This window comes from Streptococcus sp. 32226D021BW, assembly GCF_053545015.1.
Genome location: NZ_JBPPVC010000009.1, coordinates 1 through 85,606 on the forward strand (window position 1 = coordinate 1; position 85,606 = coordinate 85,606).

At 41.2% G+C, this 85,606-nt stretch carries 83 protein-coding genes, 3 tRNA genes and 1 other annotated feature; of the genes, 51 read left to right on the forward strand and 35 right to left on the reverse strand.

What is annotated here, in order from left to right; genetic code table 11:
• Positions 1 to 456: 456 nt before the first annotated feature.
• The 17 genes from ftsH to ACEE44_RS06830 all read right to left on the reverse strand — a co-directional run bounded on the left by ftsH (position 457) and on the right by ACEE44_RS06830 (position 18,182).
• The gene (gene ftsH, locus ACEE44_RS06750) at positions 457 to 2,427 is read right to left on the reverse strand and encodes an ATP-dependent zinc metalloprotease FtsH (protein WP_449171714.1); all 1,971 of its coding nucleotides are present in this window, start codon (positions 2,425 to 2,427) and stop codon (positions 457 to 459) included.
• A 21-nt stretch (positions 2,428 to 2,448) separates the two neighbouring features.
• Entirely contained in the window at positions 2,449 to 2,991 is a 543-nt protein-coding gene (hpt, locus tag ACEE44_RS06755) for a hypoxanthine phosphoribosyltransferase (RefSeq protein ID WP_449171715.1), read from the reverse strand.
• A 7-nt stretch (positions 2,992 to 2,998) separates the two neighbouring features.
• Positions 2,999 to 4,267: a tRNA lysidine(34) synthetase TilS gene (tilS, locus tag ACEE44_RS06760; protein WP_449171716.1), complete on the reverse strand. Its 1,269-nt coding sequence runs from the start codon at positions 4,265 to 4,267 to the stop codon at positions 2,999 to 3,001.
• Positions 4,268 to 5,548 (reverse strand): serine hydrolase, encoded by a 1,281-nt coding sequence (locus tag ACEE44_RS06765; RefSeq protein WP_449171717.1) that lies wholly within the window; start codon positions 5,546 to 5,548, stop codon positions 4,268 to 4,270. It abuts the gene before it with no gap.
• A gap of 12 nt (positions 5,549 to 5,560) precedes the next feature.
• Positions 5,561 to 5,674, reverse strand: coding sequence for an SP_0009 family protein (locus ACEE44_RS06770; protein ID WP_105118506.1), 114 nt, complete (start codon positions 5,672 to 5,674; stop codon positions 5,561 to 5,563).
• Entirely contained in the window at positions 5,671 to 6,039 is a 369-nt protein-coding gene (locus ACEE44_RS06775; protein WP_105118505.1) for an FtsB family cell division protein, read from the reverse strand. Before ACEE44_RS06775 ends, ACEE44_RS06770 begins: the two co-directional genes overlap by 4 nt.
• Complete coding sequence (locus ACEE44_RS06780; protein ID WP_105125501.1) at positions 6,026 to 6,298, reverse strand: RNA-binding S4 domain-containing protein; 273 nt, start codon at positions 6,296 to 6,298, stop codon at positions 6,026 to 6,028. The genes ACEE44_RS06775 and ACEE44_RS06780 overlap by 14 nt, the downstream gene beginning before the upstream one ends.
• Positions 6,299 to 6,348: 50 nt before the next feature.
• A complete protein-coding gene (gene mfd / locus ACEE44_RS06785) occupies positions 6,349 to 9,843 on the reverse strand; it encodes a transcription-repair coupling factor (protein WP_449171718.1) in 3,495 nt (1,164 codons plus the stop codon).
• Positions 9,843 to 10,412: an aminoacyl-tRNA hydrolase gene (gene pth, locus ACEE44_RS06790; protein ID WP_449171719.1), complete on the reverse strand. Its 570-nt coding sequence runs from the start codon at positions 10,410 to 10,412 to the stop codon at positions 9,843 to 9,845. The genes mfd and pth overlap by 1 nt, the downstream gene beginning before the upstream one ends.
• A 55-nt stretch (positions 10,413 to 10,467) precedes the next feature.
• Entirely contained in the window at positions 10,468 to 11,583 is a 1,116-nt protein-coding gene (ychF, locus tag ACEE44_RS06795; RefSeq protein WP_449171720.1) for a redox-regulated ATPase YchF, read from the reverse strand.
• Between the two features lie 181 nt (positions 11,584 to 11,764).
• On the reverse strand, positions 11,765 to 12,550 hold the full coding sequence (locus ACEE44_RS06800) for a hypothetical protein (protein WP_449171721.1): 786 nt from the start codon (positions 12,548 to 12,550) through the stop codon (positions 11,765 to 11,767).
• Positions 12,551 to 12,601: 51 nt separating this feature from the next.
• Positions 12,602 to 12,946, reverse strand: a complete 345-nt coding sequence (locus tag ACEE44_RS06805) for a helix-turn-helix domain-containing protein (RefSeq protein ID WP_449171722.1) — start codon at positions 12,944 to 12,946, stop codon at positions 12,602 to 12,604.
• 103 nt (positions 12,947 to 13,049) lie between these two features.
• Entirely contained in the window at positions 13,050 to 13,253 is a 204-nt protein-coding gene (locus ACEE44_RS06810; protein WP_024387288.1) for a DUF951 domain-containing protein, read from the reverse strand.
• A 69-nt stretch (positions 13,254 to 13,322) separates the two neighbouring features.
• The gene (gene dnaN / locus ACEE44_RS06815) at positions 13,323 to 14,459 is read right to left on the reverse strand and encodes a DNA polymerase III subunit beta (RefSeq protein ID WP_172090574.1); all 1,137 of its coding nucleotides are present in this window, start codon (positions 14,457 to 14,459) and stop codon (positions 13,323 to 13,325) included.
• 153 nt (positions 14,460 to 14,612) lie between these two features.
• Complete coding sequence (gene dnaA, locus ACEE44_RS06820; RefSeq protein ID WP_449171723.1) at positions 14,613 to 15,980, reverse strand: chromosomal replication initiator protein DnaA; 1,368 nt, start codon at positions 15,978 to 15,980, stop codon at positions 14,613 to 14,615.
• A gap of 202 nt (positions 15,981 to 16,182) precedes the next feature.
• Entirely contained in the window at positions 16,183 to 16,941 is a 759-nt protein-coding gene (locus ACEE44_RS06825) for a ParB/RepB/Spo0J family partition protein (RefSeq protein ID WP_105124974.1), read from the reverse strand.
• A 65-nt stretch (positions 16,942 to 17,006) separates the two neighbouring features.
• On the reverse strand, positions 17,007 to 18,182 hold the full coding sequence (locus ACEE44_RS06830; RefSeq protein WP_449171724.1) for a S1C family serine protease: 1,176 nt from the start codon (positions 18,180 to 18,182) through the stop codon (positions 17,007 to 17,009).
• 191 nt (positions 18,183 to 18,373) lie between these two features.
• Here ACEE44_RS06830 and rlmH point away from each other — a divergent pair, with 191 nt between their 5' ends.
• Together rlmH and ACEE44_RS06840 are read left to right on the forward strand one after the other, a co-directional pair.
• Positions 18,374 to 18,853, forward strand: a complete 480-nt coding sequence (rlmH, locus tag ACEE44_RS06835; RefSeq protein WP_449171725.1) for a 23S rRNA (pseudouridine(1915)-N(3))-methyltransferase RlmH — start codon at positions 18,374 to 18,376, stop codon at positions 18,851 to 18,853.
• A 24-nt stretch (positions 18,854 to 18,877) separates the two neighbouring features.
• The gene (locus ACEE44_RS06840; RefSeq protein ID WP_449171726.1) at positions 18,878 to 19,552 is read left to right on the forward strand and encodes a YoaK family protein; all 675 of its coding nucleotides are present in this window, start codon (positions 18,878 to 18,880) and stop codon (positions 19,550 to 19,552) included.
• 7 nt (positions 19,553 to 19,559) lie between these two features.
• On the opposite strand, the gene ACEE44_RS06845 is transcribed toward ACEE44_RS06840, so the two are convergent.
• A tRNA-Arg gene (locus tag ACEE44_RS06845) sits at positions 19,560 to 19,633 on the reverse strand.
• A 114-nt stretch (positions 19,634 to 19,747) separates the two neighbouring features.
• Here ACEE44_RS06845 and ACEE44_RS06850 point away from each other — a divergent pair.
• Positions 19,748 to 19,819: transfer RNA gene (locus ACEE44_RS06850), tRNA-Glu, on the forward strand.
• Between the two features lie 5 nt (positions 19,820 to 19,824).
• Positions 19,825 to 19,897 (forward strand) — tRNA-Asn (locus ACEE44_RS06855).
• An 83-nt stretch (positions 19,898 to 19,980) separates the two neighbouring features.
• Here ACEE44_RS06855 and ACEE44_RS06860 read toward each other — a convergent pair.
• The 3 genes from ACEE44_RS06860 to ACEE44_RS06870 form a co-directional block, all read right to left on the reverse strand.
• Entirely contained in the window at positions 19,981 to 22,560 is a 2,580-nt protein-coding gene (locus ACEE44_RS06860) for a YfhO family protein (RefSeq protein WP_449171727.1), read from the reverse strand.
• Between the two features lie 36 nt (positions 22,561 to 22,596).
• Positions 22,597 to 24,219, reverse strand: a complete 1,623-nt coding sequence (locus ACEE44_RS06865) for an ABC-F family ATP-binding cassette domain-containing protein (RefSeq protein WP_105124987.1) — start codon at positions 24,217 to 24,219, stop codon at positions 22,597 to 22,599.
• A 64-nt stretch (positions 24,220 to 24,283) separates the two neighbouring features.
• Positions 24,284 to 25,156: a YitT family protein gene (locus tag ACEE44_RS06870; RefSeq protein WP_449171728.1), complete on the reverse strand. Its 873-nt coding sequence runs from the start codon at positions 25,154 to 25,156 to the stop codon at positions 24,284 to 24,286.
• 102 nt (positions 25,157 to 25,258) lie between these two features.
• Positions 25,259 to 25,462: a binding site (T-box leader), on the forward strand.
• A 51-nt stretch (positions 25,463 to 25,513) separates the two neighbouring features.
• Here ACEE44_RS06870 and trpS point away from each other — a divergent pair.
• Positions 25,514 to 26,539, forward strand: a complete 1,026-nt coding sequence (gene trpS, locus ACEE44_RS06875; protein WP_449171729.1) for a tryptophan--tRNA ligase — start codon at positions 25,514 to 25,516, stop codon at positions 26,537 to 26,539.
• A 228-nt stretch (positions 26,540 to 26,767) separates the two neighbouring features.
• Positions 26,768 to 28,249, forward strand: a complete 1,482-nt coding sequence (gene guaB, locus ACEE44_RS06880; RefSeq protein ID WP_172050557.1) for an IMP dehydrogenase — start codon at positions 26,768 to 26,770, stop codon at positions 28,247 to 28,249.
• A 155-nt stretch (positions 28,250 to 28,404) separates the two neighbouring features.
• On the opposite strand, the gene recF is transcribed toward guaB, so the two are convergent.
• Both recF and yaaA read right to left on the reverse strand, forming a co-directional pair.
• The gene (recF, locus tag ACEE44_RS06885; RefSeq protein ID WP_449171730.1) at positions 28,405 to 29,499 is read right to left on the reverse strand and encodes a DNA replication/repair protein RecF; all 1,095 of its coding nucleotides are present in this window, start codon (positions 29,497 to 29,499) and stop codon (positions 28,405 to 28,407) included.
• A 2-nt stretch (positions 29,500 to 29,501) separates the two neighbouring features.
• Positions 29,502 to 29,885, reverse strand: a complete 384-nt coding sequence (gene yaaA, locus ACEE44_RS06890; RefSeq protein ID WP_449171731.1) for a S4 domain-containing protein YaaA — start codon at positions 29,883 to 29,885, stop codon at positions 29,502 to 29,504.
• A 76-nt stretch (positions 29,886 to 29,961) separates the two neighbouring features.
• Between yaaA and yfmF the strand changes: the two genes are divergently transcribed.
• From yfmF to ACEE44_RS06950, 12 genes are all read left to right on the forward strand, one after another.
• A complete protein-coding gene (gene yfmF, locus ACEE44_RS06895) occupies positions 29,962 to 31,215 on the forward strand; it encodes an EF-P 5-aminopentanol modification-associated protein YfmF (RefSeq protein ID WP_449171732.1) in 1,254 nt (417 codons plus the stop codon).
• Entirely contained in the window at positions 31,212 to 32,495 is a 1,284-nt protein-coding gene (gene yfmH, locus ACEE44_RS06900; RefSeq protein ID WP_449171733.1) for an EF-P 5-aminopentanol modification-associated protein YfmH, read from the forward strand. The genes yfmF and yfmH overlap by 4 nt, the downstream gene beginning before the upstream one ends.
• Positions 32,496 to 32,577: 82 nt before the next feature.
• Entirely contained in the window at positions 32,578 to 33,414 is an 837-nt protein-coding gene (locus ACEE44_RS06905) for a helix-turn-helix domain-containing protein (protein ID WP_449171734.1), read from the forward strand.
• 12 nt (positions 33,415 to 33,426) lie between these two features.
• Positions 33,427 to 33,966, forward strand: a complete 540-nt coding sequence (gene pgsA / locus ACEE44_RS06910) for a CDP-diacylglycerol--glycerol-3-phosphate 3-phosphatidyltransferase (protein WP_248044253.1) — start codon at positions 33,427 to 33,429, stop codon at positions 33,964 to 33,966.
• A complete protein-coding gene (locus tag ACEE44_RS06915; RefSeq protein WP_449171735.1) occupies positions 33,966 to 34,802 on the forward strand; it encodes an energy-coupling factor ABC transporter ATP-binding protein in 837 nt (278 codons plus the stop codon). Before pgsA ends, ACEE44_RS06915 begins: the two co-directional genes overlap by 1 nt.
• The gene (locus ACEE44_RS06920) at positions 34,778 to 35,620 is read left to right on the forward strand and encodes an energy-coupling factor transporter ATPase (protein ID WP_449171736.1); all 843 of its coding nucleotides are present in this window, start codon (positions 34,778 to 34,780) and stop codon (positions 35,618 to 35,620) included. The genes ACEE44_RS06915 and ACEE44_RS06920 overlap by 25 nt, the downstream gene beginning before the upstream one ends.
• Positions 35,613 to 36,410 carry an energy-coupling factor transporter transmembrane component T family protein gene (locus tag ACEE44_RS06925; RefSeq protein ID WP_449171737.1) on the forward strand — a complete coding sequence of 266 codons (798 nt, stop codon included), beginning with the start codon at positions 35,613 to 35,615 and terminating at the stop codon, positions 36,408 to 36,410. The genes ACEE44_RS06920 and ACEE44_RS06925 overlap by 8 nt, the downstream gene beginning before the upstream one ends.
• Before the next feature lie 107 nt (positions 36,411 to 36,517).
• Complete coding sequence (locus tag ACEE44_RS06930) at positions 36,518 to 37,279, forward strand: aggregation-promoting factor C-terminal-like domain-containing protein (RefSeq protein WP_449171738.1); 762 nt, start codon at positions 36,518 to 36,520, stop codon at positions 37,277 to 37,279.
• A 289-nt stretch (positions 37,280 to 37,568) separates the two neighbouring features.
• The gene (apf, locus tag ACEE44_RS06935; RefSeq protein ID WP_449171739.1) at positions 37,569 to 38,141 is read left to right on the forward strand and encodes an aggregation-promoting factor; all 573 of its coding nucleotides are present in this window, start codon (positions 37,569 to 37,571) and stop codon (positions 38,139 to 38,141) included.
• A gap of 114 nt (positions 38,142 to 38,255) precedes the next feature.
• Positions 38,256 to 39,638, forward strand: coding sequence for an ATP-binding protein (locus tag ACEE44_RS06940; RefSeq protein WP_449171740.1), 1,383 nt, complete (start codon positions 38,256 to 38,258; stop codon positions 39,636 to 39,638).
• A complete protein-coding gene (locus ACEE44_RS06945) occupies positions 39,635 to 40,303 on the forward strand; it encodes a response regulator transcription factor (RefSeq protein ID WP_105144120.1) in 669 nt (222 codons plus the stop codon). Before ACEE44_RS06940 ends, ACEE44_RS06945 begins: the two co-directional genes overlap by 4 nt.
• Positions 40,304 to 40,416: 113 nt before the next feature.
• The gene (locus ACEE44_RS06950) at positions 40,417 to 41,061 is read left to right on the forward strand and encodes a hypothetical protein (protein WP_105144119.1); all 645 of its coding nucleotides are present in this window, start codon (positions 40,417 to 40,419) and stop codon (positions 41,059 to 41,061) included.
• A gap of 193 nt (positions 41,062 to 41,254) precedes the next feature.
• On the opposite strand, the gene sdaAA is transcribed toward ACEE44_RS06950, so the two are convergent.
• Both sdaAA and sdaAB read right to left on the reverse strand, forming a co-directional pair.
• Positions 41,255 to 42,127: an L-serine ammonia-lyase, iron-sulfur-dependent, subunit alpha gene (sdaAA, locus tag ACEE44_RS06955; RefSeq protein ID WP_449171741.1), complete on the reverse strand. Its 873-nt coding sequence runs from the start codon at positions 42,125 to 42,127 to the stop codon at positions 41,255 to 41,257.
• Between the two features lie 12 nt (positions 42,128 to 42,139).
• Positions 42,140 to 42,811 carry an L-serine ammonia-lyase, iron-sulfur-dependent subunit beta gene (sdaAB, locus tag ACEE44_RS06960; RefSeq protein ID WP_044689967.1) on the reverse strand — a complete coding sequence of 224 codons (672 nt, stop codon included), beginning with the start codon at positions 42,809 to 42,811 and terminating at the stop codon, positions 42,140 to 42,142.
• 217 nt (positions 42,812 to 43,028) lie between these two features.
• Here sdaAB and mnmA point away from each other — a divergent pair, with 217 nt between their 5' ends.
• A complete protein-coding gene (mnmA, locus tag ACEE44_RS06965) occupies positions 43,029 to 44,153 on the forward strand; it encodes a tRNA 2-thiouridine(34) synthase MnmA (protein WP_105111320.1) in 1,125 nt (374 codons plus the stop codon).
• A 42-nt stretch (positions 44,154 to 44,195) separates the two neighbouring features.
• Here mnmA and ACEE44_RS06970 read toward each other — a convergent pair whose 3' ends face one another.
• Entirely contained in the window at positions 44,196 to 44,585 is a 390-nt protein-coding gene (locus ACEE44_RS06970) for a nuclear transport factor 2 family protein (RefSeq protein WP_002941856.1), read from the reverse strand.
• Positions 44,586 to 44,710: 125 nt separating this feature from the next.
• Here ACEE44_RS06970 and ACEE44_RS06975 point away from each other — a divergent pair, with 125 nt between their 5' ends.
• The 19 genes from ACEE44_RS06975 (at position 44,711) to nrdI (ending at position 61,357) form a co-directional block, all read left to right on the forward strand.
• Positions 44,711 to 45,037 (forward strand): winged helix-turn-helix transcriptional regulator, encoded by a 327-nt coding sequence (locus ACEE44_RS06975; RefSeq protein ID WP_449171742.1) that lies wholly within the window; start codon positions 44,711 to 44,713, stop codon positions 45,035 to 45,037.
• Positions 45,038 to 45,178: 141 nt separating this feature from the next.
• Positions 45,179 to 45,637 carry an NUDIX hydrolase gene (locus tag ACEE44_RS06980; protein WP_449171743.1) on the forward strand — a complete coding sequence of 153 codons (459 nt, stop codon included), beginning with the start codon at positions 45,179 to 45,181 and terminating at the stop codon, positions 45,635 to 45,637.
• Between the two features lie 16 nt (positions 45,638 to 45,653).
• Positions 45,654 to 46,097 (forward strand): NUDIX hydrolase, encoded by a 444-nt coding sequence (locus tag ACEE44_RS06985; RefSeq protein WP_449171744.1) that lies wholly within the window; start codon positions 45,654 to 45,656, stop codon positions 46,095 to 46,097.
• The gene (locus ACEE44_RS06990) at positions 46,075 to 46,536 is read left to right on the forward strand and encodes an NUDIX hydrolase (RefSeq protein ID WP_449171745.1); all 462 of its coding nucleotides are present in this window, start codon (positions 46,075 to 46,077) and stop codon (positions 46,534 to 46,536) included. The genes ACEE44_RS06985 and ACEE44_RS06990 overlap by 23 nt, the downstream gene beginning before the upstream one ends.
• A complete protein-coding gene (gene mnmG / locus ACEE44_RS06995) occupies positions 46,533 to 48,449 on the forward strand; it encodes a tRNA uridine-5-carboxymethylaminomethyl(34) synthesis enzyme MnmG (RefSeq protein WP_449171746.1) in 1,917 nt (638 codons plus the stop codon). The genes ACEE44_RS06990 and mnmG overlap by 4 nt, the downstream gene beginning before the upstream one ends.
• 80 nt (positions 48,450 to 48,529) lie before the next feature.
• Complete coding sequence (locus ACEE44_RS07000; protein WP_449171747.1) at positions 48,530 to 50,491, forward strand: DHH family phosphoesterase; 1,962 nt, start codon at positions 48,530 to 48,532, stop codon at positions 50,489 to 50,491.
• A 9-nt stretch (positions 50,492 to 50,500) separates the two neighbouring features.
• Positions 50,501 to 50,953, forward strand: coding sequence for a 50S ribosomal protein L9 (gene rplI / locus ACEE44_RS07005; protein ID WP_044754897.1), 453 nt, complete (start codon positions 50,501 to 50,503; stop codon positions 50,951 to 50,953).
• A gap of 33 nt (positions 50,954 to 50,986) precedes the next feature.
• Positions 50,987 to 52,342 (forward strand): replicative DNA helicase, encoded by a 1,356-nt coding sequence (gene dnaB / locus ACEE44_RS07010; protein WP_105144111.1) that lies wholly within the window; start codon positions 50,987 to 50,989, stop codon positions 52,340 to 52,342.
• A gap of 3 nt (positions 52,343 to 52,345) precedes the next feature.
• Entirely contained in the window at positions 52,346 to 52,597 is a 252-nt protein-coding gene (locus ACEE44_RS07015; protein WP_044767848.1) for a Veg family protein, read from the forward strand.
• A gap of 139 nt (positions 52,598 to 52,736) precedes the next feature.
• Complete coding sequence (locus ACEE44_RS07020; RefSeq protein WP_449171772.1) at positions 52,737 to 53,432, forward strand: cytochrome c biogenesis CcdA family protein; 696 nt, start codon at positions 52,737 to 52,739, stop codon at positions 53,430 to 53,432.
• Between the two features lie 18 nt (positions 53,433 to 53,450).
• Positions 53,451 to 54,014, forward strand: a complete 564-nt coding sequence (locus ACEE44_RS07025; RefSeq protein WP_449171748.1) for a TlpA family protein disulfide reductase — start codon at positions 53,451 to 53,453, stop codon at positions 54,012 to 54,014.
• Between the two features lie 213 nt (positions 54,015 to 54,227).
• On the forward strand, positions 54,228 to 54,839 hold the full coding sequence (gene rpsD / locus ACEE44_RS07030) for a 30S ribosomal protein S4 (RefSeq protein ID WP_002938227.1): 612 nt from the start codon (positions 54,228 to 54,230) through the stop codon (positions 54,837 to 54,839).
• A 202-nt stretch (positions 54,840 to 55,041) separates the two neighbouring features.
• Entirely contained in the window at positions 55,042 to 55,512 is a 471-nt protein-coding gene (locus tag ACEE44_RS07035) for a sigma-70 family RNA polymerase sigma factor (RefSeq protein WP_449171773.1), read from the forward strand.
• A gap of 163 nt (positions 55,513 to 55,675) precedes the next feature.
• The gene (locus ACEE44_RS07040; RefSeq protein WP_449171749.1) at positions 55,676 to 56,689 is read left to right on the forward strand and encodes a glycosyltransferase family 2 protein; all 1,014 of its coding nucleotides are present in this window, start codon (positions 55,676 to 55,678) and stop codon (positions 56,687 to 56,689) included.
• A gap of 69 nt (positions 56,690 to 56,758) precedes the next feature.
• Positions 56,759 to 57,670 carry an aldo/keto reductase gene (locus tag ACEE44_RS07045; protein WP_449171750.1) on the forward strand — a complete coding sequence of 304 codons (912 nt, stop codon included), beginning with the start codon at positions 56,759 to 56,761 and terminating at the stop codon, positions 57,668 to 57,670.
• Positions 57,671 to 57,679: 9 nt separating this feature from the next.
• The gene (locus tag ACEE44_RS07050; protein WP_449171751.1) at positions 57,680 to 58,132 is read left to right on the forward strand and encodes a GNAT family N-acetyltransferase; all 453 of its coding nucleotides are present in this window, start codon (positions 57,680 to 57,682) and stop codon (positions 58,130 to 58,132) included.
• 94 nt (positions 58,133 to 58,226) lie between these two features.
• Positions 58,227 to 59,978 (forward strand): aspartate--tRNA ligase, encoded by a 1,752-nt coding sequence (gene aspS / locus ACEE44_RS07055; RefSeq protein WP_449171752.1) that lies wholly within the window; start codon positions 58,227 to 58,229, stop codon positions 59,976 to 59,978.
• Entirely contained in the window at positions 59,965 to 60,903 is a 939-nt protein-coding gene (locus ACEE44_RS07060; RefSeq protein WP_449171753.1) for a YitT family protein, read from the forward strand. Before aspS ends, ACEE44_RS07060 begins: the two co-directional genes overlap by 14 nt.
• 1 nt (position 60,904) lies before the next feature.
• Positions 60,905 to 61,357, forward strand: a complete 453-nt coding sequence (gene nrdI, locus ACEE44_RS07065) for a class Ib ribonucleoside-diphosphate reductase assembly flavoprotein NrdI (protein WP_449171754.1) — start codon at positions 60,905 to 60,907, stop codon at positions 61,355 to 61,357.
• Between the two features lie 150 nt (positions 61,358 to 61,507).
• Here nrdI and pulA read toward each other — a convergent pair whose 3' ends face one another.
• From pulA to ACEE44_RS07095, 6 genes are all read right to left on the reverse strand, one after another.
• Complete coding sequence (pulA, locus tag ACEE44_RS07070; protein ID WP_449171755.1) at positions 61,508 to 63,559, reverse strand: type I pullulanase; 2,052 nt, start codon at positions 63,557 to 63,559, stop codon at positions 61,508 to 61,510.
• Positions 63,560 to 63,582: 23 nt separating this feature from the next.
• A complete protein-coding gene (locus ACEE44_RS07075) occupies positions 63,583 to 64,566 on the reverse strand; it encodes a LacI family DNA-binding transcriptional regulator (protein ID WP_449171756.1) in 984 nt (327 codons plus the stop codon).
• A 9-nt stretch (positions 64,567 to 64,575) separates the two neighbouring features.
• Positions 64,576 to 65,286 (reverse strand): hypothetical protein, encoded by a 711-nt coding sequence (locus ACEE44_RS07080; protein WP_449171757.1) that lies wholly within the window; start codon positions 65,284 to 65,286, stop codon positions 64,576 to 64,578.
• A gap of 131 nt (positions 65,287 to 65,417) precedes the next feature.
• Positions 65,418 to 66,257: a sugar ABC transporter permease gene (locus ACEE44_RS07085; RefSeq protein WP_105118824.1), complete on the reverse strand. Its 840-nt coding sequence runs from the start codon at positions 66,255 to 66,257 to the stop codon at positions 65,418 to 65,420.
• Between the two features lies 1 nt (position 66,258).
• Positions 66,259 to 67,548, reverse strand: a complete 1,290-nt coding sequence (locus tag ACEE44_RS07090) for a carbohydrate ABC transporter permease (RefSeq protein WP_105118823.1) — start codon at positions 67,546 to 67,548, stop codon at positions 66,259 to 66,261.
• A gap of 99 nt (positions 67,549 to 67,647) precedes the next feature.
• Complete coding sequence (locus tag ACEE44_RS07095; RefSeq protein WP_449171758.1) at positions 67,648 to 68,904, reverse strand: extracellular solute-binding protein; 1,257 nt, start codon at positions 68,902 to 68,904, stop codon at positions 67,648 to 67,650.
• A gap of 315 nt (positions 68,905 to 69,219) precedes the next feature.
• Between ACEE44_RS07095 and malQ the strand changes: the two genes are divergently transcribed.
• Entirely contained in the window at positions 69,220 to 70,758 is a 1,539-nt protein-coding gene (malQ, locus tag ACEE44_RS07100) for a 4-alpha-glucanotransferase (RefSeq protein WP_449171759.1), read from the forward strand.
• 148 nt (positions 70,759 to 70,906) lie between these two features.
• Here the strand turns inward: malQ and ACEE44_RS07105 are convergent, their stop codons facing one another.
• Positions 70,907 to 71,101, reverse strand: a complete 195-nt coding sequence (locus ACEE44_RS07105) for a hypothetical protein (protein WP_449171760.1) — start codon at positions 71,099 to 71,101, stop codon at positions 70,907 to 70,909.
• Between the two features lie 128 nt (positions 71,102 to 71,229).
• On the opposite strand from ACEE44_RS07105, the gene ACEE44_RS07110 reads away from it, so the two are divergent.
• Positions 71,230 to 71,751, forward strand: a complete 522-nt coding sequence (locus tag ACEE44_RS07110; protein ID WP_449171761.1) for an ABC transporter permease — start codon at positions 71,230 to 71,232, stop codon at positions 71,749 to 71,751.
• Between the two features lie 49 nt (positions 71,752 to 71,800).
• On the opposite strand, the gene ACEE44_RS07115 is transcribed toward ACEE44_RS07110, so the two are convergent.
• Both ACEE44_RS07115 and argS read right to left on the reverse strand, forming a co-directional pair.
• Positions 71,801 to 73,564: an SH3 domain-containing protein gene (locus ACEE44_RS07115; protein ID WP_449171762.1), complete on the reverse strand. Its 1,764-nt coding sequence runs from the start codon at positions 73,562 to 73,564 to the stop codon at positions 71,801 to 71,803.
• 141 nt (positions 73,565 to 73,705) lie between these two features.
• Positions 73,706 to 75,394: an arginine--tRNA ligase gene (gene argS / locus ACEE44_RS07120; protein ID WP_449171763.1), complete on the reverse strand. Its 1,689-nt coding sequence runs from the start codon at positions 75,392 to 75,394 to the stop codon at positions 73,706 to 73,708.
• Between the two features lie 106 nt (positions 75,395 to 75,500).
• Between argS and argR the strand changes: the two genes are divergently transcribed.
• The 11 genes from argR to ACEE44_RS07175 all read left to right on the forward strand — a co-directional run bounded on the left by argR (position 75,501) and on the right by ACEE44_RS07175 (position 85,511).
• Positions 75,501 to 75,938, forward strand: a complete 438-nt coding sequence (argR, locus tag ACEE44_RS07125; protein ID WP_449171774.1) for an arginine repressor — start codon at positions 75,501 to 75,503, stop codon at positions 75,936 to 75,938.
• Between the two features lie 37 nt (positions 75,939 to 75,975).
• On the forward strand, positions 75,976 to 78,516 hold the full coding sequence (gene mutS, locus ACEE44_RS07130; RefSeq protein ID WP_449171764.1) for a DNA mismatch repair protein MutS: 2,541 nt from the start codon (positions 75,976 to 75,978) through the stop codon (positions 78,514 to 78,516).
• Positions 78,517 to 78,647: 131 nt separating this feature from the next.
• On the forward strand, positions 78,648 to 79,091 hold the full coding sequence (locus tag ACEE44_RS07135) for a LytTR family DNA-binding domain-containing protein (RefSeq protein WP_449171765.1): 444 nt from the start codon (positions 78,648 to 78,650) through the stop codon (positions 79,089 to 79,091).
• Positions 79,088 to 79,528, forward strand: a complete 441-nt coding sequence (locus tag ACEE44_RS07140; RefSeq protein WP_449171766.1) for a DUF3021 domain-containing protein — start codon at positions 79,088 to 79,090, stop codon at positions 79,526 to 79,528. The genes ACEE44_RS07135 and ACEE44_RS07140 overlap by 4 nt, the downstream gene beginning before the upstream one ends.
• A 33-nt stretch (positions 79,529 to 79,561) precedes the next feature.
• Positions 79,562 to 79,735, forward strand: coding sequence for a hypothetical protein (locus ACEE44_RS07145; protein ID WP_029179621.1), 174 nt, complete (start codon positions 79,562 to 79,564; stop codon positions 79,733 to 79,735).
• Between the two features lie 140 nt (positions 79,736 to 79,875).
• Positions 79,876 to 82,047, forward strand: coding sequence for an anaerobic ribonucleoside-triphosphate reductase (nrdD, locus tag ACEE44_RS07150; protein ID WP_449171767.1), 2,172 nt, complete (start codon positions 79,876 to 79,878; stop codon positions 82,045 to 82,047).
• Between the two features lie 349 nt (positions 82,048 to 82,396).
• Entirely contained in the window at positions 82,397 to 82,531 is a 135-nt protein-coding gene (locus ACEE44_RS07155) for a hypothetical protein (RefSeq protein ID WP_014638808.1), read from the forward strand.
• A gap of 1 nt (position 82,532) precedes the next feature.
• Positions 82,533 to 83,879 (forward strand): bifunctional metallophosphatase/5'-nucleotidase, encoded by a 1,347-nt coding sequence (locus ACEE44_RS07160; protein WP_449171768.1) that lies wholly within the window; start codon positions 82,533 to 82,535, stop codon positions 83,877 to 83,879.
• Position 83,880: 1 nt separating this feature from the next.
• Positions 83,881 to 84,372 carry a GNAT family N-acetyltransferase gene (locus ACEE44_RS07165; RefSeq protein ID WP_449171769.1) on the forward strand — a complete coding sequence of 164 codons (492 nt, stop codon included), beginning with the start codon at positions 83,881 to 83,883 and terminating at the stop codon, positions 84,370 to 84,372.
• 15 nt (positions 84,373 to 84,387) lie between these two features.
• The gene (nrdG, locus tag ACEE44_RS07170; protein WP_449171770.1) at positions 84,388 to 84,960 is read left to right on the forward strand and encodes an anaerobic ribonucleoside-triphosphate reductase activating protein; all 573 of its coding nucleotides are present in this window, start codon (positions 84,388 to 84,390) and stop codon (positions 84,958 to 84,960) included.
• Positions 84,957 to 85,511 carry a GNAT family N-acetyltransferase gene (locus ACEE44_RS07175; protein WP_449171771.1) on the forward strand — a complete coding sequence of 185 codons (555 nt, stop codon included), beginning with the start codon at positions 84,957 to 84,959 and terminating at the stop codon, positions 85,509 to 85,511. Before nrdG ends, ACEE44_RS07175 begins: the two co-directional genes overlap by 4 nt.
• Positions 85,512 to 85,606 lie beyond the last annotated feature (95 nt).

Consider the following 85,606-nt stretch of genomic DNA (forward strand, 5'->3'; position numbering starts at 1 on the left):
CTGAGCCAGGATCAAACTCTCATAAAAAGTTTTGATTCAAACTCAAGCTATTGCTAGCTTTCCGTTTTATTGTTTTTGTTCATTGACGATCTATCCTTAGATAAATCACCCTGCACGTTTGGTTCGTCTTCTTTAATTTTCAAAGGTCTTGTTCGCCGCTCTCGCGACAACTATCTTAGTTTATCATTTCTTCAACTGATTGTCAACACTTTTTTGAAACTTTTTTAATTTCTTTTCTGTGGTGACTTGTCTTAGATTTGACAACTCAATTATTCTATCATCTTCACTTGACCTTGTCAACTACTTTTTGAAACTTTTTTTCAAACGGTTAACACTTTCTCTAAAAGACAACTTAATCAGTCTATCATCTTCATTTCCTCTTGTCAACTCTTTTTGTAGATTTTTTTATGAAATAATGAAAACTGATAACCTAAAAAGATTATCAGCTGTAATTTATTATTTTGTATCTATCTTCTCTTTTACTTCTTCATAAGAAAGAGGATGAACATCTTCGTCTTCATGTTCAATATTCTCTGGCATTTTGCCTGTTTCATAGAGAGATTTGATTTGAACACTGTCGAGAGTTTCATATTTAAGTAATGCTTCTGCGATTAGTTTATGTGTTTCACGATTAGACTGAATAATTTCAGCCGCCTTATTGCGAGCTTCATTTAGTAAATCACGGACTTCATTGTCTAATTCATAGGCAGTTTGTTCTGATATGTGTTTATGAGTTGTCTGACCACCAAACATAGCATGACTACCTTCATACTGCATTGGTCCCATTTTTTCACTCATACCATATTCAGCAACCATAGCACGCGCCATCTGTGTTGCTTGCTCAAAGTCATTTGAGGCACCGGTAGTTTGAGTATTAAAGATAATTTCTTCTGCTACACGACCACCCATAAGCCCAGCCAATTGCTCCTTCATATCTTCTTTTGAAAGTAGCATCTGATCTTCTTTCGGAAGGGCAATCATATATCCACCTGCACGACCGCGAGGTACAATGGTAACTTTATGAACTTCGCGAGCATTTGACAAAACAAGTCCAACAATCGTATGACCAGCTTCGTGATAGGCAACAATTTCACGCTCCTTAGCTGAAACTTGACGGTCTTTCTTAGATGGACCTGCAATAACACGATCTTCTGCTTCGTCAATATCTGAAGCATCAATGACAGTCTTGTTTCGACGTGCAGCTACAAGGGCTGCTTCGTTAAGAACATTCTCTAAATCTGCACCAACATATCCTGGTGTTTGTTGTGCTACTAATTTCAAATCTACATCTGCTGCTAGTGGTTTATTCTTCGCATGAACTTTTAGGATTGCTTCACGTCCTTTAACATCCGGACGACCAACCAATACTTTACGGTCAAAACGACCTGGACGAAGAAGGGCAGGGTCTAAAACATCACTACGGTTGGTTGCGGCAATGACAATAATCCCTTCATTCCCTTCAAAACCATCCATTTCAATCAAGAGTTGGTTGAGGGTTTGTTCACGTTCGTCGTTACCGCCACCCATTCCGACACCACGTTGGCGACCGACAGCATCAATTTCATCGATGAAAATAATAGCTGGTGCTGCTTTTTTGGCATCTTCAAAGAGTGAACGAACACGGCTGGCACCGACACCGACAAACATTTCTACGAAATCTGAACCAGAGATAGAGAAGAATGGCACACCTGCTTCGCCTGCTACAGCCTTGGCAAGCAAGGTTTTACCTGTTCCTGGAGGTCCCTCTAATAAGACACCTGCTGGAATACGGGCACCAAGCTTGGTAAAGCGTTTTGGATCTTTCAAAAACTCTACCACTTCTACCAGTTCTTGTTTTTCTTCTTCTGCACCTGCGACATCTGAGAAACGAACTTTGATATTGCTTTGCTCAAGAGCTTTTGCTTTGTTTCGTCCAAAGTTCATGGCACCTCGAGCTCCACCACCGCCTTGATTCATCATCATCATGAAGAATACACCAACGATAACAAGTGGCAACAAGTTAAAGATAATATTTAACCATAGCCCATTAGAACTTTCAGGCTTAATCGTTACCTTAACACCATTTTCATTTGCTAGGGTTTGTAATTCTGACAAGTTTGTTTCAGATGGAAGAATAAGCGATTTGAAGTTTTTATAGGTGACAGAATTTGAGACTTGGAATAACTTAATAGAAGAGGCAAGCTCATCCTTAGCAGTTTGTTCTGTCTTGTATTTACCAGTAATTTCAATAACGCTTGAATCTGGTTGATAGGTCAATTCTGACACATTGTTATTCTTAAGTTCAGTAATAACTTGTGAATAGCTAATTTCTTGAGTAGCAACCTGCTGACCTGCATTAAAGAACTGGAATGCTGTTAGGATAGTCGCAATAACTAGAATAATGAGAAAAGGATTTTTAATAAATCCTTTATTTGGTTGATTGTTCATAATATAGTAGGAAACCTTTTTCTATTTTGTATAAACTTCCTCTTTTAGTACACCAACATAAGGAAGGTTACGGTAGTTTTCATCGTAGTCTAATCCAAATCCAACTACAAATTCATTTGGAATAGTGAAACAAGTATAGTCTGGCTCAATCTCAACCACTCGACCTTCTGGTTTATCAAGGAGTGTAGCAATTTTGATAGATTCAGCTTGACGGAGAGCAAACAGCTCTTTTAGTTCTTTTAATGTACGACCAGTATCAATAATATCTTCAACAAAGATAATGTGGCGACCAGCAACACTATTGTCCAAATCCTTAATGATTTTAACAGTTCCGCTACTTTCTGTACCACCATGATAGCTTGAAACAACCATATAGTCCGTTTCAATATGTGCATCAATATGCTTCATCAATTCTGCCATGAATGGAATCGAACCTTTCAAAATTCCAACAAGAATAGGGTTCTTGTCCGCGTAGTCTCTTGCTAGAATTTGACCAAGTTCTTTGCACTTTGCAATAATTTCTTCTTCTGAAACAAGAATTTTCTTAATATCTTTGTCCAACATAGTTGTTCTACTCTTTCATTTTTATATATAAGGTAGCTTTGATTATATCATTTTTTATTGATTTACTCAAATCACTGCTAGCAAGATTGGCAATTCCATAAATTTCACCAGCTTGTTCAATGATAATAGCCTCTTGTCGAACTTTCTGCGGTATTTTATTGTCAATAAACCAACGACGGAGTTTTTTAGTGACGCCGTTTATTCGGATAGTATCTCCCGCCTGTCTTCCTCGTACTAGAATGGGTAGATGACTTGGAAAATGTAAAACCTGCTCTGCATCTTCCATTGGGTGATTGAGTGAGAAAATATACGAACCGTAAGAAAAAATACCTTCTGATTCTATCATGATTGGTTCTATTTGCTCATCCGTCTGAGGTCCTATTTTATCAATTGTGAAACTATGATAATCTTTTTCTAAAACATAATTATTTTTTAGTAGATGTTTATAATTCGCTTTTGATTGCAAAATATGAAGAACCTCGTCAAACTGGGAACGGGATAATTGTAAATCAGGAAAGCCTTCTAAATATTCCTCTAGTAAATACCTCTGGACTGCCTGTGTCTGTTGCCGAAAACTTGTCAAATCTGTAACAGACACATCTTTCGTCAAATCTCGTAAAGCCTGTAATAGATTTCTAGTATCAGTTGCAAGGTTATTGACAGCAAGCTCAATTTTAGGATTTTCCTGTTTGAATTGTGGTAAATAGGTATTTCTTACCCTATTTCTGAAATAGTTTAAACTTTGATTGCTAGCATCTTCGAAATGAAATACATTGTCAAAATCAGACTTTTTAAAAGACAAGAGTGGTCGAATGAGTTCTCCATTTGCAAAAGGCTGGATTGACTGAATAGCCGACAAGTGCCGCAAGCGGCTTCCCCTAATCAAACGCATTAAAACTGTTTCTGCTTGGTCATCAGCATGGTGAGCTGTGACGAGAGCGGTATATCCTTCCTGCTCCATGATGTCCGCAAAAAATGCATAACGCCATTTTCTAGCTGCTTCTTCTGAAAATCTTCCTTCAAAATGCGATAGATAGAAGGGAATTTTACATTCCTCTGCCAATTGCTTGAGATAGTTCTCCTCAAGAACGGCTTCCTCCCGTTGTCCATGATTTATATGGGCTATACCAAGTTCAATCCCTAGTTCTTTCCGGAATTCGTATAAGAGGTGAAACAAATTCAGGGAATCCAATCCACCTGACACGGCTACTAGTACTTTCTCATGTTTATCAAAAAAGTGACCATCCAGTGTCACTTTTAAAAATTTATTTTTCATTTACTTTAAAATCCCGTAAACATCATTTGCAATTTGTGTAATCTCATCATAGCTTGATTTATCCGTGAAAATAGATAGGACAAAAGGAGATTCTGCATAAACAATGGCTACATCGTGCTTGACATCATCCGCATCACCAATTTTGTGAGCAACCGGAACAGCAATGTCTTTTGAAATACGTTGGTTATCAAACTGTGTTGATACAAGACTTTCTAAAACATAGCCTTCTTGTTCATACAAGGCTTCCATCATTTTTCCAGCAACTTCTGCTGTGGTTTCACGTGTAACCATATCCCACTTACTACCTGTAATAGCAGTAATATTCTGGTAGAAGTCGTCATAAAACTGATGTGTCACATAGTAAGAAAGTAAATTGCTGGCTACATTATCCGACTCTTTAGCAGTCTTGTTGATCAATTCTTCTACCGAGTATTCTTTATTGTCTGGTGTTTTAGATAAAGACCCACTACCGCCAACAACATAGGCACCTGGAAAGGACATAGAATCTGCCGTGTACTTCACTTTAGTCGTCAAATCAACCTGTCCTGCATTGATTTGCTCCTGAACATAGTAAAGAATAGGTAGTTTAGCAATACTAGCAGAATAAAATACCTTATCTTGATTAAGACCTACTGACTGACCAGTTGAAAGTTGCTTAACATATATTCCTATGTTGTTTTTAGAATATTTCTGAATGAGCAATTGTTGAACTGCTTCCATCCTATTATCAAGAAGCGATAATTCATCCATGGCAATCCACCCCTTGTCCACGACGTAAGCAAAATCACCCATAGGAGTTGTAGCAATTTTAGAAACATTGACAGCTTGATAGGACTTCAAATCTGTTTTTACTTCCTTAGCTTGATTTGCTATCGGAGAAGATAGAAGTGTAAGATTTTTATTGGTCCAATAGGTCTGTTCAACAAGTTTTTCTGTCAAAACGACATCATCAAATAGTTTATTAGTGTCTGCCAGAATGTAGGAGGTATTATCAACCTGAAAAACCAACTCTTTTTTAGAGTTCACAGTTACATCTGTAATCGAAAAAGCTTGATTGGGTTTCAACTGACCTACTACTTCTGTCAATTCTAGGTCAGAATAAAGATTTTCAACTTGAAACACATTTGGATTTTGAGGGATAGTCTGAAAATACTGATCATATACAGTCTGTGTCAATTCATATTCTTCTTGCGCTGTGAGTTTAAACGGTATTTCTGTACTATCAACCACCTGCCATCCAAATAAAACTGGCAATAACCATACGAGCAGTTTCTTTTGCATACTCCCTCCTTTCTATAAATCCTTTTCGTCTAATTTTAATTCCTGATTTTTTTGGGATAACTCTTCCAACTTCTCTTCAGAATGTTGTAAAAATTGTTCCACGACTTTAAAAATAGAATCTGTCATTTTGGTAGCCCCGGAATATTATAGACAAATTCCCCTTCTTTAGAGTATTGATACTTAGCCCGAACATACTTGGCAGCATAGTCCTCATTCTTTAATTTGGTGACCATTTCAGCTACTTGTTTTTGTTCTTTTGTCAACTCAGCATAGTTTTTTTCCAATTCAGCAAGCTTTTTTTCCTGCTTCTGAATATCTGTATAGGTCACCACAAGATTATAGGCTGGCAACATAAATAGAAAAATAACCAGAATCAAAATAGCAGCCATAAAACGATTTTTCTCTTGTCGCTCTGCCAGTTTATGTTGAGATTTTGTGCGTTCTGATTGAATAAAGGCATTATTCAATTGCAGGATTTTAGATTTTCTCATCCGCGTCTATCCTTTTTTCACTAATGATTTCATACATCTTCAGTGCATCTTCTTTTTTTGTAGAATCTTTCATTTCAAGGACCTTCACAGTTAGCAACTTATTGCCGAATTGGATTTCAACCTGATCATCAACTTTTAAATCTGTTGAAGACTTGGCCAGAATACCATTGACTTTAATCCGTCCCTTGTCTGCAACTTCTTTTGCAACCGTTCTGCGCTTGATAATGCGAGATACTTTTAAATATTTATCTAATCTCATACCTTTACCTCAACTACATATTTTACCATTATTTTATTTAATTGAAAAATTTATTCTGCTTTTCTGTTTTTAATTTCTTGTAGTTTTTCAGCAAAAGCAAGCAATTCTTCTAAAATCTCATAGTCTTTTTTCTGCTGAACATTAAAAATAACTGCCAGTTTGCCTTTATTTTCCGTTATTTGAGCCTTTAATTTAGTCGCTGATAAGGCTTCAAAATAATCTTGGGTAAGGAAAATTTGACCAGCTACAGGTTCGAATGTAACCGTTACTTGGTGTTGTCGTTTCATAACTGAGTGACAGAACACTTGATCAAGATAGGACTTAAGCAGACCAATTTCCAGCAAGTAAGCAACTACATCTGGGTATTCTCCAAAGCGATCAATCAATTCTTCCTGTAGATCTTGATAGTTTACACGACTGTCAATATTCTTGATACGCTTGTAAATTTCAATTTTTTGCCGTTGATCAGCAATATAGTCACTTGGTAGGTAGGCATCAATCTGTAAATGAACCTCAGAGTTACTTTTCTGACGTTGGGCTGCCTTCCCTTGTTTTTCCAAAATTGCTTGTTCTAAGAGTTGAGAGTAGAGTTCATAACCAACTGAATCGATAAATCCTGACTGAGCAGCACCTAAAATATTTCCAGCACCCCGAATGGACAAATCTTGCATGGCGATTTTGAAACCGGAACCTAATTCTGTAAAGCCCTTTATAGCCTCCAATCGTTTTTCAGCTACTTCTGTCAAGGACTTGTCTGGACGGTACATAAGGTAGGCATAGGCGATTCGACTAGAACGGCCAACACGCCCCCGAAGTTGATACAAAGTTGACAATCCCATGTGGTCCGCATTTTCTATAAATAAGGTATTTGCATTTGGAATATCGACACCAGTTTCAATAATCGTTGTTGTCACTAAGATATCGTATTCCCCTTCAACAAAAGCATACAGAGTGTTTTCAAGTTGAATTTCCGACATTTGTCCATGAACATAACCGATGCTTGCTTCTGGGACCAATTCTTTCAATTCTGAAACTTTTTGTTCTATAGTGTCAACCTTATTGTAAAGATAGTAAACCTGTCCACCTCGATCAATTTCACGGAGAATAGCATCTCGAATAACGGAAGAATTTGTTTCCATGACATAGGTTTGAACAGGATAGCGATTAGTCGGCGGTGTTTCTATGACTGACAAATCTCGAATACCTAGCATGGACATTTGTAATGTTCGAGGAATTGGAGTTGCTGTCAAGGTCAGGACATCTATTTTTTTCTTGAGTTCCTTCAAACGTTCCTTGTGCTTGACTCCAAAGCGTTGCTCTTCGTCAATGACCAGTAAACCTAAATCAGCAAACACAACATCTTTAGATAATAGCCTATGAGTACCAATGATGATGTCAACTTGACCTTTTTTCAGCTTTTCTAGCGTTTTTTCTTGCTCTGTTTTTGTTTTAAAACGACTCAAGACATCGACATTGACAGGAAATTCAGCAAATCGTTCCTGGAAATTAGCATAGTGTTGTTGGGCTAAAACTGTTGTTGGAACAAGGATAGCTACCTGTTTGCCATCATTGACAGCCTTGAAGGCCGCCCGCATGGCTACCTCTGTCTTACCAAAACCGACATCCCCAACCAAAAGACGATCCATTGGAGAATCTTTCTCCATATCCTTCTTGATTTCATCAATAGAACGGAGTTGATCATCTGTTTCAACGTGTGTAAAGTAGTTGTCAAATTCCACCTGATTATCATCGTCTGGCGAAAAAGCAAAACCTTTCAGTTGGCTACGCTCAGCGTAAAGCTTGATCAAATCATCCGCAATGTCCTCTACCTGCTTCTGAACCCTTTGTTTGGTTCGTTGGAAACGGCCATCGTTTAATTTATTGACTTTTGGCGCTTTTCCATCGGATGCAAGATATTTAGAAAGTAAATCAATCTGCTCTACTGGAATGGAGATGCGATCTGCATTTTGATATTGAACCGTTACATAGTCACGGTGGATGCCTGAGATTTCAATGGTTTCTATCCCTAAATATTGGCCAATCCCATGGACATGGTGAACAACGTAGTCACCGACAGCTAGTTCACTATAATCCTTAATGCGCTCAGCGTTGGAAATATTTGTTCGACGGACCTTGCGTTTGATCTTTTTATTAAAAATCTCTTTCTCAGTAATAAGAACTAGCTTCTCATCCATCAGATGAAAGCCAGAAGCTAACTGACCAATGATCACTTGTTGTTGTCCTTCTACTAATTTATCTGAAGTATGGGTAGGAAGTTGGATGTCATACTCTTGTAAAGATTTCTGTAAAGTCTGTAAACTTGCTTCAGAACTTGCTTGAATAATAACTGTATGTTTGGATTTTTTATATCGAGCTAGTTCTTCTTTCAATAGAGGAATTTGATGGAAAAATTCCTGCATAGGATGCTGGGTAAATTGATGAAGAGCATCAAATTTTACATTTCCTAATCCCTTTTGAAAACTTGAAAAGAAGGTGGCTGGTTTGTATTTTCTCAATTCAGCATAAGTTGAGGTAAAATAATTCAAACTTGACACTGATTTCCCCTTCTGTAAATCATCTGTCAACAAGTCTGCAATTTCTTTTTCAAATTGAGCCTGCTTATCAGCGATTTTATGGAAATCATCCAAAAATAAGGGAGAACCCTTTGGCAAATAATCCAACAAGGTCCAGGTTTGTTCATAGATACAGGACAAGAATTTACGCAAATCTGGATGCCGGTACTCCGTCTGCATGTCCGCTAAAACTTCTCGTAAGTAAGATTCTTGCTCCTCTAGGGTCGATTGGTCAATAGCTGTCTGAATGTATTGGCTAGCTCTGTTATAGTCTTCGGAAGACAAAATGATGTCGGAAGCTGAAGAGATGGATATACTTTCAAGATTTTCTAAGGATTTTTGACTGTCAACATCAAAGATACGAATACCATCAATCTCATCTCCAAAAAATTCTATTCGATAAGGAGCTTCTGCTTGCATGTCAAAAATATCTAGAATATCACCTCGTTGGCTAAATTCTCCCTGAGTTAAGACACGAGCTACCTTTTTATATCCGATATTGACAAGTTTCTTTATAAGATTGTCAACTTCTATTTCTTTACCAACTTCCAGTCGGATGTTAGAAGCTTTAAAAACCTCTGGATTTGGTAACAATATCCGACAGGCAGCTATACTGGCAACTAGGATACCTGAACTAGTAGCATCTGTTAAAAAGTTTAAACTGTCAATCCTTGACTGAGTTCGTTCTTTTGATGCAAAGACAAATTCCGCAATTGGACTATCATCTGTAAAGAAGTTGTAAACGTGCTCATTTCCAATAATGGCTGTTAAATCTGCAACTAGTTTCTCTGCTTCATTTTGAGTAGCAGTCACAATCATTATTTTCTCAGCCATACTATCATAGGCTGTCGCCATTACCAATGACTTACTAGTTCCGGATAATCCTAAAAGTAACTGACGAGTTGATTTATTCAATCCTGACTGCCATTGATTGATTTGCTTGTTCTTATGAAGTAAATCGAGTATATTCATTATCCGTTAAACTTTCTCATAATGGTATCAAAGTCATCTTCTTCTAGATATACATTGACAGCCTTGTCAAGTTTATCTAAAGCCAAGTCAATTTCGATACGGTCTTCTGTGTCAAATCCTGATAGGACATGGTTTACAACGCTCATTTTTCCTTTTGGACGACCTATACCAATCTTAATACGGTCAAATTCCTGCGTTCCAATATGCTTGACAATGGATTTTATCCCATTGTGGCCTCCTGCTGATCCTTTTTGACGGAAACGGATTTTCCCAACTGCCATGTCCAAATCATCATAAGCCACCAGAATATCAGTCTCATCCAATCCATAATAGGCCATCAAGGCATGAACAGCCTTACCTGATTCATTCATGAAAGTCGTTGGCTTGACCAAGTAAATTTTTTCACCGTCAATAAAGGTTGTGGCAATATCTGCTTGGAAAATCTTATCGTGACTAAAGGTCACATTTTCACGTTTGGCAATCTTATCCAGCAACATAAAGCCAACGTTATGTTTTGTTTCATAATAACGGTCTCCGGGATTTCCCAGACCGATGATCAATCGTGTCATTTTTTTCTCCTTACATACCAAAAGGCTGGAAAATACTTTCCAACCTAATTTTCTATTAGACGTTAAAGCGGAACTCCATGATATCCCCATCTTGAACCACGTACTCTTTTCCTTCTTCACGAAGGCGTCCTGCTTCTTTAACAGCCTTCTCAGAGCCGTAGGTCATTAAATCATCGTAGGACATGGTAACGGCACGGATAAAGCCTTTTTCGAAGTCTGAGTGGATGATGCCAGCACACTGAGGAGCTTTCATGCCACGCTTGAAGGTCCAAGCACGCACTTCTTTTTCCCCTGCGGTAAAGTAAGTTCCAAGTCCAAGCAAGTGGTAGGCTGCACGGGTCAACTTGTCCACACCAGATTCTGTCAAACCAAGGGCTTCTAAAAATTCAACCTTGTCTTCATCGTCCAACTCTGAGATTTCCTCTTCTGCACGCGCAGAAATGACCACTACTTCTGCATTTTCTGTTGCTGCAAAGTCACGGATTTGCTGAACATAACTGATAGAGTCAGGATCTGCTACCTTGTCTTCATCGACGTTGGCAACATAGAGGACTGGTTTAGTGGTCAAGAGGAAGAGTTGCTTAACGATTTTTTGTTCTTCATCTGTGAAGTCAACTGTACGGGCAGATTTTCCATCTTCCAAGACAGGCTTGACTTTTTCAAGGACTGCAAATTCTGCGACAGAATCCTTGTCTTTTTGCGTACGAGCCATTTTTTCTACACGCGCATAACGCTTGTTGATGCTCTCTAGGTCCGCCAAAATCAATTCTAGGTTGATGGTATCAATATCAGCGATTGGATCCACAAAGGCGTCTTCACGTCCTTGTTCACGCATGACATTTTCATCATCAAAGGCACGCACCACGTGGACAATGGCATCAACCTCACGAATATTGGCCAAGAATTTGTTACCAAGTCCTTCGCCTTTTGATGCGCCCTTGACAATACCTGCAATATCTGTAAATTCAAAGGTTGTTGGGACGGTCTTTTTTGGTGTAATCAACTCTGTCAACTTCTGCAAACGCTCATCAGGCACTTCTACCATGCCGACGTTTGGATCAATAGTCGCGAAAGGGTAATTTGCAGCTTCTGCTCCTGCCTTGGTAATTGCATTAAATAGGGTTGATTTACCAACGTTTGGCAAACCGACGATTCCTGCTGTTAAAGCCATGTTTTTTACTCTCCAATTAAAAATTCAATCATGACTATTATAGCAGAAATTAGAGGAAAAAGGCGATATGACGGAGCGAAATTAGAAAATTTTATTTATGAAAATACAATGAAAATATGACTACGTTATTTATCATGATAAGACTGATGACAAAGTTATAAAGTTATAATCATCCATACTACTATAAGTTGTCATCGATTTTTTTGACACCTAATAAATCAATGATTTTTTCCCATTTTTCCAGTATCAGTTTTGTCGCTGTCAAGTGACCATAATCCTCTAATAAGCATTGAATAAAATAATGACAATCACGTTGATTAAGCCTCACCTCTTTTTCTTCAGACAGCCGTTTTAATTCACGCCTTACTTTTTGGTAAATTGTCCGATTTCCTTCTTGAATACCCAAAAAATTTTCATTTATCAATAGCAATAAATCTGTTGATATAAGTCTCATGATTACCTTATCTTTTTTAGATATTTTTTTAGTTTTTTTCTTAACTGGACGAGTTTTTTTCTTTACCAATTTCCAATTCCAACCTTGCTTTTTACTGAAATAGTACAAGGTAAACCAGATTAGAAAAATACAAATTTCCAGCAATAGAATTGCAGAACCTTCATGCAGAGGTATCGTCCAAATAGTTCCCGTTATAAATCTAACTGGACCAAATCGTCTCTTACCAAAAATTCCCACGGTCACGTGCATAACCAGAATCATCCCTGATGTCCAAGTGTTAATGTTGAAATATTCATACCAAAAGGACATCCTATCCTTGTCTAGACTTATAATATTAAACCAGAATGTGAGAATAGGGATACTAATATTCAAATAGAGTGGAGCGAAAAAATTTCTATTATCTGCTATAGGGTAAAGTAAGTAAAATACCCCTAAGAAAGTGCTAATTAAAATAAGTAAATTTAAAATATAGTTAAAAATTGACTTGCTAAATTTCTTTTTTTGATTTTTCATATAGTATAGTCTATCAAAAAATCCTGCCAAATGACATGATTGTAAGATTTATCAAAATTTCTGCAAAATTCTCATCGCTGCAGCAAATAAGCCAAAGGCTATTATCATGATTGGGATAAGAACCCACCAATAATTAGCAAGAAACTCCCAAACATTCATTTTTCCTCGTTGTTCCACCACAATTTCCTTCTCAGGTTCTTTTCCTAAAACCAGATAATCCAGACTGACACCAAAGATTTCTGCCAGCTGGACCAGTTTGTCAATGTCTGGCGTTGCTTCGCCATTTTCCCACTTGGAAACAGCCTGACGGGAAATATAGAGCTTCTCTGCTAAGTCATCCTGAGACAAATTTTGACCAGTACGTAACTTTTTGATTTGTTGGGCCAACTGATTCATGATCATTTCCTCCTCTTTTTTCTAAGTCTATTATAGCTTAGAAAGGAACAGTTGACTAGCAATTTTTAGGAAAAAATCGCAACCAGCAGTTGCAAACTGTCAACTAGGCTTCACTCGGCAGAACTTGTTTCATTTTTCGTTCAAAATCATGCCGGCTCATCATAACGACATGGTCACAATTACTGCAGCGGATTTTAATATCCGCTCCTAGTCGGATAACCTCCCACTTATTTGCCTTCTTGCCGGTCGATTTGATGACACAGGCATGGGGCTTTTTCATTTCGACAAAGGTTCCTAATTGGTACATAGACACTCCTTTAGTTCTATTTCTTTCAGTATAACATAAAAACGGCTAAGCTAGCCGTTTATGTTGGAATTAGTTGGTTCGAACTGGTGTCACCAATTGAATGAGGTCATCCCCTTCGCTATTTGGTACCACTGTAAATGGACGAACAGAGGAGATAAAGCTAATTTTGACCTGCTCACTATTGGTAGCCTTCAAGGCTTCAATCAAGTAAGTCGGGTTAAAACTAATTACCAAGTCTTCACCAGTCACTTCTAAGGTATCCAATTCTTCGTTTACACGTCCAACTTCTGGTGAGTTTACATGAGCTGTGACAATATTGTTAGCAATCTCAAGTTTTACTGTACCATTCTGAGTTGCATTTGACAGAAGACGGGCACGTTCCATTGAATGACGGAGATTAGCTGTGTCAAAGACAGCAACTGTTTTGAATTCCGTTGGAATCAGGCGATCCGTATCTGGATAGGTTCCTTCAAGTAAACGTGTATAGAAGCTAATATGCTCACTTCTGAAAAGAATTTGATTGTTTGAGAAGAATACTTCCACAGTTTCAATATCATCTGTAAAAACAACTGTAAATTCGCGAAGAGAACGGCTTGGAATTACCACGTTAAAATCATCACCTGCTTTTTCAAGAACCAATTTACGTTGGCTCATGCGGTGTGAATCTGTCGCAACTGTTTTTAGATTTTTATTATCTGTCAAGACAAAGTGAACACCTGTTAGGATTGGGCGACTTTCTTGCAAGGAAGCTGCAAAAGCTGTTTCGTTGATGGTTTGTTTAAGTACTTTCGTTTCTAGGACCAGAGGTTTTGAAGTTGGCACTTCTTGCAGACGAGGATACTGTTCCGCATCTTTACCTTTCAAAGTAATTTCAGACTTACCACTTGTTAGTACAACTTGCTTTTGCTCGATTTCATTAAAATCAACTACGACATCAGGTAGGCTAGATACAATATTGATAAAGAAGCCTGCTTCTAAAAGAATAGCGCCAGGTGAGCTTATCAACAGACCTGCATTTTCATCCTGGATAGAAATAAAATGTTCGATAGAAATCTGTCCATTAGAACCTGTTAAAGTAATTCCATCACTAGTAACCGTGATTTTAACAGTTGAAAGAATTGGAATAGCATTTTTTGTGCTGATTGCCCGTTTTGTTGTATTCAGTGCTTGGAGAAATACATTTTTGTTAATTGAAAATTGAATCATGGAAACTCCTTTATTTATTATTTATAAGGTTAGTAGTAGTAGTAGGCCCTGTGTATTCTGTGGAAAAGTAGGTCAAAGCCATAACTTTCAAGAAAAATAGCTTGTTCACAACTTGTGGAAAAGTAGATGGATTTTTTAAAACTTATACACAGGTCATCGAATTTTATTTTTGATACTGGTTATTTCGATTTCCAAATTATCATCATCCATTAGCAAACTTTTAATCTTGTTATAGGCATGCATGACTGTCGTATGGTCACGATTACCAAATTCTCTACCAATTTTTGGTAAAGAGTTGTCTGTCATTTCTCGGGCTAAAAACATAGCAACCTGGCGCGCGTGAACAATGTGTTGGACACGTTTAGAGCCCTTTATTTCTTTGAGGCTAACTCCATAGAAATTTCCAACTTCTGTTTGGATTTTTTCAATCGGAATGACCATGTTTTGAGGGTTTGTTTGCTTCCTAGAACGAATGGCTTCAGCAGCTACTTCTACTGTTATCTCAGACAGATTTCGCATGGTAGCAAGTAGGTTAATATCTTTCAATGCTCCCTCAAGATCACGGACGTTGGAATCAAATTGACCTGCTAAGTAGGACAGGGTATCATTAGTGAAATCATAAGGGAAGGCCTCGCATTTATTGCGTAAAATAGCAATACGTGTTTCAAAGTCAGGAGGTGTGATTTCACTCGTTAAGCCCCACTTAAAACGAGTGACTAATCGTTCTTCAAGATTGTCTAGATAGTCGGGATTTCTATCACTTGTCAGGACTATTTGTTTATTTTTTTGATGGAGTGCATTGAAAGTATGGAAAAATTCTTCTTGCGTGGTTTCTTTTTTCTGAATGGATTGGATATCATCAATGAGGAGCAGGTCAAGATTACGATAGGTTTCTTTGAACTGCTTCATTTTATTTAATCGCATGTGTTCCAATAACTCATTGATAAAAGTTTCTGATGAAACATATTTGATTTTTGCATGAGGATTATCAGCCAGGACCTTATTACCGATTGCATTTAGAATATGAGTTTTCCCTAAACCTGGTCCACCAAAGATAAATAGTGGATTATAGAGCTCTCCTAAGTTATCAGAAACAGCTAGTGCAGCCGCTTTTGCCCAATGATTGTTATCTCCTTGAACAAAGTTTGAAAAGGTATATTGGGATTTTATATCAGAATGAACAGGCTGTAGTACTCCCTCTGCTATATCAGTTATAGAAGACGGGGGGGAAGGGCTGTATGTTGTTCTAGTAGTAGAAACTACTTCAGTCACTTCTTCTGTAAATTGGTAGTGAGTAGTGAGCGGTTCACCGAAAATTTCAAAACTAGCCGCAATCATTAGCTCCTCAAAGTTTGTTTCCCAGAAATCTTTTTTAAATGGGCGATTTAAGAAGATGGTGGCTACTTGCTGTTCTAGGTTTAGTAATCTTGCATCTGCAACGTAAAAATCATAAATGGAAGCTTTGAAACTTGCTTGGACTAGTTCAATAAATCGTTGCCAGAATTGTTGTTCTTTATTCATATTTTCCTCCTCTCATTTTCTATTGGCTAGAATAGTGTACCATAAAAAGTAAAAGTTTTCCACAGATAATTTTTAAAATCCACAATGTTCATAAAAGTTTTCCACAGGATGTGAATAAAAGCTAGAACCTGTGTAAATTCTAGCTTTCTTTGTCTTTTTAATTGTGGAAAAAAGTGTTTATGAAAATATTCTATAAACAGGCTTATTTTAAATTGTTGATAATTCGCTCAAATTCTTCAAGGCTATTAAAGCTGATTCGAATTTCTCCATTGCCATTTTTTTTCTGAAGAATTTTTGTGGAGGTTCCTAGAAGTTGATTGAGAATGTTTTCTTGTTCTTTTAGAAATTGATTTTTTGGTTGTGTCTTTATTTTTTTCTTCTTGGATAGAATTTTTTCAAGAGCCCGCACACTTAGATCTTTTTCGATGATTTCCTGAACCCAAGTAGCTTGCTTTACTTCTGAAAATGCAACTAACTGACGCGCGTGGCCTTGTGAAATTTTTCCTTCTTTTATTGCTTGCTGTGTTTCTTTGGAAAGATTTAATAAACGTAGTAAGTTACTGATATAAGGTCTTGATTTTCCCATGATTTGAGCAATTTCATCATGCTTCAATCCCTTGCTGAGTAGTTTTTGATAGGATGTTGCTTCTTCGATAGGATTTAAATCTGAACGCTGTAAATTTTCAATGATTGCTTGATAGAGCAAATCATCATCACTCAATTCTTTGACGATAGCGGGAATTGCTGTTAATCCAGCTAATTGACTAGCTCTCCATCTTCTCTCACCTGCTAATAGTTCATAACCAATAATGGACGACTTTCTTACAATGATTGGTTGGATCAATCCGTTTTCTTTTATAGACTGAGCTAATTCTTCTAGCTTATTTTGGTCAAAATGTATTCTTGGTTGGTAAGGATTTGGCTGGATATCTGAAATATTGATAGTACGTAGTTCTTCCATAATGTTCATTTTAGCAAAAAAAAACAGACTTTACAATCATGTAAAGTCTAGTTTAGATACTACTATTATTGAAGTTGTTCGGTAGAGTGTGTCAACTTGATGTCAACAGTTTCTTTCTTATTGTTTCTATAATAGGTGATGCTTATGCTATCTCCAATTTGGTGCTTATAAAGCGCACTCTGTAGATCACTTTTATTTTCGATGACATCCCCGTCAATTTCAGTAATAACATCATAGGTTTCAAATTTTCCATCTGCTGGCAGGCCTGCTTGTGTAGAAACAACGATAACACCAGATGTTAAGTCAGTATTGGAAAGTCCTGCTTTTTCAAGTTGACTAGTTGACAAATCTGTCAAGTTAACCATGTGAACACCCAGAGCAGGTCGACTGACCTTACCATCTGTTTCTAGTTGATTGATAATGGCCACCGCATCGTTGGAAGGAATTGCAAATCCCATACCTTCAACTGTAACACCAGAACTAGTCAAAGAACTAGAGGAAATTTTGCTAGAAGTAATTCCGATCACTTGACCTTGAATATTGATGAGTGGTCCACCAGAGTTACCTGGGTTAATAGCTGTATCTGTTTGAATAGCATTGGTTGAAATGGTTTGCCCATCTTCAGACTGAGAGGTGACAGTACGACTGAGGCTGGAGATAATCCCCTGTGTGACGGTATTTGCGTAAACACTCCCTAGAGGACTACCGATTGCAATAGCTGTTTCACCAACCTTAATGGTGTCTGAGTCCGCAAATTCAGCTACTGCTGTCACCTTTTCTGCAGTTATTTTGATAACAGCTATGTCAGAGTAGGTGTCAGCACCCACTAATTCCCCAGCTACTTTCTCTCCAGAAGCTAGAAGGATATCAATTTTTTCAGCATTATTGATTACGTGGGTATTGGTTACGATATAGGCATTATTACCGTCTTTCTTATATATAACCCCAGATCCCTCGCCTGCTACTGCTAATTCGTCGGAACTAGAAATATTTCCAAAAATCGCACTCAAGCTATTACTTGCTGCAGTTTGATAGTTAATAACGGAAACCACAGCGTTCTGTACTTTTTCGACAGCCGTGGTTGTCGATGTTTCATTATCATATTGAACATTGCTGATACTGGTAATGGCAGAGCTTGCTTGCTGAACTTGTGGTTGAAAGATGGATGTTGTCAATGCACCGGCTAATCCGCCCACAAAGCCAACTACAAATAGAATAGCGAATTTCAAATATTTTTTCATATAGAGGATCCTTTTCCTTTCTTACATTTTCCTTAAGATTACTCTTGCTTTCTTAATTATAGCTTAAAGTTTTCAAAAATCAATCCACAACCTGTGGATAACTTTGTGAATAATGTGAATTTGCTTTGAAATTCTGAGATTTTTTCAGATTATTTACTAGCAGAAACCTGTGGATATGTTACAATATTTTTATGAAAATAAAATTGATAACCGTTGGAAAATTGAAAGAAAAATACCTTAAAGATGGTATTGCCGAATATAGTAAACGTTTAGGTCGTTTTACAAAGTTGGAACTGATTGAACTGGCCGACGAGAAGACGCCAGATAAGGCTAGTCAGGCAGAAAATGAGCAGATATTGAAAAAGGAAGCTGAGCGAATTATAGCTAAAATTGGTGAACGAGATTATGTCATCGCTCTAGCCATTGAAGGAAAACAGTTTCCTTCTGAAGAGTTTAGTAAGAAACTAGCTGACATTACAGTGAGTGGCTATTCTGATATTACTTTTATTATCGGTGGCAGTCTTGGCTTGGATCCACAAGTGAAAAAAAGAGCCAATTTACTGATGAGTTTTGGACAATTGACCCTCCCTCACCAACTAATGAAATTGGTTCTTATCGAGCAAATTTATCGCGCCTTTATGATTCAACAAGGCAGTCCCTACCATAAATAGTTTCACGTGAAACAAGGAGTTAGAATGAAGCAGAAAGATTATCGTGTTTTTGAAGGCTTGCGGGTAGCTTGTTGCTTGACCTTTATTAGTGGCTATCTCAATGCTTTTACCTACGTGACCCAAGGTGGTCGTTTTGCTGGTGTACAATCTGGCAATGTGATTTCTCTTGCCTATTATATGACCAAGGGGGATTTTGTTCAGGTACTTAATTTTTGTGTCCCTATTTTATTTTTTGTTATTGGACAATTTTTTACCTATTTAGCTAGAAAATATTTTGAAAAACAATCTTGGTCCTGGCACTTTGGTAGTAGCTTGATCATGCTGATTTGCATTCTTTTGACAATTTTTCTATCTCCCATGATGCCTGCTTCTTTCACCATCGCTAGTTTGGCTTTTGTAGCCTCTATCCAGGTGGAGACCTTTAGAAGGTTGAGAGGTGCTCCCTATGCCAATGTCATGATGACTGGAAATGTGAAGAATGCGGCTTATCTTTGGTTTAAAGGTATGATTGAACGGGATGCAGAGCTGAAAAAGACAGGAAGAAATATTTTACTTACGATTATTGGTTTTATGCTCGGTGTTATAAGTGCAACGCAGCTATCCTTTCAGTTTAAAGAATATGCTTTAATCGGTATTCTCCTACCAGTCCTCTATATCAACTATCAATTATGGCAAGAAAAAAGACCTATCTCACGATAGGCCAAGATGATTCCAGCAGGATTCGAACCTGCGACCGTTCGCTTAGAAGGCGAATGCTCTATCCAGCTGAGCTATGGAACCCTAACTATTCAATTGTACATTAAACGATTAACTCTGTCAATAGTGCAAAAATTTTAAAAAAAGTATTGACAAAAAATTATCGGTGTATTATACTAGTTATTGTTCTGAAAAAATGGTCCGTTGGTCAAGGGGTTAAGACACCGCCTTTTCACGGCGGTAACACGGGTTCGAATCCCGTACGGACTATTCTTTCCGCCATAGCTCAGTCGGTAGAGCGCATGACTGTTAATCATGATGTCACAGGTTCGAGCCCTGTTGGCGGAGTAAATAAAGACTAGGAAGCCTTGAGAAATCAAGGTTTTATTTTTTAAAAATTTATAGTAAATGAAAACCTCTCAGTAATCTATCTATACTGGGAGGTTTTTATTGTACTTATTTCGAAAGATTTGGTAGCTAATAAACATGCCAAGGGCGGAGAATGAGATTATTAAACCTAGGTAAAAACCTTGAGGTGTAAAGGTAAGAATTACTTGTGATTGCCCAGGCTTGACATCAACTTTCATAAAACCACTTTGCGCTTTTTGAATACTTACTGGTTCCCCATCAATTGTTGCAGACCATCCTTTATCGTAGGGTAGGGTTAAAAGAAGCGAAGCTTCATTTTCTGTTTCAAAGTCAATAGTGACCGTGTTTCCTTCAGTTTTTGTAACAATATTTTTTTCTTTTAGTATAGTTACAGCATTTTGGAATGCAATTAGATCTAGACGGTAGAATTGAGGTTTATCGAAGGAAACTTGATTATTTTCAGGGAAGTGAATGTCAACCTTTACTACCTGTTCTTCAGGGAAATCACCAACATTAAAGAATGAAAAAGCATTATCTAATGTAAACTCGGTTGACTGATTGTTGACAGAGATGACAACTTTCTTATGGTTCTCATTTGAGAAAGTTATTTTTGGTAAATTAAGATAGACTTGACTATTTGCAGGTACTGTTAATGCATAACTAACTTTAGCACTCGTTTCCTCATTTGCTTTATTAACGGTGATACGATTTCCTAATTCAGTCGCATATTGAGATGAAGTGATTGGAATGCTGTAGTAATATTTATGGTTTACACCAGATAGCTGATTTAGGAAATTTGTTTGATTATCAAGTGTGAGGTTTGTAAACTTTACATCCTTGTAAACTTGATTGGTGAGAATAGCCAGACCTTGATTAAAACTATTTTCATACAAGTTCATTTTATCACCACTTTGATAAAGTGAGAAACCAAATTTATTTGGATCAAGAGTTGCTAGATTGTATTTTATGCCAAATAGACTATCAGCAATGATGGTATTATTTTGATAGCGGAGGTTAAGATTAGTCCCATCTGAACGGAAACCTAATTTATCAAGGACAGAGCCAGAAGATCTATTGCGAATAGAAGAGAATTGAGAAATACCATTGTAGTTGTACTTCATACTATCATTGCCCGTTTGTGGTAACAATCTTTCAGTTCGATAGAAAGCAGTATTATCAGATTTTGCTGACTTGACAAGCTTGTCAATATCTGTCAATTTTTCTTCATAGTTTGAACGACTTGGAAAATGCCATTCCTCAGATAATCCCTGTACTTGATAGTGAGTATGGATACCGATTTCAAATAAGCCAAAGAATAGGAAAGTAGTAGCAATCCATTTAGCAGATAGCTTTCGATGAAAAAGGAGCCAAAATAGGACAATGTAAAGAATTAGAAATTCAACTGTCAATAAAAAGTTTACATCTTGTAAGAATTCATAGTTCTGCTTAAATAGATAAGTTAGTAGAAAACCTAGTAATATAACCGAGATGCTTCTATAGATGCTTTTAATAGAAACTTGCTTTAATCGTATAATTGTTTCTGCAGCTAGGTAGATAAGGATGGTAGATAGGACCCAAGAATAGCGGTATAAAAACATATTCGGAGCATGCATCCCCTGCCAAAATAAGTTGAGTGGTTGGAGGTAGAAACTAGCAATGACAATACTGATTAGTAGACCGTATGAACATTTTATTGTCCACCTTACCTCTTTTATGGTAAAGAATAGTATTGTGAAAATGAGTGGCAGTAATCCTACATAAATCATAGGGATGGAGCCAAATTTTGTTGTGTCAAAACTACCGACTAAATTTTTTGCAAAGAAGTCAAAATACCAGGAGTCTTCCGTTTTTAGATTGACAATCTTTGTAAAGGTTTCGCCGTGCGTTTTCAAATCTAGATAGGTAGGAAGTAGCATAAACATACTACTTAGTGCTGATAAAATTGATACAACTGTAAAGTTTATGAATATTTTTATCCTGTTTTTTTCTAACCAAGATAATTGAACAAGTGCCCACAGTGCTAGAAAAATAGCAGCCATATAGCCAAAGTAGTAGTTTTGAACAAACAAACATGTCAAAGCTAGATAATAGATAATCTGATTTTTTCCTTCTATCAATCGGTGTAAACCAAGTAGGATAATAGGAATGAGGATGAAGACATCTAGCCAGCTATTGATTTCTAATTGACTGGTAGAAAAACTCATCAATGAGTAGGAAGTAGAAAGAAGAAGCGTCCAGGAAGGTTCAAGTTTTTTATGTATCCCTTTCAAGCTAAAATAGGTTGACAAACCTATCAATCCAAACTTGACAATAGTGACAAGATAGAGTGCGTCTGGCATGGATTGTAAATCAAAGAAGAACACAATAGGTGATAGAAAGGAACCTAGATAGTAAGAGGATAAGGCATAGAAATTTAGACCTAATCCACTTGTAAAGGTATAAAAAAGAGAACCATCACCGTGTAAAGTATTGCGTAACGTTTGATTAAAAATGACATATTGATGGAAGCCATCGCTAGCCAAAATGGTTGTATCACTTCCCCACCAAATGCCTTGAAAAGCTAGGACAAGGGAAATAATTCCTAGAGGAATCAAAAAAGATAGGAGGTAATAGGTCGATTTTTTTGTAAATATTTTTCTCATATATTTAAAAGAAAAGGCGAGTAAATCGCCTTTTTATTATGCTTTCCAAAGCTCTTGTACTTTTGCTTGTACTTCAGCATTTTCTAGGAATTCATCATAGGTTTCGTCAATGCGGTCAATCACGCCATTTTTAGAGATAACAATGATGTGGTTTGCTAAAGTTTGAATAAATTCATGGTCATGGCTAGCAAAGATAATGGACTCTTTGAAGGCTTTCAAACCATCGTTTAGACTGGAAATAGATTCCAAGTCCAAGTGGTTGGTTGGATCATCCAATACCAAAACATTTGATTTGAGAAGCATAAGTTTTGATAGCATCACGCGCACCTTTTCGCCCCCTGACAAGACGTTGACAGGTTTGTTTACTTCATCGCCTGAGAAGAGCATACGACCCAAGAAACCACGCAAGAAGGTATTATCATCTTCTTCCTTGCTAGCAAATTGACGGAGCCAGTCTAGGATGGATTCGTTGGTGTCAAAATCACGGCTGTTGTCTTTTGGTAGGTAAGATTGACTGGTAGTGACACCCCACTTGACAGTACCTTCATACTCGATATCACCCATCAAGGCACGAATCAGAGCAGTTGTTTGGATGTCGTTTTGACCAATGAGGGCCGTCTTATCACCTGGACGTAGGATAAAGCTGATATTATCCAAAATGGTTTCACCGTCGATGACAACTTTTAAGTTCTCAACTGTCAAGAGGTCGTTACCAATTTCACGTTCAGATTTGAAGTTGATAAATGGGTATTTACGGCTAGAAGGGATAATTTCTTCTAACTCAATTTTATCCAACATCTTTTTACGAGAGGTTGCTTGTTTGGACTTAGAGGCATTGGCAGAGAAGCGGGCAACGAATTCTTGTAATTCCTTGATTTTTTCTTCTGCCTTGGCATTGCGGTCTGCTTGCAAACGAGCAGCCAATTCACTGGATTGTTTCCAGAAGTCGTAGTTACCAACGAAAATCTTGATTTTACCGAAGTCAAGGTCGGCCATGTGGGTACATACTTTGTTGAGGAAGTGGCGGTCGTGGGATACAACGATCACTGTATTTTCAAAGTCAATCAGGAAATCTTCCAACCAGTTGATGGACTGAATATCCAAACCGTTGGTCGGCTCGTCCAAGAGAAGCACATCAGGTTTACCAAAGAGGGCCTTGGCCAAGAGAACCTTAACCTTTTCACCGTTGGTCAATTCACTCATGTTTTGGTAGTGGAGGTCTTCTGAGATGTTGAGGTTTTGGAGCAATTGTGAAGCTTCACTTTCTGCTTCCCAACCACCAAGTTCAGCAAATTCACCTTCTAATTCAGCAGCACGGACACCATCTTCATCAGAAAAATCTTCTTTCATGTAGATGGCATCTTTTTCTTTCATGATGCTGTAAAGTTGCTCATTTCCCATGATAACGACGTCAATCACGCGCTCATCTTCGTAGTCGAAATGGTTTTGACGAAGAACAGATAAACGCTCGTCTGGTCCAAGGGAGATATGGCCTGTTGAAGGCTCAATGTCACCTGCAAGGATTTTCAAGAATGTAGATTTACCAGCACCGTTGGCACCAATTAAACCGTAGGTGTTTCCAGCTGTAAATTTAATATTGACATCATCAAATAATTTGCGGTCGCTAAAGCGAAGCGACACATCAGATACTGTAAGCATAGTTTCTCCTCTGTTTCTGTCTATTAGTTTAATTGTACTAGAAAGAACTTGAATTTTCAATGAATTACATTGGAATTAAAATATCTTCATCGTATTGTTGATGGTCTTTTTGTAAGCTAAAGCCACGACCACGAACTTGACTGGCAGGCATAACAACCATAAAAGCAGCTTCATCGATTTCCAGTATAGCTGTTTCCAATTTTTGCATCTCTGGAATAGAGATGGTGGTCATCAACATACGCTTGTCAACACCTGTAAATCCCCCGATAACAGGAAACTCTGTTACACCACGATCTGCCACCTTTGTGATGTAGTCTTTGATTTGGCTAGATTTATGGGAAATAATCATGACATTTCGAGATGATTGGGTACCGGACATCATGCGGTTGACAATGTAAGTAATAGTCATGAGGGCAATAATCGAATGCATGACAGTATCTGGATCAAAAGCGATGAAACCAAGTCCAACGATAATGCCATCGATAATAGCCATTGTTACTCCTAGTGATAGGGGAGTGTATTTATGAATCAATTGAATAAGGATACCTGTACCACCGGTAGATGAGTTTCCAAGAAAGACAAGTCCAAGCCCAAAACCAAGGATAATCCCACCAAAAATAGCAGCAAGTAAAGGATTATCTGTCAAGTTTGGTAAACCAGCTGTCAACTTGATGCAAAATGGATAAATTAAGGAGCCGTAAACGGTTTTGACAAAGACAGATTTCCCTAGAAAAATCCAACAAATAATGAGTAAGGGAATATTGCAATAGAGGACAAAATCGGCAGGGTTCCAGCCGAACAGGGCATTGAGAGCGATGGCAAGTCCTCCTACTCCCCCAGAAACGATATTATTTTCTAAAAATAGACTGTTAAAACCGATAGCCATAACGATGGAACCAAGGGTCACATAAGCAAAATCTTTAATCCGTTCTTTCATTATTTCTCCTTCTTTGATTTTATAGAATGCAATTTATATTATCCCTAAAATCTAGCTTATCGTCAAGGATTGGAAGTATTGACTTTCTAATTTTTAAGAGGTATAATGGTATTTAATCAGAAGAGTAGGTAATCCTCCATTTTTAGAGAGCTTGTGGTCGCTGCAAACAGGTAATGGTGATTGGTGAATGGACTGATTTTGTAATGAATTCGAACCAATAAGGATTCGGCTAGCAGGCCTTATGTGCATAAAGATGGGAGTATGTTCTCCTAAGTAAGGTGGTACCGTGTCCTTGACGCCCTTGCACAGTTTCTGTGCGGGGCTTTTTTTATGAAAATTATCAGATGAGGTGAAGGAATGACCAAACCAATTATATTGACGGGAGACCGTCCAACAGGCAAATTACATATTGGACATTATGTTGGTTCGTTGAAAAATCGTGTTTTATTACAGGATGCAGGTCAACATGAACTTTTTGTCTTTTTAGCTGACCAACAAGCGTTGACAGATCATGCTAAAGAGCCACAAAAGATTATCGAGTCAGTTGGAAACGTAGCACTAGATTATCTAGCGGCAGGACTTGATCCAGCTAAGACAACTATTTTCATCCAAAGTCAGATTCCTGAACTAGCAGAGCTGACCATGTACTACATGAACTTGGTATCTGTTGCACGTCTAGAACGCAATCCGACTGTAAAAACCGAGATTGCTCAGAAGGGATTTGGCGAAGGGATTCCAGCTGGTTTCTTGGTCTATCCTGTGTCTCAAGCAGCTGACATCACAGCCTTCAAGGCAAACTTTGTTCCAGTAGGAAATGACCAGAAACCGATGATTGAACAGACCCGTGAAATCGTTCGTAGTTTTAACCATGCTTATCAGACGGATATTTTGGTAGAGCCGGAAGGCATCTATCCTGAAAATGAAGCAGCAGGTCGCTTACCAGGTTTGGACGGCAATGCCAAGATGTCTAAGTCACTTGGAAATGGGATTTACTTGGCAGATGACATGGATACACTTAAAAAGAAAGTTATGTCTATGTACACAGATCCTAACCACATTCGTGTAGAAGACCCAGGTAAGATTGAAGGAAATATGGTTTTCCACTATCTTGATGTTTTCGGACGTGAAGAAGATAAAGCTGAGATTGAGGCTATGAAGGAGCATTACCAGCGTGGTGGCTTGGGGGATGTGAAAACCAAACGCTATCTTCTTGATATATTAGAACGTGAACTGGGACCAATCCGTGAGCGCCGTCTGGAGTTTGCACAAGATATGGGTCAAGTGTATGCTATGTTGGAAGAAGGAAGTCGCAAGGCTCGTCAGGTCGCAGCAACCACTCTCGATCAAGTCAAGGATGCCATGGGAATTAACTACTTTAAATAAGGTTAACGATGAAAGAGCAATGTTTAAGAAACGTTGCTTTTTTCATTTGTTTTATAATGAAGCAAAAAACAAACGTTCGATTTTCTAAAAGAAAGTAGGAATGAATTTTCTGAATTTTTATTATTACTTATTTTAAAGCGAATAATATTTGACAAATGATTTCAAAATGTTATCATAAATAAAATAATTATAGCGATAGCTAGTAACAAAAAAGAAAAGAGGAAGAAAATGTCAAACTGGGACACTAAATTTTTGAAAAAAGGCTTTACCTTTGATGATGTATTACTTATTCCGGCTGAAAGTCATGTATTGCCACATGATATTGATTTAAAAACACAATTAGCACCTAACTTGACTTTAAATCTTCCGATTATTTCTGCGGCTATGGATACCGTAACGGATAGCAAAATGGCCATTGCTATGGCGCGTGCAGGTGGTTTGGGAGTTATCCATAAGAATATGTCTATTGCAGAGCAGGCTGAAGAAGTTCGTAAGGTAAAACGTTCTGAAAATGGTGTCATTATTGATCCATTCTTCTTAACTCCAGAGCATACCATCGCTGAAGCTGAAAAGTTGATGGGCACTTATCGCATTTCAGGTGTGCCGATTGTAGAAACGATGGAAAACCGTAAGTTAGTTGGGATTATCACCAACCGCGATATGCGCTTTATCTCAGATTACTCACAACCAATTTCTACCAATATGACCAGTGACGGCTTGGTAACAGCGCCAGTTGGAACAGATTTAGCGACTGCTGAAGCTATTCTTCACAAACATCGTATTGAAAAATTGCCACTGATCGATGAAAATGGTCGTTTGTCAGGTTTGATTACTATCAAGGATATTGAAAAAGTGATTGAGTTCCCAAATGCTGCCAAGGACGAATTTGGTCGTCTTTTGGTTGCAGGTGCTGTGGGCGTTACTTCTGATACCTTTGAACGTGCTGAAGCTCTCTTTGAAGCAGGTGCAGATGCGATTGTCATCGATACAGCTCATGGTCACTCAGCAGGTGTTCTTCGTAAGATTAAAGAAATCCGTGACCACTTCCCAACTCGTACCTTGATTGCAGGTAACATTGCTACAGCTGAAGGCGCTCGTGCCCTTTATGAAGCAGGGGTTGATGTCGTTAAAGTTGGTATTGGACCAGGCTCAATCTGTACAACTCGCGTTATCGCAGGTGTCGGCGTACCGCAAGTGACAGCTATTTACGATGCGGCAGGCGTTGCTCGTGAATATGGTAAAACCATCATTGCTGATGGTGGTATCAAGTATTCAGGTGACATTGTCAAGGCTCTTGCAGCTGGTGGTCATGCTGTCATGCTTGGCTCTATGTTCGCTGGAACGGATGAGGCACCCGGTGAAACAGAAATCTTCCAAGGTCGTAAGTTCAAGACCTATCGTGGTATGGGCTCTATTGCAGCCATGAAACAAGGTTCAAAAGACCGTTATTTCCAAGCATCTGTCAATGAAGCTAACAAGTTGGTTCCAGAAGGAATTGAGGGTCGTGTAGCCTATAAAGGTTCTGTTGCAGATATGATTTTCCAAATGGTTGGTGGACTTCGCTCAGGTATGGGCTATGTTGGCGCTGGTAACTTGACTGAACTACATGAAAATGCGCAATTCATCGAAATGTCAGGTGCTGGTTTGAAAGAAAGCCATCCACACGATGTTCAAATTACAAATGAAGCTCCAAACTATTCAGTACAATAAGAATAAGACCCTGATTGACAGGGTCTTTACTATTTTGTAAACCTAGTTGACAAAGTTGTAATTTTTTTAGTTCTATGTGAAGAGTTGCAACTACAATTGGAGCTAGGAAAAGCTAGTTTACGAAGTAATAAAAAAGTAACTGAATATAAAATCAGTTACTTGCTTTCAACGATAGTGCCAGACTGGATATGAAAGATTTTTAAACTATCTGGTAGCTTGTGTAAATGGTCCAAAGATGTTGTAGTGATAAAGGTTTGAATAGTATCCGTAATAGTTTCTAGTAGTTTGATTTGTCGATTGTTATCTAGCTCACTCATAACATCGTCTAAAAGTAGAATTGGGTATTCTCTAGTGATTTCCTTCATCAGTTCAATTTCAGCTAGTTTGAGTGACAGAACGAGACTACGATGTTGTCCCTGGCTACCATAGTGGGCATTCATACCATTTATAAAGAAAGCTACATCATCTCGGTGTGGGCCAACTCCTGTATTTTTCTTAAACAAATCACGTTTACGAGACTTTTCTAGTTCTGTCAAGAATATGTCAACCAAGTTGTCAGTATTTGTAAAGTTTATAGAGGATTGATATTCGATGGTTAATTCTTCTTTTTGATTGGAGATTTCCTGTACTTTTTTGTTTCCAAATCCCTCTAGTTTTTTTAGGAAATCAAGCCTATGCTGAATAACTCGACTGCCATATTCAGCAAGCTGTTGATCAAGTACTGATAGAAAAGTTTCATCAACCTTATCAGAGGATTTTAGGTAGGCATTGCGTTGCTTGAGAGTGTGATTGTAGTTAGTCAAGTCAGCAAGATAGAGTGGCTTGATTTGCCCGAGCTCGACATCGATGAACTTTCTTCTCAAAGCAGGCGCACCTTTTATCAGCTGTAAATCTTCAGGGGCGAAGAGAACAACATTCATGTGGCCGATATAGTTGGAAAGCTTGGCTTGTTTGAGATGGTTGACCTTGGTCACTCGCCCCTTGTCTGTCAAGTGAATGTCAAGGGGAACTTTACCGCTTGTGCGATGGAGTAAACCAGATATGGACAATTCCTTTTCTTGAAATTGTAGTAAATCCTTGTCTGTTCGGGTACGGTGGCTGCGTGTCAAGGCTAAAAAATAGATTGATTCCAAAATATTGGTTTTACCTTGGGCGTTCTCACCCAAAAAGACATTAAGCCCCTTGTTGAACTCAATATCTTGTTGCCTGTAATTGCGAAAGTGCCGTAATGCTAATGTTTCAAGCCACATTCTTACATACCAGGGAAGCGAATAGGCTTCTTATCGTCTTTTTTATTTGTTTGCTTGGAAGCGGTCACCTGCTTCTTATTTTTTTTATTCTCTTGATTTAACTTTTTAACGATAGCCGCTACGCGTTCTTTTTCTACTTGATCTTCTTGGTGCTGCTTTATTTCTTCTGGACTAGGTGCAACGATTGTGATGCTGGTGTTGTGGTCTGGGAGTGTGATAATATCACCGATACGGATTTTTTTTCCGCGTCTTTTTTCATCCTCTCCATTGAAAAGAATGGTATTTTCTTCTAAGAAACCTTTAATGGCCCCACCTGAGTGGAGAATACCAGTTGTTTTCAATAATGCTTGTAATGTAATGTAGTCATCAAATAATTTAAATTCCATAAGTCACCTCGTTACAGAATATTATATCACAGAAAAATGATATAATGGAAGGTACAATGTTTGAAAGAGGAAGAAGATGAAATTACAAGAAGGAATTGATTTGCATTTTATTGAAACAGATCAGTTTACTACAAATAGAATAAAAGTGCGTTTTGCAGCCGAGATGAGTGAGGCAACTGTAGCAGGTCGTGTGTTGGTTGCTAATATTCTGGAAATGGGCAACCAAGATTATCCAACGGCTCAGGCGATGCGTAGGCGGTTGGCAGAGCTATACGGAGCACATTTCTCAACGTCTGTTGCTAAACGTGGCCGTGTACATCTAGTTGATTTGACCATTTCTTATGTCAATCCACGTTATTTGCCTAATAATGAAGATATTACCCTAGCAATTCTTGATTTTTTATATGCCTGCCTATTTCGTCCTCTCAAGCAAGGTCAGGGGTTTGATCAGAAAATCTTTGAAGTGGAGAAAAAGAATTTAATCAATTTTCTTGAGTCGGAGGTAGAAGATAATTTCTACCATGCTGATGTCGAATTGAATAGGTTATTTTATCAAGATAAGGCCTTGCAAATTCCGCGGGTTAGTCGTCTAGACTTAGTTGAGCAAGAAACAGCAGAATCGGTATTTAAAATCTATCGGAATATGTTGCGGGTAGATAAGATTGACATCTTTGTCATTGGAACTGTAGATCAGGACTTGGTTCGAGAAAAATTGGAAACCTTCAAATTTACCTATCGGAATCCTAAGTTGGAATTAGAGTATCAGCAGGAGTATTCAAAGGTTACTCGCGAGAAGGTCGAACGCAAACAGGCAAGACAATCCATTTTAGAATTGGCTTATCATTTACAAGTCCTTTACAATGATGTAAACTACCCTGCTTTAGTTGTTTTTAATGGATTACTAGGAGCCTTTTCACATTCTAAATTATTTGTAAATATCCGTGAAAAGGAGAGCTTGGCCTATACAATCGGAAGTCAGGTGTCTATTTTTTCTGGAATGATGAAGGTTTACGCAGGCATCAATCGTGGGGATCGTTTGAAAGTGATGAAGCTAATTAGTAAGCAGTTGCTTGATCTGAAACGTGGGAAATTTACAGTAGATGAATTAGAGTTGACAAAGAACATGCTTATTCATTCAGCAACCCTAGCTCAAGATAGACAGAATAACTTGATAGAACAGACTTATAACCAGATTAGTATGGGTGAACGTAATTTAACATGGTTAGAATGGATAGAAGCTGTAAAGTCGGTGTCAATTGAGGATGTTGTTCGAGTGGGCAATATGATAAATTTACAGGCTGTTTACTTTATGGAGGGAACAGAAGAATGAAACTAATCGATAAAAAGTATCCTTATATGAAAGAACCTGTCTATCAGGCAAAACTTGACAACGGGTTGACAGTCATTCTTTTGCCTAAGACCGATTTCCACGAAACTTATGGAGTGATAACGACAAATTTTGGAGCTTTACACACCCATATTCTTTTTGAAGATGGTAAGTCTAATAGCTATCCTGCTGGTATCGCGCATTTTTTAGAGCATAAGTTGTTTGAAACGGAAGATGAAGAAGATGTCATGAATGAGTTTGCGAAATTTGGTGCAAGTGCGAATGCCTATACCAGTTTTAGACAGACCAGTTATCTATTTTCTACTACTCAAGAGGTTTTACCAGCACTATCTTTGTTACAATCATTTGTTCGTCAACCTTATTTTACAGATGAAAACGTGGCACGAGAACAAGGAATCATTGAGCAAGAGATCGAAATGTATCAAGATGATGTCGATTATCGATTGTTTACAGGAATTTTAGGGTCACTATACCCTCAAACTCCATTGGCTCATGATATAGCAGGGACAGTTGAATCTATAAGGCAGATTAAAGCAGATGATTTGTATGAGAATTTTGATTTGTTTTATCACCCGTCGAACATGAATTTGTTCGTCATTGGTAACTTTGATTTGGATCAGGTATGGCAGCAGATTTCAAGTTATCAGGCAGCTCAACTTGATGAAAAACTGCCTAGGTTTGATATAAAGGCAATTGAAAAACTGCCTATTCTTCAGCACCGTATGGAAGAGTTTGAAGTATCTACTCCAAAATTAGCAGTTGGTTTACGGGGAAATGATGTATTTGAACCTGCTGAAATGCAGCAGTATCGTCTGTGCTTACAGCTTTTGTTTGCCATGTTGTTTGGTTGGACTTCCAAACGCTATCAGGATTTGTATGAATTAGGGAAAATTGATTCCTCATTTCAGTTTCAGTTAGAAGTTACTCCAGACTATCATTATTTGGTTATTTCTGGTGATACGCAGGAGCCTATTACCTTGTCTAGTATGTTGATGAGGGCTGTTCGCAATTTTGAGCGAGATGAAGATGTAAATGAAAATCACTTACAATTATTAAAGAATGAAATGTATGGTGATTTTATCCGTAGTTTGAATTCTTTGGAATTTACAGCTAGTCACTTTGTGGCTCAGTATTCGGATGTTGAAAATGTATTTGATTTGCCACAATTGGTGGAAGAAATAAATTTAGAGGATATTAGGGAGGCAGGCCGTCGTTTTATTGGTCAGTGTGACATGACTGATTTTACGATTATTCCCAAATAAAAGGACCTAACTCATCGAAATTTCCTTAGATTTTTGTTAGAATAGAGTATTGTATATTAGTGAATAGAGGGGAGAGTTAGTAGTGCGACAAAAGAGTATTGGTGAGGTACTTAGAGCAGCGCGTGAGTCACGAGGTTGGACCTTTGTTGATTTGCAGAGAATGACGAAAATCCATGCAAGGTATTTGCAAGCATTGGAGTACAATGATTTTGATTCTATTTCTGAAGATGAGGATGTTGATTACGTCTTAGCGGTTTATGCAGATGCCTTAGAATTGGATGCGGATGTTCTGTTAGAAGCCTACGATAGCAATAGTTTGATAAAGTATCGTGAAGAAGGCGAGGAGGAAATCTTAGCGGCAGAATTGAAAAGAAGCTATCGGGTAAAAAAGAAAGATCATAAATCCTTTCTTCCCTTGATTTATCTCTTGCTTGCTTCAGCTTTCATCATTATTTTTGTGACCTATATAGCATATAGCCGTATGCAAGATCAAGTGTTGCCTACTTCGGAAACTTCCTACTCTGTTGTTGGGCAAACTGCTACAAGTACGTCTTCTGAAACAAGCACACCAGAGCAGTCCACAACTTCGTCAAGTAGCATGTCTGCTAAAAATATTAGCATTTCAGGTAGTGGAGATTACATTGTAGCGACTGTTACAGAAACTGTTTATCCAGTAGAAGTTACCCTTTCGGTTAAAGATGCTACTAGCTGGATTAGTTTATCCGGGACAGAATTGGCAGAGGGAGTGGTACTTTCTCCTGAAAATCCGACGGTTACGACTAGCCTGCCAGAAGGCACCAGCGAAGCCTATCTTGTTTTAGGTGTAGTGAAAGGGGTAGATATTACTATCGCCGGTCAACAATTGGATACGAAAGCATTAACGAGTGATACAGGTTCTATTGGACTAGTATTTGAATAAAAAGGAAACACAATGAAAAAAGAAAATATTCCCAACGCTTTGACAGTCGGACGGATTTTGATTATCCCAATCTTTATCCTTTTTCTTACTGTCTGGCAGTCAGCTATTAGCCATATTTTAGCGGCAGTCATTTTTGCCCTAGCAAGTATTACGGATTATCTGGATGGTTATTTGGCTCGTAAGTGGCAGGTAGTGACAAACTTTGGTAAGTTTGCAGATCCGATGGCTGATAAGATTTTGGTTATGTCTGCCTTCATTATGTTGGTGGAACTTGGTTTTGCTCCAGCATGGGTGGTAGCCATTATTATCTGTCGTGAATTGGCAGTGACGGGTCTTCGTTTGCTCTTGGTTGAAAATGGTGGAACCGTTTTGGCAGCAGCTATGCCAGGTAAAATTAAGACATTCTCACAGATGTTTGCGGTGATTTTTCTGCTCTTGCATTGGAGTTTGTTGGGTCAGATTACGCTTTATATTGCACTTTTCTTTACCCTTTATTCAGGTTATGACTATTTCAAGGGTGCATCTTTCTTATTCAAAGATACGTTTAAGTGATGACAAATATTATTGAAGTAAAAAATCTTAAGTATAAATATAGTCAAGATGATGAGGATTATACCTTAAACGATGTTTCGTTTCACGTGAAACAGGGTGAATGGTTGTCCATCATCGGTCATAATGGTTCAGGGAAATCAACAACTGTTCGTTTGATTGATGGATTATTGGAAGCTGAGTCTGGAGATATTATCATTGATGGTGATGTTCTAACAGTTGATAATGTCTGGGATAAGCGACGTTTGATCGGTATGGTATTTCAAAATCCAGATAACCAATTTGTAGGCGCTACAGTTGAAGATGATGTTGCATTTGGTTTAGAGAATCAGGGAATCCCTTTGGAGGAGATGCGTAGTCGAGTTGACGAAGCTTTGGAATTAGTTGGAATGACTGATTTCAAAACACGTGAGCCTGCTCGTTTATCTGGTGGTCAGAAGCAGAGGGTGGCGATTGCTGGAGTGGTTGCCTTGCGCCCTAAAATTATCATTTTGGATGAGGCTACATCCATGCTGGATCCAGAAGGTCGTCTTGACTTGATTAAAATTGTTCAGGAGATTAAGGCTCGGCATGGGATGACGGTTATCTCTATCACGCATGATTTAGATGAGGTGGCTTTAAGTGATCGTGTTATTGTGATGAAACGAGGTCAGGTTGAGTCAGTCAGCACTCCGACGGAGCTTTTTATGCGGGAGGATTTAGCAGACTTGGATTTAGATAGACCTTTCACGACAGAACTGGCTACATCTTTGCGCCAGACTGGACTTGATTTACCGCTCCGCTATTTTACAGAGGAAGAATTAGAGGAAACTTTATGGGAATTGATCTCCAAGAAGTAAGCTATACCTATCAAGCTGGCACTCCTTTTGAGGGGCGTGCGCTTTTTGGTGTGGATTTGGAGATTGTTGATGGCTCTTACACGGCCCTTATTGGGCATACGGGTTCGGGTAAATCAACGATTTTACAACTCTTGAATGGATTAAATGTACCAACAGAAGGAAGAGTAGTCATTGATGATGTTGTGATTACAGCGACGTCTGAAAATAAGGATATTAAGCAAGTCAGGAAGAAAGTTGGGCTGGTGTTCCAATTTCCTGAAAGTCAAGTGTTTGATGAAACGGTCTTAAAAGACGTTGCTTTTGGTCCACAAAATTTTGGAGTTTCTCAGGAAGAGGCTGAAACGATTGCGCGTGAAAAGTTGGCCTTGGTTGGAATTGATGAAAGCTTGTTTGAGCGTAGTCCTTTTGAACTATCTGGTGGTCAAATGCGTCGGGTAGCTATTGCTGGGATTCTGGCAATGGAACCAAGTATCTTAGTTTTGGATGAACCAACGGCTGGATTGGATCCTGCGGGTCGTCAGGAATTGATGGATATTTTCAAAAAGCTTCATGAATCAGGCATGACAATCGTTTTGGTCACTCATTTGATGGATGATGTGGCTAATTACGCTGATTTTGTTTATATTATGGAGAAAGGAAAGTTGGTTGGTTCTGGTAAACCAACAGATATTTTTCAAGAGGTTGATTTTTTGGAGAGTATTCAACTGGGTGTTCCTAAGATTACCAAGTTTGCAGCGAATTTGGAGAGAAGAGGTTTTGTATTTGAACGTCTTCCGATTACTATCGAAGAATTTACAGGGATGGTGACGCATGGATAAATTGATTTTGGGTCGCTATATTCCAGGTAATTCCATTCTTCATCGCTTGGATCCGAGAAGTAAACTCTTAGCCATGTTTGGCTTTCTCTTAATGATTTTCTGGGCCAATAATCTGGTAACAAATGCGTTATTGATTGGTTTTGTATTGGGCTTGGTTGTTTTATCACGTATCCGTTTGTCTTTCTTTATCAATGGTTTAAAACCAATGATTGGGATTATTCTCTTTACAACCTTTTTCCAGGTTTTCTTTACACCCGGGGCGACAATTCTGTGGGAGTTTTGGATTTTTAAAGTATCGTTAGAGAGTTTACAACAGGCAGGTATTATTTTTGTTCGCTTTGTTTTGATTATTTTCTTTTCAACCCTACTGACCTTGACGACAACACCGCTCAGTTTAGCAGATGGTATTGAATCAGGTCTGGCACCTTTGAAACGCTTTAAGGTTCCTGTACATGAGATAGGCTTGATGTTGTCTATGAGCTTGCGTTTTGTGCCTACTTTGATGGATGATACTACTCGTATTATGAATGCGCAAAGGGCGCGTGGAGTGGACTTTAATGAAGGCAATCTTATTCAGAAGGTAAAATCCCTTATTCCAATTTTAATTCCGTTATTTGCATCCAGCTTTAAAAGGGCTGATGCTCTGGCAACGGCAATGGAAGCGCGTGGCTATCAAGGTGGAGATGGGAGAACTAAGTATCGTGTTTTAGCGTGGAAGAAGGCGGATAGCTTAGCCATTCTGATTATGGTTGCCTTGGCAGGAACTCTATATTTATTTAAAAAGTCTTAAAATAGTAAGCGTTTTACCAAATTGTAATATTTTTTTAAATAAAAAGTAATACAATGGTAGTAAGATAGGAATAGTTATGATAACTAGATAGAGGATAGTTCTTTTTGATGAAAAAGAGTTTTATAAGTAAGTTTATCAAAGGTATAGCAGGGGTTATTGTTATTTCAGTTCTTGTTTTATGTGGTCTGATGTTGACAGGTAACTATTCTTATACCAAGCTTGTAAGAGCGGTGTCAAATGCGCCCTATAATGTGGTCAATGCTATAAGTAAGATTGGTAGTGGATCTAGGTCTACAACAGAATACGTTGCTGTCAGTCCTAGTTTCGAGTTGGGATATGATAAGATACTAACAAGAGATGCAAGCTATCAACCTCTACGGGTTGAAGTGCCAACTATTAGGTCTGGAGAACCACAGGTAATTGAAGTATCAGAGGTTCACGAAACGACCTCAGTAGAGGGAGTAACAGAAGTTGAGCAAGTAGATGTTGGGCTGACAGAAGACATTCATCAGGATAGTCATGTAGAAGATGTTGCAGTTGAAATTGGGACTGAAGCAGTGACAGCTAGCACAGAGATAGCACAAGCACATGTACAAGCGGATAGTCAACCAGCCCAGCTAGTTACTGTTTCAACTGGTGCAGCAGTTGACGATGCAACTGCTAAAGAATGGATTGCTCAAAAAGAATCAGGTGGTAGCTATACAGTTACTAATGGTATTTACATTGGACGTTACCAATTAAGCAACGCCTACTTGAATGGTGATCATTCACCAGAAAACCAAGAGCGTGTAGCAGATGCCTATGTACTGCAACGCTATGGTTCATGGTCAGCAGCCTATCAGTTTTGGTTGGCAAATGGTTGGTATTGATAGGAATGAGATGTCTAGGTTTAGCCTAGGCATTCATTTGTTTTCTCACTTCCGTGCCCATGATAAAGAAGGTCCACTGTGACCTTTTTATTTACAGCTACTGTCAAAAAGATAGGGATTTCTGTAAAGTATGTTGTAAATGATGTTGATAAAAAGGGTCCCAAAATCCCGAAAATAGACCTTTTATAGTGTAAACACAATGTCATTGTAATATTTGTAATAGATTTACAAAGTGAGAGTAATAGTCAGAGGGTATGATAGATACATAAGAGAAAGGAATGTGACTATTATGAATATTACATTGAAGAAAAACTTGAAAACAACAATCGCTGGCTTGGTAGCAGGGGCAACCTTATTGACAGCTGGTGTAGTTAGTGCGGAAACCTATACTGTACAATCTGGTGATACCTTATCAGCAATCGCTTCAAAATACAATACAAGTGTAGAGAAATTGGCAGAACAAAATAAAATCTCCAATCCAAATCTAATCCATGTTGGACAGGCTATTGAAGTTGGTGAAACAGCTTCTACTGCTACAGAAGAAAAACCAGCGGAGCAAGCTCCAGCAGCTGAAACAGTTACAACAACAAGTGAAGCGACAACCACTACCACGAGTTCATATACTTCAAACTTGAGTGCAGAAGACGCAGCAGCAAAGGAATGGATTGCTATGAAGGAATCAAGCGGTAGCTATGATGCGCAAAATGGTATTTATATCGGTCGTTATCAGTTGACTAATACATACTTGAACGGTGATTATTCACCAGAAAACCAAGAGCGTGTGGCTGATGCCTATGTAGCAGAGCGCTACGGTTCATGGTCAGCAGCCAAAGCCTTCTGGTTGGCAAACGGCTGGTATTAAGAACGTAATAAAAAGTCTAGTTTTACTAGGCTTTTTTGGTTGATGGTTTTCCATGCTTTACAAATGCAACGATTTTGCTTATAATGTGGAAAAATTGACTAGAAGAGAAGAAGAATGAATTTACAGAAACGAATATTTCGCTTGAATATGATGATGCTGGTCCTGTCATTGATAGCCATGCTGGGCGTCAGTGTCTATGTGGTGAATAGTATTTATCGTAGCCAGGGCACTTGGCAAACAACCAGTCAGAAGACAGCAGCAAGTCAACAAAGTCTAGAGAAGTTTACGGGCACAGATTTTGCAAGTTTAGCAGATGCTTTATCCTTGAATGGAGCTCAACTGTATGTAGAAAGTAATGGGGAGATTTTATTTTCAAATCTTACTGATGATGCAGATGAGTTGTCAGAAGTGACCGTTTCATCTACGACCCATACCTCCTATGTTGATGGTGAAGTTGTCATTAGTCGAAAGATTGCAGCAAACGGTCAAATATATTATTTGTATGCCATGTTAGAAGATTTGGAGGAGCAACAGGAAAGCCAAGATTTTCAAGCCTTTCTATTGCAATTTTTCTTGGTTGGTGGGGCAGGTATTGTCATCATAGTGGTGCTTAATTTCTTCTTCACTCGTCGTCTTCTAGGTGTGGTCATGCGACCTTTGGATGAATTGCATAGCGGCGTAGAACGTATTCAGCAGGGAGATTATACAGTGCCTTTGACTTATCAGGGGGATAAGGAATTTGAGGAATTGACCCAAGGGTTCAATCAGATGCAGACTTCTTTGTTGGATGCCCATGAGCAAAATCGACTGTATGAGCAAAAACGAACCCAGATGGTCGCAGATATTTCACATGATTTGCGGACACCCTTGACTTCAATCAAAGGCTATGCCAAGGGGATTTTGGATGGCATTGCTAATACGGAAGAAAAACGCAATCAGTATCTAACGGTTATTTACCAAAAATCTCAGGTGATGGAGAAATTACTGGAAAAATTATTTGCCTTTTCACAATTACAAACAGATAAAATGCCGTTTGATAATGTAAAGCTTGATTTGGCAGTCTTTTTGCAGGCCTATGTTAGAGAGAAATCAGCCGAATTGGCAGATGAGGCTATTCTGTTCCAGTTGGATGTAGCTGAAAACTTGCCGGTTGAGATTGACCCTACCCAATTCCGCCGTATTTTAGATAATCTAGTTGATAATGCTCGAAAATACGCAGATGTTAGTCCATTGAAACTAGCTATTGCAGGTTCTGTCCAAGAGCAAGAAATCATCTGGACCTTTACAGATAATGGAAAAGGGACTGCAACTGATAAGCTGAACTTGATTTTTGAAGAATTTTACAGGGAAGATGACACTCGCCAGCAGGTAGAAGGGCATGGTTTAGGTCTAGCCATTGTAAAAAATATTATCGAACGCTTGGGAGGTCGAGTGTTTGTTGAGGCAACTCCAGGACTTCGATTTATCTTTAGCCTACCTAGAAAGGATATAAAATGACACGGATTTTAATTGCGGAAGATGATGTAGAAATCGCTTATTTGGAAAGAGATTATCTGGAAATGCAGGGCTACCAAGTAGACTTGGTCCATGATGGTGGACTTGTTGAGGAACAATTGAACAAAGAAGATTACGCTCTTCTCATCTTAGACGTCATGCTTCCAAATAAAACTGGCTATGATTTATGTCGTGATTTACGGGATAAGGTGGATTTTCCTATCTTGATGGTCACTTCCAAGCAGGAAACCATGGATGTGGTGAGAGGCTTGGGCTTGGGTGCGGATGATTATATCAGTAAGCCTTTTGATCCTATGGAACTGGTGGCGCGTGTTAAAGCACATTTGGCTCGTTATCAAAGATTGACAAAGGATGATAGTAGTAATGAACTGACTGTCGGCAATGTGACCATATTCTTGGACAATTGGAAGGTAACCTTGGATGGTCAGGAAATAAAACTACCCAATCGTGAATTTGAACTGCTTGTTTACCTAGCAAAACACCCCAATCGTGTTTTCTCTAAGGATCATCTGTTTGAAACCATTTGGGGTTATGATTATGTAGGAGATAGTGCGACAGTGGCCGTCCACATTAATCGTCTGCGAGATAAACTGGGAGCCGATTTAATTGAAACAGTTTGGGGAGCAGGTTATCGACTTAACGCTTAATTTAAAAGTGTTTAAGATTTGTTTATAAAGTTTCCCTAAAGTGTTCAAGATTATCCTCTATAATAGACTTATCAGCAGGAGCTGAGAAATAGAATTAATCAGAGGAATACAAAATGGAAAACAAACATCAACAACAAGAAATTATTGAAGTGACAGAAAATAAAAAAACAGGTGCATGGGAATCTGTGAAAAATAAGGTTGCAGGCATGAGCAAGAAATCGATTATCTTATTATCAGTTGGTGCCTTGGCACTTACTACGATTGGCTTTGTCGCGGCAGAGGTGTATGAAAACAAACTTGAGGCTTTGGAAAACCAAATTGAGCAACAGGTTGGAATAGTTGATTATGATGACGATAACCAGCAAGTAGTAGCAACCGCAAGCTCATCATCTACAGTAAGTTCATCAACAGCTACTACAAACGCTGTGACAGCTGTAACAAATGCAGCTTCAGCTAGTCAACTTGCATCAAGTTACGGTGTAAAGTTGGTTGACACTTCTGAATTAGATGGCACTTATACAGCAACATCTGGCAATGACACCTACACATTGACTGTAAAAGGAAATCAAGCTACATTGACAGAATTTGACAATGATGGGGACCAGGATATTGAACAAGTGATTTTTGACTTAGATAAAAAACTTGCCTATATTGACGGGGAAGCAGATACATATGCTCTAAATGGTACTACTCTAACCTTGACAGAAATTGATGCCAATGATACAACTCTAGATAAACTCACTTTCACCAAACAATAAGAAAAGGGAGCGGGAAAGAACTCGACTGGTCAAAAAAAGAGTTCGTCTTCCCGCCCCCGCACAGTTGATTAGGTCAGATTTGGAGTGTAAAACACGAACAAATCTGCCAATCAACCACTGCGCTGAGATGTTGACACGAACCCTGAGAAGCGAGGTTGAGCTTTTGCCCAGCCTCTTTTCGTTTACAACCTTGTCAATTTTCGCCGAAGATTTCTTGGGCCAGTCGGCGACCAGTTGGTGTGGCAGCCAGGCCTCCTTCGGCAGTTTCACGGAAGGCAGTTGGTAGGGCAGAACCTACTTGGTACATGGCATTGATAACTTCATCTACAGGAATTTTTGATTCAATTCCTGCCAGTGCCATATCTGCAGCCACCATGGCATAGCTTGCTCCCATGGCGTTTCGTTTGACACATGGGACTTCTACCAGACCTGCAACGGGATCACAGATGAGGCCTAACATATTTTTGATGACAAAGCAAATGGCTTGGCTGGCTTGGTAGGGACTTCCTCCAGCAGCAAGGGTTAATGCCGCTGCGGACATAGCAGAGGCAGAGCCGACTTCTGCCTGACAGCCTCCTTCTGCTCCAGAGATGGAGGCATTGTTGGCAATGACTAGACCGAAGGCCCCAGCTGTAAAGAGGAAGTCAAGTTGTTGCTCTTCTGTCAAGTTTAACTTGTCAATAGCAACACCAAGAACGGCAGGCAAGCAGCCAGCAGATCCAGCAGTTGGGGTGGCACAGACTAAGCCCATTTTGGCGTTCAACTCGTTGACAGCCATAGCATTTCTTGCTGCGGATAGGATAGAGGAATCAGCCAGTGTCTTGCCCTTTTTCATATAAGCATCTAACTTGGCAGCATCACCACCTGTCAAACCTGAGACTGATTTACTTTCTGTCAAGCCGTCAACAATCGACGCTTTCATGACTGTCAAGTTTCTTGACATGATTGTCAAGATTTCTTCGCGGCTACGTCCTGTCAATTCGATCTCGGTCGCAATCATGAGTTCGGCAACTTTGCCAGAAAACTGTTCGGCTTGCTGAACTAATTCTTCGATAGTATAAAACATGTCTTTCTCTTTCTAGTTGAAGAAGGTTACATTGTGCAAGTGTGGTATTTTTTCAATTTCTGCAATCGAATTTTCACACTGGCGGGCATCCACCTCGATAATCATAATGGCTTTTTCACCAGCTTGTTCACGTGTTACGTTCATTTGGGCAATATTGATATTGTATTTTGATAAGATGTCAGTTACCTTGGCTATCATACCTGGAACGTCTTGGTGAACGATGATAATTGTCGGAGTATTCATATTCAGGTTGACAGAAAAGCCGTTGAGCTCTGTTACTTGAATGTTTCCCCCGCCGATGGAAACGCCTGTGGCTGAGATGGATTTTTTATCGTTTTTTATGATGATTCTGGTGGTATTGGGATGTGGGGTATTGCTGTCCTTGTTGACACGCCAGTAAACCTTAATACCTCGTTCTCTTGCAATATCAAGAGAGTCAGGAATGCGTGGGTCGTCTGTATCCATGCCTAAAATACCTGCTACTAAGGCTACGTCAGTACCGTGACCACGATAGGTTTTGGCAAAGGAGTTGTACAGTTGGAATTCGACCTCGGTTGGCTCATCGCCAAAGATAGAGGATACAATTTTCCCTATTCGGACCGCCCCAGCCGTATGGCTAGAGGAAGGGCCAATCATAACAGGTCCGATAATATCAAAGACCGATTGAAATTTTAAGTTGCTCATAATTTGCCTCGTATTTTTTCTTACCCTTATTATACCAAATTTTCTAGTTAGGGAGTATGCCTAAATGAATGGGATTTCCCATGTCAAATTCCTGTCGATCTCACCTTTTGTGTGGTATAATACAAGTTGTTCAAAATCGACCTTCAAATCGTTTTTTGAAAAAATTTTGGAATACGACCTTCAAATCGTTATTTCTACGAAAAGATGGGAGAAGATGATGTCAATTGACAATTCGAAAACCCGTGTTGTTGTCGGTATGAGTGGCGGTGTGGATTCATCGGTTACGGCTCTCTTGCTCAAGGAGCAGGGCTACGATGTGATCGGCATCTTCATGAAAAACTGGGATGACACGGATGAAAATGGCTTCTGTACAGCAACAGAAGATTACAAGGATGTGGCTGCGGTGGCAGACCAGATCGGCATTCCTTACTACTCTGTCAACTTTGAAAAAGAGTATTGGGACCGCGTATTTGAGTACTTCCTAGCAGAGTATCGGGCAGGCCGCACACCCAATCCAGATGTTATGTGTAACAAGGAAATCAAGTTCAAGGCTTTCTTGGATTACGCTATGAACTTGGGTGCGGACTATGTGGCGACAGGGCATTACGCTCAGGTGTCACGCGACGAGGACGGCACTGTCCACATGCTACGTGGAGCAGACAATGGCAAGGACCAGACCTACTTCCTCAGCCAACTTTCACAGGAACAGCTACAGAAAACCATGTTTCCGCTCGGCCATTTACAAAAGCCTCAGGTGAGGGAAATAGCAGAGCGAGCAGGCTTAGCAACCGCTAAAAAGAAGGACTCGACAGGCATCTGCTTTATCGGTGAAAAGAACTTCAAAGAATTTTTGGGGCAGTATTTGCCAGCCCAGCCCGGTCGGATGATGACCGTTGACGGTCGTGACATGGGAGAGCATACTGGTCTTATGTACTATACGATCGGCCAGCGGGGCGGGCTTGGTATCGGAGGACAAATCGGAGGGGACAATGAGCCTTGGTTTGTTGTCGGAAAAGATCTGTCCAAAAATATCCTCTATGTCGGACAAGGCTTCTATCATGAGTCCTTGATGTCAACTTCTTTACAGGCTAGTCAAGTTCATTTTACACGTGATATGCCTGAAGAATTCACACTTGAGTGTACAGCTAAGTTCCGCTACCGTCAACCAGACAGTCAAGTAACTGTCAAGGTAAGAGGTGATAAGGCAGAAGTCATATTTGAAGAGCCACAACGGGCTATCACACCAGGACAAGCCGTTGTTTTCTATGACGGACAAGAATGTCTGGGCGGTGGCATGATCGACATGGCCTACAAGAACGGGGTGGCTTGTCAGTATATTTAATCAAAAATAAAAGCTTAGCACCCTCGTGCTGAGCTTTTTATCTTATCCCCAGAAAGCATCTTCGGCTTTTTGGTCGGCTGAGAAGAGCCAAACTTCCTTGATTTTGCCATCTTCCATACGGAAAAGATCGATGCCATTCATGTTTAGTTCTTCACCATCTGTTCGAGTACCGAGGAATGTTACGTTAGCGGCAACAAGAGTATCATTATCTGACACCCAGTTTGTCACTACTTTGAAAGTTCCATTTGTTTTTTCGGCGAAAGTTGCTAGATGTGCTCCGAGTACTTCTTTACCAATTTTAGCACCAGATGTTGAATGATTTCCGGGTTGATGCCAGATAATGTCATCTGCCATAGTTTCAAAAAGAGCTGCAAAATCACCAGCTATGAGAGCATTGTTATAAGCATTAAAAATTTCCAAGTTTGTTGACATTTGATGTCCTCCAATTTTTTTGATATAGTACAATTATAGTGGAAGTAATCAATTATACAAGTAGGTACTTTTGCATTTGTTGGTATCAAAAGTGATACTATTGTGATAAATAAAGGAGAATTTTTTTGAAAAAAGTTAGTGAAAATGGTATTTACCCTTTTGCAACAACACAAAAAGTCTTGACTGGTAAGTGGGGATTGGTGATTATCTACCAACTCAGTACAGGAACGAAACGCTTCAATGAATTACAGCGACTAATTCCAGGGATTACCCAAACCATGTTAACAAGGCACCTTAGACAATTGGAGGAGGATCGCATTATTAGTCGCACGGTCTATGCAGAAGTCCCACCTCGTGTAGAGTACAGCTTGACAGAAATTGGTGAAAAATTTCGTTCGGTGCTGGATGCTGTTGAGGCTTGGGGCTTAGAATATATTGAAACGTTAACGTAACACCAGATTTGAAATTCTACAAATCTTTTGATAGAATAAGAGTAACAATCATCATGATGGTCAAAGCTCATGGGAATTGTAGGCTTTTTTGTCCTGCAATTTTCGAGAGTTTTGGCTATTTTTTACTATTGGGGAGAGAAGATGGATTTCAGAACGAGACACGACAATCAAATCTTCGGTGTTCGTGCGACGGGCTTGGTGGTACAAGATCAAGATGAGAAGTTATATCTTGTTAAATCGCCTGAGGGGAAATATTACACCTTAGGTGGAGCTATTCAGCTTGGCGAAACAACCGAAGATGCTGTGCAACGGGAAATGAAAGAAGAAATCGGAATTGATGTGGAGGTTGGACCGCTGGCTTTTATCGTCGAAAATCAGTTCACCTTACAGGAGAAATCCTATCATCAGATTGAATTTCTCTATATAGTTACCCCACTGTCTAATCCAGCTCCCAATCTGGAAGAAGGAAATTCTATTCGCCAGTGTGAATGGGTTGCTTTTGCGGACTTAGAGAAACTGGATCTCAATCCAGCCTTTCTTAAGACCGAGTTAGCCAACTGGGACGGACAACTAAAGCATTTTATGAACAAAGACAACTAAAGTAGCGGAGGAAACCATGCCTGTTAAATTGATTGCCCATGTCTTGCTGACTGTTGCAGACAGCCATTTGATTATTCAGCGTTCGCAGACTAAGCGTGGCAAACCCAATGTTTTTCCTCAATATTGGGACATTCCAGGCGGTCGTGTCGAGGAGAATGAGTTCCCCCGTGATGCTGCAGTGAGAGAGTGTTTTGAGGAAACAGGTATTTCGATAGAAAAGGAAAATCTGACCATTATCCATGAAGATAGTCAGTTTGATAAAGAGAAGCAGACTGTATTTACGAGGCTGGTCTATGAAGTGAAGCTTCTTGAACAGCCCAAAACCATTCTTCTTGACCCAGAAGAACATACAGATTTTCTATGGTTAGCCCCTAGCGATAAAAATAAGAAAAACTTAGTTCCATATCTGGACGAAATTTTAGAAAAGAGAAGGATGAATGGATTTCAGAACCAGAGTTGACAACCAGATTTTCGGTGTTCGTGCCACTGCATTGATTATAAAAGATGGGAAAATTTTCCTGACAAAAGATTATAAGGGCCGTTATTATACCATTGGCGGTGCGGTTGAGGTCAATGAGGTAGCAGCAGATGCGGTTGTTCGAGAAGTCAAAGAAGAATTAGGGATTGACAGTTGTGTCAACCAACTAGCTTTTGTCGTTGAAAATCAGTTTACACACGAAGACAGAGATTTTCACAATATCGAGTTTCATTTTATCGTGGAGCCTATTGGAGAAGTGCCTGAGAAGATGATTGAAGGGGAGTTGAAGCAAATTTGTGAATGGATTGCACTTGACAACCTTGTCAATCTAGATGTCGTACCAGTTTTTCTGGCAGAGGAATTGCCAAACTGGAATGGACAAGTTAAACACATTATGAACATGAAGGAGAAAACAACATGACACACACATTTGCAGAAAATTATGATGTCATCGTGATCGGTGCGGGGCATGCGGGTGTAGAAGCAGGATTGGCAGCCAGTAGGATGGGCTGTAAGACCTTGCTTGCAACTATTAACTTGGATATGGTGGCCTTTATGCCTTGTAATCCCTCTATTGGCGGATCAGCCAAGGGGATTGTGGTAAGAGAAATCGATGCTCTGGGTGGCGAAATGGGCCGCAACATTGACAAGACCTATATCCAGATGAAAATGCTTAATATGGGTAAGGGGCCAGCTGTTCGCGCCTTGCGGGCTCAGGCAGATAAGGCAGAGTATGCAGCAGAGATGAAGCGGACGGTGGAGCGTCAGGAAAATCTGACCCTGCGTCAAACCATGATTGATGAGATTTTAGTGGAAGACGGCAAGGTTATCGGTGTCCGCACGGCTACCAACCAGAAATTTTCAGCCAAGGCAGTTGTGGTGACGACGGGTACAGCCTTGCGTGGTGAGATTATCATCGGTGACCTCAAGTATTCGTCAGGACCTAACAATAGCCTAGCTTCTATCACGCTGGCGGATAATCTGAAAGAATTGGGACTTGAAATCGGTCGGTTCAAGACAGGAACACCACCGCGTGTCAATGCTCGTACCATTAACTACGAAGAAACCGAGATTCAGCCAGGTGATGAAAAGCCAAACCATTTTTCATTCTTGTCCAAGGACGAGGATTATTTGCAGGATCAAATTCCTTGCTGGTTGACCTATACCAACGCGACCAGCCATGAGATTATCAACAGCAATCTTCACCGAGCACCTATGTTTTCAGGGATTGTCAAAGGGATTGGACCCCGTTATTGTCCGTCAATCGAGGACAAGATAGTCCGTTTTGCCGATAAGGAACGCCACCAGCTTTTCCTAGAGCCAGAAGGTCGCAACACCGATGAGATCTACGTTCAAGGGCTGTCAACCAGTCTGCCAGAAGATGTGCAGCAGGACTTGATTCACTCTATTAAAGGCTTGGAAAATGCCCAGATGATGCGGACAGGATATGCTATTGAGTACGATATGGTTATGCCTCACCAGTTGCGGGCGACGCTTGAAACCAAGAAGATTTCTGGGCTCTTTACAGCAGGTCAGACCAACGGAACATCAGGCTATGAAGAAGCAGCTGGTCAGGGAATTGTCGCTGGTATCAATGCAGCCCTCAAGGTTCAGGGCAAGCCTGAATTGATTTTGAAACGAAGCGACGGCTACATTGGTGTTATGATTGATGACCTGGTAACCAAGGGAACGGTGGAGCCTTACCGCCTCTTGACCAGTCGGGCAGAATATCGCTTGATTTTGCGTCATGACAATGCGGATATGCGTCTGACGGAAATCGGTCGTCAGGTCGGCTTGGTGGATGATGAGCGCTGGCAGGTTTTCCAAATCCATAAAAACCAGTTTGACAATGAAATGAAGCGCTTGGAGTCTATTAAACTCAAGCCAATCAAGGAAACCAATGAAAAGGTTGTTGCCATGGGATTCAAGCCTTTGACAGACGCTCTTACTGCCAAGGAATTCATGCGTCGTCCAGATGTGACTTACGCAGATGCGGTAGCCTTTATCGGTCCTGCGACAGAGGATTTGGATGCCAAGACCATTGAATTGATTGAAACAGAAGTCAAGTACGAAGGCTACATTGCCAAGGCCTTGGATCAGGTAGAGAAGATGAAACGCATGGAAGAAAAACGTATTCCAGCCGACATTGACTGGGATGATATTGACTCCATTGCGACCGAGGCTCGTCAGAAATTCAAGCTGATTTCACCAGAAACCATTGGCCAAGCTAGTCGGATTTCCGGTGTCAATCCAGCCGACATCTCCATTCTCATGGTCTACTTAGAAGGACGCAGTCGTTCCATTTCTAAAAATAAATCAAAGGACAGTCACTAAGGCTGTTCTTTTCTTCTGCATGCTAGCGAAAACTAGCAATTTCTAGTGATTTGTGGTAAAATGGCAGGCAGAGGTTAGTGATGAAAAAATTTCGATTTTCGACAATTCATTTTGTCATGATAGGCGTTATCTTGTTTGGTTTGGTGGCTTTGATTCATCAATTTTCTCCAACAAGTGCCTTTACTATTTTGGCTCTGTTCGTGAGCTTAAGTGTGTTGGTTGCCTTATTTATCTATCAAAAACATTCCTATGAATTTAGTGAGTTAGAACAAATAGAATATCTCAATAATCAGGCCAATTCTGGTTTGATGATGCTTTTGGATAAGATGCCGGTCGGAGTGATTAAGGTCCGTCCCGATAGCAATCAAGTGGAGTGGTTTAATCCCTTTGCAGAGCTTATTTTTGCTCAGGAAAATGGGGAGTTTGACCAGAAGAAACTGCGTGAAATTATTGATGTGGGTCTGGATGAGGATCGTGTCTATGCTAATTTTTCTGGGAAAAGATACCTGGTTAACGTTGATTTCGACCATGGTTTGTTTTACTTCTTTGATGCTTCATCAGAGTATTCAGCGACAAATAGTCTAATTGGTAGTCGACCAGTTATCGGAATTATTTCTGTTGATAATTATGATGAACTCGAGGACACAGTATCTGATTCACAGATTAGTCAGGTCAACTCATTTTTGGCTCAGTTTGTTTCTGATTTCTGCCACGATTACGGTATTTATTATCGCCGTGGAACCATGGATCGTTTTTACTTCTTTACGGATTACTCTGTTTTAGAAATGTTGATTGAAAATAAGTTCTCTGTTATTGATAAATTCCGTGAAGAAGCCAAAAAATTGGAATTAGGCTTAACGCTTAGTATGGGTCTGGCCTACGGTGATGGCAACCATTATCAGATTGGGCAGGTGGCTCTTCAAAATCTCAACATGGCTGAGGTTCGTGGAGGAGATCAGGTTGTGGTCAAGGAAAATGATGAGAGCAAGCAACCGCTTTTCTTTGGCGGAGGTTCAGCTTCATCAGTAAAACGAACCCGCACTCGAACGCGTGCTATGATGACAGCCGTATCTGATAAGCTCAAATCGGTGGATGCTGTCTTTGTTGTCGGACACCGTAATTTGGACATGGATGCTCTGGGATCAGCAGTCGGGATGCAATATTTTGCCCAAAATATCATGAACAATGCCTATACGGTTTATAATCCTGATGAGATGGTACCAGATATTGCACGGGCTATTAAAAAGTTGCGTGATGAAAATTGTTCTAATCTGATTACCATTGAAGAAGCTAAGAAATTAGTTACTTTTCAGTCCCTACTCATCATGGTTGATCATTCGAAGATTGGTTTGACCTTGGACAAGGATCTCTATGAGCAATTTAGTCAGGTTGTTATTGTGGATCATCATCGTAGGGATACGGATTTTCCAAACAATGCAGTCTTGACTTATATCGAAAGCGGTGCGAGTTCAGCCAGTGAATTAGTGACTGAACTCATTCAATTTCAAAATGATAAGCGCCACAAACTCAATCGTTTGCAATCTAGTTTATTGATGGCCGGAATTATGCTAGATACAAAGAATTTCACTTCTCGGGTAACCAGTCGGACTTTCGATGTGGCCAGCTATTTGCGGACTCGTGGCAGTGATAGTCTTGAAATTCAGCAGATTTCAGCGACAGATTTCGATGCCTATCGTCAAATCAATGAATTGATTTTGCGCGGGGAGAAACTAGAGCCCCATATCGTTATTGCTTGTGGTGATGAAAACTTGGAGTATGACACGATCGTTCCTAGTAAGGCAGCCAATACCATATTGGATATGGCTGGCATTGAGGCAGTCTTTGTTGTTACCAAAAATGCCAAAGGTTACATAGCCATTTCCGCTAGAAGTCACAGCAAGGTCAATGTTCAGCGGATTATGGAAGAAATGGGGGGCGGAGGTCACTTTAATCTGGCTGCAGCCCAGGTCTACGACCAAACCCTTGAACAAGTTAAGGAAAACCTCATCAGTAAAATTTATGAGGAAATAAAAGAAAGTTAGGTGAAGCAAATGAAAGTTATCTTTTTGGCAGATGTAAAAGGTCAGGGAAAAAAAGGCGAAATCAAGGAAGTTCCAACAGGTTATGCCCAAAACTTCTTGATTAAGAAAAATTTGGCTAAGGAAGCAACAACACAAGCAATTAGTGCCCTACGTGGACAAGAAAAGTCTAAAGCTAAAGCTCATGCGGAAATGGTTGCTGAAGCAGAGGCTATCAAGGCTAAGTTGGCAGAAGAGGCTACTTTGGTGAAATTTGTCGAAAAAGTGGGTCCAGACGGTCGGACTTTTGGTTCGATTACTAGCAAGAAGATTGCTGAAGAATTGGAAAAACAATTTGGTATTAAGATTGACAAACGTCATATCCAATTGGACCACCCAATTCGTGCTCTTGGTTTGATTGATGTACCAGTCAAAATTTATCAAGATGTGACAGGTGTTATCAATTTGAGCATTAAAGAAGCTTAGAAGAGTTATCATTGTCAGTGAGGAGGTGAAATCTTGGCAGACTTAGATGAATTGCGGGTGCAACCGCAGGATATTTTAGCTGAACAGTCGGTCTTGGGAGCTATTTTCCTGGATGAAGGCAAGTTGGTCTTTGTTCGTGAATATATCGAGGCAGAGGATTTTTTCAAGCATGCCCATAAGCTGATTTTCAAGGCCATGATTGCCCTTTCTGATAAGAATGAAGCCATTGATGCGACCACCATGCGCAACTATCTGGTCAATCATGGTGATTTGGAGAATATCGGTGGTCTGGCTTACTTGGCTGAAATTATCAGTTCCGTACCGACGGCAGCCAATGCGGAATTCTATGCCAAGATTGTCGCTGAAAAATCCAATCTTCGTAAACTGATAGCCCGTTTAACAGATGCGGTTAATCAGGCTTATGAAGGTGCGGATGGTTCAGATGACATTATCGCCAATGCTGAAAAAGCCCTAATTGATGTTAGTGAAGGTGCCAGTCGAAGTGGTTTCAAGCGGATTGATGATGTTTTGAATATCAACTTTGACAATCTTGAAACTCGTGCCAAGCAGACTTCGGACATTACAGGTATTGCGACTGGCTATCCTGCCCTTGATGCCATGACAACGGGTCTGCATGAGGAGGAGTTGATTATTCTTGCGGCTCGTCCTGCGGTTGGTAAGACGGCCTTTGCTCTCAATATTGCTCAGAATATTGGTACAAAATTAGGTTTGACCGTCGCCATCTTTTCTTTGGAGATGGGTGCGGAGAGCTTAGTGGACCGTATGTTGGCTTCTGAGGGAGTTATCAATTCGCGTTCTATCCGTACGGGTCATTTGACGCAGGAAGAGTGGAATAAGTATATGGTGGCTCAAGCTAATTTGGCTCGGGCTAGCATCTATATTGATGATACACCAGGTATCAAGATTACGGAAATCCGTTCGCGGTCACGTAAGTTGGCTCAGGAGACAGGCAATCTGGGCTTGATTTTGATTGACTATCTTCAATTGATTACGGGAACAGGTCGTGAAAACCGACAACAAGAGGTTTCTGAGATTTCCCGTCAGTTGAAGATTTTGGCCAAGGAATTGAAAGTTCCTGTTATCGCCCTCAGTCAGTTGTCCCGTGGCGTTGAACAGCGTCAGGATAAGCGTCCTGTTTTGTCTGATATCCGTGAGTCAGGGTCTATCGAGCAAGATGCCGATATCGTTGCCTTCTTATATCGTGATGATTATTATGAGCGCGGTGAGCAGGAAGACGGTGGCATTCCTAACAATACGGTTGAAGTCATCATCGAGAAAAACCGTTCCGGTGCGCGTGGTACCGTGGAACTGATGTTCCAAAAAGAATACAATAAATTTGCAAGTATTTCCAAGAGAGAGGATGGATAGAGAATGAGTGATGCATTTACAGATGTTGCTAAAATGAAGCAGATCAAGCAGGATATTAAAGAGCATGAGGGTCAGATTGTGGAATTGACCCTTGAAAATGGTCGTAAGCGTGAGAAGAACAAACAAGGGAGAATTATTGAGGTCTATCAGTCCCTCTTTATCGTAGAGTTTGAAGATCCAAACAATACTTTTGTAGAATCCTATACTTACTCAGATATTTTGACAGAAAAGATTTTGATTCATTATTTGGACTAGGAATAGAAGCCTGTATTTGCAGGCTTTTTTGTATGATTTAACCAAACGATATATTGACCAAGGCAAAGCAGTGTGTTATAATATTAGTACATAAAACGCTTTCAAAATCATTTTTATGCTAGATAAAAAGGAGTTTGGTATGGATTTGCAATGGTTTACGTTTTTAGCTCTTTTTGCGGAGGGACTTTTTTCCTTTCTTTCTCCCTGTGTTCTGCCAATTCTCCCTATCTACATCGGTTTGTTGGCAGGTGGAGCTGAGGGGAAAGAGGTAGAGAAGAAGGTTCTCGTCAATACGCTAAGTTTTGTAGTTGGGATTGCTCTGACCTTCTTCTTATTGGGATTTGCCTCTAGTTTGCTGAGTAGGGTCTTACAAGCAAATGCTCAAGTCTTGCAGATTATCAGTGGTCTATTGATTGTTCTGATGGGAATTTTGCAGTTGGGTTGGTTCAATATTCCTATGTTAGAGCGTGAATTTTCTGCTAAAAACAAGGTGTACCAAGCAGGAAAACAGGTCACTCCATATCTAGCTTTCCTGATGGGTTTTACCTTTAGTTTTTCTTGGACTCCATGTATTGGACCTATTCTAGCATCTGTTTTTATTTATGCTAGCAGTCAGCAGGGGTGGTTGAGCAGTATCTTGCTGTTGGTCTATTGTCTAGGCTTTATTCTTCCCTTTATTTTGGTTGCCTTCTTTTCTCAGAAAATGTTGGCTTTCTTCAAGAACAATCGGCACTATATGGCTTGGACCAAGCGTATTTCAGGCTATTTATTGCTCTTGATAGGCTTGAGTATTTTAACAGGTTTCTTCCAGCAATTTGTGCGTTTTTTCCAGTAGGATAGAAAGGATTTGTTTATGAAAAAGTTGGTATCAATTGTCGTTTGCTTACTTGCTTCTTGTTTTATTTTGACTGCCTGTTCCCTTCTACCATTGGTAAGTCCGTCTTCTACTGAGTCGACTTTACAGGCAAATCAACCAGTCACGCTAGATTTTTCCCTAAAGGATAAGGATGGGAAGGATGTCAATCTAGCAGATTATAAGGGGAAAAAGATTTACATCAATGTTTGGGCGACCTGGTGTGGTCCTTGTCAGAGGGAAATCCCTGAATTGGAGGAAGTTTACAAAGAGTACAAGGATAAGGAAGATTATGTTTTCTTGTCTATCACGTCACCTAAGGATGCTGAGTTTGCGAATACCAATCCTGCAGATGTGAGCAAGGATGAGATCTTGGAGAAGGCTAGTGAGCTAGGAGCGACCTATCCAGTCTTATTTGATAACAAAGATCAGGCGATGACACATTTTGGTATTGCTGCTTTTCCGACACATATCCTTATCAATAGTGATGGAACCCTCAAGGTTTCTTTTGCAGGACAGGTTCAAAAGGATAAGCTGGTTGAATTATTGGAAGAAATGCACTAAGAACGATGAAAAAGGCTTTACAGAGCCTTTTTTTTGTGCTATACTATGCTTTGTGTGAAATAACAGCAGGGCAAAATGAAGCTCGTCAACAGAAGGTCAGCAAGAAGAGTAATCGTTGCTGTTTCGATGAAGGCCTCCTGCACGAATCAGGTTTGCTTAAAACGTTATTTCCTACAAATAATTTTTATATTTTATTTTAGGAGGACATAACTTATGTCACGTTATACAGGACCATCTTGGAAACAAGCTCGTCGTCTTGGCTTGTCATTGACAGGTACAGGTAAAGAATTGGCACGTCGTAACTACGTACCAGGTCAACACGGACCAAACAACCGTTCTAAATTGTCAGAATACGGTTTGCAATTGGCTGAGAAACAAAAATTGCGTTTCTCTTACGGTTTGGGTGAAAAACAATTCCGTAACTTGTTCGTACAAGCTACTAAAATCAAACAAGGTACCCTTGGTTTCAACTTCATGCTTCTTTTGGAGCGTCGTTTGGACAACGTCGTTTACCGTCTTGGTTTGGCAACTACTCGTCGTCAAGCACGTCAATTCGTAAACCACGGTCACATCCTTGTTGATGGCAAACGCGTTGATATCCCTTCATACCGTGTTGAAGTTGGTCAAGTGATCTCAGTTCGTGAGAAGTCAATCAAAGTTCCAGCTATCCTTGAAGCTGTTGAAGCAACTCTTGGCCGTCCAGCTTTCGTATCATTCGATGCTGAAAAATTGGAAGGTTCATTGACTCGCTTGCCAGAACGCGATGAAATCAACCCAGAAATCAACGAAGCTCTTGTCGTAGAATTCTACAACAAAATGCTCTAAGATAAGACTTTATATTGTAAGAAGCCTACTGTTGTGGGCTTTTTGCTTTGTCTTAAAACGTTGATTTCTGGGCTTGCTCCTCTTTTTGTTGCCTCTAAGGAGATAATGGAATAATCTAAGTAATGTCAGTTGGACAAAAATGTCCTGTATAAAGAACTCCCTTTTCGATAAACTGAAACCATCAAACAAAGGAGATAGGATGATGGAATTTGAAAAGGTGTATGATAGCGTAAAAGGTATTGTCAACAAGGCTCGAAAAGAGTTTTACATCAAGTTATGGGACAGAGATGATTGGGAACAGGAAGGTATGATGACTTTGTTCGAACTATTGGAGGAACAACCTTGGTTGATTGAGGAAAGAGCTCAACTGTATTGTTATTTCAAGGTTAAATTCCGAAACCGGGTTAAGGACCGAGTTCGCAGACAGGAAAGTCAGAAGCGCAAGTTTGACCGTTTGCCCCATGAAGACATTCACGACCTATCACATCTCATCCAATCACCTGGTTTGGTTAATGACGAGCTAGTGATGTTGAGAGGTGCCTTGAGAGATTATCGGAAAAATTTGTCTATGGACCAATTGGAAAATTATGAAAAACTCATCAGTGGTCAGAGTTTTAATGGTCGTAAGAATATGCTTCGGGATTTGCAAGAACATTTAAAGGATTTTTGTTGAAGAAGATATGATGCTAGGAGGTTACAAAAGTTACCCACAGAACATTCTAGAAATCAACTTATCCACAGGTTGTGAATAAGTTTGCCTTGAAAAATAATTATCCTCTGCACCTTTCCTAAAAATATGATAAAATGGTAGCAAATTGTGTCAAATGGAGAGAAAGATGACCTTACTAAGCATTGCCATTCCGAGTTATAATTCGGAGGCCTACCTTCATTACTGCGTTTATTCCCTTGTGATGGGTGGTGATAAGGTTGAAATTCTGATTATTAACGACGGGTCGACCGATCGGACTCAGGAAATCGCAGAGGAGCTTGCCAATCAATTTTCGAATGTACGAGCTATTTATCAAGAGAATAAGGGCCATGGCGGAGCTGTTAATACAGGGATACGTGAGGCTGAGGGTAAGTATTTTAAGGTAGTTGATTCAGATGACTGGGTGGATACCAGAGCCTATCTGAAGATTTTGGAAAGTCTACAGGCCTTAGAAGAAGCAAGTACACCTGTTGATGCCTTTATTTCCAACTTTGTTTACGAAAAAGAGGGACAATCTCGCAAAAAATCTATGTCTTATCAGGATGTTTTACCAGAAAATCGGATTTTTGGCTGGGAGGATGTGGGTGCCTTTTCCAAGGGGCAATATATGATGATGCATACTCTCATTTACAGGACAGATTTACTACGGGAGGTTGGTCTAGCTCTGCCAGAGCATACCTTCTATGTGGATAATATTTTCGTATTTACTCCTTTGCAGGCTGTGAAAACCATGTACTATCTTCCTGTAGATTTTTATCGTTACTTTATTGGGCGAAATGACCAGTCTGTCAATGAGTCCGTCATGATTAAACGAATTGACCAGCAGTTAAAAGTCAATCGAATTTTGGTAGATAATTTAGACTTGGAGGCCATTGACAATCCAGATTTACGAAGTTATTTGCTCAATCACGTGGAAATTACCACCATTATCTCCTGTGCCCTTCTCAATCGGGCTGGTACTGCTGAGCATATGATGAAAAAGCAGGAACTCTGGCACTATATTCGGGATAATAATCCAGCTCTATTTAAAATCGTTCGAAAAGGGTTACTCGGGCAATTAACCAACCTTTACGGTTACCCAGGTCGAAAAATTTCCAATGCCGTCTATAAAATTGCAAAAAGAATTTATGGTTTTAACTAAAACTCAGTTTCGGCTGAGTTTTTCTGTTATAATAAGGAATATGAAAAGCGTTTACAAAGGAGAAGATAAATGCAAAGATTAGGACAAACAGGCCTAGAAGTTTCACGAATTGGTCTAGGTTGTATGCGAATGGCTAGTTTAAGCGAGAAGGAAACAGCCAAGGTATTGGAAACCGTGGTTGAGCAAAGAATCAACTTCTTTGACCATGCGGATATTTATGGTAAGGGAGAGTCTGAAATTCGTTTTGCCCAGGGAGCCAAGTTGGCAGGCATCAAGCGTGAAGACATGATTCTTCAATCAAAATGCGGTATTCGTAAGGGTTATTTTGATTTTTCTAAAGACTACATTTTGGAGTCAGTGGATGGTATTCTCAAGCGCTTGGATACAGAATATTTGGATGTTCTTGCCTTACACCGTCCAGATGCTCTCATGGAAGCAGCGGAAGTAGCGGAAGCCTTTTATCTCTTGAAAAAAGCAGGGAAGGTTCATCATTTTGGCGTCAGCAACCAAAACATTTACCAAATGGAGTTGCTCCAGTCCTATCTGGATCAGCCCCTAGCGGTCAACCAGCTCCAGTTGTCTCCAGCCCACACGCCTTTGATTGATGCTGGCTTACATGTCAATATGAAAGATGATGCTGCGACTATGCGAGATGGCGGGCTTATCGATTATTGCCAGCTCAAAAAAATCACTATTCAGGCCTGGTCCCCATTCTTGATTGATTTGCAACGAGGTATTTTTACCAACCATCCAGACTATGCTGATTTAAATCAAACTATTTGGGAAATAGCAGAGCGATACAATGTTTCACATGAAACAATTGTCGTAGCTTGGATATTACGTCATCCAGCAAAGATTCAAACAATTGTAGGTTCTATGAATCCAGATCGCCTGACAAAGATTGCCCAGGCTAGCCAGCTTACCTTAACTAGACCAGAATGGTATGAGATTTACAGAGGTGCAGGCAACATCTTACCATAGGAGGAATGTATGAAGTGGGAAATTAAAGCATTTGACCAACTTAGTTTACAGGAACTTTACACTATCTTGACACTTCGGACCGATGTATTTGTCGTGGAACAAGCCTGTCCCTATCCTGAAGTTGACGGAAAGGATCCAAACTGTCTTCATCTTTTGGGAACTGATGAAGGAGAGTTAGTAGCTTACTTGAGAATCTTGCCAGCTGGTCTAAGTTATGATGAAGTTTCCATCGGACGTGTGGTCATCAAGCCAAGTCATCGTGGCAAAGGGTTAGGTCGGCCAATGATGGAGCAAGCTATCCATTACATTACAACCGAATGGAAAGAAAGTCAGATTAAGAGCGGTGCCCAAGCCCATTTAGAAAAGTTCTATGGCTCGCTAGGTTTTGAGGCAGTTTCAGAAGTCTATCTAGAGGACGATATTCCGCATTTAGATATGTTATATAGTAAACCAGTCCTTTAAGGCTGGTTTTTCGATTTTTCTCAGCATTTTCCCCCAAATATCAGCTATTTTATGGTAGAATGAATAAGTATAAAATCAGTAAAAGAGGAAGAATATGAAACGTTCTATGTATGCTGGACGTGTTCGTAAGGAGCATGTCGGACAGGAAATTACTTTGAAAGGTTGGGTCGGCCGCCGTCGTGACTTGGGTGGCCTGATTTTCATCGACTTGCGTGACCGTGAAGGGATTATGCAATTGGTGATTAACCCTGAGTCTGTTGAAGCTAAAGTGATGGCAAAAGCGGAGAGTCTTCGTTCCGAGTTTGTTATCGAAGTAACAGGAACGGTTGTGGAGCGTGAACAAGCAAACGACAACCTCCCAACAGGAACTGTTGAACTGCAAGTAACCAGCTTGACAGTGTTGAACACGGCTAAGACAACACCATTTGAAATCAAGGATGGTATTGAAGCCAGTGACGATACCCGTCTTCGTTACCGTTATTTGGATCTGCGCCGTCCAGAAATGCTCAACAACTTCAAATTACGTGCGGCTGTGACACATAGTATTCGTAACTACCTAGACGAGCTTGAATTTATCGATGTGGAAACGCCAATGTTGACCAAGTCAACGCCAGAAGGTGCGCGTGACTACTTGGTACCTTCTCGTGTGTCAAAAGGTCACTTCTATGCCCTTCCACAAAGCCCACAGATTACTAAGCAGCTATTGATGAATGCTGGTTTTGACCGTTATTACCAAATCGTTAAGTGTTTCCGTGACGAAGATTTGCGTGGGGACCGTCAACCTGAGTTTACACAGGTTGACTTGGAAACTTCATTCTTGAATGAAGTTGAAATCCAAGACATCGTAGAAGGCTTGATTGCCAAGGTATTGAAAGATACCAAAGGGATCGACGTGACCTTGCCATTCCCACGTATGTCCTATGACCATGCTATGAACTTCTATGGTTCAGACAAGCCAGATACTCGTTTTGACATGCTCTTGCAAGACTTGACAGCTACTGTCAAGGAAGTTGACTTCAAGGTCTTCTCAGAAGCACCTGTTGTAAAGGCTATTGTGGTCAAAGGTGCGGCGGACAGCTACTCACGTAAAGACATTGATAAATTAACAGAATACGCTAAACAATTTGGTGCCAAAGGTCTTGCTTGGGTTAAAGTAGACAAGGGAGAATTAACGGGCCCAGTTGCCAAGTTCTTGACAGAAATTACAGCTAACTTGACAGCAAGTTTACAACTTGAAGACAAGGACCTGGTTCTCTTTGTGGCAGATGAATTGGAAGTTGCCAACAATACCTTGGGTGCCTTGCGTAATCGCTTGGCTAAAGAGCAGGGATTGATTGACGAAAGCAAGTTCAACTTCCTCTGGATTGTGGATTGGCCAATGTTTGAGTGGTCTGAAGAAGAAGGTCGCTACATGAGTGCCCACCACCCATTCACCTTGCCAACGGAAGAAACAGCTCATCATTTGGATGGTGATTTGGCGCAGGTACGTGCAGTTGCCTACGATATTGTCTTGAATGGTTATGAGTTGGGTGGCGGTAGCCTTCGTATCAACCAAAAAGACATGCAAGAACGGATGTTTAAGGCGCTTGGCTTCTCTGCTGAGGATGCCCATGAGCAGTTTGGTTTCTTGCTAGAAGCTATGGACTATGGTTTCCCACCACATGGTGGTTTGGCAATTGGTTTGGACCGCTTTGTCATGTTATTAGCTAGTGAAGACAATATTCGTGAAGTGATTGCCTTTCCGAAGAACAACAAGGCATCTGATCCAATGACACAAGCTCCAAGTACAGTAGCATCAGCTCAATTAGAGGAATTGGCTTTAGACATTACACTTGAAAATGAATAAATTTTTCAGAAAACAGCGTGTACGCTTTTTAAGAAAGGCCAGAAAGAATAAGTTTTGGTCGGTCATTTTGGGAATTTCTCAGGAAAAATATGCTGAACGGATATCGGGGTCCATTATTTATGGACTCCTATCTAGTATTGCAGTCAATTTTTTCTTTCGACCAGGTAATGTTTATTCGTCTGGAGTGACTGGTCTTGCACAGATTGTTTCTGCTCTGGCAGCTTCTTACGCTGGTTGGAATGTACCGATTGCGGTGGTCTATTACGGTCTGAACATCCCCTTGCTTATCTTAGCTTGGTATAAAATTGGTTATAAATTTACTATCTTTACCTTTATTACGGTATCTTTCAGTTCTTTCTTTATCCAATTTATGCCACCAGTTACCCTGACAACGGATCCGTTAGTAAATGCTATTTTTGGCGGTCTCATGCTGGGAACTGGAATTGGATTTGCGCTTAGGAACAATGTATCTAGTGGTGGTACTGATATTGTCTCTATTATTATTCGCAAGAAGACGGGACGACAAGTTGGCTCCATTTCCTTGATTGTCAATATTATGATTATGCTGATAGCAGGGATGACCTTTGGCTGGCAATATGCCCTGTATTCAATGATTGCGCTGTTTATCTCCAGTCGCATGACCGATGCGATTTTCGTGAAACAAAAACGGATGCAGGCTATGATTATTACCAATCAGCCAGACCGAGTTATTAAACAAATTCACAAGAAACTAAATCGCGGTGTGACTATCATCAATGGTGCGGAGGGTGCCTACAATCATGAGCAAAAAACGGTACTGATTACCATTATCACACGTGCGGAGTTTAGTGAATTTAAGCAAATTATGAAAAAAGCAGATCCACAAGCCTTTGTATCGGTAGCGGATAACGTCAATATTATTGGTCGGTTTGTGGAGAGTGAGTAGGATGAAGAAAAAAATCTATCTGGTATATATCAGTTTGAGTGGCAATACGGAAAGTTTTGTAAAACGTTTGAAGTCCTTTTTCCAATTTCAGACAGATTGGGAGGTTGAACTGGTCCATGTCAAAGATTTGGTCAAGCAGGATATTCCTTTTTATCAACTCGACGCGCCTTTTGTGGCTTTTCTACCAACGTATTTAGAAGGTGGAAATGGAGTGGATAATGGATATGTGGAGATTTTGACCAATCCTCTTGGAGATTTCATTGCTTTTGGTGACAATAGAGAGCGTTGTTTAGGTGTTGTTGGTTCGGGTAATCGAAATTTCAACAACCAATATTGTCTGACTGCTAAGCAATATGTTGAGCGCTTTGGATTCCCTGTTATTGATACCTTTGAGCTTCGTGGAATGCAGAATGATATAGAGCGCATTGGTCGGAAGATAATGGAAATGATGTAAGATAATCAACCCAGTCAAACGCTGGGTTGTTTTTTATCATGCAAAAAACTCACCAGCAAGGGCTGATGAGTTCTAAGGAGATTTATGAAAAATATTTAGGATTGATAATAGTATACTCTAGATTTAGGTTACTTTCATCGGTCTAAAGTCCTATTTATCTTCCAAAATACAGATACTTTGTCCAGCCAATGTGATGTACTGGGCTTTTTTGTCATCTACAGGAGGGAAACTAAACCGAACGGTTTGTTGACCTTCATTTTCAAAAACAAAATCGCTGTCCGCAAAGTTGATAATAAACTGAATAGTCTTGTCGCCATTTGTGACTTGATAGCGGAGGACATACTCAGTCAACCAGTAGAAGTCACAGGTTTCTTGGATGGTTTCATAGCTATCCTGACTCAGAATTGGATTGTTCTTACGGAAGGCAATTAGTTCTTGGATAAATTCAATATGTTCCTTATAGTGAACAGCCCGTGTCCAGTCCAGGCGATTGATTCTATCAGGAATATTGTAAGTATTATCAATCTCATCTTTGGTACGGAAGAATTCTTGTCCGCTATGAATAAAGGCCATTCCTTGAGAAATGAGGACCAATTGAAGACCAAAACTGGCAGCCCGTTTTTGTTGCTGAGGTGTCCAGTCTGGATGTTCAATATGGAAGTAGTCAAAGGCTGTTGCATTGTCATGACACTCGATATAGTTCAGTGACTGTTGCGGTGTGATGAAGTGGCTGTAACGGCTTCCAGTCAGGAGATGCTGCACTTTTTCGTGTAGTTGTTTGTCAACAAGACGGGTAGGGTTGAGCAAGAGTTTCTTGAAGGTATCCCGATAGTCATCGTTGAAGAAACTCACTTCTGGAAGCTGGTCGGCATTGTACTGGTGGGCCAGTTTTTCATAGTCTAGACCAGTTGCCATTTTCCAACCTTCGCCATAGAGATAGATATTTGGGTGAATGGCTGACAATTCCTCTTGGATTTGGTTGATGGTTTGACTGTCCAAAATCCCCATCAAGTCGAAACGGAAGCCATCAAAACCATAGATACTGGTCCATTGGCGGAGGGATTGCTTGATGTAGTTACGGACCATGCTGCGTTCGCTAGCGACATCGTTGCCGCAGAAGGTTCCATCCGTCCGCATACCATGCTCGTTGTAACGGTAGAAATAACCCGGTACGATGAGTTCGAATGCGTATTTCTCAGCGTGATAAACATGGTTGTAAACAACGTCCATATTGACTGAAATATCGGCATCGTGATAGGCTTGAATGGCTTCCTGGAGTTCTAAAATACGAGCATAGGGGTCATTTGGTAGGCTGGAGAAGGAGCCTTCTGGCAGGTTGTACTGCATAGGGTCGTAACCCCAGTTATAAACAGCTTGGGGTTTATTTTCATCTACACTTCCAAAATCATAAACAGGAAGAAGCTGAATATGGGTAACGCCCAGATTTTTGATATAGTCCATTCCTAGTTTCATACCGTTCAAGATAGGTGATTCAGTCAGACCGAGGAATTGACTACGGTGTTTGAAGCCAGCTTCTGTCTGCCAAGAGAAGTCGCGGACACTCATTTCATAGACAATAGCTTGAGAAATCGGTCGTTGGGTCTTGGCGCGACGAACCTTGTGAAGTTTATTTGGGTTGATGACATAGCTATCGCCAGAGTTTGCCTTGGAAGAAAGGGCGTAGGGGTCATGAACAGAAATCCACTCGCCATTGACTTTGTGGAGATAGTGGTAGCTTTGACTGTCCAAATCACCCTCTACTGTGACCTGCCAGACACCTTTTGAACCCTTTTTCATAGCATATGGGGTCCCTTCAAGGACTAAAAATACCTGCTTGGAGATAGGTGCCCAGAGTTTGAAACTTGTGGACTGCGGGCTATAAGTTGCCCCCAAATCACTGCCATCATAGGTATAGTTTTGTTCGAAAATAGCAGAGCGGACAATGTGACCGTAGCCTAACTCCGTTTTATTGCGGTCTTGGTCGTAAATGGCATAATCCTTGTCCAAATTTAAGGCGTGTAGGCTGGTCAGATAGTAGAGAACCAGGTTTTCTACCTCTAGACAGGAATGAATGAAAAGTTGAGATGTGGCATCGTCGGACTCGAGGGAAAAACTCATGTGCTCGGTATCAAATCGTTTTTCCATAACCAAGCGAATAGTAGCTACATCATCTAGAAATGCTTGAAATTGTCGTAATGCCATGAGCCGAACGGCTCCTTTCTAAGTTAAAGTTCAGTAATGGTATGTGGAATGACACGGCGGTAGCAAACCTGCTTGTCTTCCTTATTGTCGCTGATGATTTGGTGGAGGGTATTGAAGGCCACGCGTCCCAGTTTGATAGCGTGGACATCGACATAGGCTTCAATATCTAATTTTGGTTTGACAGAGTCAAAGGAGATGATAGGAAGTTTTGTACCGACTTCGTTGAGGTACTTGACAATCCCTTCTGCCACCATGGTATCGGTTGTGACGATAGCATCAATCTCTTGTTTGAGTAATTTTTTGGAAATTTTGTAGGAACTGTCTTCCAATAGGAAACCGGATACAAACTTGACCTTGTTTTCGTCAAGGGGGATATTATGAGATTTGAGGGCATTTTTATAACCAGCATAGCGATCTTGAGAAACAACTAATTCCTTGTTACCAGCGACAAAGGCAATATTCTTGTAGCCCTTATTGATAAAGTAATTGGTCGCTTCAAATCCAGCCTGGATATTGTCATTATCGACTAGGGAGATAAATGGAGAATCTGCCTTACCGAGAATGAGAAAGGGAAACTTATGCTGAATGGCTAGCTGGACCAGTGGGTCATCTGGCTTGGAATAAAGGAAAATTAGACCATCAACCCGCTTTCCATAGACCATCTGAGAAATAGCTTCCAATTGTTGTTCTTCATTTTTTCCAGTAGATATTTGAATCGCATAATTGTGGTCAGCAGCCACCTGTGAAATACCACGCAGGGCTGTCGGGAAGAAAGGGTTTTGGTAGAAGACATCAGAATCTTCAGGAAGTATCAAGCCAATCACCTGTGTGTAGCTAGAAACTAGACTACGAGCATTGAGATTGGGGTGGTAGTTGAGGTCCGCCATAGCCTTTCTAACTAGGTCTTTGGTTTTTTGACTAATAGCAGAGTTGTTCTGAATGACGCGGGTAACGGTAGAAGGTGAAACCCCTGCTAACTTAGCGACGTCTTTAATGGTAGCACGCATAGGAGCCTCCTAAATCTCATCTCTGAATTTGGTTTTGAAAAATACCCAAATCAATACTATCACAAAGAGGATATTTTGAACAGTCAAAACAGTTGTAACAGGCTGCCCAAAAATCCCAATCAAGCAGGCTAAAATGGTTGGTAGTCCCAAGCAATTGAGTGAGAAATTATAGCACTCTGCAAAGGTTTTAAAATGGAAGAAACGAGATTTCTTCGTTAAAAACAGGAAGAAGCTAGCGCCTAGCAAAATAAAGAGAAGATTGGTCGAGAGGATAATTGTAGATACTAGGGTAATACTTAGGCCAACGGCTGCACGATTGGCTTGATACCATGATTTTGAAATGGCAGTTGTCAAGCTTTCCTTGTTAGAGAAATCAGCGGTTGTTAGACCTTCATAGCTTAACTGGGTCAGGATATCCTGTCCTTTTCGAATGGTCAGATTTTGTTGGCCAAATTGGTAGGAGAAATCAGAGCTTGTAGGCACTATTTCGCCAAAGGTAACCTGCTCCCAACTACTATTTCCTGTATGGGTGAATTGTCCATTTTCAATAGATACATGTTGGCTAAGGTCATTCATGACATCCTCATTGAGCGGTTGATACACCCCTTCTACAAAGTTTTCCAGCGGATAGGTTTCCAAGCTGACTGTTTGGAGAGAACTGGGAATGACTAGGAGGGACACTAAAAAGAGCGTAGTAAATAGACCTTGCCAGACTTTCATCCATCCGCGGTTGGCAAACATTTTTCTAGGAGAAAAAATACTGGAAAAATAAGAGAATGGGTAGGGAATCATGTGTTGTACCTTTCATAAAAATTTTGGCTCTGTCTAAAAAGGGAAAAGGTGGGACAGGGTTACCCCTTGTCACCACCACTTGTTAAACCAGATACAAAGTTCTTTTGTAGGAAGAAGAATAGGATACTGATTGGGAGGGCGATGAGGATAGCACCTGCCGCGAAGTAGGCAATCTTCAAGTTTTTCACATCAGAGATGAAGGTTTGAAGACCGACTGCTACAGTATAAAATTCTTTTTCACGAAGCAAGAATTTGGATAGGATGTAATCTCCAAAAGGTCCCATGAAGGCCCAGAGTGCCTGTACAGCAATCATTGGACGAACAAGTGGAAGAACGATTTGCCAGAAACGTCTGAAGTGACCAGCACCGTCTAGTTTTGCAGATTCATCGAGAGAAATTGGCACTGTATCGAAATAACCTTTCATGAGCCATGCATTCATTGGGATACCACCACCAACATAAAGGAAGATGAGGAACCAACTTTGGTTGAGGGCATTGAGCATGAGGGCCATAACGAAGAAGGCTGTAAGGGCAGCCATTGTTGGCACCATTTGAATAATCAAGAAGAAAACCAAACTCTGTTTACGAGCGATGAAGTTATAACGGCTATAAGCATAACCAGCTAATACCACTATACTGGTTTGGATAAGCATTGTTAAGATTGCGATAATGAGCGTGTTGAGGTACCAGGTACCGTAGAGAGTTTCGCTAAATAATCCTTTGAAATTGTCCAAAGTAAACTGGATTGGTTCCAGCTTGAAAGCTACCACGTTGCCTGATTTAAAGGCTGTCATGATGGTAATCAATAGAGGGTAGATAATGATGATAGACAGGGCGATCAGATAGAGATAGGTAAAAGTCTGATTGAGTATGCGTCTAGTTTTCACAGATACTTTCATCTTATACATCCTCCATTTCAAAAGCATTTAATTTCTTGAAGGCAATCATAGAGATACTGATGACAATCATAGAGATGATCAAGGTAACTGCAGCTGCCATTGAATACTGAGGAGCAGTACCAGTTGTCAATTTGTAGATCCATGAAATCAAGATATCAGTCGAACCAGCACCACCACCGACGCTACCAGGTCCACCGTTATTGAAGAGGTAGATGATAGAGAAGTTGTTGAAGTTGAAGGTGTACTGACTGATCAGAGTAGGAGCAGCCACTGCCAAGATCATTGGCAAGGTAATGCTACGGAATTTTTGAATGGCACTTGCCCCATCAATGTAGGCAGCCTCGTACAGATCGTTCGGAATAGATTGCAAAATACCCAAGGTCAAGACATAGATATAAGGGAAACCAAGCCAAGCCTGCATCATGATAAGGGCAACCTTAGTCCAGAATGGATCTGTTTTCCATGGGATAAGGAAGTTGTCGATAAATGGCAAGAATTTGCTCAAGAATGGCAATACTTGTGTGTTAATGGCGCCGACACTATCGTTGAACATATTACTGAAAGTCAAGATAGTCACGAAGGCTGGAACAGCCCATGGGAGCAAGAAGATAACACCGAAGATGCGTTTTCCCTTGATAAATGGTTGGTTAGCAATGATGGCTGTTAGGATACCGATAACAATCTGTGCAGTTGAGGCAGCCAAGGCCCAGATGATTGTCCAGCCTAAGACAGAACCAAAGGCTGCACGGAAGGTGCTGAGTTTCCAAATATTTGTAAAGTTAGTAAAGCCAATCCAATCGAGAAGGGCACCAGGAGGTAGGTGTTGGAAATCGTAGTTGGTAAAGGCGATGAAGAGAGTCACCACAACCGGGAAAATGATCGCAAAGGTCATGGCAATGTATGAAGGAATTATCAAGAGATAAGGGAAACCATTTTCATACACACCTTTAACCATTTCATTTAAAGTTGTCGGTACAGGGTAACCGTTATTCCATCGTTGGGCAGTATCTTTGGCATCCTTTAGGTTTAAGGCGTAGAAAGCAAGATAGACAACGGTAATGATAAGGTGGAAGGAACCACGGATCAACATGAAGAGGGAGTTGTCACGGCCACGTTGGCTACCAAGGGTAATCAAGTTTCCAATTTCTCCACCTGCTATTGCAATGAAGTAGACTAGGAAAGCTAGTGTTACGCCAAGGAAGATATAGCCTTTTGCTTTTTGCTTGTTGTAGATTTGCCCTAGACCAGGAAGTAGGGACAAGAGGAGTGCCTTACTTGGATTTTGTTTCATAGTGTAATCTCCTTTAGGTCAGTCCTAAATATCAATATATATTTCAGTTGGTAGTAACAAAGTAGACTGGGAGGAAATCCCAGTCTGACTTAAAAATGACTAGTTGCCATATTTTTGAGCGATTGTATCTTCAATCAATTTCACAGCGTCAGTAGCAGCAGTCTTAGGATCTTTTTTACCACTTACAGCTTCGAAGAGCATGTTAGCAGCTGGTTCCCAAACTGTGCTCATTTCTGAGATGTTTGGCATTGGTTGAGCTGAAGCGAATTGGTTGATAACCGCAGTTGTCAATTCATCGTTCTTGCTGACTGCATATTCACGTGCTTCAGTGTTAGCTGGAACTTCGTTTGTAGCATCGTAGAATGCTTTTTGTTGTTCAGTTGAAGTCAAGTGGTCAACAAATTTTTGTGCCAAGTCTGGGCTCTTAGAACCTGCAGGGATAACCCAAGCCTTACCACCACCGAATGCTGAGTATGCTTTGCCGTCAGCAAGAGTAGGGATAGTAGCTACGCCGTAGTTGACACCTGCATCTTTCAAAGCAGCAGCTTTCCATGGACCGTCGATGATAACAGCTGTCTTACCTTCAGTAAACTGAGTTTGAATCAAGTTACCAGCAGCAGATGCATCTTGAAGACCTTGAGGCCATTTTTCATACCAAGTTTTAGCGTATTCGATAGCTTTAATAGCACCGTCATTAGCAAGACCGATGTCTTTTGGATCTGTACCATTTTCACCGAATACATAACCACCGTAACCAGAAAGAAGTCCATATGCATAGTAGAAGTTTGTCCAGTCAGCTAGGAATGCTGAAGTTTTACCTTCTTCACCAGCAAATGCGTACTTGCTATCTTTAGCCAACTCTTCCAATTCAGCAAAAGTTTTTGGTGCTGCAGAAACAAGGTCTTTGTTGTAGTAAGCAACAAGTGTTTCGATAACAGCAGGTGAACCGTAGACTTTACCACCAGAAGTTACCAAGGTTTCAGTCGTTTCATCTGTCTTGCTTGTTTCAGCAAGTTTCACTTCTGAAAGTTGACCTTCAGCACCAAGGCTACCTACGCGGTCGTATGGTGCCATCATAACGTCTGGAGCTGAACCTGATTGGTTATCAAGTGACAAGTTGTCCAAACCTGTAAGAGCGTCACCAGTTTTAACGGTAACAGTAACACCTTCATTTTCTTTTTCAAAGGCAGCTTTTGCTTCGTTGATGTATGCTTCGTACTGACCATCAACGTAAATAGTCAACTCTTGACCAGCTTCAGCAGAAGAGCTTGAAGTTGATGATGAGTTTGAGCAAGCAGCCAATACAGCAGTAGATGCAGCTAGAAGAGCAACGCTCTTAAGAAGTTTGTGTTTCATATTCTTCCCTCCAAGAATAAATGGTTTATTGTGAAACGTTCACTAGCGCAAACGTTTTCCTAAGTTGAATTTATTATACACCATTATGAATCCGTTTGCAAGCGTTTTTATAAAAAATTTTAAAAAAATTTTTAGATCAATATAAACTGTATAAAAGAATTTTTGATATATAATGAAGAAACCTGTAAAATTGCTGAAATTGTCTGATTTAATTTTGAAAAAAACTTGATTTGTTACCGTTTTCATTATATAATGATAAAAAGCAATCGTTTGCATCCTATTTATGATTATTTAGAAAGATATGGGGAAGATTTTATGAAAGAACGCCAAAGTGGAGTGCTCATGCACATTTCATCTTTACCTGGAAAATACGGCATTGGTTCTATGGGACAGGCTGCATATGACTTTGTTGATTTTTTAGAAAGAACTAAGCAACGCTACTGGCAGATTTTGCCTTTAGGAACGACTAGTTATGGTGACTCGCCTTACCAGTCTTTCTCTGCCTTTGCGGGCAATACTCACTTTATCGACTTTGATTTTCTGATTGAAAAGGGTTGGTTGACCGAGGAAGATGTAGCTGGGATTGACTTTGGCGACAAGGATACAGAAGTGGATTATGCCAAGGTCTTTTACGGTCGACGTCCTGTCTTGGAAAAGGCTGTGAAAGCGATAAAGGCAGAGGGGGTGCCGGCGGATTACTGGTCTTTTGCTGAGGAAAATGGCTTTTGGTTGCACACGTTTGCAGAGTACATGGCCATTAAAGAGCATTTTGATAATAAGCCCTGGATTGATTGGGAGGATCAAGGAGCTCGCCTGCGCTATCATGATACATTAGAGTATTACCGACAGCTCTTGGCCGAGCAGATGGATTACCACCGCATCACCCAGTATTTGTTCTTCAGTCAGTGGCATGCTTTGAAGGCTTACGCCAATGCCAAAGGTGTTGAGTTTGTTGGGGATATGCCGATTTATATCGCGGCTGATTCTGCGGATATGTGGGCCAATCCACACTTCTTCAAGACAGACGAAGAAGGCAAGCCAAGTGTGGTTGCCGGCTGTCCACCAGATGCTTTTTCGGAAATCGGTCAGCTTTGGGGCAATCCAATTTATGACTGGGAAGCTATGAAGAATGACGGCTTTACTTGGTGGGTGGCTCGTTTGCGTGAGTCCTTTAAGATTTACGATATGGTGCGGATTGACCACTTTATCGGCTTTGCTTCCTTCTGGGAAATTCCAGCAGGGGAGGAAACAGCGGTTAATGGCTACCGTGTGGAAGCACCAGGTTTTGAACTCTTTGAAACCATCAAGTACCACTTGGGCGATTTGAATATCATCGCGGAAGATTTGGGAACAGTGACAGATAAGGTTATTCAATTGCGTGAAAGGACTGGGTTCCCAGGCATGAAAGTCTTGCAGTTTGCCTTCGACCCTGAAGGTGACAGCATTGAAATGCCGCACAATCACCGCAATAATGTCGTAGCCTATACTGGCACCCATGATAATGATACCATTCTAGGTTGGTATGAGAGGGAACTGTCTGACGAGGGCAAGGAATTCTTAGACAAGTACAGCAATCGTCGTGAGGATGAAGGGGTTAGTCATGCTTTGTTCCGTCTGCTTTTCGGCTCACCTGCCTTTATGGCTGTGGCTACCATGCAGGACTTGCTCGGCTTGGATGGGTCAGCTCGTATGAACCTGCCAAACACCCTTGGTGGTAACTGGACTTGGCGGATGACTGCCGACCAGCTCACCCCTGCCATTGAGGCGGACTTGCTTGATTTGACAGTAACCTACCGCCGTGAGAATGCCATTGTCAAGGCTAAAGAACAAGAAAAGACAGAACCATCAGTCTAGGCTGGTGGTTTTTTGCAAAGGCTTGCGAAGGGTATAGAGATTGAAGATTAGATAGTCGCCATTATTGCTTGTTTTTTTCAACTTTTTCCAAAATCTTGCCTCTAAATAAGAAGAATCTCCTCTAGGTCGGGCTTAGAGGAGATTCTTCTTATTTCTTCTGCTTACGGACGTAGAGCCAGTAGCTAATCCAGTAGTAGATGGTGTAGGCTAGCATGGCGACTAAAGACCAGGAGCCGATAGTAATTATTATAGCCGCTAAACTAGGAAAAAAGAGTTTTGCTAGTAAATAGAAGAGCAGATATAGGAAACAGTATTGCCAGTAGTATTTTTTGAAATGTTTCATTACTTTTCCTCCGTGCTACTTTTCTTTATTATAGCATTTTAATATATATATTTCAACTTGTTCACAAAATCACATTGACAAAGCATGTTTTTTGGAGTAGAATAAGACTAAAATTAGGAGGTGCTTATATGAAAAGACCGATTCATTTATATATTTTTGTGATACTATCCAGTATGGCCTGTATTTTAAGGCTGTTCAATGCCTTTGTTTCGACTTTTAACGAGGAGCAAGTTCGCACAGCTATGCAGGGAGCTGTTGGGATTGATGTGGAAGAGTTAATTCTTGTTTCGCGCGAAACAGCCAATCTTCAGAATAGTATTCTTCAAAAGATTGCAGCCCTAGTCCTGTTTGGTCTATTGATTGCGGTCATTGTTTTCCTATTCATGAAGAAAAATGAGTTAGCTTCCTATCTTTACATTGGCTATCTATTTTCGACCTTGTTGCTGAATACCTATAACTACCTAGCAAGTAAAGGGATTGCCAACCTCTACTCAGATGCAGGCGTGCGTGATGTGACAGCGGCAGGTATGCTAGGGGCTTACATCCTTAACATTGTCCTATTTGCCATTTACTTTGGTGTGACCATTTTCTTCCATCTGCGTAAGCCAAAGGAACAGCCAAGTACAGCTATCAATTCTACCGATATTTAATCATCCAAAAAACTGCATGGTTCGCATGGACCCTGCAGTTTCTTTTGATTTATGGAATGGCAATGTAGCGACGGGCTCCTGAATAGCTGACATAGCTGATCCATTGACGGCCTTCGGCTGTGACAACCCGGTCATAGCGGACAGAAGAACCAGCACCGTAGTAGGTGATTTCACTTGCGGACTGGCTAGGGCGATTGCGGACAATGGCTTTGCTCCTGAAATAATAGGTACCCGATGCTGGTAAATTACTGTTTGTTTGATTGGTTTGTTGAGATATTGCTGTTAGTTGGGTTGTAGTTCCAGTAATGAATTCGAGTTGGTTAGGGGAATCTGTGTAATAGACATGGATGTGGTAGAGACCTCGGTCACCTTTATGCTTACTTGCTTGGACTGAGACCTTGTAACTGCCATCGCTTTGTCGCTGAGCAGCATACCAGATAATGTCATCTTGCCCATCTTTGTCTGACCAAATTGGAATAGATACAGTTTTAATTGTTTTTGGAGATTTGACATTGCTGATAATTACATCAAAACTGCCGTTTGTTTGATTGATATTGGTGATATTTACCTTTCCTTGGGATTTATCAACGGTTGTGGAAGTGGAATTTGAGTGGATTTCCTTGATAGGAATGTAGCGTCTTTGACCACTATAGCTGAGGTAGCTAATCCACTGGTAGCCATCAGCTGTTAGAACTCTGTCGTAGCGTACGCTCTCACCAGCATAATAGTAATCTAAGGTTGTGCTAGATTGTTTGGCTTCATTTTTAATTGGTGCTTGCTTGGTAAAGGTATAGGTACCACTGTTTGCTAAGCCAGATGTGTGCGTCTGAGTAGGTGCAGGACTGGTCTGACTGACAGGAGAGCCAGCTAGGTCCTTGAAGTGAATGTAGCCACTGACAGAGTTCTTATGGATCAGACGGCGATTGTAGGTGTATCTAGTACCGTAGTTGTATTCTTCAATTTCAACCATGTCACCTTGGATGCTAGATACCCAGGCAACGTGCATAGGAGAGGTCCACCAGGCTACTGCACCGACTGCGGGGGTCATGTCGACACGGTATCCTTCCTGACGGGCTCTGCTTCCCCAGACGTCAGCATTACCATAGGCAGGTGGAATTTCGAATCCATTGACTTTGCTGAGGCGAAAGGCTACAAAAGAAGTACATTGACGGGTGTAGAGCCTCCAGGGGTCAATAGCGTCAACCGCTGTATAAGGATAATCATCCCCCAAGGCACTGGTGGAGCTGGAACGTGTGCTGGCAGTACGAGTTTGGGTAGTCAGTCGGGTTCTGGTGGTGTTTGTTTTTTGGGAAATGGCAAAGCTACTTGTTGCTGGCGTACTTGTCTGGGGATGGCTACTGCTTGCAGGGACAGTCGATGTCTGGTTGTCCCTAGTTGTAGGTGTTGCTTGTGGGGAACTTGCTGTCTTAGCTTGATTAGTTTCAGGAATAGCCAGCTGTGTCTGTTGACCAGCTGATATGCTTGTTCCTGTTTCAATCTTTTCGTGAGAAGTTTGGTCAGTTTTCCCAGAGTTGCTTGGGCTAGTTGTAGTGCTTGTGGTTGTTTGCTTAGTTCCTGTTTGTGGGGTAGTTGGCTGAGTGATTTGCGTAGGTATTTCCTGTCCTGTAGAACTACTTGTCGAGGCCTGGACGGTCCTTAAGTTTGTACTTGTATTGGTGTTTGTGCCTGTGTTGGCATGGGCTACTGGTCCAGCTGCTAGACAGGCATAGGCTAGTAGGACAGAAGCGGCACCGAGAGAATAAGTGCGGATAGAAAAACGAGGTTGGTTTGCTGTAAGTGATGTTTTTGTCATTCAGACTCCTTTGATGATTTTTTTTGTAGAGGGTTATTCCCCCTCGCTACATCTATTCGCACTTGTCTGATAATTTTTGAGAATTTTTTTGTCGCTGATGATAAAAAGTCCTCAACCAATAGGATTGAGGATAGTTTAGTATTACATTTTTTCTGGAGCTTTTACGCCGAGGAGGCGAAGGGCTTCTTTTAGGACGACACCAGTTGCGTAGGCAAGTGCCAAGCGGCTGTCACGCTCTGGGTTTTCATCCAAGATACGCGTGTGTGCGTAGTACTTGTTGAAGGCTTGAGCTAGGTTGATAGCGTATTTGGCGATAAGTGATGGGTCAAATTTATCACCGGCACGTTCAACAAGGTTTGAGAAGTTTTGGATGTGCTTGATGATTTCCCAGCTTTCTGCGTCAGCTAGTTTGTAGTCATTTTCTGCGCTTGGTACAAAGTTTGCTTTGCGCAGGATAGACTGGATACGGGCGTATGCGTATTGTACATAAGGACCTGTTTCACCCTCGAAGGAAACCATAGCTTCCAAGTCGAAGTCGTAGCCGTTGTCACGGTCGGTCTTGAGGTCGTAGAACTTAACAGCGCCTACACCAACTGCGTGTGCCACTTCTTCCTTGTTTTCAAGGTCAGGGTTTTTAGCTTCGATTTGAGTCAGGGCGCGTGAAATAGCTTCGTCAAGTGTTGGTTCGAGCAGGATGATGTTTCCTTTACGAGTAGAGAGCTTTTTCTTGTCCTTGGTCACTAGACCGAAGGTGATGTGGGTCATATCGTCGCTCCAGTCGAAATCCATTTCTTTCAAGACAGCCTTGAGTTGTTTGAAGTGGTTGATTTGCTCCTGACCAACGACATAGATGCTTTTCACGAAGTCATAGGTGCGCTTGCGGTACATAGCTGTTGCCATATCGCGCGTGATGTAGAGGGTTGCACCATCTGTTTTCATGATGAGGGCTGGTGGCAGATTGTAGCTTTCAAGGTCAACGATTCTCGCGCCTTTAGACTCTTGAAGAAGTCCTTTTTCTTCTAAGATTTGGATACCTTCGTCCATTTTATCGTTGTAGAAGGCTTCGCCATTATAGCTGTCGAAAGTTACGCCGAGTTTGTCGTAAATGCGGTTGAATTCGACCAAGCTTTCATCACGGAACCATTGCCATAGCTCGTGTGCTTCTGGATCGCCATCTTCCAATTTTTTGAACCATTGACGTGCTTCGTCGTCTAACTCAGGCTTTTCTTCCGCTTCAGCGTTGATACGCACATAGAGTTTGAGGAGTTCTGAAATTGGGTCTGCTTCGACCGCAGCCTTGTCACCCCAAAGTTTGTAGGCAACAATCAACATACCAAATTGTTTACCCCAGTCACCCAAGTGGTTGATGCGGATTGGTTTGTAGCCAAGCTTTTCGTGGATGTTAGCAAGGGCATCACCGATAACGGTTGAGCGCAAATGTCCAACTGAGAATGGTTTGGCAATGTTTGGACTAGACATGTCGATGGTTACATTGCGTCCTTGACCAATGTTGAGTTTACCGTATTGGTCTTTTTCAGTAATAACATCTGTCAAGACTTGGTGGGAGATAGCAGCCTTGTCCAAGAAGAAGTTGACGTAAGGGCCGGTAGCTACAACCTTTTCAAAGCCAGTAGTGTCTAGTTTTTCAACGATGTCTGCGGCGATAGCCTGTGGAGCCTTTCGTTCTACTTTGGCAAGTGAGAAGGCAGGGAAGGCGATGTCACCCATTTCTGATGATTTCGGTTTTTCTAGCAGATTGTAGATAGCTTCTACTTCCAAACTAGGAAGGATGGCAGCTAGTCTTTCTGCAATCACTTGTTTTTGATTCATATAGGATTTCCTCCAACGTTATTGATTCTATTTTATCACATTTCTAGGTCAATAGCGGTGAAAAGTGTTATAATATTTTTATAAATATACATTCTGAGGTAAGATGATGAATAAAGCAGGGCGACATGAATTGATAAAAAACATGATTCATCAAGAGAAGATTGGACGCCAAACGGATATTCAGAAAAGGCTTGAGGGTCAGGGGATTATTGTAACTCAGACAACCTTGTCTCGTGATTTGCGTGAATTGGGTGTCATCAAAATTCATGAGAATGGTCGTTCCTTCTATTCTTTAGTGATTGAAGAAGAGGGAGTGAATTTCGTTGAATTGTTGGCCCAATATGCCTACAAGGTTGAGCGGGCGAGTTTTATCTTGGTTCTGCATTCGGACCTAGGAGAAGCGGCCCTCATGGCTAATATTATCGATGCAGAAAAGCCGGAGGAAATTTTGGGAACGCTGGCAGGTGCGGATACCCTCTTGGTTATCTGTCGAGATGAGGCTGCGGCCCAAAAGGTTGAAGCAGAAATCAAAAGCTTTTTGTAAGGAAAAACAAAATCAGAAATAGAGTGAGAGAAGGTTGATGACAGTAGAGAAAATTTCCCCTGGAATGCAGCAGTATCTGGATATTAAGGCCAACTATCCAGATGCTTTTTTGCTCTTTCGTATGGGCGACTTTTATGAATTATTTTATGAAGATGCGGTAGAGGCTGCACAGATTTTGGAACTATCCTTGACCAGTCGGAACAAAAATGCGGAAAATCCCATTCCCATGGCAGGCGTTCCCTATCATGCGGCCCAGCAGTACATTGATACACTTGTTGAACTGGGACATAAGGTGGCGATTGCTGAGCAGATGGAGGATCCTAAGCAGGCAGTCGGTGTGGTCAAGCGGGAAGTGGTGCAGGTCATCACACCTGGTACGGTCATGGATTCTACCAAGATGGGATCCGACAGCAACTATCTAGTTACCGTTGATCGTCAGGGTGTACAATTTGCTCTTTCTTACATGGATGTGTCAACAGGTCAGTTTTTCGTGACCAGCCTAGATGATTTTACCAGCCTCTGCGGTGAAATCCGTAACCTGCGGGCACGTGAAGTGGTCATTGGCTATGCTCTGTCTGAGGAAGAAGAGCAGGTCTTTTCGAACCAGATGAACCTCCTACTCTCTTTTGAGGATGAGATGACGGAAGATGTTCAGCTGATTGACAACTCTCTGACAGACTTGGAAAAGGCCGCAGCAGGCAAACTCCTCAGCTACCTGCACCGGACACAGATGCGGGATTTGAGCCACTTGCAGAAGGTGGTCCACTACGAAATCAAGGACTATCTGCAAATGGACTATGCAACCAAGTCCAGTCTAGACTTGCTTGAAAACGGTCGGACAGGCAAGAAGCACGGTAGCTTGTACTGGTTGTTGGATGAAACCAAGACAGCTATGGGTATGCGGCTTTTGCGGGCTTGGATTGACAGACCACTGATTGACCTCAAGCGGATTGAAAGTCGGCAGGCTGTTGTGCAAGTTTTTCTGGATTACTTCTTTGAGCGGAGTGACTTGGTGGAGGCTCTAAAAGGTGTCTATGACATCGAACGCTTGGCCAGTCGGGTATCCTTTGGTAAGACCTTGCCCAAGGATCTCTTGCAGCTCTCTCAGACTTTGGGAAATGTCCCTGCTATCAAAAATATCCTGCAACAAATGGACCAGCCTGCTCTGACTAGCTTGGTAGCTGGTCTGGACCCAATCCCAGAACTGCACGCTTTGATCAGCTCTGCTATTGACCCAGAAGCCCAAGGAGCTATTACAGATGGGAACATCATCCGCACGGGCTTTGATGAGACCTTGGACCAGTATCGTCTGGTCATGCGTGAGGGTGCGGGCTGGATTGCGGAGATTGAGGCCAAGGAGCGTGAAGCGTCTGGCATCAACAATCTTAAGATTGATTATAATAAAAAAGATGGTTACTACTTCCATGTGACCAATTCCAATCTGGCCAATGTACCAAGTCACTTCTTTCGTAAGGCGACCTTGAAAAACTCGGAGCGCTATGGAACGGAAGAGTTGTCTAAGATCGAAGGGCAGATGTTGGAGGCGCGTGACAAGTCGTCTAACTTGGAGTACGAGATTTTCATGCGGATTCGCCAAGAGGTTGAGAAGTATATCGGTCGCTTGCAGAAGTTGGCTCGGACCATTGCAACCATTGATGTTTTGCAGGCCTTTGCAGTTGTGGCGGAGCAGCAGCACTGGGTCTGTCCAAGTTTCAATGCGGATAAGCTGTTGGACATTGAGCGTGGACGGCACGCGGTCGTAGAGAAGGTCATGGGCAAGCAGACCTATATTCCCAACTCTGTTCAGCTGGATCAGGCGACGACCATGCAGCTGATTACAGGGCCTAACATGAGTGGTAAATCGACCTATATGCGTCAGCTGGCCGTTATCGTTATATTGGCTCAGATGGGTTCCTATGTACCAGCAGACCAGGCGACCTTGCCAGTCTTTGACGCTATTTTCACCCGTATCGGTGCGGCAGATGACCTAGTCAGCGGTCAATCGACCTTTATGGTGGAGATGATGGAGGCCAACAAGGCAGTCCGTCTGGCGACAGACCAGTCGCTGATTCTCTTTGATGAGCTGGGGCGGGGGACGGCCACCTACGATGGCATGGCTCTAGCCCAGTCTATCATCGAGTACATCCACGACAAGATTGGGGCCAAGACCCTCTTTGCTACCCACTACCACGAGTTGACCGAGCTCAGCCAGACCCTGTCAGGCCTTGAAAATGTCCACGTATCGACCTGGGAGGAGGACGGACAAGTGACCTTCCTCCACAAGATTGCCCAAGGTCCAGCCGACAAGTCCTACGGGATTCATGTGGCTAAGATTGCGGGAATGCCAGAGGAGTTACTAGAGCGGGCGGATAGGATTTTGCAGACGCTTGAAAACCAAGCTCCCACTGCACCAGCTCACCCAGCTCCATCAGTGGTGGCAGAACCGTCTGGTCAAATCGACCTCTTTGCAGATACCTCTTCTCACCCAGTTCTTCAAGAATTAGAAAAACTGGACATCTACAATATGACTCCAATGGAAGTCATGATGGCTGTGGTGGAGTTGAAGAAAAAACTATAAGAAAATGAAAGTCAGAACAGCTGTTCTGGCTTTTTTGCCGTTTAGTGATGAAAAACGACCACATAGCCAAAAGCCCTTGAAACCTGTAAAGAAATGGTGTTTAATAGGGTCAGAAAGAGAAAGGAGAGAATATGAAAGTAAAACTAGCTATTTCACCAGAAATTTTGGAAGATTTGGTGACTATTGAAGCACAGGCTATGTCTGAGCAGGTTAGTCACTTGATGACCTATATTCAAAACTTGGATAAGCAGAGATCCAGTCTAACTGTCAAAAAAGGGGAACAGGTATATCTTTTGGAGCATGAAGAGATTGTCAGGCTATATCTAGAAGATAGGCTCTTGCAAGTGGAAACAGTAGAAAATGTCTATACTTCCAACCTACGCTTGTATCAGGTTAAGGAGGACTTGCCGGCAAACTTCTTACAAATCTCCCAGTCGGAAATCATTCACATCAAGCAACTGGACCACCTCAAGCTGACTGCCAACGGTCTGGTCAAACTGGTCATGAAGAATGGCTCGGTCACCTATTCATCCCGTCGCTATCTAAAAGTTATCAAAGAAAGGTTAGGACTATGAAAAAATACATCTTATCAGCCAGTTTAGGTATCGCTATCGGAACCATTATCTCCATTATCACATCAGCCGTTTTCGGGCAAGGCACCTATCTACCGCTCAATCCCTTTTCAACCATGGGTGCTTACTACCTGAGCAACTTTAGTCAAGTAACCGTCATGCTGATTTGTGTAGCCATTTGGGCGGCAATCGGCCTCTTGTTTCAGCAGGCAGACAAGATTTTTGAACAGGACTGGAGCCTTTTGCGGATGACGGCAACGCATTTTGGTTTCACGGCTTTAGGCTTTACACCTCTAGGCATTTTGGCTGGTTGGTTTCCCGTGAAACTTGAGGCCCTTCTCTTCTTCTGGTTCCTCTTTATCTTGGTCTACGCTCTGCTATTTTTCCTAAACCATCGGAAAATGGAGCAACAAATCAAGGACATTAACGGTCGTTTGTAGTATAATAGCACTATCATTTTGTTGGAGTGTTTTATGAAAATTATTTTGACGATTGTCTATAGCTTGGGAGTTGTGTGGAATATCCTCTTTCTTGCGGTGAATGTTGGCAGAATTCCTGTCATCAACTTGCTTTGGCCTGCTGTGATTTTAGTGGCCTGTGCTATTAACCTGTACTTTTTATGGACCAGAAAACAAGAGTCAGATTAGGCTCTTGTTTTCATTTGTTTTTCAGAAACGAAGTCTATATTTAGTGTAAATTTGCTATTTTTATATTTTTTGGCACAAGATATTGATTTCTGGTTTGTGAAATGTTACACTAATAGCAGTGAAAAATGGAGGCCAGTCAGATGAAGAAGCGAGAAAATGATGTAGAAAAACTGAATTTAGTCGTCTTGAAACGAGATGGTCGGACGGTGTCCTTTGATGAGCAAAAGATTTTTTCTGCTCTTTCGCGGGCCAATCAGGAGTTGGAACACCCTGTGTCAGAGGCTGGTCTACAGCTGGTTTTGAAGGCAAGCTTGCAAGAGATTGGTCGTCGTTTTACAGACGACATTCAGATTTATGAAATTCAGACCATTGTGGAGCAGGAGTTGCTCAAGGCTCATTTGTATGAGCTGGCAGAGCGGTATATTCAGTACCGGACCCAGCGGGATTTTCGTCGTCATCAGGCAACGGATATTAACTTTGAAATCCACAAGCTGCTGAGCAAGGATCAGGCTTTGGTCAATGAAAATGCCAACAAGGATGCGGATGTTTTCAACACCCAGCGGGATTTGACGGCAGGTATCGTTGGTAAGTCTATCGGTCTCAAGCTCCTGCCTGCCCATGTGGCCAATGCCCACCAAAAAGGTGACATTCATTACCACGACTTAGATTACAGCCCGTATACCCCCATGACCAACTGTTGTTTGATTGATTTCAAGGGGATGTTGGCTCAGGGCTTTAAGATTGGGAATGCAGATGTGGAAAGCCCTAAGTCGATTCAGACGGCTACGGCACAGATTTCGCAGATTATTGCCAATGTGTCCTCTAGTCAGTACGGGGGCTGTTCGGCGGACCGCATTGATGAGGTGCTAGCTCCTTATGCTGAACTCAATTATCAGAAGCATTTGAAGGAGGCAGCAGACTGGGTTTTGCCAGACAAGCAGGAAGACTATGCCCGTGCCAAGACCCAAAAGGATATCTACGATGCCATGCAGTCCTTGGAGTATGAAATCAATACCCTCTTTACCTCTAACGGTCAAACGCCTTTTACTTCACTGGGTTTTGGTCTGGGAACTTCCTGGTTTGAACGGGAAATTCAAAAGGCGATTTTGAACATTCGTATCAAGGGTCTAGGACGGGAAGGTCGGACGGCCATTTTTCCCAAGTTGATTTTCACAGTTAAGCGAGGTTTGAACTTGGAGCCGGATTCCCCTAACTACGACATCAAGCAGCTGGCGGTGGAATGTGCCACCAAGCGGATGTACCCAGATATGCTGTCTTATGACAAGATTGTCGAGTTGACAGGTTCTTTCAAGGTGCCAATGGGTTGCCGTTCCTTCTTACAAGGTTGGCAGGATGAAAACGGTCAGGATGTGACATCCGGGCGGATGAACTTGGGTGTCGTGACCGTCAATCTGCCACGGATTGCCATGGAGTCTGCAGGAGATATGGACAAGTTCTGGGATATTTTTGCAGAACGCATGGCTATTGCCAAGGATGCCTTAGTTTACCGTGTGGAGCGGGTCAAGGAGGCGACCCCTGCCAATGCACCGATTTTGTATCAGTACGGGGCTTTTGGCAAGCGACTGGCCAAGACCGATGCGGTGGATGAGGTTTTCAAAAATCGCAGAGCAACCATTTCGCTGGGCTATATCGGACTTTATGAGGTGGCGGCAGTTTTCTACGGTGGTCACTGGGAGGATAATCCAGAAGCCAAGGACTTTACGATTACCATTATCAAACGAATGAAGGAATTGACAGATGCTTGGTCTGACCAATATGGCTATCATTTCTCAGTTTATTCGACCCCATCGGAAAGTCTGACAGACCGTTTCTGCCGTATGGATACAGAGAAGTTTGGTCTGGTCGAAAATATCACCGACAAGCAGTATTACACCAATTCCTTCCACTATGATGTGCGGAAAAATCCGACTCCCTTTGAAAAATTGGATTTTGAAAAGGTCTATGTGGAGGCGGGTGCCAGCGGTGGCTTTATCCACTACTGCGAATATCCTGTACTGCAACAAAATCCAAGGGCCTTAGAGGCTGTTTGGGACTATGCCTATGACCGTGTAGGCTATCTGGGGACCAATACCCCGATCGACCATTGCTATGCCTGTGATTTTGAAGGGGATTTTGAGCCAACGGAGCGTGGCTTCAAGTGTCCAAACTGTGGCAATAGCGACCCAAAAACAGTTGATGTTGTCAAGCGGACCTGTGGTTACCTAGGCAATCCGCAGGCCAGACCTATGGTCAATGGCCGCCACAAGGAAATTATTTCCCGTGTCAAACACATGAACGGGTCGAGTTTATAAAGAAGGACATGAGGGCTTCCGTGGTTTTGAGGAACTACGGAAGTTTGTTATAATAGGGGGAAACACTTAATAGCTCTGCTATTTCATCGTCATCCAGTTTATCTTTTATTACGTCGACGTATGAGGAAACTTCGTTTCCCTATTCCCAACTTCAAATAATCCACGATTATTTGAACTCGTTTTCACAAGTCTTATTTCCAGCCTTGTATAGTCTGCTAGACTGCACAATCTGTATACAGCTTTTGAGGCAAACGCGGTTCGCCCTATTTCCAGTCTTCAAAGGTTCCCCAAACCTTTGAAGCGAGTACTAAAAGTAAACTGAACGACTACATAAAAAGGAGAAAAAACAATGGGAAAATACCAACTAGACGATAAGGGCAAGGCCCTGGTGGCACGCTATCACGAGAAGAATTCCAATGTGAAGCAGGACAAGAAGGCGCGTGTGCAGGAATTGCTCAAGCAAGCCAAGAATAAGAAAAAATAGTATGGACTTTACAGATATCAGCATTCTCCATACTAATGATATGCATTCTTACATGGAGAATTTTCCAAAGAAAGCCCAGCTGATTGCGGATATTCGGGCTAGGAATGAAAAAGAGGGAGTACCGACCTTTGTCTTTGACAGCGGGGATCTGTTTTCGGGCAATATCTTTTTCAATATGTACCGAGGAATCAAGGAAATCGAGTTGATGAACCGTATCGGTTGCCAGGCAATGACCTTGGGCAATCACGAGTTTGACCACGGAGATGAGTTGCTCAGTCGCTTGGATGACTATGCTCAGTTTCCAATCGTGTCCTCCAATCTCCGCTACCGTGACGAGGAGGCGGCTGATGAATTGGTTCCGCTTGAGGATGTTCTCGAGTTTGATATGAATGGGCAGTCCTTGTATGTCTTAGGTTTGACCACCTTGGAAACCCAGGAGGTTGCTTCGCCGTCAGAAAAGGTGCTTTTTGAGGATCCTCGGAAGGCTCTACGACGTCTGGTGGACCAGATTATGAAGGCCAATCCTCAGGCTCATCTGGTCTTGCTCAGTCATCTGGGCTATGATGAAGATGTGAATCTGGCTAAGGATTTCCCTGAGCTTAACGTGATTTTGGGCGGACATACCCATACCATTCTAAAGCAACCTAGTCAGATTGGTGAAGTCAGCATTTGCCAAGCTGGTCAATACGGTCGCTTTGTCGGTCATTTGTCCCTGCGGTGTTTTGCAGACGGGCAACATGAGGTCCTGGCCTATGATTTGATTGAGGTGGAAAAACTGACCCAAGAAGACAGGGCGGTCAAGGCTATTATCGACCAGATGAAATCGGAACGTGACGCAGCTTTTTCCAAACCGATAGCGACTTTACCTCAGGCACTAGACGGAGAGCGAGATAGCATTCGTCAGGGCGTGTCCAGTCTAGCCCCGGTCATCTGTCAGGCTCTTTTTGAGCGGGCTGGTCAGTTGGGCTTGCAGGCGGATGGAGCGGTCATCAACGGCTTCGGCATTCGGGCTTCCTTGTCGGCGGGACCGATTTACTATTCGGACTTGGTCAAGGTCCTGCCCTTTTCTAAGCGTGTGCTCTTGGTCGCTATCAAGGGTAGCGATTTAGTGGCTAGCCTCAAGACAGGCCTCCACCCTCAAATGTGGGGCATTGTCCAAAGCGGTGAGGATCTTTTGGTCAATGGCAGAGCAGTCGAGCCAGATAGAATCTATCAGATTGTGACCAATTCTTTTGTCTGGAGCGGCAAGGACAACTATGACGATTTCCACAAGGCAGAAATTGTGCAGGATTTAGGACTGGATACGGACATCGTCAGCGATTTTTTCAGAAGACAATATGGAGACTAAAATGGAATTAAGAAGACCGACTATAGCGGATAAGGATACGATTTTGGATATGCTAGCAGAGTTTGAAGCGGCAGGCTCAGCTATGGACGGAGGCTTTATCTCCAAAGATGTGGACTTTGAAGAATGGATTTTGAGAAACAAAGATTATGAGGCAGGTCTCAATCTGCCAGACGGTTTTGTTCCTTCCATTCAATATGTGTCATTTGACCAGACTGGTCGAGCCCTTGGTTTTCTCAGTCTACGCCTACGGCTCAACGATTTCCTGCTCAATAAAGGCGGTCATATCGGATATTCCATTCGCCCGACCGAGCGAGGAAAGGGTTATGCCAAGGAACAACTTCGACTTGGTTTGCAGGAGGCGGCTAGTAAAAATATCACCAAGGTTCTCGTGACCTGCTCGACAGACAATGAGGCTAGTCGCAAAACGATTGTGGTATGTGGTGGTAGCCTAGAAGATGTTCGAGAAGGAGTAGAGCGTTACTGGATAGACTAAGAGAAGGAGGCAGCTATGACGGAACAGACTTGGAACAATCCCAAGCCAGGTGAGTGGAAGAGCGAAGAACTCAGTCAGGGACGGATTATGGACTACAAGGCCTTTAACTTTGTGGACGGTGAAGGCGTGCGGTGTTCCCTTTATGTCAGCGGCTGCCCCTTTCACTGCCCCGGTTGCTACAATGTTGCCACCTGGTCCTTCAAGGCCGGGATTCCCTACACCAAGGAGCTGGAAGACCGCATTTTAGCAGACCTGGCCCAGCCCTATGTGCAGGGGCTGACCCTCTTGGGCGGTGAGCCCTTTCTCAATACAGGGACCGTCCTCCCCCTCGTCAAGCGAGTTCGGATGGAATTACCAGACAAGGATATTTGGTCCTGGACAGGCTATACATGGGAAGAATTGATGTTGGAAACGCCAGACAAGCTGGAGTTGCTCAGCCAGTTGGACATTCTCGTAGACGGTCGCTATGACAAAAGCAAACGCAATCTTATGTTGCAGTTCCGAGGCTCTTCCAACCAACGCATTATTGATGTCCAGCAGTCCCTCAAACAAGGACAGGTGGTTATCTGGGAAAGGTTAGAGAAATGACAAAACTGAATTTTCTATTTTCGTCAACAGAAGATTTGACCGCTAAGCAGGTTCAAGCAATCAAACATTTGTTTGATAGAGAATATAGAGATGACTACGGAGAGTGGAATTTGAAGCAGCCCTATGGCTATGCGCCGCAAGACTATCATTTGTTAGCCTATCTAGGCGAGGACTTGGTGGGTCATATGGGCAGTCAGGATCGTACTATTTCTGTAGGAGCTGAAGCGTGTCTTATTGCGGGAATTGGAGGAGTTTTAATAGCGCCAGAATTTCGTGGGACAGGATTGGGGAGAGATATGATGTTCCGCTTGTTAGAGGAAAATACGCAAACTTTAGCAGTTGATTTTTCTTATTTGGGTTGCCGAGAAGAAGTGGTCCCTTACTATGAGGCTTGTGGATTTTATCGAATCAATCGTATGGAGACTCATATTGATCGGCTGACAGGCAAGGAGCACAGGCAGGTCTCGACTACCATTATGATTGCATCGGCTAAGAAAGACAAAAAAGATTTTCCAGAAGGAGATATTGACCTCAAGGGACGAGCTTGGTAAAGATGAGTGGGAGGGAGCGGGAAAGAACTCGACTGGTCAAAAACATACTAAGATTAGTAGTGAGGAAATCTCCGACGGGAGAGAGTACTCACTAC

Excerpts from the sequence above, each read along its gene's own strand:
- ACEE44_RS06865 (WP_105124987.1), bottom strand. The coding sequence starts at position 24,219 with ATGCTTACAGTATCTGATGTGTCGCTTCGCTTTAGCGACCGCAAATTA.
- ACEE44_RS06940 (WP_449171740.1), top strand. The coding sequence starts at position 38,256 with ATGAATTTACAGAAACGAATATTTCGCTTGAATATGATGATGCTGGTC.
- ACEE44_RS07140 (WP_449171766.1), top strand. The coding sequence starts at position 79,088 with ATGAAAAAATACATCTTATCAGCCAGTTTAGGTATCGCTATCGGAACC.
- ACEE44_RS06830 (WP_449171724.1), bottom strand. The coding sequence starts at position 18,182 with ATGAAAAAATATTTGAAATTCGCTATTCTATTTGTAGTTGGCTTTGTG.
- ACEE44_RS06945 (WP_105144120.1), top strand. The coding sequence starts at position 39,635 with ATGACACGGATTTTAATTGCGGAAGATGATGTAGAAATCGCTTATTTG.
- ychF (WP_449171720.1), bottom strand. The coding sequence starts at position 11,583 with ATGGCTTTAACAGCAGGAATCGTCGGTTTGCCAAACGTTGGTAAATCA.
- ACEE44_RS06950 (WP_105144119.1), top strand. The coding sequence starts at position 40,417 with ATGGAAAACAAACATCAACAACAAGAAATTATTGAAGTGACAGAAAAT.
- sdaAB (WP_044689967.1), bottom strand. The coding sequence starts at position 42,811 with ATGAGCAACTTAAAATTTCAATCGGTCTTTGATATTATCGGACCTGTT.
- trpS (WP_449171729.1), top strand. The coding sequence starts at position 25,514 with ATGACCAAACCAATTATATTGACGGGAGACCGTCCAACAGGCAAATTA.
- pulA (WP_449171755.1), bottom strand. The coding sequence starts at position 63,559 with ATGGCATTACGACAATTTCAAGCATTTCTAGATGATGTAGCTACTATT.
- rpsD (WP_002938227.1), top strand. The coding sequence starts at position 54,228 with ATGTCACGTTATACAGGACCATCTTGGAAACAAGCTCGTCGTCTTGGC.
- dnaN (WP_172090574.1), bottom strand. The coding sequence starts at position 14,459 with ATGATTCAATTTTCAATTAACAAAAATGTATTTCTCCAAGCACTGAAT.
- ACEE44_RS06805 (WP_449171722.1), bottom strand. The coding sequence starts at position 12,946 with ATGAATCAGTTGGCCCAACAAATCAAAAAGTTACGTACTGGTCAAAAT.
- ACEE44_RS07035 (WP_449171773.1), top strand. The coding sequence starts at position 55,042 with ATGGAATTTGAAAAGGTGTATGATAGCGTAAAAGGTATTGTCAACAAG.
- apf (WP_449171739.1), top strand. The coding sequence starts at position 37,569 with ATGAATATTACATTGAAGAAAAACTTGAAAACAACAATCGCTGGCTTG.
- ACEE44_RS06870 (WP_449171728.1), bottom strand. The coding sequence starts at position 25,156 with ATGAAAGAACGGATTAAAGATTTTGCTTATGTGACCCTTGGTTCCATC.
- ACEE44_RS06985 (WP_449171744.1), top strand. The coding sequence starts at position 45,654 with ATGCCTGTTAAATTGATTGCCCATGTCTTGCTGACTGTTGCAGACAGC.
- ACEE44_RS07135 (WP_449171765.1), top strand. The coding sequence starts at position 78,648 with ATGAAAGTAAAACTAGCTATTTCACCAGAAATTTTGGAAGATTTGGTG.
- ACEE44_RS07090 (WP_105118823.1), bottom strand. The coding sequence starts at position 67,548 with ATGAAACAAAATCCAAGTAAGGCACTCCTCTTGTCCCTACTTCCTGGT.
- ACEE44_RS07105 (WP_449171760.1), bottom strand. The coding sequence starts at position 71,101 with ATGAAACATTTCAAAAAATACTACTGGCAATACTGTTTCCTATATCTG.
- ACEE44_RS07000 (WP_449171747.1), top strand. The coding sequence starts at position 48,530 with ATGAAAAAATTTCGATTTTCGACAATTCATTTTGTCATGATAGGCGTT.
- ACEE44_RS06825 (WP_105124974.1), bottom strand. The coding sequence starts at position 16,941 with ATGGAAGAACTACGTACTATCAATATTTCAGATATCCAGCCAAATCCT.
- ACEE44_RS06810 (WP_024387288.1), bottom strand. The coding sequence starts at position 13,253 with ATGTACCAATTAGGAACCTTTGTCGAAATGAAAAAGCCCCATGCCTGT.
- nrdI (WP_449171754.1), top strand. The coding sequence starts at position 60,905 with ATGAAGAAAAAAATCTATCTGGTATATATCAGTTTGAGTGGCAATACG.
- rplI (WP_044754897.1), top strand. The coding sequence starts at position 50,501 with ATGAAAGTTATCTTTTTGGCAGATGTAAAAGGTCAGGGAAAAAAAGGC.
- malQ (WP_449171759.1), top strand. The coding sequence starts at position 69,220 with ATGAAAGAACGCCAAAGTGGAGTGCTCATGCACATTTCATCTTTACCT.
- yfmF (WP_449171732.1), top strand. The coding sequence starts at position 29,962 with ATGAAATTACAAGAAGGAATTGATTTGCATTTTATTGAAACAGATCAG.
- ACEE44_RS06775 (WP_105118505.1), bottom strand. The coding sequence starts at position 6,039 with ATGAGAAAATCTAAAATCCTGCAATTGAATAATGCCTTTATTCAATCA.
- sdaAA (WP_449171741.1), bottom strand. The coding sequence starts at position 42,127 with ATGTTTTATACTATCGAAGAATTAGTTCAGCAAGCCGAACAGTTTTCT.
- mnmA (WP_105111320.1), top strand. The coding sequence starts at position 43,029 with ATGTCAATTGACAATTCGAAAACCCGTGTTGTTGTCGGTATGAGTGGC.
- ACEE44_RS06970 (WP_002941856.1), bottom strand. The coding sequence starts at position 44,585 with ATGTCAACAAACTTGGAAATTTTTAATGCTTATAACAATGCTCTCATA.
- argR (WP_449171774.1), top strand. The coding sequence starts at position 75,501 with ATGAATAAAGCAGGGCGACATGAATTGATAAAAAACATGATTCATCAA.
- ACEE44_RS06780 (WP_105125501.1), bottom strand. The coding sequence starts at position 6,298 with ATGAGATTAGATAAATATTTAAAAGTATCTCGCATTATCAAGCGCAGA.
- ACEE44_RS07115 (WP_449171762.1), bottom strand. The coding sequence starts at position 73,564 with ATGACAAAAACATCACTTACAGCAAACCAACCTCGTTTTTCTATCCGC.
- ACEE44_RS06765 (WP_449171717.1), bottom strand. The coding sequence starts at position 5,548 with ATGCAAAAGAAACTGCTCGTATGGTTATTGCCAGTTTTATTTGGATGG.
- aspS (WP_449171752.1), top strand. The coding sequence starts at position 58,227 with ATGAAACGTTCTATGTATGCTGGACGTGTTCGTAAGGAGCATGTCGGA.
- ACEE44_RS06860 (WP_449171727.1), bottom strand. The coding sequence starts at position 22,560 with ATGAGAAAAATATTTACAAAAAAATCGACCTATTACCTCCTATCTTTT.
- ACEE44_RS07025 (WP_449171748.1), top strand. The coding sequence starts at position 53,451 with ATGAAAAAGTTGGTATCAATTGTCGTTTGCTTACTTGCTTCTTGTTTT.
- guaB (WP_172050557.1), top strand. The coding sequence starts at position 26,768 with ATGTCAAACTGGGACACTAAATTTTTGAAAAAAGGCTTTACCTTTGAT.
- ACEE44_RS06770 (WP_105118506.1), bottom strand. The coding sequence starts at position 5,674 with ATGACAGATTCTATTTTTAAAGTCGTGGAACAATTTTTACAACATTCT.
- ACEE44_RS06980 (WP_449171743.1), top strand. The coding sequence starts at position 45,179 with ATGGATTTCAGAACGAGACACGACAATCAAATCTTCGGTGTTCGTGCG.
- ACEE44_RS06915 (WP_449171735.1), top strand. The coding sequence starts at position 33,966 with ATGACAAATATTATTGAAGTAAAAAATCTTAAGTATAAATATAGTCAA.
- pth (WP_449171719.1), bottom strand. The coding sequence starts at position 10,412 with ATGACACGATTGATCATCGGTCTGGGAAATCCCGGAGACCGTTATTAT.
- mutS (WP_449171764.1), top strand. The coding sequence starts at position 75,976 with ATGACAGTAGAGAAAATTTCCCCTGGAATGCAGCAGTATCTGGATATT.
- pgsA (WP_248044253.1), top strand. The coding sequence starts at position 33,427 with ATGAAAAAAGAAAATATTCCCAACGCTTTGACAGTCGGACGGATTTTG.
- ACEE44_RS07085 (WP_105118824.1), bottom strand. The coding sequence starts at position 66,257 with ATGAAAGTATCTGTGAAAACTAGACGCATACTCAATCAGACTTTTACC.
- ACEE44_RS06930 (WP_449171738.1), top strand. The coding sequence starts at position 36,518 with ATGAAAAAGAGTTTTATAAGTAAGTTTATCAAAGGTATAGCAGGGGTT.
- ACEE44_RS07165 (WP_449171769.1), top strand. The coding sequence starts at position 83,881 with ATGGAATTAAGAAGACCGACTATAGCGGATAAGGATACGATTTTGGAT.
- ACEE44_RS06800 (WP_449171721.1), bottom strand. The coding sequence starts at position 12,550 with ATGAAAAATCAAAAAAAGAAATTTAGCAAGTCAATTTTTAACTATATT.
- ACEE44_RS07110 (WP_449171761.1), top strand. The coding sequence starts at position 71,230 with ATGAAAAGACCGATTCATTTATATATTTTTGTGATACTATCCAGTATG.
- ACEE44_RS07050 (WP_449171751.1), top strand. The coding sequence starts at position 57,680 with ATGAAGTGGGAAATTAAAGCATTTGACCAACTTAGTTTACAGGAACTT.
- yaaA (WP_449171731.1), bottom strand. The coding sequence starts at position 29,885 with ATGGAATTTAAATTATTTGATGACTACATTACATTACAAGCATTATTG.
- ACEE44_RS07080 (WP_449171757.1), bottom strand. The coding sequence starts at position 65,286 with ATGAAAGTCTGGCAAGGTCTATTTACTACGCTCTTTTTAGTGTCCCTC.
- hpt (WP_449171715.1), bottom strand. The coding sequence starts at position 2,991 with ATGTTGGACAAAGATATTAAGAAAATTCTTGTTTCAGAAGAAGAAATT.
- mnmG (WP_449171746.1), top strand. The coding sequence starts at position 46,533 with ATGACACACACATTTGCAGAAAATTATGATGTCATCGTGATCGGTGCG.
- tilS (WP_449171716.1), bottom strand. The coding sequence starts at position 4,267 with ATGAAAAATAAATTTTTAAAAGTGACACTGGATGGTCACTTTTTTGAT.
- mfd (WP_449171718.1), bottom strand. The coding sequence starts at position 9,843 with ATGAATATACTCGATTTACTTCATAAGAACAAGCAAATCAATCAATGG.
- recF (WP_449171730.1), bottom strand. The coding sequence starts at position 29,499 with ATGTGGCTTGAAACATTAGCATTACGGCACTTTCGCAATTACAGGCAA.
- ACEE44_RS07155 (WP_014638808.1), top strand. The coding sequence starts at position 82,397 with ATGGGAAAATACCAACTAGACGATAAGGGCAAGGCCCTGGTGGCACGC.
- ACEE44_RS06990 (WP_449171745.1), top strand. The coding sequence starts at position 46,075 with ATGGATTTCAGAACCAGAGTTGACAACCAGATTTTCGGTGTTCGTGCC.
- ACEE44_RS07040 (WP_449171749.1), top strand. The coding sequence starts at position 55,676 with ATGACCTTACTAAGCATTGCCATTCCGAGTTATAATTCGGAGGCCTAC.
- nrdD (WP_449171767.1), top strand. The coding sequence starts at position 79,876 with ATGAAGAAGCGAGAAAATGATGTAGAAAAACTGAATTTAGTCGTCTTG.
- yfmH (WP_449171733.1), top strand. The coding sequence starts at position 31,212 with ATGAAACTAATCGATAAAAAGTATCCTTATATGAAAGAACCTGTCTAT.
- ACEE44_RS07015 (WP_044767848.1), top strand. The coding sequence starts at position 52,346 with ATGAGTGATGCATTTACAGATGTTGCTAAAATGAAGCAGATCAAGCAG.
- ACEE44_RS07160 (WP_449171768.1), top strand. The coding sequence starts at position 82,533 with ATGGACTTTACAGATATCAGCATTCTCCATACTAATGATATGCATTCT.
- ACEE44_RS06920 (WP_449171736.1), top strand. The coding sequence starts at position 34,778 with ATGGGAATTGATCTCCAAGAAGTAAGCTATACCTATCAAGCTGGCACT.
- argS (WP_449171763.1), bottom strand. The coding sequence starts at position 75,394 with ATGAATCAAAAACAAGTGATTGCAGAAAGACTAGCTGCCATCCTTCCT.
- ACEE44_RS07020 (WP_449171772.1), top strand. The coding sequence starts at position 52,737 with ATGGATTTGCAATGGTTTACGTTTTTAGCTCTTTTTGCGGAGGGACTT.
- ACEE44_RS06925 (WP_449171737.1), top strand. The coding sequence starts at position 35,613 with ATGGATAAATTGATTTTGGGTCGCTATATTCCAGGTAATTCCATTCTT.
- ACEE44_RS07045 (WP_449171750.1), top strand. The coding sequence starts at position 56,759 with ATGCAAAGATTAGGACAAACAGGCCTAGAAGTTTCACGAATTGGTCTA.
- ACEE44_RS07095 (WP_449171758.1), bottom strand. The coding sequence starts at position 68,904 with ATGAAACACAAACTTCTTAAGAGCGTTGCTCTTCTAGCTGCATCTACT.
- ftsH (WP_449171714.1), bottom strand. The coding sequence starts at position 2,427 with ATGAACAATCAACCAAATAAAGGATTTATTAAAAATCCTTTTCTCATT.
- nrdG (WP_449171770.1), top strand. The coding sequence starts at position 84,388 with ATGACGGAACAGACTTGGAACAATCCCAAGCCAGGTGAGTGGAAGAGC.
- ACEE44_RS07175 (WP_449171771.1), top strand. The coding sequence starts at position 84,957 with ATGACAAAACTGAATTTTCTATTTTCGTCAACAGAAGATTTGACCGCT.
- dnaA (WP_449171723.1), bottom strand. The coding sequence starts at position 15,980 with ATGAATAAAGAACAACAATTCTGGCAACGATTTATTGAACTAGTCCAA.
- ACEE44_RS07145 (WP_029179621.1), top strand. The coding sequence starts at position 79,562 with ATGAAAATTATTTTGACGATTGTCTATAGCTTGGGAGTTGTGTGGAAT.
- ACEE44_RS06840 (WP_449171726.1), top strand. The coding sequence starts at position 18,878 with ATGAAGCAGAAAGATTATCGTGTTTTTGAAGGCTTGCGGGTAGCTTGT.
- rlmH (WP_449171725.1), top strand. The coding sequence starts at position 18,374 with ATGAAAATAAAATTGATAACCGTTGGAAAATTGAAAGAAAAATACCTT.
- ACEE44_RS07075 (WP_449171756.1), bottom strand. The coding sequence starts at position 64,566 with ATGCGTGCTACCATTAAAGACGTCGCTAAGTTAGCAGGGGTTTCACCT.